Origin of the sequence: Agrobacterium sp. OT33 (assembly GCF_017313365.1) — a bacterium.
Taxonomy (GTDB): Bacteria; Pseudomonadota; Alphaproteobacteria; order Rhizobiales; family Rhizobiaceae; genus Agrobacterium; species Agrobacterium rhizogenes_A.
Genome location: NZ_JAFLMZ010000004.1, coordinates 344,939 through 458,829, shown reverse-complemented (window position 1 = coordinate 458,829; position 113,891 = coordinate 344,939). Strand labels below are relative to the sequence as shown.

Below are 113,891 nucleotides of genomic sequence, written 5' to 3'. Positions count from 1 at the left end.
ATCGGAACGGCACAGGGCGGAGACGCCTCATTAACCATTCACCCAGCCAAAGCCTGGGTGTTTACCTCTTGAAAAGAGGAGCCTGCGATGTTGCTCACGGCTGGAAATGATGCCCAGGAGCAATGAGTAATGGCGAAGATTCTGATTACCGAAGACGAGGATGCGCTGCGTTCTTTCGTGGCGCGGGCGCTCCGTCTCGACGGTCACGAGACCTATGAGGCGGCGGATGGCGAGCAGGGGCTGGAGAAGCTCCAGGAAACCAGTTTCGATCTTCTCCTTTCGGATATCCGCATGCCGGTCATGGATGGCATCGAGCTGGCGCATCGCGCCGCCGAGAGCTTCCCGGCCATGCGTATCCTGCTGATGACGGGTTATGCCGAGCAGCGCGAACGCGCCGACGATCTGGCGGAGAAGATCGTTGATGTCGTTTCGAAGCCCTTCGCGCTTCCGGATATCCGCAAGGCCGTGGCGCGCGCGCTTGCCGCCTGAGCGATAAGAGTACAGAGATTTAAAGGGCGGCTGTCAGGCCGCCTTTTTTGTTGGTCAGCCCCCTTGGCTCAGCGCAGTTCCCTACCTCCGTCATTCCGGCCTTGAGCCGGAATCCAGCCAGCCCAAGTCCTTGGGCTGAAAGAACTCTTCCTCGCCGCGCAGACGCGCTGCGGCTGGATGCCGGATCAAGTCCGGCATGACGGAAAATTTTAGCTTTGAGGCTGTATCGAAGCGCAGTACGACTGTGCGAACCCTCACCGAATATCCAGCAACCGCTCGAGATAACGCCGTTCCACTTCACCCGGAGGATTGTTGCCGAGCTTTTCACGGATCGCTTCGAGAATTTCGCGGGCGCGCTGCACGTCGATCTCGTCAGGCACCTTCACCTGATCGCCGAAATCCGGGCCGGTGGTGCTGCGCGGGCGGCCGAGCGGGTCGCGGCCGTTCTGCCCGCCCTGTCCCGCCATGCCTTCCTGACCCTGTCCGGGCTGCTGGCCCTGCTGGCGCATGGCCTGCATGATCTGGCCCATCATGTCCTGTGCGCCCTGACGCAGCGCGTTTAGCGCATTGCCCTGACCTTCGACGGCCTGTTCGCCCTGGCCCTTGCCCAGCGCCTCGCCGGCTCCTTGCATTTCCTGCTGTGCCTTGCCGAAGTTTTCGCCCGGCTCCATGCCGAGATCACGAAGGCCCTGCTGCAATTCGCCAAGCTGCTTGCCGAGCGCATCCTGCTGCGCCCGCAGGTTTTTCAGTGCCTCGCGCAACTGCTCGGCGGTCATCTGGTCGGTCTGCTGCTGTCCGCCCTGCTGACCGTTCTGGCCCTGTTGACCTTGCTGGCCCTGCGGTTGCTGCTGCCCGCCGTTCTCACCCATCTGCTGGTCGTCGCCTTCGCCGCCCTGCTGCGGGTCGCCGCGCTGCATACGGTCGCGCAGCGCCTGATCGAGCTTGAAGGTTTCGTCCATCAGCTTCTGCTGCTGCTGCAGGATTTCGCCCAGCTTGTCGATCTGCTGGCGCATCTTGCTGCTCTGCTGCTGCCCCTGCTGGCCCTGGCGCTGCGGCCTGCCGGCCTGCAGATTGTTCATCATGCGCTGCAACTGCGAGAGCATTTCCTGCGCCGCGTCGCGGTTGCCGGAGCGGGCAAGGTTCTCGATCTGGTTCATCATGTTTTCCAGATCGCGCTGGCGCAATACGTTCTGCGCCTGCTGGTTCATGTTGGCCTGCGGCGCATTCTGCATGCGTTGCGCAAGCTCGCTCATGAACTGCTGCATGGCTTCCCGCAGTTCCTGCATCAGCTTGGCGATTTCCTCGTCGGAAGCGTTGCGTTGCAACGCTTCCGAAAGCGCGGTCTGGGCATCGCGCAGGCGTTTTTCCGCCTGCGAGAGATCGCCGTCCTCGATACCGAGTGCAATCTCCCAGAGATAATCGGCCGTGTCCTTCAGCATCTCCTGATTATATGCAAGCCGCATGCGGGTCTGCGCCGATTGCAGCAGGAGATAATGCGTGGTGTTGGGAATGGTTTCTTCCGGACGCAGACCGACGGCCTCGTTATAGGCGATGGCCTTCGGCATCTGGCGCGTATCCAGAGAGAAAATCTGCCGTTGCTCGGCAATGGAAGCTGCCAGCGGTTCGGAGAAGTTGCGGCCCGGCAGCACCATTTCATGCGCGGGGCTGCGGCCGGTCTGGCCCGCACCGTCGGTTGCCACCAGCGTGATGCGCACGCGTTTTCCCGCCATCGGATGTTCGGTCAGGTTGCGGCTGGTCAGGCCCTTGATCTCGCGATTGTTCTGCCGCGGCAGGTCGAGCTTGAATTCCGGCGGCGGATAAAGTGCGGTCGCGCCTTCGGCCACGCCGAGCGGCTCGATGATGGCATGGGCTTCCTTCAGCCCATAATCGTCCTTGGCGGTGAAGCCGATTTCCAGCGCACCATTGACGGCGCGGCGCGGCATGTTGTCGAAGGCGATGCTGGGCGGCTGGTCGGGGATGACGTTGAACACCCATTGTTCGCCATTGGCGGTGATCATGCCGCTTTCGGTGACATCCATCGCGAAAGTGCGCGGCGCAATGGGTTGATCCGTCGAGCGTGCTGGTGTCTGAACCGCGACATCGCCGCTGGCGCTGTCGGCGCGTGCAGCTTCGGGCGCAAGCTTCTGCAATGCGCCGGCCATTTCCGGCTCGAAGGTCACTTCCTCACCGCCATCGCCGCCGGTCATGCGGATCGTCAGCCTGGAGGATTGTGGCACGGAAACCGCGTCACGACCGCTGGCATCACGTCCGGTCAGGAAAATCGGCGCGCGGCCGGTATAGGCAGGCGGCGTGACCCAGGCATCGAGACGGATATCGGGATTGAGCGGACCGACGGCTGGCCGGCTGCGGAAGGCATCGGCAACCGTGCCCGCGCCGTTCGAATAGGAAAAACCGAAGGCCGTGACCAGAAGCAGTGCCGGAACGGCGCGCAGCGCCAGACGGTCATAACGGGCGATGTCGGGTTTCGGCAGACCGGCATTGAGCGCGGCGATGCGCTCCGCCATGCGGATCTGGTGTTCTTTCCAGAGTGTGCGGGAAAAAGGCGTGTCGAAGGCCGGCTCGTCCTCCTGCACGCCGACCGGCTGGTGCGCCAGGCCGTTGCGATCTTCAAGAAGGCGGGATGCGTCGTGATCCGTCGGCCATTTCAGCCGAAGGATCGGCAGAAGCGTGGCGATGAAACTGAAAACCAGTACGAAGACGATGCCGAGCCGGAGGAAATCCGGCATATGCCGGTAAAGACCGAACCATGCAAGCGCCAGAAACACGGCGGCGATGGAGAGAGGCCACAGCGTTTTCGGCGCTATTTTTTCCGAAAGCAGCACGATTTTCGCGAAGAAGCGCTTGGCGGCAACCCGGCGGGCAAGGTCCGGCCGTTGCGCGAATGCGCCGGTTGGGCGCTTTCTGCCTGTCCTGTCCTCTCCGCCAGCCTTGTCCTCTCCGGCAGTGGTCATCAATCCGTTCTCCCGGTTCTGGCCACGTCGAACGCCATTCCCGGAACGGCGCGCTGTTCATATCACGGAGGCAAGGATAACATTCTTTGTGGCGAAGACGAGGGCAGCCAGACCCTCACCCCCATTTTTTAGGCAGCTTCGCTCAATTGTGATCGACCGACTGTGTGGCAGGTGAGATCAATCGAGCCAGGCGGGAACCGAATCGAGGGCGATCAGCTCCTCATAGGTGCCACGCGGGCGGATGACGTGGAATTTGTCGCCCTTGACAAGCACTTCCGGCACCAGCAGGCGCGAATTATAGGTGCCGGCCTGCACCGCGCCATAAGCCCCGGCGGAACTGACGGCGATCAGGTCGCCCGGCTGCGGTGCCGCCATTTCGCGGTCGAGCGCCAGATAATCGCCGGTCTCGCAAACGGGACCGACAATATCGGCCTTGATGCGCGGTGTGTCCTCGACGGGCTGAACCACCGGGCGGATGCCGTGATAGGCCTCGTAAAGCGTCGGGCGGATGAGGTCATTCATCGCGCCGTCGACGATCACGAAGGTCTTCTCGCCGCCATCCTTCACATAGATCACTTCCGTCACCAGAATGCCGGCATTGCCGACGATCAGGCGGCCGGGCTCGGTGACGATCTTGCAGTTGAGGCTCTTCAGCTCGTTCTTGACGATATGGGCATAGGCATCCGGCAGCGGCGGCGGATTATTGTCCTCGCGATAGGGAATGCCGAGACCGCCGCCAATATCGACATGGCTGATCGTGTGGCCATCGGTGCGCAGCACTTCCACGAGTTCGCGCAACAGCCGGAAGGCATCCTCGAAAGGCTGCAATTCGGTGATCTGGCTGCCGATATGCATGTCGATGCCGGTCACTTCGATGCCGGGCAGGGTGGCGGCATGGGCATAGACCGCGCGGGCGCGTTCATAGGAAATGCCGAACTTGTTTTCCTTCTTGCCGGTGGAAATCTTGGCGTGGGTGCGCGCATCCACATCCGGGTTGATGCGGAAGGAGACATGCGCCCGCTTGCCCATTTTCACGGCGCGCAGGTTGAGGACTTCCAGTTCCGGCTCGGATTCGATGTTGAAACAGTAGATGCCGGCTTCCAGCGCATAATCCATCTCCGCCACCGTCTTGCCGACGCCGGAAAACATGATGCGGCTTGCCGGAACGCCGGCTGCGAGCGCGCGGCGCAATTCGCCGCCCGAGACGACGTCGATGCCCGCGCCGAGCTTTGCCAGCGTCTTCAAAACCGCCTGGTTGGAATTGGCCTTCATGGCATAACAGACCATGGCGTCCACATCCGCAAAGGCGCCTGAGAACACCTTGTAATGGCGCTCCAGCGTCGCGGTCGAATAGACGTAGAATGGCGTGCCGACCGCCTTGGCGATCTCGGGCACAGGCACGTTTTCGGCGTGCAGCACGCCGTCGATATAGCCAAAATGGTTCACAGGCTTTTATCCGTCAGAGAAGCTTGTCGAGAATGAACGGGCGCTCCGCCGTCGCCGGCTTCGTCTCCGTTCCGTCGGCATTGCGCTTGTTGCGCATTTCGACCGGCGTGCTCGGCGGATCGATGTCGCCCTTACGCCCGCAGGCGCTGAGAACAAGGCTGACAGCGAGTGTCATGCCGATGGGAACGATGAGTTTACGCGCGGTTTTTGAAAGCATGAGCCTGTCCAAAGGAAATATGTGCCTCTCTGATAACGAAAAACAGGGCGCTTGTGCACCCTCAGACTGGGGCAAAGCGCGAAAATCTCTCCTCCGCCATGCCGGACTTGATCCGGCATCCAGCCACGGCGCGTCTGTGACGTGAAAAGACTCTTCTGCGATCAAAGACTTGATCGCGCTGGACCCCGGATCAAGTCCGGGGTGACGACGTCAAATCGGCTTATCAGTTGCGTCCACGCCACCAGGCGATCTGCTTCTTCACTTCGGAAGGTGCCGTGCCGCCGAAGCTGGTGCGGCTGGCGACCGATGCTTCCACGGAAAGAACGTCGAAAACACCCTTGGTGATATCAGGGTGGATGGCCTGCAATTCCTCAAGCGAAAGATCGGCGAGGTCGCAGCCCTTCTTTTCCGCCAGCGCCACGGCATTGCCGGTCACATGGTGGGCATCGCGGAAGGGCAGGCCCGCCTCGCGCACCAGCCAGTCGGCAAGGTCGGTGGCGGTGGAATAACCCGAACCGGCGGCGGCGCGCATGCGGTCCTTGCGCACTTCAAGGTCGCGGATCATGCCGGTCATGGCGGCAATCGCCAGCTCCAGGCTCTCGGCGGCATCGAAAACCTGTTCCTTGTCTTCCTGCATGTCCTTGGAATAGGCGAGCGGCAGGCCCTTCATGACCGTCAGGAGGGCGATCAGCGAACCGTTGATACGGCCGGTCTTGGCGCGCACCAGCTCGGCGGCGTCGGGGTTCTTCTTCTGTGGCATGATCGAGGAGCCAGTCGAGAAGGCATCCGACAGCCGGATGAAGCCGAATTGCGGCGTCGACCAGATGACGATCTCTTCGGCGAGGCGCGACAGATGCGTGGCGCAGATGGAGGCGATCGACAGGAATTCCAGCGCGAAATCGCGGTCGGAGACGGTGTCGATGGAATTGCGGGTCGGCTCGCGGAAACCGAGCGCCTTCGCCGTCATGTGGCGGTCGATGGGATAGCCGGTGCCGGCGAGTGCGGCCGCGCCGATCGGGCTTTCATCCATATGTTCGATGGCGTGGCGCACGCGGGCGCGGTCACGGCCGAACATTTCCACATAGGCCATGCAATGATGGCCGAAAGTGACGGGCTGGGCGGTTTGCAGATGGGTGAAGCCGGGCATCACGGTATCGGCATTTTCTTCAGCGCGGTCGAGGAAGGCGGCGATGAGGGCGGTCAACATGCCCTCAGTCTTCTGCAGTTCTTCCTTCACCCACAGGCGGAAATCGAGCGCCACCTGGTCGTTGCGCGAGCGGGCGGTGTGCAGGCGGCCGGCGGCGGTGCCGATGAGGGTCGCAAGCCGCGCTTCGATGTTCATATGAATATCTTCGAGCTTGCGCGAAAATTCGAAGGTGCCGGCTTCGATCTCTGACAGGATCGTGTTCAGACCCTCGATGATCTTGTCTTTATCATCAGGTGAAATAATGCCTTTAGATGCCAGCATGGTGGCATGCGCCATAGAGCCGCGGATGTCCTGGGCATAAAGCTTCTTGTCGAAGCCGATGGAGGCATTTATCTCTTCCATGATGGCAGATGGCCCGGAAGCGAAACGCCCGCCCCACATCTGGTTGGAGGATTTCTGATCTGTGCCGTCAGCCATGTTCGCAGTGCCCTGGAGTATTCGATGACAGAAAAAAGGCCGTTCAGGCTTCCTTCCGCCAAGTTGGTTGCAATTGCTGCCGTTGCCGGTGTCTTAAGCGGCGCGGGCGCGGTCTGGTTCAGGCATATTGGGTCTGAGAGCCCGGTTCAAGGGGCAGCGGTCGCTGACGCCGGTTTATGTGAGGGGGCGGCAAACCGCATCGCCTCGCTGAAGCCGTTTCTGAAGGGCCAGGTTGCGGCCATGTCGGCGGCGGACAAGCCACGGGTCATCCCGCTGTCCTTCAAGGGGCCGCAGGCACAGGACATGACGCTTGCCGATCTCAAGGGCAAGACGGTTCTTCTCAACCTGTGGGCCACATGGTGTGTGCCCTGCCGGGAAGAGATGCCGGCCCTGAACGCGCTGGAGAAGGAAAAGGGCGGTGACGGCTTCGAGGTCGTTGCCGTCAATATCGATGTCGGTGCGGATGAAAAACCGAAAGCCTTCATGGATGAATACAAGATCGACGCGCTGAAGCCCTATCGCGACAGTTCCATGGGCGTTTTCAACGTGCTGAAAAAGGAAGGCCTCGCCTTCGGCCTGCCTGCAACCCTGCTGATGGATGAGAATGGTTGCCTGCTTGCGGCCATGAACGGCCCGGCGGCGTGGGACAGCGAGGATGCCAGGGCGCTGGTGACAGCCGCGACTGGAAAATGATGCCGGCGGCTGGATATTGAGGGCTGGGAGCCGCAACCGCCTTCAAAGCCGGCTTTTCCAGCGGATGTACCGATGCAGACAAGCCCGTGCCCGCTTCGTATAATGATCCTGACTTGCGCCATGAATGGGTACCGACATGGAGTTGCTTATTCCCCGGCTTGGTCTTGCCCTCGCCATCGGCCTGCTCGTCGGCCTTGAGCGTGGCTGGCGGGAGCGCGATGCGCCGGCGGGCAGCCGCACCGCCGGGATCAGGACCTATGGCATTGCCGGCCTGCTGGGTGGCGTCTTCGGCATATTGGCCGATGAGCAGGGCAATGCCTTCGCCTTCGCGGCGGGTTTTCTGGGATTCGCATTTAGCTTTTCGTGGTTCAAGCTGCGCGAGGCGCGCCATGACGATGATTTCAGTGTCACCGGTGTGGTCGCGGCGCTCTGCGTCTTTGCCCTCGGCGGGCTTGCGGTAACGGCGCAATATCAGGCGGCGGCGGCTGGTGGTGCTGCCCTTGCCGCACTGCTTGCGGGCAGGGAGGTTCTCCACAGTCTGCTGAAACGGTTGACATGGATCGAGCTACGCTCCGCGCTGGTTCTGGCCGTAATGACCGCCGTTGGCCTGTCGATCCTTCCAAACCGGGCGATCGATCCGTGGGGCGGCTTCAACCCCTGGGAAATATGGCTGTTCACCGTACTCAGCGCCACGATTTCCTATTGCGGTTATATTGCCGTGCGCCTCCTCGGCTCAACCCGCGGCCTGCTGGTGACCGGGCTGGCTGGCGCGCTCGTTTCATCGACCGCCGTAACCGCCAGCTTCGGGCAGAAGGCGAAAAGCGGTGAAAACGTGTGGCCTCTGGCCGGTGTGGCGGCGCTGGCCGCGGCTGTATCGCTGCTCCGGGTTCTCGTTATCGTTCTCGCCCTCTCGCTGACGACCTTTTCCCTCATCGCCCCGGCGGTGCTGGCCGCTGCGCTGGTTCTCGGATTGAGCGGCGCCGGCCTGATAGGGCTGCGGGACACGCAGTCCGGACAGGAAATCGACGCAAAAAACCCGTTCGACATGGCACCCCTTGCCATCTTCGCCACGCTCTTTGCCGTAACGCGAACGCTGAATGCCGTTCTTCTCGTCTGGATCGGCACGGGTGGTTTCATTGCCCTCACGGCTCTATCGGCCATATTCGATGCCGATGTCGCCGTCCTTAGCGCACTGCGAACCAATGCGCAGAACCTTTCGCCCGATATCGTGGCGAGCGCGATCCTCGCCGCTCTCGCCGCCAACGCGGCAGGGCGTGTATTCGTCGCCGCCGTTTCTGGAACGCTCGTTTATTGCGGGTTGCTCACGGCCGTATCCGTCCTCGCCGCCGGTGTCGGAGCGGTTGCTTACCTGCTGATTGCCTGAGAGTTCGGCTGAAGGCAGGGACGATATCGGTTCGGTGTCAGCGCGTCGGAACCGGCGTCTCGCCGCGATAGTCGTAAAAACCACGGCCGGACTTGCGGCCGAGCCAGCCGGCCTCGACATATTTCACCAGCAGCGGGCAGGGGCGATATTTGCTGTCGGCCAGACCGTCATGCAGCACCTGCATGATCGACAAACAGGTGTCGAGACCGATGAAGTCGGCAAGCTGCAACGGTCCCATCGGGTGGTTGGCGCCGAGCCGCATGGCGGTGTCGATGGCTTCCACCGAGCCGACGCCTTCGTAAAGCGTATAGATCGCCTCGTTGATCATCGGCAGCAGGATGCGGTTGACGATGAAAGCCGGGAAATCCTCGGCGACGGTGATCGCCTTTTCCAGGGTGCGCACATAGTCCTTGGCCGCATCGAAGGTCTTTTCGTTGGTGGCGATGCCGCGCACCAGTTCCACCAGCTTCATCACGGGAACCGGGTTCATGAAGTGGATACCCATGAACTGCTCGGGACGGTCGGTGGCGGATGCAAGCCGGGTGATGGAGAGCGAAGAGGTGTTGGTGGCCAGAAGCGCTTCGGGCTTCAGGACCGGGCAGATCTGCGCATAAATCTTGCGTTTGATTTCCTCGTTTTCCGTCGCGGCCTCGATGACGAGATCCATGGGCGCCAGATCGTTGACGTCGGTCGAGCCGCTGATGAGCGCAAGCGCCTGCTTGCGGGCCTCGTCCGAGAGCTTGCCGTTGGTGACCTGACGGGCGAGATTGCCGTTGATCGTCGCAAGGCCGGCCTCGATGCCTTCCTTGGAAAGATCGTAGATATGGACCTTGTAGCCCGCGACAGCCGAGACATGCGCAATGCCGCAACCCATCTGACCGGCTCCGATGACACCGATGTTTTTAAAGGGCGCGGTCATAGGCTGGTCTCCTCTCAGGGATTTGTCTGCGTCATTGTCGGCGATGTTACGCATATCGCCGGAAAAGAGAAGGCGGCGCGTTCAAAAAACGCGCCGCCGTTGATATCGGCTTAAATCACAGTGCCTTCTGCAGTTCGGGCAGAGCCTCGAACAGATCGGCGACGAGGCCGTAATCGGCAACCTGGAAGATCGGCGCTTCTTCATCCTTGTTGATCGCGACGATGACCTTCGAGTCCTTCATGCCGGCCAGATGCTGGATGGCGCCCGAAATGCCGGCGGCGATGTAAAGCTGCGGCGCCACCACCTTGCCGGTCTGGCCCACCTGCCAGTCGTTCGGCGCATAACCGGCATCGACTGCGGCGCGGCTTGCACCGACGGCTGCCCCCAGCTTGTCGGCAACGGGAAGGATGACTTCCTTGAACTTCTCCGAGGAACCGAGCGCGCGGCCACCCGAGATGATGATCTTCGCGGATGTCAGTTCCGGACGGTCGGACGATGCCAGCGCATCGGAAACGAAGCTGGAGAGGCCGGGGTTTTCGGCAGCACCGATGGTTTCGACCGCTGCCGAACCGCCTTCCGTTGCTGCCGCAAAAGCGGTCGGGCGCACGGTGATGACCTTCCTGGCGTCGGTTGCCTGTACGGTCTGGATGGCGTTGCCGGCATAGATCGGACGCTTGAAGGTATCCGGGCTGACAACCTCGATGATTTCCGAAACCTGCGCGACGTCGAGAAGCGCTGCCACACGCGGCAGCACGTTCTTGGCAGATGCGGTGGCTGGCGCAATGATGACATCATAGGAAGGGGCGAGCGAGACGATCAGCGCCGCCAGCGGTTCTGCCAGCGAATTGGCATAGGATGCGTCGTCGGCGAGCAGCACCTTGGAGACGCCGGACAGTTTCGCAGCCGCATCGGCAGCGCCCTTTGCGCCGGAGCCGGCGACCAGTACGTGGACATCGCCGCCGATCTGGGTTGCCGCCGTCAGCGTCTTGCCCGTCAGGTCGGAAAGGGTTGCGTTGTCGTGTTCTGCCAGAAGAAGAATGGCCATGAGAATATCTCCCTTTTCCGAAACCTTAGAGGACGCCGTCGGCTTTGAGCTTTTCGACCAGCTCGGCAACCGAGCCGACCTTGATGCCGGCCTTGCGGCCTGCCGGCTCCTCGGTCTTCAGCACCTTGAGGCGCGGCGAAACGTCGACGCCGAAATCGGCCGGAGCCTTTTTGTCGAGCGGCTTCTTCTTGGCTTTCATGATGTTCGGCAGCGAAGCATAACGCGGCTCGTTCAGGCGCAGATCGGTGGTGACGACGGCAGGAAGCTTCAGCTCCACCGTCTGCAGGCCGCCATCGACTTCACGCGTCACTGCAACCTTGCCATCGGAAGGCTCGACCTTCGAGGCGAAGGTGCCCTGGCCCCAGCCGAGAAGGGCTGCCAGCATCTGGCCGGTCTGGTTCGAATCGTCATCGATCGCCTGCTTGCCGACAATGACGAGACCGGGCTGTTCGGCTTCCGCCACGCCCTTCAGGAGCTTGGCGACGGCCAGCGGCTCGACCGTTTCGTCGGTCTCGATCAGGATGGCGCGATCCGCACCCATGGCGAGTGCCGTGCGCAGTGTTTCTTCCGCCTTGGCCGGGCCGATGGAGACGACCACAACCTCTTCGGCCTTGCCCGCCTCTTTCAGACGAAGCGCCTCTTCCACCGAGATTTCGTCGAACGGGTTCATCGACATCTTCACATTGGCAAGCTCGACACCCGAACCATCCGATTTCACACGGATTTTCACGTTGTAATCGACGACTCGCTTAACGGGGACAAGGATTTTCATCGGCGGCTTTCCTCAAACTCCTGTCCGCTTGGTGAATAGACCGCGCGGACCTCCAAAAACAGGTTGGCGACATGGATAAGCATTTTTCCCGCAAATACAACGGAGCAATGTTCATTATCACATGCACGTAAGGCATATCTTACGTTGACGTTAACGTAAATACTCTATCTCTTGCGCGCGGGCTCATCTGCCCCCGTCATAGCCCCGTTCGATTTGCGACAACCCCGCCGTTTGCGACGGATTCTTGAACTGTGCCGCCCTTGGCGGAACTATGGTGCGGTCAAACAGCGGAACACCCGGCCTGCGCATGAAAAGCACCATGACGGCGCCTGCCAATATGCCGCCCACATGCGCCCCCCACGAGACGTTTTCTTCCAGCCCGAGCGCCAGCATCAGGAATTGCTGGCCGATCCACAGCGCCAGCGGAATGAAGGCCGGAAGGGGCAGCGGAATACGCATGAAGACCAGCACCCAGACACGCACTTTGGGATGCAGCAGGAAATAGGCCGCGACGACGCCGGAAACCGCGCCGGATGCACCGATCAGCGGCCCCTCCGAGGTGGGCGCGACGAAACCGTGCAGCAATGCCCCGGCAACGGCGCAGGCAAGATAGAAGATCAGGAACCGGAAGTGACCGAGCGCGTCCTCGACATTGTCACCGAAGACCCAGAGAAACAGCATGTTGCCGGCCAGATGCCAGAAATCGAGGTGGAGGAAGGCATAGGTAATGACGGTGAGGTCATCGGGCACCACCTGCAGGGCGGGCTCCAGATAGGCGTAGTCGAACACGACGGCGGGAATGAAGCCGAGGCCGAGCGCTGCCGCATTCGCCTGCGTGTCGCTGGCGATCACGCCGGTAAACAGCCAGACCAGCACATTGACCGCGATCAGGCCGATCGTGACATATTGCAACCGGATATGTTTGAGGGAATTCGCGTCGTGCAGCGGTATGAACATCGAATGCCCTTTGTCTGAACGGTTGTCACGCTCTGTCAGCGGTTCTTGCCGGGGACCCATAAAATATCGGCCTTGCCCGTGTCATTGGCAAAACGGGCGGCCACGAACAGGAAGTCGGACAGGCGGTTGGCATATTTGATCGCCGCCGGGCTGACAATCTCGTTTTCGGTAACCGAAAGCGCCACCATCAATCGTTCCGCGCGGCGGCAGATCGTGCGGGCCATGTGCAGAGCGGCCGCTGCCGCGGTGCCGCCCGGCAGTACGAAAGAGGTCAGCGGTTCAAGCGTCGCGTTGAGTTCGTCGATTTCGTTTTCGAGCCGGGTAACCTGGCTTTCGACGATGCGCAGCGGCTCATAGGACAGCGGTTCACCGCCGTCAGGCGTGGCGAGATCGGCGCCCAGGTCGAAAAGATCGTTCTGGATGCGGAAGAGCATGGCATCCAGCTTTTCCATACGGGCACTTTCACGCCCGCCCGTATGAAGCCGCGCCATGCCGATTGCCGAATTGGTCTCGTCCACCGTGCCATAGGCCTCGACGCGAAGATCGTGCTTCAGGCGGCGCGGGCCGGAAACCAGCGCCGTCGTGCCCTTGTCTCCGGTGCGGGTGTAGATCTTGTTCAGTTTCACCATCTCAGCGGCCGCCGCCGGTGAGCCAGAGGGTGAGCATGATCAGCACGATGGCGATGGCCTGCAGGAGAAGGCGAAGCTGCATCAGCTTGTTGGACCGGTTGGCGTCCTGTCCCTTCAGCATGTTGAAGAGGCCGCGTATCAGTACGATGACGACAAGGCCCATGACAATAAGGGCCAGTACACTGGTGAAGCCGGACATTTAGGGGTTACTCCTCCTCAATCGAATCTGCGCAGCAGACGATAGAACAGTCCGGCAGGCAAGAGCCGTTTCAGCAACAGCCCCTGTTTGGCTGGAACGGTCACCGGATAATGCGGTTTCGGTTTCGCTGCCGTCAGGGCATGTTTCAGCACGGCATAAACGGCATCGGGGCCAAGCTTGTGGCGGTTGACGGGGCCGGAACCATCCATGCGCGCCAGCTGGCGTTTATATTCCGCCGCATGGGCCGAATTTTCGAGATCGATGTGTTCCTTGACATGCGCAAGCGCCGTCGCCGTGAATTTCGAGGTGATTGGCCCCGGCTCGATGAGGCTGACATGGATGCCGCTGCCCTGAAGCTCCATGCGCAGCGTGACGCCCAGTCCCTCGATCGCGAATTTCGACGCGGTATAGGCGCCGCGATACCGGTAGGGCACAAGGCCGAGAATGGAGGAGCAATGCACGATGCGGCCCGCGCGCCGGGCGCGCATGAAGGGAATGACCCGCCGCGTCAGATCGTGCCAGCCAAAGACATTGGTTTCGAACTGCGCCCGCAATACGTCGACTGGCAGATCCTCTACCGCGCCCGGCTGGCCATAGGCGCCGTTGTTGAACAGCGCGTCGATGCGACCTCCGGTCCGGGCCGCGACGGTGTCCACGAGGGCGGCGATGGTTTCAGGCTTGGTGTAGTCCATGATCAGGGTTTCGATGCCCTGGTTTTCAAGCGCCGCCATGTCGGCGATGCGGCGCACGGTGGCGAAGACCCGCCAGCCGTCCCGGTGAAGCGCGCCGGCGCAATAGGCGCCGATGCCGGATGAACATCCGGTGATGATGATGACGGGCTTTTCAGACATCTGCCGCTCCGGGAAACCGACTGTTGCTCTGGCCCGGTTGACCGGCCCGTGAAAATCGCATTGCGCAAAATCCTTTTCGGCACGGAACCGAAAGCCGCCCTTGCGCGCTGTACAAAGCGAAGCTGATTTCCCATATTCGGCTCGAAGTTACAAATGAAATGCCGATGAATGGAGGTGACATGGTTGCCGCAGTGCGCCTGGCAGGCAAGGTTGCCTTCGATGCCTATTCCCATTTCGCCGAGGATGACGGCTGGGCGATGGCGAGCCATATGGCGCTTTCCATTCTGCTGGCACTGTTTCCCTTCCTGATCTTCGGTACGGCTCTCGCCGGTTTTCTGGGCGCTGACCAGTTTTCCGAAACGGCGGTTCACCTGATTTTCGATACCTGGCCGGAGGCGATAGCCGGGCCGCTTGCGGCGCAGGTGCAGCAGGTGCTGACCATTCCGCGCGGCGGCCTGCTGACGATTTCGGTGCTGGCGGCCGCCTACTTTGCTTCCAACGGCGTCGAGGCGCTGAGAATTTCACTGAACCGCGCCTATCGTGTCACCGAGACACGCTGGTGGTATGTCACCCGCCTGCTCAGCCTGCTTTATGTGCTGATCGCGGTGGTGGTCTTCACCGGCATCAGCATCGTGCTCGTCGCGGTGCCGGTTGCCACGTCCTTTGCCGAGGAGCGGTTTCCGTGGATGACCGACGTGCTGAACACCGTTTCCAGTCTCGGTCTATACGGAACCATCGTTGTGCTGACGGCGGGGCTGGTGGCGGCGCATCTGTGGCTTCCCGCCGGCAAGAGGCGCATCTGGGATGTCTGGCCGGGCATTCTGCTGACGATGATCTTCTGGGTCATCGGTGCGGCGATCTTTGCCTATTATCTCTCCACCTTCGCCAATTATGCCGCGACCTATGCGGGTCTCGCCTCTGTCATGGTGGTTCTGGTGTTTCTTTATATGGTCGGCGTCATCTTCATGCTGGGTGCGGAGGTGAATGCCGCGCTGATGAAATACAAGGTGCGGCAGATCATCCGCCGCAATATAGGCGGCAACGGTGCCCGCCGGGAGCGGGCGCTAGAGGAGGCCGACAAGCCGGCGGATATCTGAGGGCGTCGCGCCTTTAGCGCGAAGGGCGGAAAGCCCGGTGCTGCCTTCGCTTTTCGAAAGCTTGCGCCCGTCCGCGCCCAAAATCAGCCGGTGATGGTGATAGATGGGCTGTGGCAGGTCCAGCAGGTGTTGCAGCAGCCGGTGAATGGCGGTTGCGTGGAACAGATCCATGCCGCGCACCACATGGGTTATGCCCTGCAGCGCATCATCCACCACGACGGAAAGATGATAGCTCGAAGGCGCGTCGGAACGCGACAGCACCACATCGCCCCAAAGCGCGGGCAGGGCCTCGATCTGCCCCGTCGCGCCATCGCCGCTCTCCTGCCAGAACAGGGTGCTGCCGGCGGCGCGGATCGCCTTTTCCATATCAAGCCGCCAGGCATGTTGCTGACCGGCGGCGAGGAGTATTGCCCGTTCCGCCTCGGGCCTTTCGCGGTCCACCGATGGATAAAGCGGCGCGCCATCCGGATCGCGCGGCCAGAGCCCGCCATCGGCCTCGAAGGCTTTGACGATCGCTTTGGTTTCTCCACGGCTCAGAAAGGCAGGATAGGCAAGGCCCGCGTCGATCAGCCTATCCAGCGCCACGCGATACGCGTCGAAATGATCCGATTGACGCCGGACAGGGTTTTCCCAGGCGAGCCCCAGCCAGCCGAGATCGTCATAGATCGCCTGCTCCAATTCCGGTGTGCAGCGCGTCTGGTCGATATCTTCGATACGCAGCAGAAAGCGGCCGCCATTGTCCCGCGCCATATCATGGTTCAGGAAGGCGGAAAGCGCATGGCCGAGATGCAACAGGCCGTTAGGGCTTGGCGCAAATCGGTAAACCGGTTTTTGACGGAGAGGCGAAGGCATGGTTTCTTCTGCCATGTTTTAAAGCACCCCGCCAGCCGGCTGCGTGTGGGGCGGATACGGAATGCGAAGATGAAAATCATTACCAGAATGGATGATATCAACGAAGGGCTGGAGCATCTTGCCCGCCTCGATCCTGCGCTCAGCCTCGTCATCGAAAAAGCCGGCCCGCTGGAACTGCGCATTCATGAGCCCGGCTTTTCCGGCCTTGCCCATATCGTCGTCTCGCAGATGGTGTCGCGCGCCAGCGCCAATGCCATATGGGCGCGTATACTTGCCGGCACTGGCGGCGTGGTCACGGCGGAAAATTATCTCGCCGCACCCGACGAGCTGCGCGCCACTTTTGGCCTTTCCCGTGCCAAGGCAACGACGCTGGAAGGGCTGGCGCGTGCCGTCACGGAAGGGCAGGTCGATCTGGACGGGGTAGTGCGCAAGGAGCCGGGAACTGCCCTTTCCGAATTGGTCGCGCTTCGTGGTATCGGCCCATGGACGGCGGAGGTCTATCTGATGTTCTGCGGCGGACATCCGGATATTTTTCCGGTCGGCGATGTGGCGCTGAGATCGGCAGTGGCGCATGCGCTTGATCTGGAAGTGAGGCCGGAAGCGAAATGGCTGGCGGAGCGGGCGACACTCTGGTCGCCGTGGCGCTCCGTGGCCGCCCGGCTTTTCTGGGGTTATTATGCCAATATCATGCGGCGCGCCATGGTGCCTCTGCCCTGATTAAAAATCGGCGATACTGTAGGGCAGGGCTCCGCGCGAAAGATGATCGAAATGCAGCTTGCGTTTCAGCGGCGGCACGGCGCGCTGCACACAATCCACCCTTTCGCAGACCCGACAGGAAATGCCGATAGGTTTGAAGGAGGCCGCATTGCCGAGATCGAGCGTATCGGCATAAACGAAATTCTGCGCATGGGAAATTTCGCAGCCAAGCGCGATGGCATAACGCGGTCTTTCCGTATTGAAACCGGCGCCGGCCTTTTCGATCTGGGTGGCGATGGAAAGATAGCGCACACCGTCGGGCGTTTCGGCGAGTTGCCGCACGATCCTGTCGGAACTCTCGAAAGCCTGATGGATATTCCACAGCGGACAGGCCGCGCCGAAACGGGCAAATTGCAGCCGCGTGGCGCTGTGGCGTTTGGTGATGTTGCCGGCGCGGTCGATCTTGGCAAAAAAGATCGGCACGCCCTTCATGCCCGGCCGTTGCAGCGTGCTGAGCCTATGCGCCACCTGTTCAAGGCTCGCGCCGAAACGCACGGCCAGAAGCTCGAGATCATGGCGCAGCTCCTGCGCCGCCCGGTGAAATTGCCCATAGGGCAGGATGAGGGCTGCGGCGAAATAATTGTGCAGCCCGATACGACAGATTTCGGCGGCTTCGGCATTGCGGAAACCGGCGCCGGCCAGCAGCCTGTCTACCGAAGCGCCGGCGTGAAGCTGGGCGATCTGCAACGCCAGCTGAAAACAGCGGGTCGGCGCGGCCATGTAGGAGCTGAGGGCGAGGGTTTTGCCGGCAGGATCGTAGTGCCGGATCAGCCCACCCGCCGCCTCGGTTCGGGTGATGTGGATGCCGTAACGGTTGCGCAGATGCGCCGCCAGAATGCCATAGGTCTCGCCGCCCTCTATCTCCAGTTCTTCCGCCAGCTCCTCGGCCAGAAGATCGATCTCGGCGACGTAATTGTCGACGAAGTGGAAGAAGTCACGTACCTCCTCATAGGGGGTTCTTTCCACCTGCGCGGTGCCGCGGCCCAGCCGGTCATCCAGCTGCACCAGCTGCTCGCTGTTCTGGCGATAGGCCTGATGGGCGCGCAGCAGGGCATGTGCAAAACCCGGCGCGTTCTGGGCAATCAACTTCAACTCCTGAAGCCCCGGTTCGTAATTCAGGAACAACGGGTCTTTCAGCGCCTCTCGCACGGCGGAAACCAGCCGGTCGTTTTCGCCGGTCGCCAGTTCCGCCATGTCCAGCTGAAATTTCTCCACCAGCGTCACCAGAACACTGGCCGAAACCGGACGCTGGTTGTTCTCGATCTGGTTCAGGTAACTTGCGGAGATGCCGATCCGTTCGGCAAATTGCGCCTGCGTGGCGCGGGCATTTTCGCGAAGGCCGCGAACCTTGCGGCCGATGAAGAGTTTTTCCGTCGCCATGTTGCAACTTTGCAAAATTAAACATTGCAAATATTTATGGCACGCATACGCGCACGATCAAGGCTTCTTGGCGAATGTTTTCTGGGCTATTGATCGTGGCACAACGCATGGAGGAAACATGCCCGGCATTCTGGAGCAGTTGGAAACACGGCGCGCTGAGGCGCGGCTCGGCGGTGGCGTCAAGCGCATCGAGGCGCAGCATGGCAAGGGCAAGCTGACGGCGCGCGAGCGTATCGACGTGCTTTTGGATGAAGGTTCCTTCGAGGAATACGACATGTATGTCACCCACCGGGCGGTGGATTTCGGTATGGCGAGCCAGAAGATCGCCGGCGATGGCGTCGTTACCGGCTGGGGCACCATCAATGGCCGGCAGGTCTATGTGTTTTCCCAGGATTTCACCGTGCTCGGGGGCTCGCTCTCGGAAACCCATGCCCAGAAGATCTGCAAGATCATGGATATGGCGGTGCGCAACGGCGCGCCGGTGATCGGTCTCAACGACAGCGGCGGCGCGCGCATTCAGGAGGGTGTCGCCTCGCTTGGCGGTTATGCTGACGTCTTCAAGCGCAATGTCGTCGCCTCCGGCGTCGTGCCGCAAATCTCCGTCATCATGGGGCCATGTGCCGGCGGTGCCGTTTATTCGCCCGCCATGACAGATTTCATCTTCATGGTGCGCGACACCTCCTACATGTTCGTCACCGGGCCGGATGTGGTGAAGACGGTAACGAACGAAATCGTCACGGCCGAAGAACTTGGCGGGGCCTCCACCCATACGAAAAAATCCTCTGTCGCCGATGGCGCTTACGAGAACGACATCGAAACGCTGGAACATGTGCGGCTGCTGTTCGATTTCCTGCCGCTCAACAATCGCGAAAAGCCGCCGGTGCGCCCGTTCCACGACGATCCGGCGCGGCTGGAAGCACGGCTGGATACGCTGATCCCCGACAGTTCCAACAAGCCCTATGACATGAAGGAACTGATCCACGCGCTGGCCGACGAGGGCGATTTCTTTGAGTTGCAGGAGGCCTTTGCCCGCAACATCATCACCGGCTTCATTCGTCTCGAAGGCCAGACTGTGGGGGTTGTGGCCAACCAGCCGATAGTGCTGGCCGGCTGCCTCGATATCGACAGTTCGCGCAAGGCCGCCCGTTTCGTGCGCTTCTGCGATGCCTTCAACATTCCGCTGCTGACGCTGGTGGATGTGCCGGGCTTCCTGCCGGGTACGGCGCAGGAATATGGCGGCGTCATCAAGCACGGCGCGAAACTTCTCTTCGCCTATTCGGAGGCCACGGTGCCGATGGTGACGCTGATTACGCGCAAGGCCTATGGCGGCGCTTATGACGTGATGGCCTCGAAACATATCGGCGCGGATGTGAATTACGCCTGGCCAACGGCGGAAATCGCGGTCATGGGCGCCAAGGGTGCGGCGGAAATCCTCTATCGCTCCGAACTTGCCGATCCCGAGAAGATCGCCGCGCGCACGAAGGAATATGAGGAGCGTTTCGCCAATCCGTTCGTGGCGGCGGAACGCGGTTTCATCGATGAGGTGATCATGCCGCATTCCTCGCGCCGCCGCATCGCCCGCGCGTTTGCCTCGCTGCGCAACAAGAGTGTCGAAACCCGCTGGAAGAAACACGATACCATTCCGCTCTGATCCGCTACGGGGCTGGAAAAATGCTTCGGCCACCTTACTATAATGATGTTCAGGCGCCCGGATGTCCGGATGTCCTCCCGAAACGCACAAGGACAGAGTTTTATGGCCGAAAATTCCTCCGCAGATAATTTCCCCGCCGGATATGAAGTGCCCAAGGTCTGGACCTGGGACAAGGGCAATGGCGGCCAGTTCGCCAATATCAATCGCCCGATTGCCGGTCCCACCCATGAAAAGGAACTGCCGGTCGGCAAACATCCGCTGCAGCTTTATTCGCTGGCGACGCCGAATGGTCAGAAGGTCACCATCATGCTGGAAGAATTGCTGGCCGCCGGCCACAAGGGCGCCGACTATGATGCCTGGCTGATCAGGATCGGCGAAGGCGACCAGTTCGGTTCCGGCTTCGTTGGCGTCAATCCGAATTCCAAGATCCCGGCGCTGATGGATCATTCGACGCCTGAGCCGACGCGCGTTTTCGAAAGCGGTTCGATCCTCGTTTATCTCGCGGAAAAATTCGGCGCTTTCCTGCCGAAAGAGGGCAATGCCCGCACGCAGGCGCTGAACTGGCTGTTCTGGCAGATGGGCTCCGCCCCCTTCCTCGGCGGCGGTTTCGGCCATTTTTATGCCTATGCGCCGGTGAAGATCAAATACGCCATCGACCGTTACGCCATGGAAGTCAAACGCCAGCTTGACGTGCTGGACCGGCATCTGGCTGAGAACCGCTATCTCGCGGGTTCGGAATATACCATCGCCGACATGGCCGTCTGGCCGTGGTATGGAAAGATCGCGCTCGGTCAGGCCTATGGCGATGCCGGTGCTTTCCTTGAAGCCGATGGCTACAGACACGTCATGCGCTGGACGCTCGAAATCGGCGAACGCCCGGCGGTCAAGCGCGGCGTGATCGTCAACAAGACCTCGGGCGATCCGTCCGAACAATTGCATGAACGCCACGATGCCTCCGACTTCGAGACGAAGACGCAGGATAAGATCGGCAGGGCATAAGGAAAGATTAGAGCGCCAAAAGCGCTCTAACTATTTGAATTGACGCATTTCCGGACGTAAAAGCAAGGCAGCTTTTACTGGAAATGTTCTGGAAGGACTAGAGATGGCGAACCTGCCCGAAATGACCAAACACAAGGGATTCCCCTCCGGCATGCCGAGTACGGGCGTCCAGTTCACCATCCGCCGCGCCAACCCCAAAGGGGTAACACCTATCAAGATGATACCCCGCCGGGCGCGCAACGACACCAAGGAGCATCGCATCGATGCCGCCTTCCTGCACTCGCTCTGGCACCATTTCGGTGCCGAGCCTTTCGAGCGCGGCAATCTCGACGCCGCCCGCCTCAACCTGCTGTTCGGCCGCGAGGTGGTGCCGGCGGAGAAGAATTTCGATCCGCTTTCCTATCAGGCGATGCTGGTGATTGACGAGCGCGTCGCGCGGCAGAACTTCCCGGAATCCTTCGAGAATTTTTTCGAGATTTGAGTGTGCTGTCATCCGCCAACGGGGAATGAAATTCGATGTCGACAGCGACCAGCAAATTTCTGAGCTACGTTCTGCGCCATGCGCCTGAAAGTATCGGCCTGACACTTGATGCTCAGGGTTGGGCGGATGTCGCAGATCTGTTGGCAAAGGCGAATGCGAGCGGCACGCCGCTCGATGAGGCAGGCCTTTTTTCGGTCGTCGCAGAAAGCGACAAGAAGCGCTTCACACTGTCGGAAGACGGCCGCCGCATCCGGGCGGCGCAGGGGCATTCCGTGAAGGTCGATCTTGGCCAGCCGCCGGTCGAGCCGCCGCCACAATTGTATCACGGTACGGCGACCCGTTTCCTCGAACCCATCCTGCGGGAAGGCTTGCGCCCGGGGGAAAGGCAACAGGTTCATCTTTCGGCTGACCGGAAGACTGCGATTGCCGTCGGACAGCGGCATGGAAAGCCCGTGGTCCTGATTGTCGATGCCGGCCGGATGTTTGCGGATGGTTACAGTTTCTACCGAGCCGATAACGGTGTTTGGCTGACGGACGCCGTGCCCTTTTCCTATCTGGCTGAGTTCGAGGTTTCCTCAGCGGAGAGCGATGGGTGACGGGCTGACGTTTGGGAATGGAGGAGGGAGGCAAAATGGGTGTCGGCATATTTCAGATCGATATGGATTGGCTGCATCGCTGGCTAGGGCAGCGGCGTAGCGGCGGCGCCCGTAAAGCGCCCGGCACCCGCAACCTCAAACCCAGGATGACGCCGGAGGCTGCACGGCACGATCACCGCCAGATGCTGCGATTCATGGCGCTCAATGCGGCAATCGGTGTTTTGATCGGCATCTGCGTCGGTGCGGGACTGATCCTTCTCGATATCGGTGGCCTTGGCGCGCGCATCGGCCGCGCCGCAAATCCGCTCGTGCCGGTATTGCTGGTCGTCATGCCCATCGCATCCCTGTTCGGTGCCGCCGCCACCGCCTCGGCAATCCTGATGATGCCCTATGAAAAGAAATTCCGCGACGATGATGACGATGCGAGGGGAGAATAACCGCATGATCAAGAAAATCCTCATCGCCAATCGTGGCGAGATCGCCTGCCGGGTCATCAAGACCGCGAAGAAGATGGGCATCGCCACTGTCGCGGTCTATTCGGATGCGGATGCCAATGCGCTGCATGTGAGACAAGCGGATGAGGCCGTTCATATCGGCCCGGCCCCCTCGTCGCAGTCCTATATCGTCATCGATAAAATTCTGGAGGCAATCGCGAAGACCGGGGCGGATGCTGTCCATCCCGGTTACGGCTTCCTGTCGGAAAATGCCGCCTTCGCCGAGGCGCTGGAAAAGGCGGGCGTCGTCTTCATCGGCCCGCCTGTTGGCGCCATCAAGGCCATGGGTGACAAGATCACCTCCAAGAAACTGGCCGCGAAAGCGGGCGTTTCCACCGTTCCCGGCCATATGGGATTGATCGAGGATGCGGATGAGGCGGTGAGGATCGCCTCGCAGATCGGTTATCCCGTCATGATCAAGGCGTCCGCCGGCGGCGGCGGCAAGGGCATGCGCATCGCCTTCAACGATGCCGAGGCGCGTGAGGGTTTCCAGTCCTCGAAAAACGAGGCGAAATCCTCCTTTGGCGACGACCGCATCTTCATCGAAAAATTCGTCACCCAGCCGCGCCACATTGAAATTCAGGTGCTGGGCGACAAGCACGGCAACACACTTTATCTGGGTGAGCGCGAATGCTCGATCCAGCGCCGTAACCAGAAAGTCATCGAGGAAGCGCCATCGCCCTTTCTGGATGAAGCCACCCGCAAAGCCATGGGCGAGCAGGCTGTGGCGCTGGCGAGAGCGGTCGGTTACCATTCGGCCGGCACTGTGGAATTCATCGTCGATGGCGAGAGGAATTTCTACTTTCTGGAAATGAACACCCGCCTGCAGGTGGAGCATCCGGTGACGGAACTCATCACCGGCATCGATCTGGTCGAACAGATGATCCGTGTGGCATCAGGAGAAAAGCTCTCCTTCGGGCAGGCGGATGTGAAGCTGAACGGCTGGGCGATCGAAAGCCGACTTTATGCTGAAGATCCCTATCGCAACTTCCTGCCCTCCATCGGCCGGCTGACGCGATATCGCCCGCCGCAGGAAGGTGCGCAGGAAAACGGCACCGTAATCCGCAATGATAGCGGCGTCTTCGAAGGCGGCGAAATCTCGATGTATTACGATCCGATGATCGCCAAGCTGTGCGCTCTGGGCAAGGATCGTGAAACCGCCATCGATGCCATGGGGCAGGCGCTGGATCGCTTCGAGGTAGAGGGCATCGGCCACAATCTGCCTTTCCTGTCGGCCGTCATGCGGCACGAGCGTTTCCGCGCCGGCCGCCTGACGACGGGCTTTATCGCGGAAGAATTTCCGGAAGGGTTTTCCGGCGTGGAACCGGATGAGGCCGCGGCGCGCCAGCTTTCCGCCATCGCCGCCATCATCCATCAGCGGCTGCAGAGCCGCGCGGTCGAAATTTCCGGCACCATCGGCAATCACCGCCGCATCGTCGGTCAGGACTGGGTGGTGTCATCAGGCGCATCCCGCCACAGGGTCGCCGTTGAAACCGGGGCGGATGGTACGGCGGTCCGTTTTGAAGACGGGGCGGCGCTCACCGTCGATACCGGCTGGCTTCCCGGCCAGAGCCTCGGCCTGTTCACGGTGGCGGATGAGGTTATCGCCGCCAAGGTCGATCTTGCAGGTGCTGCGATCCGCCTGCGCTGGCGCGGCATGGATATTCGTGCCCATGTGCGCAGCCCGCGCGTGGCGGAACTGGCGTTGCTGATGCCGGAAAAACTGCCGCCGGATACATCGAAACTGCTGCTTTGCCCGATGCCGGGCGTCATTACCGGTATTTCCGTGGGTGAGGGCGATGAGGTGGAGGCCGGGCAGGCGCTGGCGACTGTGGAAGCCATGAAGATGGAAAACATCCTGCGTGCGGAAAAACGCGGCCGCGTTGCCAGAGTGGCGGCAAAACCGGGCGACAGCCTCGCGGTGGATGAAGTCATCCTCGAATTCGAGTGACGGCCGCTGCCGTTTTTCCGGAACGCATGTGGGCCGGAGCGGTTTACGGGGTCGGACCTGCGGGCGGATCGTTCGATTTTCGTCACGATCACCCGCCACAGTGCTAAAATGAAATGCAGAAGGGGAGAGATGCATGTCGGGTGAAAAAACGGTGCGGGATTGGCTGCAGCTTGCCGAAAAAGAGCTGAAGCGTTCACCGGAAACGCTCGTCTGGCACACGCCCGAAGGTATCGAGGTCAAGCCGCTCTATACCGCTGACGATCTTCAGAAGATTTCCCATCTCGACAGCCTGCCGGGCTTTGCGCCTTTCACGCGCGGCCCGCGTGCCACCATGTATGCCGGGCGGCCCTGGACCATTCGCCAATATGCCGGTTTTTCCACGGCCGAAGCCTCCAACGCCTTTTACCGCAAGGCGCTGGCCGCCGGTCAGCAGGGTGTTTCGGTTGCCTTCGATCTCGCCACCCATCGCGGTTATGACAGCGATCATCCGCGTGTGGAGGGCGATGTCGGCAAGGCGGGCGTGGCGATCGATAGCGTCGAGGACATGAAAATCCTGTTCGATGGCATTCCGCTCGAAAAAGTCTCGGTGTCGATGACCATGAACGGTGCTGTCATTCCCGTGCTCGCCAGTTTCATCGTTGCGGGGGAAGAGCAGGGCGTGTCCCGCGCCGCCCTTTCCGGCACCATCCAGAACGATATCCTCAAGGAGTTCATGGTCCGCAATACCTATATCTATCCGCCTGAACCCTCGATGCGGATCATTGCCGACATCATCGAATATACGGCGAAGGAGATGCCGAAATTCAACTCCATCTCCATATCCGGCTATCACATGCAGGAAGCGGGCGCGACGCTGGTGCAGGAACTGGCCTTCACGCTGGCGGATGGCCGCGAATATGTGCGGGCGGCATTGGCCAAGGGGCTTAATGTCGATGACTTCGCCGGCCGCCTGTCGTTCTTTTTCGCCATAGGCATGAATTTCTTCATGGAGGCTGCCAAGCTTCGCGCCGCGCGCCTGCTCTGGTCGCGCATCATGGAGGAGTTCAAGCCGCATAAAGCCTCGTCGCTGATGCTGCGCACCCATTGCCAGACCTCGGGTGTCTCGCTGCAGGAGCAGGACCCCTATAACAATATCGTCCGCACCGCTTTCGAGGCCATGTCCGCCGTGCTGGGCGGTACGCAGTCGCTGCACACCAATTCCTTCGATGAGGCGATTGCCCTGCCGACGGAGTTTTCCGCCCGCATCGCCCGCAATACCCAACTTATCCTCCAGCATGAAACCGGCGTTACGAAGGTCGTCGACCCGCTGGCTGGCTCTTATTATGTCGAAAGCCTGACCGATGAGCTGGCTGAGAAGGCGTGGGTGTTGATCGAGGAGGTGGAGGCGCTGGGCGGCATGACAAAAGCCGTGGCGGAAGGCCTGCCGAAACGATTGATCGAGGAGGCGGCGACACGCCGCCAGGCGGCGGTGGACAAGGGTGAGGAAGTCATCGTCGGCGTCAACCGTTACCGTCTCGAAAATGAAGAGGATATCGATGTTCTCGATATCGACAACGCCGCCGTGCGGGCCGCGCAGATCCGCCGCATCGAAGAGACGCGCCGCCGCCGCGATGGCAAGGACGTGACCGCCGCTTTGGCAGCACTTTCCGGAGTCGCCCGCAGCGGCAAGGGCAATATTCTCGAAGCCGCCGTTGTCGCCGCCCGCGCCCGCGCCACGGTGGGAGAGATCTCCGATGCGCTGCGTGCGGCCTTCGGCGATCATGCCGCCGTGCCGGAGGTGGTAAGCGATATTTACGGCGAGGCTTACAAGGATGAGCCGGAACTTGCCACGCTTGCCGCCCGGCTTTCCGGTGTTGCTGAGAGGATCGGCACCAAGCCGCGCATCATGGTCGCCAAGCTCGGGCAGGATGGGCATGATCGCGGCGCGAAGGTCATTGCGTCTGCCTTCGGTGATATCGGTTTCGATGTGCTGGCCGGCCCACTGTTTCAGACACCGGCGGAAGCGGCCGATCTCGCTGTTCAGAACAAGGTGCATGTGGTTGGCATGTCGTCGCTCGCCGCGGGTCACAAGACGCTGGCGCCGCAGCTGGTCGAGGCGCTGAAACAGAAGGGCGCGGAAGACATCATCGTCGTGGTCGGCGGCGTCATTCCGCGGCAGGATTATCAGTTCCTGCTCGACCACGGGGTCTCGGCAATCTTCGGCCCCGGCACCAATGTCATGGATGCCGCCAACAAGGTGCTCGACCTGCTGGAAGGCATCCGGCGGAACGCGTGAGGGAAAGACGGCCATGTTCGGAAGACTAAATCACGTCGCCATCGCGGTGCCCGATCTCGATGCCGCCGTTGCCCGTTACAGGGCGTTGGGCGCAAATGTCTCGGAACCGCAATCGCTACCCGACCACGGCGTGACGGTGGTGTTCATTCAGGCTGACAACACCAAGATCGAGCTTCTTTATCCGCTCGGCGAAAATTCGCCGATAGCCGCGTTTCTCGAGAGAAATCCGGGCGGCGGCACGCACCATCTCTGCTTTGAAGTGCCTGACATTGTCGCGGCCCGCGACGATCTCGTCAAAAAAGGCGTCCGAATTCTGGGTGATGGCGAGCCGAAGATCGGCGCGCATGGCAATCCCGTTCTTTTCCTGCATCCGAAGGATATGGGCGGCGTGCTCTATGAGCTTGAGCAGGTTTCTCAGACATATGGCTGAAACATAAATCTCCTAGAGCATTTCCAGGAAAAGTGGACCCCGGTTTTCCGTTCGGAAATGCGGCAAACAAGGAGTTGGAGCGTTTTCGCGATTCACAGAAAAGCGGAAATGCTCCTGGGAGGATGACGTTGTGAAGCACCGCTCACGGCGGCGCTTTCATTTGCGTTTCCGTGGTTCGTTTGTTTTCTTTTGACATTCGTTTTGTTTTCGTTTTTATATAATTGTCTTTCCATAAGGGGGTTCTCCCCTGCATTGTCGCGGAGGCTTCATGTCCGGCGAAAACATTTTCGATCTTTTTGTCATCGGCGGCGGCATCAATGGCTGCGGCATTGCCCGCGATGCCGTGGGCAGGGGCTATTCCGTGGCGCTTGCGGAAAAGGGCGATTTTGCTTCGGGCACCTCTTCCGCCGCCACCAAGCTCATCCATGGCGGCCTGCGGTATCTCGAACATTACGAATTTCGCCTCGTGCGCGAAGCGCTGATGGAGCGGGAAATCCTCTGGGCCATGGCGCCGCATGTCATCTGGCCCATGCGTTTTGTTCTGCCCATCCAGAAAGGCGGCGTGCGCCCGGCCTGGATGGTCCGGCTCGGCCTGTTTCTTTATGACAATCTCGGCGGCCGCAAGCTTTTGCCGGCGACCCGTACGCTTAATCTTCGCAAGGACCCGGCGGGCAAGCCGCTGAAGCCGGCTTTTGCCAGGGCTTTCGAATATTCCGATGGCTGGGTGGATGATGCCCGTTTCGTGGTCCTCAACGCGCGCGACGCGGCCAATCGCGGCGCGACAATCATGAACCGCACACGCGTCGTTTCCGCACGGCGCGAAGGCGGGTTGTGGCTCATCGAGACGCTGGATGAAAAAACCGGACAGGCGGCCACGCACAAGGCGCGCATGCTGGTGAATGTCGCCGGTCCCTGGGTGGATACCGTGCTTTCAGGCGTCTTCGGCCGCAAGGATGTTCATAATGTCCGGCTCGTACAGGGCAGCCATATCATCGTGCGCAAGAAGTTTTCCGATCCGCGCGCCTATTTTTTCCAGAACCCGGACAACCGCATCATCTTCGCCATTCCCTATGAGCGGGATTTCACGCTGATCGGTACAACGGATCGCGATTACAAGGGTGATCCGGCCAAGGTTCGCATTTCCGAGGAAGAGATTTCCTATCTCTGCAACGCGGCAAGCGACTATTTCAGCGAGCCGGTCCGGCCGGAAGATATCGTCTGGACCTATTCCGGCGTGCGACCGCTTTTTGATGACGGCGCTTCGAAAGCGCAGGAAGCCACACGCGATTATGTGCTGAAGATTGAAGAGGGAGAGGCTCCACTCCTCAATATTTTCGGCGGCAAGCTCACCACCTATCGACGGCTCGCCGAACATGCGCTGGAAAAGATCGGTGCGGCGATCGGTGAAAAGGGCAAGCCGTGGACGGCGGGCTCTCACCTGCCGGGCGGCGATTTCGGCGCTGAGAGATATGAGATGCAGGTGCGGGGGCTTGTTTCCCGTTATCCCTTCCTTGATGGACGCCATGCCGAGCGGCTTGTCAGAAACTACGGCACCAAGGCGGCGGAACTGTTGGGCAGCGCCACCGACGTCTCCGGCCTCGGCCGGCATTTCGGCGGCACGCTTTATGAATGCGAGGTGCGCTGGCTGGTTGAGCATGAATGGGCCTGCGCGGCCGAGGATATTCTCTGGCGGCGCACGAAACAGGGCCTGCGCCTGAACAGGGACGAGGCCGCCGGTCTCGATGACTTCGTGGCTATGCTGATGGGTGGCGGGCAAGAGGCCGAAGCCGTGGCGGAGCGGGCCTGAAAATCCGCTGGTTGCCCCGTCAGCTCGCGGAACTCTTTGCCGGCCTCTCCGGGCCGTCGGCGCTCAGGATATAGTCGTCTGCTGCTGAAAGCGCGTGTTCCATGTGCCCTTCGAACACCAGTTCCGGCTCGTTGGGCGCTATCGCAATTTTCGGCATGCCGCCGAAACGCACCGCCTGCGATTGCGCAAGACCGTCGCGCAGGCCGCTTTCCAGAAGATCGAAATAGCGCGTCCCGGGGCCGGTGATGAAGACCGGCATATGGCCATGCAGGCTGAAGAGGCGTGAAAGGCCGTTGCCAAGCGCAAGGCCGGCGGTGCGGAAGGCGAACCGTGCCATGCGGGCGCCGGTGCGGGCCGAGGCGGCGATCTTGTCCACCTCGGCGATCGGCACGAATTTCGCCGGTTCCGCCTGCGGCGGGGCTTCGAAAGCAGAACGCAGGATGGCGTAAAACCCGGAATAGGCCTCGATGCAGCCTTTGGTGCCGCAACGGCACAACGCGCCGTCGGCCAGATGCAGCATATGGCCGAAATTGGGAGCGCTGACCTCGATTGCGCCGCCCGTCGAGCGGGCGATGCCAAGACCGATGCTGTGGCCGAGCGACAGGGTGACGAGGGCCTCCGGCGCCGGGTTTTCTTTTGCCTGCTCCCGCATCCAGATGGCTTTTGCGGCCAGCAGCGTCTCGTTGTTCAGCGTCACGCGAATGCGGCCGTCCCCGGAAACCAGCCGCTGGAAATCGATCCTCTCGTCACCGAGAACCGGCGACCAGACAAGCGTTGCCGCAGCCGCATCCACCAGCCCCTTGCTGCTGATCGAGACCTGGAGAATATCGTGCCGGTCGATGCGCGAGCGATCGGCAAGCCTTGCGAGACCGGCGAGGATTGCGCCGCCGAATGTGCCTTTTTCAGCCGCGATCCTCTGTTCGGTGAAGCGGTCCACCAGCTTGCCGGCATAATCGACCAGCGAATATTGCACGCTGTCGGATGAGATGATGACGATGGCGACGTGGCAGAAAACGCCACGCGGGCCGAAGAGAATGCGTGGCCGGCCACGGCCGGCGGTGGCGAGCTGCTCTTTCCGCAGAATGAGCCCGGCCCGCTCAAGCTCGGTGGTGATGGCGGAGACGGTTGCGGAGGCAAGCCCGGTGAAAGACGACATGTCGGTATGGGAAAGGCTGCCGTGCAGGCGCAGGGCCGCCATCACCGACAGGCTGTTTTTCTGGCGCACCAGTTCCGTACTTGCAATGGCGGACATGGGCTGGGGCATGCTCCCTGAACGGCCTTTTTCCTGTCGTGCTGATCCACTCTGATGGCGCATGCCAGAGCGAAGATCAAGGCACCCGGATGCTGCCGGCAGCCGTTGTTGACAGCATGGGGAATCTCTGACATTAATTTTCTCGACTGTCGAGAAAATTGTGAAACCACAGAGACCGTCAGCTTTTTTCCGGGCGTTTTCCCTGCATGGAGGTGTGGGGCTTCGCCCTTACCGGGAGGACATCATGAATTCTTTTGCCAAGCTTTTGGCGGGTACAGCCGTACTCGTTTCCCTGCATACCGCGGCTATTGCGGCCGATCTCGTCGTCGGCGTTTCCTGGTCGAACTTCCAGGAAGAGCGCTGGAAAACGGATGAGGCAGCCATCAAGGCGGCGCTCGACAAGGCTGGTGCGAAATACATCTCCGCCGATGCGCAATCATCCGCCGCAAAGCAGCTGACCGACGTGGAGTCGCTGATCTCGCAGGGCGCCAACGCGCTGATCATTCTGGCGCAGGATAGCGACGCGATCGGTCCGGCTGTTGAAAAGGCCGTTGCCGAGGGCATTCCGGTCGTGGGTTACGACCGTCTGATCGAAAACCAGAACGCTTTCTACATCACCTTCGATAACAAGGAAGTCGGTCGTCTGCAGGCTGCCGAAGTCTTCAAGGTGAAGCCCGAAGGTAACTACGTCTTCATCAAGGGCTCTTCTTCCGATCCGAATGCGGACTTCCTGTTCGCCGGTCAGCAGGAAGTGCTGAAGGCGGCCATTGACGGCGGCAAGATCAAGAATGTCGGCGAAGCCTATACGGATGGCTGGAAGCCGGAAAATGCCCAGAAGAACATGGAACAGTTCCTGACCAAGAATAATAACAAGGTCGATGCGGTCGTCGCCTCGAATGACGGCACCGCCGGCGGTGCAATCGCCGCTCTCGCCGCGCAGGGCATGGCCGGTTCGGTTCCCGTTTCCGGTCAGGATGCTGACTTCGCCGCGCTCAACCGCGTCGCGCTCGGCACGCAGACGGTATCGGTCTGGAAAGACAGCCGCGAACTCGGCAAGGAAGCGGCCGGCATCGCGCTGGAACTGGCCGGCGGCAAGAAGATGGCGGAAATCAAGGGCGTCACCACCTTTGATGGCGGTCCGAAGAAAGTGGCGATGCAATCGGTCTTCCTCAAGCCGATCGCCATCACCAGGGACAATCTGAACGTCGTCATCGACGCCGGCTGGATCAAGAAGGAAACGGCCTGCCAGGGTGTGAAGGCCGGAACCGTCAAAGCCTGCGATTGATCGAATAGGTCGCGGTTCGGGCGCTGCGCCATGGTTCATGGCGCGGCGCCTTTTAGAGCATTTCCAGGAAAAGTGGGCCCCGGTTTTCCGTTCGGAAATGCGCAAAACAAAGAGTTAGAGCATTTCCAGGAAAAGTGGAGCCCGGTTTTCCGTCCGGAAATGTGCCAGAACAAAGCGTTGGAGCGTTTTCGCGATTCAGGGAAAAGCGAAAGCGCTCCAAGATGTGAGGAGCACCGGCAGTACATGGCCGATATGACCCAATCCAATTCCACAGCGTCGCAAAAGACGGAAAAGACAGGCTCGATAACGCGCTTCATCAGCGCCACCGAGCTGGATACCAGACTGCTCGGCATGGTCGGCGCGCTTCTTCTGATCTGGATCGGATTTCATATCCTGTCCGGCGGCCTGTTCCTGACGCCGCGAAACCTCTGGAACCTCTCGGTGCAGACCGCCTCCGTCGCAGTCATGGCAACCGGCATGGTGCTTGTTATCGTTACCCGCAATATCGATCTGTCGGTCGGGTCGATCCTCGGTTTTTCCGGCATGATCATGGGTGTCATGCAGGCGGAAATCCTGCCGCAGATACTCGGTTTCGAACATTGGGCCACATGGATCGTCACGCTTCTCACCGGCATTCTCGTTGGCGGCGCGATCGGCATGTTGCAGGGCTCCATCGTCGCCTTCCTCAACGTGCCGTCCTTCATCGTCACGCTTGGTGGCCTGCTGGTCTGGCGCGGCGGCACGTGGTTCATCACCAGCGGCCGCACCGTGGCGCCGATGGATTCCACCTTCCGCCTGATGGGCGGCGGCACTAGCGGTTCGATCGGCGCGACATGGAGCTGGATCGCAGCCGTCGTCGCCTGTGTCGCCATTGTGGCGGCCATCCTGAATTCCCGCCACCAGCGCCGCCGTTTCGGTTTTCCGCTGCGGCCGGTCTGGGCGGAATATTTTCTGGTGGCGCTCGGCTGCCTCGTCGTTATCGGCTTCGTAACCGTGGTCAACAGCTACCCATGGCCGGTCAACATCGCCCGCAACTATGCCGATGCCAATGGTATCGCCTGGCCTGAAGGCGGTCTGTTCATTTCGCACGGTATCGCCATTCCGGTGCTGATGGCGCTTGCCGTCGGTGCGGTCATGACCTTCATCGCCACACGGCTGCGTTTCGGGCGTTATGTCTTCGCCATCGGCGGCAATCCGGAAGCAGCCGAACTCGCCGGCATCAAGACCCGCTGGGTGACGGTAAAGATCTTCACGCTGATGGGCGTTCTGTGCGCCATCGCCGCAGCCATCTCCACCGCCCGCCTCAACGCGGCCACCAATGCCCAGGGCGAACTGGATGAGCTTTACACCATCGCGGCGGCCGTCATCGGCGGTACCTCGCTCGCCGGCGGTGTCGGCACCATAGCGGGTGCGATGCTTGGCGCGCTCGTCATGCAATCGCTGCAATCCGGCATGGTGCTGGTGGGCATCGATACGCCCTTCCAGCGCATCGTCGTCGGTGTGGTCCTGGTCGTCGCCGTCTGGCTCGACACCATCTACCGCGCCCGCGCCAAGTAAGAACCGAGGAGAACTCCTATGACCGACCAAGTCACGCCCCTCGTGGAAATGCGCAATATTTCCATTTCCTTCGGCGGCATCCATGCGGTGGAAAACGCCTCTGTCGATCTTTTCCCCGGTGAGGTGGTCGCCCTTCTCGGCCACAACGGCGCGGGCAAATCGACCCTTATCAAGATTCTTTCCGGCGCCTATCGGCGCGATGGCGGTGATATTCTCATCAATGGCGAGGATGCCGATATCCGCAATCCCCGCGACGCCAAGAAATACGGTATCGAGACCATCTACCAGACGCTTGCCGTGGCCGATAATGTCGATGCGGCCGCCAATCTTTATCTCGGCCGCGAGCTGAAGACGAAATGGGGCACGCTTGACGATGTCGCCATGGAGGCTTCCGCCCGCGAGGTGATGGGGCGTCTCAACCCCAATTTCCGGCGGTTCAAGGAACCGGTGAAGGCACTGTCCGGCGGCCAGCGGCAATCCGTCGCCATTGCCCGCGCCATTCTGTTCGATGCCCGCATCCTCATCATGGACGAGCCGACGGCCGCGCTAGGGCCACAGGAAACGGCGCAGGTGGGCGATCTGGTCAAGGAGCTGAAACGGCAGGGCATCGGCATCTTCCTCATCAGCCACGATATTCACGACGTTTTCGATCTGGCCGACAGGGTCTTCGTGATGAAGAACGGCAAGGTGGTGGGCCATGCCCGCACGCAGGATGTCACCAAGGACGAGGTGCTTGGCATGATCATTCTGGGCAAGGTGCCGGCGGGTGCTGTGCCGGGGCCCGGTGCGGTCGTATCCTGAATTCAGTGAAATAAAGATATAAAGATTTCTTTATGTCTATTGACATCGTGACGCCCGTGGTGAGAAATGCGGGTGTCATGGTTCTCCGGGCTTGTTTGTTCGATCCCGGAGCTAAGAGGGAATCCGGTGCGCCGACGATTGGCAAGACCGGAGCTGCCCCCGCAACTGTAAGCGGCGAGCCTTTGTCCAACACGTCACTGGGATAAACCCCGGGAAGACGGGCAAAGGCGACGACCCGTAAGCCAGGAGACCTGCCAGGACAAAATAACGTCCACGGGCGGGGTGTCCCGGTGGTTGCTGCAATGGTCCGGCACAGGCCGGGCCTGCACGCGTCCGCTTTACCCATGCCCCCACAACCAAATGGGGTATGACAATGCCAGACAAGACCATTCCAGTCGCATCGCTCGGTTTTCCGAGGATCGGACGCCATCGTGAACTGAAGTTCGCGCTTGAAGGCTTCTGGTCCGGCAAGATTTCCGAGACGGAACTGCTCGAAACAGCTGCCCGGCTGCGCGCCGAAAACTGGGCGCTTCAGCAGCAAAAGGGGATTACCCATATCCCTTCCAATGATTTCTCCCTCTACGACCATGTTCTTGATACGGCCGTGATGGTGGGTGCCATTCCCTCGGTTTACGAATGGACGGGTGGAGATGTCTCCCTGTCGACCTATTTCGCCATGGCGCGCGGCAGCCAGAGCGAGGCCCATGCGGATTGCGGCCACGCTCACGGGCAAAATGCCCGTCACGGTCAGGGTGTTCCGGCGCTGGAAATGACCAAGTGGTTCGATACGAATTATCACTACATGGTGCCGGAGGTTTCCGGGGATCAGCATTTCGTGCTCACCTCGCAAAAGCCCGTCGAGCATTTCCTTGAGGCGAAGGCGCTTGGCATTCACACTCGGCCCGTTATCCTCGGACCGGTCACCTTCCTGAAGCTCGCCAAGGCGCGGGAGGCCGCGTTCAAGCCGCTCGATCTGCTGGCGAAGCTGCTGCCGGTTTATGCGGAATTGCTGCGCCGCCTGCAGGCCGCCGGTGCCGACTGGGTGCAGATTGACGAACCGGTTGCGGTGCTGGATCTTTCCGAAGGTGAGCGCCATGCGCTTGCCGTCGCCTATCAAGCCCTGTCGAAAGCCGCGCCGGATCTGAAAATCCTGCTCGCCACCTATTTCGGTGGACTCGAGGACAATCTCGAAGCTGTCACGGCGCTGCCGGTTGCGGGCCTTCATGTGGATATGGTGCGAGCACCCGGCGCATTCGAGGCGGTGTTGAAGGCGTTGCCCGCCGGCCGGGTCCTCTCCCTCGGCGTTATTGATGGTCGCAACATCTGGCGTGCCGATCTTGCCGCAATCGTCACGCGGCTGGAGGTGGCCATTGCCGCGCGGGGTCTGGAAGCGTTTCAAATCGCGCCTTCCTGCTCGCTGCTGCATGTTCCGGTCGATCTCGAACTGGAAACCGGCCTCGACGCCGATCTGAAAAGCTGGCTTTCCTTCGCCACCCAGAAGCTCGATGAGCTTGCCACGCTTGGCAAGGCTCTAGGTGAGGGCAAGGCCACTGTTGCGGCGGAACTGGAGGCTGCCTCGAAAGCGGTTGCCGCACGCGCATCCTCACCAAAGGTGACGGATGCCACCGTGCAAAAGCGTATCGCAACGATTGGCGAGGCCGACAGGAAACGGGTGAGCCCATTTGTCGAGCGTCAGAAGGTGCAGTCGCAGGCCATTGCACTGCCGCTTTTCCCGACGACGACCATCGGTTCCTTCCCGCAGACGCCAGAGGTGCGCAAGGCCCGATCGGCGCATTCGAAGGGCGCCCTGACCGATGCGCAATACGAAGGTTTCCTGCAGAAGGAAACCGAAGCGACCATTCGCTGGCAGGAGGAAATCGGCCTTGATGTTCTCGTCCACGGTGAGTTCGAGCGCAACGACATGGTGCAATATTTCGGCGAACAGCTTTCAGGCTTCGCCTTCACCCGGCATGCATGGGTGCAGAGTTACGGCTCGCGTTACGTCCGCCCGCCGATCATCTTCGGTGATGTGGCGCGGCCGAAACCCATGACGGTTCGCTGGTGGGAATATTCGCAGTCACTCACTGATAAGCCCGTCAAGGGCATGTTGACCGGCCCGGTGACGATCCTGAACTGGTCTTTCGTCCGCGATGATATCGCAAGAAGCCTGACGTGCCGGCAGATCGCGCTCGCCATTCGCGATGAGGTCAATGATCTCGAGGCTGCCGGTGCGCAGATGATCCAGATCGACGAGGCAGCTCTTCGTGAAGGTTTACCGCTGCGCCACCGGGACTGGCAGGATTATCTCGGCTGGGCCGTGGAGTGCTTCCGCATTTGCTCGAGCGGCGTGGACGACCGGACGCAGGTGCACACCCATATGTGCTATTCCGAATTCAACCAGATCATCGACGCGATCGCGGCGATGGACGCCGACGTGATCTCCATCGAGACGTCACGCTCGAAGATGGAACTGCTGGATGCCTTCCGGACCTACAAATATCCGAACCAGATCGGTCCCGGCGTTTACGACATCCATTCGCCACGCGTGCCGGCCGTGGGCGAGATGGTCGATCTTCTGGCGCTGGCGCGGCAACGGCTTGACGACCGGCAACTCTGGATCAATCCCGATTGCGGCCTGAAAACCCGTAAATGGGAGGAGGTCAGGCCGGCGCTCGTCAACATGGTTGCGGCCGCTGTGGAACTTCGGCGAACGGTATCCTGATAATGGACGAGGCCCGGCGAAAGACCGGGCCTCGATCATCATTTGCGATGAAATCCCTTGGGAGGGGCTATGCGAATATCCGCAGACGCAGGATGCGCCGATTAACCTTGGATGGCCCCGGCTGGAGGACGGTGCGGGGTACACCCTGTCTCGCGCATCGATGCGGCTGTGGACATGAAATTGCTCAATGCAGATCGGCCTGCGCGAAAGCACCGGCATTCAGCTCAACGGCTGCGGGCGGCAGGCCGTGCTGATTGATATCCTGGGCCAGCGACAACAGCGCCATTTCCAGGAAATAGGTCGACATGCCCAGTTCCATGGATTTCGAGCGCTGGCAAAGATAGGAAACCATCCTTCCAAGCGCCAGAATCTCGTCTGCATTGTCCTGTTCAAGTATTACTGTGGTAGACGCCGCCATGCTTCCCTCTCGACAATCGACAGTATGAAAACGCGCTGATGCCGCGTTATTCATTTTCGACCATATCGAGCGTCACGCGAGCGTCACACCTGCGTTACTCGTCGTTTTTCTTTTCCGGCGCGGATGTGTTTTCCGCCGTTTCGGTTGCGGCGAGCGACGTCACGAGGGCGACGATGCTGCGGCGAACGCTTGCGCTCTTGATTCGCGAAAAGGCCTGATTGAGCGAAAATCCTTCATTCGAAGCGACAAAGGACTGCATGGCGTTTATCGAGCCGATGGCCGGATTGTCGTTTCCGACATCGGGTGTGGCATTGGCGAAAAGCGAGCTGACGTCGACACCGAGAACCGATGCAATGGCCTGCAGACGCGATGCACCAACGCGATTGGCGCCTTTTTCGTACTTCTGGACCTGCTGAAAGGTAATGCCGAGCCGGCCGGCCAGAGCGCTCTGGCTCATGCCGAGCGACTTGCGTCGCATTCTGATCTGGGTTCCCACATGCACGTCGATCGGGCTGGGAAGTTTGGGCTGCATAATAAATTCCTCCATGGGTGAGGGTCTTAAATCGGATAATTATCAATTAATATTGTTGAAGGTAGACATTCAACACAATTTCCACGGGTAATATGAACCTTTGTTGACAAGATAACGCGGTTTTTACAGTGGCGGGACACTCGCCGGAGCCCGGCGCATAACCTTTGTAGCGCAACGCAACGCCCCGTTGCGGCTTGCAAGATGGCTCCATCCCGCCACGCCAATGGAATCAAAACCGAGCCCTTTCCAGATTTTCCGGTTCTCTTCATCGAACCATTCAAGCGTCTCCCTGTCGCCGAAATGGGGCAGCCAGACGAATGGCTGTATTTGACCCGGTCGTGCGACATTTTCAAGAATGACATTGTTGTAAAGTCGCGGAATGCATTTGTTGCTGTCGATGGCCGGTGAAACGGGAATGGGATTTCGCGTTATCGCAAACCCTTGCCGGATGAGCGAAAGCACGGAAGCATCGAGTTTTTGTTTGAGAGCGCTGACTGCACGGGCGCTGCATCCCCCATGCGCCATGGGCTCGGCGACCAGAAGCAGCGGGCGGCCGTCCCGCCTGAGACCGGTGACGGAAACGAACTGGTCAACATGGAAACCGCATTGGTGCATTTTCCCGTCGGGCATGGTCGAAGGGGGCGTTTTTACAGGGGAAAGGCCGGCCGGGGCGGCAGAGGCACCCAGATCTTCCGGCCGATATCCGAAACTGTATAGCGTCCTGCCATCGAGAGCCTGTATCCTTTGTTGCTGTTGCAAATGCCCGGCGGGGCGACCACCGGTCCCGCCGCCCTGCAGGCTTGAGTGACCCACCAGTCGAAAATCCGGACCGACCAGCTGGTTGCCACCATCCAGAAGGATGTCCGAAGCGGCGGTCGCGAGCCCGAAACGATTGGCGAGTGCGTCGGCACAGGGGTTTCCCCTCGCTGAAACCAGTTCAGTCGTTGCGCCATCGCTCCCGGCCCGGACATGGAACACATCCTGTATCCAGGGATGCGCGATGTTGCCGTTTGCATCGAGGGCAAGCAGCTCAGTGGCGCAGGTGATCGCAAGCCCGCCAAGCCAGTGCCGCGCGGATGGAATGCAGGCCCGGTCGATGACGATGACGGCTATTATCTCGCGGGGCAGGGCCGAAAGCAGGTTTCCGAGGGGAATGAGCGGTGAAACGTCTTCTCTGTCGTTGCCATCTGTAAAAAAAGCTGTCGGGAGCGCGAATGCGATTGTGTGGATCAGTCCGCCACAATCGGGAACGAGGGACGGGAACCGGGCAGCCGTCACGGCGTATTTTCTCCCGCCATGCGCCGCGCTGCCAATTGCTGAAAAAACACGGTGTTCTGGAATTTCCACGATGTCGGTGGCGGGCTCGGCAGGTCTCCCGTATCGAGCATCGCCAGCAGTCTGGCCGCGTCGTTTCTTTTTAAGGAAACCGCCTCTTTCGCCAGCATATTCGCGAATTCCAAGCCAAGCCGTGCTTCAGCGGCGATGGTGCGCCATGTTCTGCGGGTGAAATGCAGCTGTCGGGCGGCGCGCAGCAGGGTGCCGTGTTCTTCCGGTGTGACTTTATCGTGGCATGCCTGCAGCGTGGCTTCGGCATCGACCAGTGCGATCGTCAGCGGGCGATAACCGAGTTCAGCCGGCGCATGGCTCACCGCCACATCCGCATCGGAAAAACGCTGCCCGTCGCGATAGGACTCGAAGATGTCGCCGATACCGATCATGCCGAAGGCGGCGCATTCCGCGGCCCTCAGGGCGCCCATGCTGGCGGCGCCGAGAATGGCGACGCCGGATGACAGGGCATGCAGGATTTCCTTGTGCCAGACGGCGGCGCAATCGCCATAAAGGCCGTCAATCAGGCCGATCGTTCGGGCACCCTGCTGCACCGCATCGAAAATATCGCCGCAGGCAGCCGGCCCGCGCAGATCGACCTGCGGGATTTCTTCGCCTGCGATGCCGTGAATGGAAGGACCTGCAAAAACCACGGTCGTCATCGAAGGCCTCCGGCACTGAGGAAATGATCGAGCGTTCGTGGCGAGATATTCTGCAGGCCACCGCTGGTCGGGGTGAGGCCGCTCGCCAGAACCCGCACGACATGGAGGCCCGCAACACCCGTTTCCAGCGTAAAGACATGAATATCGTCGATCCCCGCGTCGAAAAGGCATTGTGCAAGCAGGCGCCAGGACGGCAGAGTTTGATCGCCCTGTGCAAGATCAAGCCGCACCGGGGTCCGTTCCACCGGTTGCCGGCCGGACGCGGGCGCGGTCAACATCTCCCGCTGGTAACGCAGCGGAGAGAGATCGTCCCTGGCGCCGCTAATATCCGTTAGCCGCGACTGGATCGCTTCGAGCAGCGCCGCAACGGCGGCGTCATAGGTTCCGGGCCGGCAGGCAGCACCCGCCGCGCTGCGGGTTGCGGGCCCGTCCTGCGCGTTGACGGAGCGGGGAAGGCTTGCGATCACCACCGGCACGCCAAGCGCATTCGTCATGTCGAAGAAGGACGGCGTCAGATCAATGTCCGAAAGCCGTTGGACAAGGCTGTCAAAGGACGCATCGACACCGGCCGGAAACGCGACCGGCTCCGGCACGATTGTTCGGGTTTCGAAGGTGTCGACGAGAAAACAGGCGTCGTTTTCGATGAGTTCGAGCAGGGCGTGGAAAACCGCATGGTCATGGTCAAACCCCGCCGCGAGACCTTGCGAGCTCATCAGGAAGGCGTGCCGGTCCCAGGGGAAATCCGTGCGGAAATCCATGCCGACAAGTTCGTAGGGCGCGAATACGTCGCGCTGCTGGCGAACGGATATTCCTTTCACCCAGGCACGCTCGCGCCGCACATCGAGCCGGTCGGGATCGACACGGCCGATGGTCTCGAACGGGACGAGGGGAATGCCTTTTTCCCGCAGGTCCTGAAGGGAGCCAAAGGTGGAGAGATGTTTGCGGGTATCTTCGGCGACCGCGCCTTCGATCGCTTCCATGATCGCCGAGAGCCGGGCCTGTTCCGCAACAAGTCCCTTGCCCTGCGAAACCGAAAGCCCGCGTGAATTGGGGCGCACCGCAAACCAGACGGGTATGCCGATAATGTCGAGACCGGTCACATCGCCGACACGGGTAATCCCGAACCGCCGCAGCAGTTCGGGATCGAAGAACGAAGCGTCTGCATGTCCTGGGGCCGCTGTCGCTGATATGGGAGCACCGCCAGCGGTCAAGGCTGCGTAACCGCGATCAGGGTGCAGTGTTGGTGTCGTCGGCAAGGATGGCGTCGAACAGTTCGCCGGTGACGGAGCCTGCCGGTCCAACCGCCTTCAGCGCCGCGCCGATCGGTGCCTGCACCATGCGGTTGAAGTCCCAGCCGGCGTCACTCACTTCGCCGATGAAGGCGAAATCGGCTTCGGAAACTACCGCGCCGCCGGAGACGAGGGCTTCGATGCCCTGGATCTGGACCTGGTCCAGCTCGGCCTCGGGCTTGCCATCCTGGCGAACGAGCATGGCCTTTGCCGCAGCCGCGACGCGTGCATAGCCATCCACGCCCGGGTGGCTGGCTTCATAGGCCGCGATCGTTTCATGCGATACGGATGCGACCCGGAGCGGCGCGGTGCGAATGAAAAGAACGCCGAAGCCCTTTTTTCCGACAATGAAGAAATGTGAGGACATATTATCTCCTATTTGATTCCAGCTAATCGAAGTGCGTGATAGAATTTTTCATTCGCTATCGGGTCACGGTCTGGAGACAGGCTGCTGATCTCCCTCGCCGTCATACCCGGATAGTTTTCCTGAAGCCTGCCGCCGGCTTCCCGGGCGGCGGTCAAATCACCATGCAGCGCGTGGCTTGCGGTCAGCACCCGCAGGGCCGGCTCGTCATTTTCCATTCGCCCGCACAATTCCACCGCCGCGCCGTAATCCTCACGCTTGAAGGCGATGCTGGCGCCCGCCCACCAGTAGATATCGGGTGCGAGCGGATTGAGATCGATCGCCTGCTGGAACTTTCCCCAGGCGGTTTCGGCATCGCCGAAATGGGCAAGCGCATCGGCATGCTGGAGCAGGAGGTCGGCCGAGTTGGGGGCGAGCGCCTCCGCCTCGAAGAATTTTTCGGCGGATATGTCGAAATCCCGCTGGTAAAGCGCCACCACCGCGCACATCCAGTGGCCGACGCCGAGGGCGGGGTCGATCTCCACGGAGGCGTCCGCTTCCGCCTTGGCGCGGTGCAGCAGGTGCGGATCGTTGCCGCCCAGCATCAGCCATTCCAGCTGCAGGCTCTGGGCCACCCGGGCACGGGCGACGGCCATGCTGTGATCGAGGTCGACGGCCTTGCGGAACATCGAACGGGCCCTGCGCAGGAGCGGCAGGTCGCATTTGCCGCGCAAAAGCTGCTGGCCTTCCAGCAATTGCCGGTAGGCCTCGCCGCTGTGGTTGCGGTCTGGTTCCACCTGAAGCCGCTCGATCTCGCGGGCAAGCGCCGCCGCCACCTGCTTGGAGAGCAGGCGGAAGGCGGCGTGGATGTGCCGCTCGGTGAGGATCACTTCCAGCGACCAGACGATCTCGCCGGTCTCTTCCTCTATCAGCGCCACCGACATGCGGGCGTCGTCGAAGACCGACGACATGATCCGGTAATCGGCCCGCAGCATGGCGTAACCATCGTCTGTCCGGCTGCTGGAAAGCGCGAAGGTGCTGTGCGGCGAAAGAACGGTGAAGGTGCGGTAACGCACCAGGCTGTTGGCGACATCCTCGACAAAGGCGTGCATGACGGGTGATGCCGGCAGCCCGTCCACCCGCGCCGGAAGACCGAAGGCGACACGCGGTTTTGCCGTGGTTTTTCGCCGGCTGCCTTCGTCCGGCTCGGCGGGGGTGGTTATCATCGAGGCGAGGCTCTGTATCCGCCGCCTCAGCGCCACGGTCTCCGGCTCCGGTGAGCCTGCTTCCTGGCGGAGCTGCTCCAGCAAAAGCTGGAACATGCCCTCGCTGGCGCTGATATTGCCGACACGTGCATAGGCGGCCATGGCGGCGCGGTAGGTTTCCTCGCGCTCCGGCTCGATCTTGCGCGCGCATTCGGCAAGTCTTGCAATATCGTTGGAGCTGGCGCGGCCGAAACGTGTGAGTTCCTCCAGAAGCTGCGTGTAGCTTGAGAAGAACAGGTCCTTGAGGCGCCGCCGTTCAGACAGCAGCCAGAGGTAGAGGTGATCCTGCCCGGCATCCAGCCCGTCCAGCAGGTCGCCGCCGAATTCGAGCAGCGCCTGCAGCCGCCGCATCGGGTCTTCGGCTCTTGCGCCGGCAAGGAAGATCGCAAGGTCGGTCCGCTGCGCCAGCTTTCCGGCCTTCAGGTCGTTTCCTTCGGTCAGAAGAATGGCTTCGTCTTCATTGGGCAATTTCTGGAGACGCAGGATCAGCTGGCGCAAATTGCCGAGCGCCCGTTTCTGCTCGACATTTTCCCACAGGAGCGAAGCGGCGTTCTGGCGGGAAAGCGACTGGTTGGGGGCGAGAATGAGGGCGGCTATCAGGGCAAAGCCCTTTGACGGGAAAAACGCTTCCCGCACCGCGTCACAACGCGGGGTGCCAAAAAGCCGGATCGGTATCAGTTCAGCGTTCCCAGCCACTTTCGTCCCCTCATGAATCATCATCTAGCACGTGTCCGGGAAATTGAAAGTCATCATAGCCTTCCATTTGACGCTGGTGTGACGCGGCATGCCTATTGTCGCAGACAGAAGCATGAAGGGCGGGTGGAAAACAGCGGACATGCAGCGCGCAGGCATCGGGAATTTTCGAAAGTGATAGCGTTCAACGGAAGCTACATGGCGTTCGAGCCACGTATCGAACCTTACCAGCGTGCCGACGATGTCGGATATGCGGTCAGCGAATTCATGTGGTTCAAGGGGCGTCCGTTCTATCCGATCTCGGCGCTGGTTCAGGCGAAGGTTGCCCATGCCAGGTTGTCGGCGGAAAAATGTGATGACCAGGACGAGGACAATCTGGATATTCTCTTCCGCATGCCGGTGGTGGCGGGCGGGCATTTTTTCGAAATCGTCCTGCGCTCGAACGAGGGCACCTCTTACGGTGGCTGGCTGTGGGGAGAGGAACTGGAAATCCTGAACGAATTCGTCAACGGCTATCGCGTTCTGGCGGGTAAATTCGAAGGCAGGCTGATCCGGTTCGAATATTCCAGACGGTTTCAGCGCTACCGGACCATGGAGCCGCTTCCCGTCGAGAAATCGGTTTTCCTGATTCAGCGGGAGGCCAAGCCTTACGCTGTCAGGCGTGATTTGCCGGCGGGTCCGGCTCGGTGATTGCATAGGGTGCTTTTGCGTTCACGGGGGACGCAGGGGCACGGGGGAATACCTGGTCGATCGGTGCGGCGTGACCGGGCACGTATCGGCGGCATGCCCGGGCAAGCCACGGCTTTGTCCGGTGTCACTGGTGAATATTTTTATTTTTATTATGTGGAAAATTATGATGCCCAATCGAGGTAACATGCGTAACAGGCGGGCGTCATCACAGCTTCTGGCGGTGAATGGCGTCTCCGGCGACGATGCGCTTTCCCCTGCGGAAAGCGTCGATGCCGGACCGCGTGCATCGATCCGCAGCGACAGGATTTATGTCGTCAGCGAGCCGGATTCCACGGTGTCGTCGCCATCCCTGGTACGGGATGGCGGGGGCAGGGAAGAGCCACCGGGCAGGACCGAGATCAGCAGGGTCGTTGACGCCGATATCAGGGTCGCGAAATGGGCCTGGGCGGTGCTGGCGATCGCACATTGCTGGCTGATCTATTTCATGGTGAACAATCTCGGCTGAGGCCTTGCCGGCCAAATGCTTACACCGTCAGCCCAGCTCGCTGATGCCGTGCAGGATCATCGCCGCCGCACCGAAGGCCACGGGGTCCGTGGCAACGACTTCCGGCAGCAGGACCTGCGGCTGAATGACCTGTGAGCCGTTGAACGGGTCCGACCATTCGTAATCCAGCCATTGCACCAGCTTCTCGCGAACGATTTTCGGCAGGGTGCCGCCGACATAAATGGCGGTGGGCGCGAGCACGGCGCTGACGGCGAAACCAAGGCGAGCAACCTGCGGCCCGGCCCGGTCCAGCCATGCATCGAGCACTTCGGCATTGCGTGACAGATACTCCGTCCAGACATCGGGTGCCCGCCCGGAGGGTTTTTCGCCCACATGTTCAAGGCACCAGGCCGCCAGATCTTCGAAGGAGGGGCGGGAGCCTCCACGGCCGCGCAGGGCGCCGATCTCGCCGGCATTGCCGAGATAACCGCGGTAGAGTTCGTTCCTGATGATGATGCCGCCACCGATGCCTTCGGACAGGTAGAGATAGGCGAAGTTCGCGTGTCCCGCCTTGTTGCCGAGTGTGAGTTCGCCCATCGCGGCCGCATTGGCGTCGTTTTCGATGATCACCGGGCAGCGAAGCGCGTCGCGCAGCATGGTTGAAAGATCGGAACCCGCCCAGGAAATCACCTCTTCGGCAAGGTCGAGCGACATTGCCTGCTTGCGAAAGCGGGTGGGCATGGCAATCGCGGCGCCGATCAGGTCACCCCGGTCGATGGCATTTTTCGAAAGCAGCGCCTCGGAACCGTCCTGAAGCGCGCGCTGGACGTCGGAAAAGGCGTCGTAGGAACCGCGCATCTGCAACTCGCCGACGATTTCCCCGCCGAAGTTCAGCAGGGTCAGCATCACCGAATAGCGATTGGCATGGGCGCCGAGCGCGTAGCCGACATTTTTCCTGAGGGTGAGATCGATATGCGGTGCGCCACGGCCTTCCTGCCGGCGTGCGCCTTCCTCGATAATGCCGCGTTCAAGCAGGTTGCGCGTCATCATGCTGACGGCGGCCGGCGTTACGCTGCAATGTTCGGCAAGTTCGACCCGCGAGGCCGAGCCCTTGCGCCGGATATAGCCAAGGAGCGCACCCTGTGTCGCGCCGATACCCGAAAGCCCGCCGTTTCTTTTCTCAGCCAAAGTTCAGCTCTCCCCGCTTTGACATCGGAAATGTCATAAAGCTGTAAATTAAGCAACTTAATTAAATAATCAGTTTCAACGGGAATGGATCACATGTTCAAGTCTCTCTCCTTGGCGGCCACGGTGGCGCTCGGTGCGCTTTTGCCGGCCGTTGCCTTTGCCGAAGACATCAACATCAAGCTCTGGACGCTGGCCGACAAGAATGCACCTGCCCGCATCACCAATATCGAGGCGGCCGCCGGCATCATGAACGCGCAGTTCAAGGCCGCCGGCGTCGACAAGCGTATCGTCATCGATACGAACAACAGCAGCGTGCAGGGCTGGGATGGCTTTGCGCTCGATACGCTGAAGGCGTTTTCGGTAGGGCAGGGGCCGGATATCTATATTCTGCCGCATGAATGGATCGGCCAGTTCGCGCAGGACGGTTATGCGATGGCGATGGAAGACAGGATCGCCGCCGCTCCCTGGGTCTATGGCGATATCCTGCCGGTCCTGTGGGAATCGGCCAAGGCCACCGACGGCAAGATTTATGGCATCCCGCAGGACGCCGAAATCCGCATGTTCTTTTACAACAAGGACATGCTGCGCAAGATCGGCAAGGACGAGGCTTTCATCGAGAGCCTGCCGGCCAGGGTCGATGCCGGAGAATTCACGCTCGACGATCTGACCGCGCTGTCGAAGGAAGTGGTCGACGGCAAGGCGGCGCAATATGGCATGCTGCATCGTCCGAATGTCGGCATCGATTATCTGATGGTGTTCCAGTCCTATGGCGTGAAGTTCATGGACGAAAAGACCGGCAAACTGGTTTTCCCCAAGGCGGAGATGGTCAAGGCCCTCGGCTGGTATGAGCGCAACGCCAAGCAGGGCGTTACTCCGGTCGACAATACCGCCATGAGCTGGGAGGCGATCCAGACTGCCTTCAAGCAGGAAAAGGCCTTCATCTTCCATCAGGGTGTGTGGGCCGTTGCCTGGCAGGTGGGCGACAAGAACGGTGCTACCTGGCCAACCGATGGTGCGGGATATTTCAACAAGATCGGCTGGATTTCCGCGCCGGCAGCTGAAAAGGGCGGCAAACCGGCCAACCTGTCGCACCCGCTGCTTTACACGCTCAACCCGAAGAGCGCCCATGCCGACCTCGCCGCCGATCTCGTGGCGCTGGCGACATTGCCCTATTTCAACAATGAGCATGCCGTTACCTCCTATCACACGGCCATCAGCAACGCGCAGACCGCCATGCCGAAATACCGGGACAACTGGGTTCTTTCCGCCGCTTCGCCGATGATGAAGGACGCGCAGTTCGTGCCGAACCACACCAAGTTCGGCAGCTACAACAAGGTGCTGTTCAGTGGCTTGCAGGCGGTCGAGACCGGCAAGATGACGGCCGAACAGGCGGTTGATTTCATTGCCGATGAACTCGAGCTGCAATTCGGTGCGGAAATCGAAATCCGCGACGCCGCAAGCAACTGAGTTTGCCTGAAACCATGCCGCCCGGTTCCGCCGGGCGGCTTTCCTGCGTTCCCACGGATATGTCGTGATGTCTCAATTCCAGCTCAGGGCGCGCCGCCCGGCCCGGCCGATCTTTTACCTCGCGCCGGCTCTCGCTTTGCTCGGCGTGTTTTTTCTCGCGCCCATCGTCGTCAATCTGGTGATTGCCTTTACCGATATGGGCGCAAATCTGAAGGTCGGCAAATTCACGGTCGAGAATTTCCAGCGCATGGTGCAGCGTGACGTGCGCCTGCCAGTCGTGCTCCTGACGACCTTCATCTATGTTGGCGCGACGCTGTTTTTCTTCAATATCGGCCTCGGTGCGTTGCTGGCCGTCACGACGACGGCGATCCCGGACCGGATCGGCAATTTCTTTCGTGGCCTGTGGCTTTTGCCGCGCATGAGCCCGGCGGTGCTTTACGGCGTGCTCTGGATCTGGATCGCCGATCCCACCTCCTCGGGTCTGCTCAACCAGTTCCTCGGTGCGCTTGGCGCACCGGCATTGAACCTGCGCAATGATTTTCCGCTGTTTCTGGTGGTGGTGGCGAATGGTGTCGTCGGCGCATCCTTTGCCATGGTCATCCTGACATCATCGATCCGCTCGATACCCTCGCATCTCGCCAATGCCGCGCGCGTTGACGGCGCCAGCGAATGGGGCGTGCTGCGCCACGTCGTCGCCCCGGCGCTTTCCGCCCCGATCCGCTTCATCACGCTCTACCAGGCGCTGTCGCTGATGACGACCTATGAATATATTCTGCTGATCACCGGCGGCGGCCCGGTTTATGATTCAACCACCTATGCGCTCTATATCTACCGGCGTGCCTTCGAAAACGGCGCTTACGCCTATGGCGCAGCGCTTGCGCTCGGCCTCATGGCCATCGGCGTTGCCGTCACCCTCGTTCAATGGCGCCTCAGCAACATGCGCTCCACATTTGCTCCCGCCAAGATCGAGGTGCTGTGATGACGCTTGTGCAAACTTACACCCGGCGTGCCTCGGATACGAAACCGGACTGGGCGCGTCTTGAAAGCCGCAGCCGCGCCCATCGCGCCGGCTTTCTTCCCGTCATTCTGGTGTTCCTGACGGTCGTTTCCGTTCCGGTTCTCCTGCCCTATCTCTGGCTGCTGGTGAAATCGCTGACGACATCCGACGACAATCTCAGCCGACTGGTTCTCTGGCGCAGCGGCGCAATCGCCGCCCTTGCCTATTGCGGGGCGATTGCCATCGCGCTGTTCTCAGCGCGCCTGCGCAACCCCGTGCTGCTCTGGCTGGCGCTTGCCGCTGTTGTCGCGGCGCTGGTTTTCGTGCTGGTGCTGCCGCATTTGACCATTGAGAACTATAGCTTCCTGTGGAGCCGCGATATTGAAAAGACCGGCACCACCCGCATGGCGCTGATGCCGTCCGTCTGGACCGCCATGCAAAGCTCGCTGCTGTTTGCCGCTTCCCAGACGCTGATCGTGGCGCTGGTCGCCACGCCTGCGGCCTATGCGCTGTCGCGTTTTGCCTTTGTCGGGCGTGAAAACATCCTGCGCGGGCTGCTGTTGCTGCATGCCTTTCCGGCGCTGGCGCTCACCGTCGCGATCTTCGTGCAGCTGCATTACATGGGCCTGCTCAACAACCTCTTCGGCGTCGTGCTGGTCATGAGCGCATTGGAATTGCCCTTTGCGATCTTTGTTCTCAAGGGCTTCTTCGACAATGTTCCCTGGGACATCGAGATGAGCGCCGTCACCGATGGGGCAACCCGCTTCCAGGCCTTCCGCATGGTGGTTCTGCCGCAGGTCAGAAGCGGGCTGATTGCGGTTGCCACCTTCACCTTTCTGCGCGGCTGGGAAGAATATGTCTTCGTCCAGACCCTGCTCATCGAAAAAAGCCAGATGACGATGAGCCTCTATCTCTTCTTCGTGGCACAGGACAGCGTGGGCGTGAATTACGGCATGATCGCCGCTGTCGGCATCGTTTATCTGCTGCCTGTGCTGATCATCTACATCTTCACGCAAAAATACATCACCCAGATGAGTTTCGGCGGGATCAAAGGATAATTGCCATGGCCAGGATCACCCTTAACAAAGTCACCAAAAGCTGGGGCGACACCCGGGTCCTGCAACCGATGACGCTTGCCATCGAAGATGGCGAATTCGTCGCGGTTCTTGGCCCGTCCGGATGCGGAAAATCGACCACGCTTTTCCTGCTGGCCGGGCTTTATGCCCCGACCGGCGGCGAGATCGCCTTTGATGGTCACAACGTCAACCGCATCGACGCGCGCGACCGCAATGTCGGCATCGTTTTCCAGTCCTATGCGCTTTATCCCAATCTGACGGTGCGGGAGAACATCGCCTTTCCGCTGCGCTTCAAGAATGTTCCGCGCGATGAGGCGGCGCGGCGGGTGGAAGAGGTGGCAGGCCTCGTGCAGATCACCGCGCTGCTGGACCGGCGGCCGTCGCAGCTTTCCGGCGGCCAGCAGCAACGCGTGGCGCTGGCCCGGGCGCTGGTCAAGGAGCCGAACATCCTTTTGCTGGACGAGCCGCTCTCCAACCTTGATGCGACGCTGCGCATCACCATGCGGGCCGAGCTGAAAAGCCTGCAGAAGCGGCTGAAGATCACGACGCTGATCGTCACCCATGACCAGATCGAAGCGATCACCATGGCCGACAGGATCATCTGCATGAACAATGGTGTGATTGCCCAGATCGGCACGCCTGACGATCTTTATCGCCGGCCGGACAATCTGTTCGTCGCCGGCTTCATCGGCACGCCGCCGATGAACCTTCTGAAGGGGTGGGCCGAGCGCGAAGAATTGCGGATCGGCGACGCTCGGCTCGGCCTCAACGCCCGTTACGATGGCGAGATCACCTTCGGATTGCGTCCCGAGGATATTGCGCTCGTCAAACCCGCCGAAGCACGGCTTGGGGGCGAGATCGCCACCGTCGAGCCGATGGGGCGCGAGGTTTTCTATGCGGTCGATACGCCCGCGGGCATGATCCACGCGCTGGAATATGGCGAGACGATAAGACACGCACCGGGTGAACGGGTCGGCCTTGCCTGCGCATCCGGCCTGACACTGATTTTCGACGCCGCTGGCAATCGCATTGCCGGACTGCACGCTGACCTTTCGCATCCTTCGACCATTCCGGCGCGCGCGCCGGAGCCCGTAAACTGACAGGACATTCCATGCCCAAAATCGTCTCCCACCGCGGCGCGAACCGGTTCGCACCCGAAAACACCTTCGCCGCCGCCGACCTCGCCTTGCAGCAGGGTGCTGATTACATCGAGCTTGACGTGCGTGAGAGCGCGGATGGCGTGCTCTACGTCTTTCACGACGAAACGCTCGATCGGACCACAAATGGCACGGGGCCGATCGGCCATGCCCTGTCGAGCGAAATCGATGCGCTGGATGCCGGCGGCTGGTTTGGCGAAAGCTTCAAGGGGGCGGTCGTGCCGCGTCTCGATGCCTATCTGCGTCATCTGCGCGGCCGCTGCGGCGTTTATGTCGAGCTGAAATATTGCGATCCCGTCAAGGTCGCTGCGCTGGTGCGGGATCTCGGCATGGTGCGCGATACGTTTTTCTTCTCCTTTTCCGAGGATATGCGCCGGGGTCTGGCTGCGGCCGCACCGGAATTTCGCAAGATGATGACGCTCGACATCGCCAAATCGCCCTCGCTGGCGGCGGCGGTGCACCATGCCTCCATCATAGAGATCACGCCGGCGCAGATGCGCAGGCCCGGTCTTGTCGAGGCATGCCGCAAGGCCGGTCTGGACGTCATGGTTTATGACGGCGGCGATGACATCAACCTTCATAATGAGATCGCATTGGCCGGAGTAGACTACGTCAATATCGACCGCCCTGACCTGTTCGATACGGCACGTCGTACCGCACGGCTGCCTGAACTCGCCTAACCCTTATCCCGTGGAGATGAAGACATGAGCAATCTGATTGGTACCGGTTTCAACGCCGGCTCGGACGACGGCGAACTGGCCACCCTTGAAAGCGATCTGCGCGCACTGGCCGAGATTGGCTGCGACACGGTGGAAATCGCCGCGACCAGCCTCGACATGATCGCCGGTGGCCGCATCATCGAAGAGCGTGCCGACCGTTTCGTGGCGCTCGTGAAAGAGTTCGACTTCCGCTACACCGTGCATGGCCTGGTTTCGTCCAATTTCATGGACCCGGTCACCTGCCGTTACCAGATCGATGCCGCCAAGGCGCTCGCTGTCCTCTGCGACCGTATCGGCGCGGGCATCCTCGTCCAGCATAGTGGCGCGCTGCGTGCCGACCAGATTGCCGAGCGGGCCGATGCCGATGCGCGTGAGCGCGAAGCGCTGTTCGAACTTGCGGAATTCTGCAAGCCCTATGGCGTGCGTGTCGCGCTTGAGAACATCTTCTCCACCGAACCCGGCCAGTATCGTCAGACGCCGGCCGAGGTGGCCGAGACCGTGAAGGCTGTCGGTCACGATAATGTCGTGGCGCTGATCGATTTCAGCCATGCCTATCTCGAATCCACCTATCGTGGCCTCGACTTCCGCGAACAGCTGCGCGCCATGGCGCCCGTTGCCGGCCACCTGCATGTGCACGATTCCTTCGGCCGGCCGCAGGGCTTTTACGAGCCTTATTTCACACAGGAAAATACCGCGCTGGGTATCGGCGACCTGCACATGCCGCTCGGCTGGGGTGATATCGAGTGGGAAAGCATCTTCTCGGAACTGACTTTCCTGCCGGACACCGTGCTGATGATGGAAATCGGCCGTCGTTACCGCGCCGAGCAGCCGGCTAGCCTGGAAACGGCGCGGCACCTCATGTCGCTTTATGCCGCACGGACGCAGCTTGCGGCCGAGTGAGAAGCTCGAACAGGGCACGGCCCCCAAAGGGCTGACGCCTGAAACGCCGGCAGTTCTGGACGCGACTGCCGGCGTTTTTATCAAGCGGCCCAGTCGGAAAGCGAATAGGCCCTGATATAGTCGATCATCATCTGCGAGCCGTCGCTGAAGTCATCGGCCGAAGGTGTTCCCGCCATGCCGCCGACGGCGAGATTGACCACCATATACATGGGGTCGTGCATATCGTCAGGCGTATCCGTCTGGGCAACGGCGACATCATCGAAATACCAGGTGATGTGTTCGGCGTCCCACAACACGCCGTAGGTGTGAAACCCTTCCGTGCTCGGTACGCTGACATTGTTGATGACCGATGTCTGCTCACCGGTGGCGTTGGAATGGGTGGACATGATGAGCGTATTGGGATTCTGGCCGCGCATTTCGATGACATCGAGTTCCGGCGGCCATGATCCGTCCTCCGGCAGAAGCCAGAAGGCCGGCCAGGCACCCCGGTCGGTCGGCATATCGGCACGGATTTCGAAATAGCCATAGGTCTGGCTGAAGGAGGAATAGGTGTTCAGCATGCCGGACGTATAATCGTAACCCTCGACCTCATCGGCGATGGATTGCGGGGTTTCGGCGGCGGTAATGGTCAGGACACCGTTTTCCACGCTGAAGGGATTGACCTCGGACGTGCCGGCATAGGAGGGGTTGATATACCATTGCGCCTCGCCATTCGTCGTCAGCGAACTTCCCTTTTCCGGGGCCCACCAATATTTGGCGTCCCAGGTTCCCTGATCGCCATTGCGCAACGATAACGCATCGAATTCATCGGCAAAGGTCTGGGTCAGGGATGAGCGGTCGAGGCTGAGTTCGAACTGGCTGGCCTGAAGATCGTCTACGGTCGTTCCGGCCAGAACGACGGCCTCGCCATTTGAAAAATTCAGCCACAGGTCATTGCCCTGCTGCGTAGCGTTGCTGACGAGCTGGTCGAAGGATGTGATGTCATAACCGTTGAGCCGGATCGTGTCGTCGGCGCCGAAATCCATGATGAGATCGGTGCCGTTGCCCTTGGTGAAAACGAACGTGTCCGCGCCGCCGCCGCCGATCAGCACATCATTGCCGGCCCCGCCATCGATTGTCTGGCTGCCCGACCCGCCGGTAATGATATTGTCGAGCGAATTCCCGAAAGCATAACGGCCGTCGCCTGTTACCCTCAGATTTTCGAAATTGTCGGGCAGGGTATAGCTCATCCATGTATCGATGGTATCGATGCCTTCCCCGGCATTTTCGACGGCGCGGTTGATGCTGGAATAAAGATAATAAATATCGTCCCCCGTGCCGCCCGCCATCGTTACATTGACGGAACTGTCGCCCCACATGGAATCATTGCCGGCTGTGCCGGTGAGCAGCGGGCCGGAACCCGTGGCGGAGAAAAATCCGGTGGAACTCCCGCTATAATAGAGTGTGTCTCCAAGCGCATTCACCACTGTCCGGGCCATTACCGTCTCCTGTCCGTTAGCGTTGGTTTCCTCACTCCTCCTGCGAGACAGCCTAACAGGGCAAAAAGCGTCCTGTTAGAGCCAGAAATTAGGGGTATGTTCCATTCAAGCCCTGTTTCTTAAAGGCGCACCCTTGCCCCGCCACGGCGGACAATGGCAAAACGGGTCTCGGCAAGGGAGGCCCAAGTCTCGCCCCAAGCGCAATGGAGTGCCAGTATTGAGTGTAGCCTTTACCAAGGAAGATAGCGCCGAGACGGCAGCCGAGACGATTTTACCGGATCGGGTGGTTTCGCCGCATCCCAACCTGGTGACCGAGGCCGGGTTGAAAGCGCTGGAGATGCAGCTGCAGCTGGCGCGCGAAGCCTGTGCTGTTGCCAATGCCCTGGAAGACGTCAATGAAAGAAGGCGGCTTTCCGCCGGCCCTCTGCGCGACATTCGATATTTCGTGGAGCGTATTCGCACCGCGCAGCTGATGCCGCATCCGCCTGCGAATGGCATTGTTGCATTCGGCAGTCTGGTGACTTTCAGTCGTGAGGACGGGCGGACGCAACGGTTCAGGATCGTCGGCGAGGACGAAGCCGATCCCGCCAGGGGATCGATGTCCTATGTCTCCCCGATTGCGCGGGTGTTGATGGGAAAAGTGGCCGGTGATCTCGTCAGTTTCGGCGGACAGGAGATTGAAATCATCGACGTTGCCTGAAGCCTTGTTGACAGCATCTCAGGCCGGCTGCGTTGCAGTTCGGGTTTCATCACTGGTTATTCCTGTCACGCGCATCATCGCGGTTTTCAGAAAAAGCCTGAAATCCAGATCGATGGAAGCATAGGCGAGAGCAAGGCCTATATGGGCCATGAATACAGGATTGAAATTAAGCTCTTCAAATTGATAGCCGATGATGACCCCGATTGCCGAGTAGGTGAAGAAGCTGATTTTCCGCTTGCGGAAAATTGCATAAAAAAGCGCAAAGGCGCTGAGAAAACAAAAGCCTATGCCTGATGCGTAGGCGGTGGCCAGAAAGCCGTTATGCGGCGTGCCACTATGCGATATCGCTGATAACTCCTGGCTTCGTGCGGTGTAACCAATGCCCAACGGGTGATTGAGCATCACCTGAAAGCCGCCCGTGATTGTCCCGAAGCGCTCCTGCAGATTGTTGCTGCTGTTGTTATCTTCCAGAAATCGTTTCGAAAATGCCTGTTCTGCAAAATCGAAGGCGCCTAACGGCAATACTGATGCGACGGCAAGGGCAGTCAGAGCAAAACCGAAATAGGTGCTCAGCAACATCCTGATCGAAAAATTTCTTATGTAGAAAAAGAGCCCGATGGCGAGAACGGCAAATACGCCCGACCGGTTGAGCGTGAGTGTGAAACCGGCCAGATAGATGAGCAGAAACACGGCAAACAGCATCGGGCGCCTGTAACGTTCGGCAAGATAAGCTGCCGCCGCGCCGGCGAGGGCAAAGGCCGGCCCGGCCGTATTGCCCACTGGCCAGATTCCTCCCGCTTTCTCGACACGCAAAAGCAGTGGGCTCATTTCACCTTTTGCAGCGGCTTCAAGCACAGCGGCTTCATCAAAATTGAACGACAGGCCGACGGGGGCCAGCAGGTCGTGGATGAAAATGTCCAGAAACAGCAGGATCGTCACAGCGACGAAGCCGGCAAAAATGCCCCAGCAGAACAGCTTGAGAAGGTTCTCCTTGAACAGCATATAGGCGAAAAACAGAAAATAGACTGCGTAAAAATAGGTCATCGCCGTCGTGTAAAATTCTCCTTCGCCACGATCATCTGCAAAGGCGGCCGAAAGGACAAAAAACAAAGTAAGCGGGGCGAGATAAAACAGGAGAATGGAAGGCGTCAGGCAACGAATGTAAAGCAGGGCGATGACAGGCAATGTCATCAGCACAAGCATATCGGTAATATTGAGGAAGCGCAGGCCCAGATTGCTGGTCAGCACGTTACATTGAATGAAAAAACCAATGGAGAAAACGAATATCGACAGAAAGTGACCCGGGATACCTATTGTTCTCGAAGGATAAATGGGCATCGCCATGATGAAACCCGGCAATGGGAACGGATGCGAAGCCACGGTATTTGCACGTCTGGTCATTCGCACCTTAATCTCTCATTGGTGGGCCCGGGAAGGCCCTGTTGTGAAAGTGCCATCACTGCGAGACCGCAGGGGGATGGCGATGGATAGTGGTCTCGAGAAAATTGCCGTGCAGAACGGAATTTTCACGATCCTTCAGCCGCTCAAATCGCCTTTTGGCAGAGCACCTTCGACGGCGGTTACCCGCTGGATATAAAGCGGTTCGTTGGAACTGGGTGGCGTGGTGCCGAAGCCTGGAAGCATCCGCAGGTAAAATGCATAACCATCCGGGCTTATATCGGGATCGATTGGGATTCCGTTCGCCGTCGCCCACATCCAGCCGCTGTTTGCAGCTGTTATGGCACTTGCAAATTGCAGGGCCGAACAACTGATTGTTCTTGTCGCTCCGCCGCTTTTTGCAATCAGAGTAATATAGGGCGGTCGTTGCTCTGCGTTGTTTTTATAGAGGACCGAAAAGGATATGGTTTTACCCATCATCGCCACCGCCTCTTTGTTGCGGAAGTAACGAAACAGTGCGGCCGACTGGCTGCCATTGGCGCGTATCGCGAGGCTGTAAGCAAAGGATGGGGAAAAGGTGGTTTCGGTGCTTTTGGTGGCGGTGCCAGGTGCGCTGAGGTTCCAGCCTGCCGGCGCGGTACCTGACCAATCGGTGAAATCTCCGTTGGCAATGAGATTTGTGGCGGGAAGCTTCGGCCAGCAAGGCGTCTGAAAGCCTATATCCGCCGCCGAAGCCAGATAGGAACCGAACAGAACCCGGGCGACAAGCTGTGAGCCGGCCTCGTTGGGATGGATGTTGTCCCGGTAAAGCGCGGCATCCTTACCCTTTGCGACAAATGCCGCATGTGTGTCCGCCAGCGTCAGATTCGGGTGGGATCGTGCCAGGTCGAGGATCGCCTGATAGACCTTGTCGTAATCCGTACTGTCCCGCCAGGGGTTCTGGGTGGTGATAAGCTGAGGAGCGCCAGGCCATTGCCATTCGGTCATGCCGAGCGGCCCGAGCAGGGCGGATCTTCCGGAACTCAGGATACCGCCCGGTGTTTCGAAACTCTGCATATTGTGCCCCTGATGCAGGATGCACAGATCGGGGCGTGGAATCCTCAGCGCTGCTGCACGCTGTTCTGCAAGCATGTAGCCCGCCATGCCGCCGGGCAGCGCCGCGAGATAGACAGTCAGCGTGGCTCCCGCGCCGGCGCGTAATGTGACCGGATCGGCATAGGCTTTCGGTCCGGTTGCGGCATTTGTCTGCCATTCCGCCCAGCGGTACAATACGACCTTCGCATCGTGCAGGTCGCCAAGCATTGTGGCGAATTGCTGGAATGGTCCCGCGTCGGCATAGGCGGTGCTGTCGCCATTCACGAAGATCGTAGCGTCCTGGCCGGCGGTCAGGCGTGCGCGCAAGGGCGAAAGCGCGTTCAGCGAAGGGACCACGGCACCCGTGTTTCCCGGAATAATGCCAAGCGTCAGGCCGATCATGCCGGCACCTCTTCCGTTGCCGGCATATATGTGCATATCTTGGGTTCGAGCGGTGTCATCGTTCGTTCTCCTGGTCTGGCGCTAGGATAATCCCACCACAAGGTCCGGGGAAAAAGCGTCAGGAGTGGAACGCCGAGCAGCGGCAAAATTAAACGTCATGAAATTTTCTTCAATTTTTTCTAAAATATTTAAACGGGATATTATTATTTTTATTGCGAGCGGCTAAAATATAAAGCCGCATAAAGGTTTGAATGTCGTTTTTTCTAATCGAAAGCAGATATTGCCATTCTTATACTAGATCGGCGCGGGAAGATATCCCCGCTGTTGAAACCTGCGCCGAACTTTTTCGCAGGGCGTCTCGTCATGCCCGTCATTCCGGGCAAATGCTTCCGCGCGGTATCCGCGCGTGCCGGGTGACAGCATGACGTCAGCTCTTTTTGTCAGCCATACCGGAGAAAAGGGCGGAGCCGAGCTTTTCCTTGCCGATCTGATCAAGGCCGGGCCGCATTCCTGGCGCGCCTGTTTTCTCAGTGGCGGTGGTGCTGCCGAGGACCTGGCGGCGGCCGGCAGACCTCCGGTCCTGCTGTCTGCCGGAGAGAAGATGCTGTCGATCCGGCGTGACTCATCGTTCGGTGCGATGGTGCGCGGTGCGGCCGACGTGGCGGCCGTTGCCTGGCAGTTGAGCCGGCAGGCGAGACACTACGATGTTATCTGCGCCAATTCGCAAAAGGCGCTTTTTGTCTGCGCGCTCGCGGCGAAACTCAGTCGCCGCCCGCTCGTCTGGATTTTGCACGATATCGTCACCGACCCTGCCTTCAGTTCCGCCAATCGCCGCGCCTCGCTGGTCTTTGCCCGCTTTTTCGCAAGGCTGGTGGCCGTCAATTCCGAGGAAACCGGCCGGGCGTTCGTTGAAGCCGGCGGCGAGGCGGACAAGGTCCGTATCGTTTACAATGGCTTCGATCCTGCAATGGCCGTGGCACACGGCCCTGACAGAGCCGCACGGCTGCGTGGCGAACTGGGCCTTGGACCGCAGCCGATTGTCGGGCTGTTCGGCCGGCTGAGTGAGTGGAAAGGTCAGCATGTTTTCCTGGAAGCCATTGCGGCGATGGATGGCGTGCAGGCCATCATCGTCGGCGGTGCGCTTTTCGGACAGGAAGCCTATGAGGCGCGGATCCTTGAACAGGCATCCCGTCTTGGACTTGACGGTCGCGTTCGTTTTCTCGGCTTCCGTTCGGATGTGCCGGAATTGATGGCGGCTGTGGATGCCGTTGCCCATACCTCGATTGTCGCCGAACCTTTTGGCCGGGTGGTGGTCGAAGCGATGATGTGTGGCAGGCCGGTTGTCGCCACACGTGGCGGTGGGGTGACCGAGATCATCCGGGATGGCGAAACAGGTCTTCTGGTGCCGCCGGGTGATGCTTCGGCGTTGGCCGCAGCGCTCGGCTGCATCCTGTCGCAACCGGCCTTGGCGGAAAGGCTGGCACAGAATGGGCGGGAGGATGTGAACCGTCGGTTTTCGCTGGAGGAGACCTGCCGTTCGGTCTCTGCCCTGCTGTCGGAAGCGATATAGCAACCGAGCTGATAATCGACCGGGGTGGACAATGCGGGCAATTGGAAAGGGCAGGATGCGCATTCTCGTCAACATGCCGAGTCAGTATGGCGGCAAGCCCTCCGGCGTAGCCCGTGTGACCTTCAGCCTGCTGGAGCGGCTGCTGGAGCAGACGCGGGACGACTATATCCTGCGCTCCCCCTGGGCACGGGCGCAATTGCCCGAAAACCTGCGTGACAGCCGGTTGCAGCTGATTGAGACGCCGCGACCCCGTATCATGGTTTTCGATGTGCTGCGCCAGGCCGCGGTGTTGCCGGCACTTTGCCGTCGGCACGGCATCGACGTGCTGTTCAATGCCGATCCCTTCGGAAGTCCGCTCGGCGGCAGACGGCGGATTACTCTCGTTCACGATCTTTATTTCAAGACCATCCCCGAACGGATCGGCTGGCGCGCGACGCTGACGACCGATTTCATCTTTCGCTTGATGATGGCCGGTTCGGATCAGATCACCTGTGTATCCGAGGCGACACGCAGGGATCTGGCGCGCTTTTATCCCGTCGCTGCGGGGAAAAGCATGACGATCCATTCCGACAGTACATTGAAGATCGACCTCGAGGCTCCCGACGGTGCGCGTCCGGTTGCAGGTCCCTATATACTGGCGGTCGGAAATGCGACGTCCAACAAGAATTTCGCCCTTCTTGGCAAGGCTTTTGCGCGGCTGGGCAGGACAATGCCGGACCTGCATGTCGTGCATGTCGGCCGCGATGATGCCGAGGAAATCGGCAGCATGCTGGACGACCCGGAGCTGAAGATGCGGCTGATCCGGCTTTCCGGCATAGACGACCGGCAACTGGCCGCGCTTTACCGCCACGCGGCATGTCTTTGCGTGCCTTCGACCTATGAGGGGTTCTGCCTGCCGGTGCTGGAGGCGCAGCAACTGGGATGCCCGGTCGTCTGCTCCAACCGTTCCGCCACACCCGAAATTGCCGGCAAGGGGGCTCTTACCTTTGATCCCGCTGATCCGGACAGTCTTCTGGCAGCGCTGGAGCGGCTTTTCCGCGAACCGGCTCTGGCAGACTCTCTTCGTGAGGCTGGTTATGAAAACCGTGCGTTATATTCATGGCAGAAGGCGGCAGACAGCTATGCGCAGCTTTTTCGCGAGGTGTCACGGTGCTAAAACATGCATTTCATTCAAATAGACAGCTACTTATGCAGCTGAAAAGCTGAGATCTGTTGCTCGCTCATTCAGCCGCCGGTGCGGGTCTGCAAATCCGAATAAAGCGCTTCATATGCTGCAATCACCCGTTCGGGTGATACGCCATGGGAAATCCTTTCTCTTGTTTCCGGGGACTCTGCGAGAATGGCGGGGTTGCGCATGGCTGTAGCCATGCGTGCGGCCAGTTCGGTGGCGTTGCCCGGTGCAAACAGGTGCTCGGGTCTGTCATGGCCAATCTGTTCGGCGACGCCGGCGAGATTGGCGCCGATGACGGGTACGCCGCGCAGAATGGCTTCGGCAACGGTGCGCCCGAAGGCTTCCGGCCATAAAGGTGGTACGATCAGACAATCTATACCGGCAAAAAACGTGTCCGCCTCAACATAGCCGGGAAATGCGACCGGAAGACCCCTGGTTTTTTGCTGGTAGGAGCCGATGCCCCCCGGCGCACGACCGGCCATGACCAGCCGCCAGCCCTCCGGCGGCAGGAGCCGCAGCGCTTCGATCAGCAGATCGGCACCTTTGGGGGCTTCGATACGACCGAGATAGCCGAAAACGAGAGGCTGTTCGGGCGCGCGGGGAGCGCGATTTTCCTGAGAGGCGGGTGGTGCGATGGCGTTCCAGATCACGGTGCGACGGTCTGCCGGGACATGCGAGAAAAAGCCGGCCTGCACATGCCGTTCGACAATATCGCGACCGACGCCGGCTACGGCGTCGACGGCACATTGGCACCGCCGGTGCAGATAGGAAAAGGCGCGGCATTTCCTGTTGTTGCCGTCACAAATATGTCCGTCGTGAAACAGCGAGCCATTGGTGCACATGCTGGTGAAATCATGCAGGGAATGGACGAGCGGAATGCCCCGTTTGCGGACCATCGGCCAGATCAGCGGGGTCAACTCCGACAGCGAATGGGTGTTGACGACGTCCGGGCGAAAATCATCGATGACACGTGCGAGCCGGCGCGCGAGGCGAGGATCGAGCTGTACGGCGATCTTGTAATATTTTCGCTTCCATCCCGGTTGCTGTTCCCAGTCCCCGATGAAAAATGGCGTCGTATGCCCGAGGCGGTGGATGGTGAAGCCGTCACGTTGTTCCCTGGCCTGCTGTTCCCGCGAAATGGCGGCCACGGCAACCTTATGTCCCTTGCCCGCCAGCCCGCGCGCGAGGTCTTCCACGAAGATTTCCGCGCCTCCCACCCGGTCTGGAGAAAATAGCGACGTTACCTGCAATATCCGCATACCGAAATTTCCGCTTCTATATTCAACTCTGCAATCGTCACTAGGTCCGGTATCCATGACAGGAACGCGGCGACCGGGTGTTAGGGGTGTTGAAATGTCTGTTCATCGAGCCGCGCATGGCCGGTCGTTGAAGGCTCGGCGGAAGCCTGCCTGTGCCGCCGGCGTCCATCCCGCTCTGTTCCGGGTGGATTGAGACAAAGCGTGACGACGGGAGCAAGGAAGATGGCATAGGCCATGGCGAAGCCGGGAATCTGCAAGGAAAAATCAAGGGTTGAATGCAGGGCGACAAGTGCCAGACCGGCAAGGCCGAGATGCGCGGCATAACGATAACTTTTGCGCCTGCGCATCCCGATCGCGAAAATGATCAATTGGGCAAGCACAAAAAAGGCGGCGTAAAACGGAAAGGCGGCGCCCAGCGTCAGCAGGCCTTCGGCATAGACATTATGGGCATGGGTGACCACGGCGTTCACCCCGCATTGCGCCGCATGATAGGGCGCATAGGTTTCCGCAAAACTTGCAAGTCCCGATCCCCATGGCCAGCTGTCGCTGATGGCGCGCGAGATGCCCGGCATGTAGCAAAAGCGCATGTCGTCTTCCAGCCGCGTCTCCATGCGAAGCGCCACACGATTGGCAAAGAGCGAGAACAGGCCGACGGCGATGGCGAGCATGATTGCCGCCCGGCGTTTGAACCCGCGCCGCCTTCGCCGGGGAGCCGCGCTGCGGCTCGTTCTCGAAGGTGAGTTAAAAACGGTGAGGAGAATAAGGAAAAGCAGCGCCGCAAAGCTCGACATGATCCCGGCGCGCGAACCGGTCAGCATCAGGGCGATGAAGCAGAGGGCAGCAAGCACGCCGATGAAGGCAGCCCTGCGGATGAGGCGCTTCTGTTCGGCCGGCACCGTCAGGCGATTGGCCACAAGCGCCCTTACCATGTGCCAGTCAGGAGCCTGCAGCCTCTTGTGAAACAACGAGAAGAGCGCAAGTAGGATGAGGCCGAAGAAGGTTGCGGCGGTGTTGCGATTGACAAAAAGGCCGGTCAGGCTGCCGAGATAGAAGCGTTTCTGAATGAAGCCCAGCATTTCCGGAAACAGCAGGAATTGCACGATTGACCCCAGCGCGAGCCAGCCGCCGCCTATCGCGAACCACCGCAACATTTTTGCCGCGCGCTCGTCAGTATCGAAAATTACAAGACCGGCCATGAAGGCGCCGAAGGGCAGGGCGGCGCTGAGCAGGCCGAGCCGGTCATCCGCCGGGGTGAGCGAGATGGTTGCCGCCGGTGCGATTTGTGTGAACATGGTGGCGGAAGACCATGCCGGATTGGGCGAAGCGATGCGCGGCAGGGATGATGCCTGCAGCAGCATCTGGATGATGAGCGCCGCAAGCAGAAAACAGGCGGCCGCGAGCGCCTTGCCGGTGCCGCCGCGGGGTGGCCCGAAGACAAGAATGGCGGGCGCCAGCAGGAGATACATCGCCAGCGTGACGACGATGCGGCTCTCAACCTCGGTTGCGCCGCGATTGAGGAGCGCCAGCAGGAAAATCGCCCAGAACGCCCCTGTGGCGATCACCCGGAAATAATCGCGAAATACCACCGGTCGCGACGGCGAGGAGGAGAGTATTCCGGATCGGGTAAGGGTGGGTATCATCGGCTCCGGCTTTGCAAGACCTGGTTGCGGTGGTGATATGCGAGACGGCGTGCCGCCGCGCGCTCGGCTTTATTGCTTCGGCTTGTTGCGATTGATTTCGCCTGGTTGCTCCTGTTGGCAGACATCGCGCAGGGTCCAGCGCAGGATTTCCCCTTCCTTGCCGCAGACGACCGCTATATCCGCATCTCGGGCCGCTTCGGCCTGCGGCAGCGTCCCTCTTGGAAATTGCTGCCACATGACAAAGCGCCCGCGTATCAGATTGGCGTCCGCCGGCCCGTAAAGCTGGGAAAAATTCATCAATACGGCTGTCTCCAGCGGCGAGGCGTTGCGCAGCGAACGAACCATGGCAAGGCGCAGCCACACATCGCCATTGGCGGGAAAACAGGAGAGCGCATGCCGAATATAGGTTTCGGCAAAGCCAAGACGCGCTGCGGTGGTCTCGGTTGCCGCATCCTCGATATTCGCATCGAGATCAGCCAGAACCAGTCGCAACCCCGCCTTGACGATATCTGCCCGACAGATTTTCCCTGCGATGACGGGCTGGAGCTGGCTGACGGATTTCGCAAGGAGATCGGGTGCCAGACCGGCTTTGTCGTCGGCAATTCTCGCCATCGCAACGATGTCGGAAAAACGCCGGGTTTCGGAAAATGCCTGCGCCGCGATGGATAAAACAAATGCGGAAATGACGAGAACGGGCAGGGCCGCGAGGACTTTGTGCAGCAGCGTCACATCGCCCCGGCTAGTCATGATAATAGCGCGTGTAACGTGAATAATAATATTCGCTCGAGCCGTAGGCCCGGTAAAGTTTCAGCTTTTCCGTATCCACCTTGTTGAGAATGACGCCAAGGCATTTTTTGCGGATATGGACTTCATTTTCGATGGTGTTGCGGACCGCCCTGCGGGCGGTTTTACCCCACTCGGTCACAAAAACGAAACCATCGATCCGGCTTGCCATCGCCCGGGCATCGACCACCGGGCCGAGCGGTGGCAGGTCGACAATTATATAATCGAAGACGCCGCTCGCCTCGGCCAGCAATTTGTGCATCTGTGGCGATGTCAGGAGCTCGGAGGAATGCGGCACACGCTGCTTGACGACGGTGGGCAGGAAAGCGAGCCCTGTCTTTTCATCGTGCAGGAGGACATCCCGCACATTGCGGCCTTCGAGCAGCACTTCGAGCAGACCCTCTCCGGCATGACGACCCAGGGCGCGCGTGGCGCCCGGATTGCGGATATCCGCATCCAGCAACAAAACCCGTGCGCCCTGTCCGGCCAGAAGCTGTGCCAGATTGATGGAGATGGTCGATTTTCCCTCGCTTGGCAAGGCCGATACCACACCCACCACCCGCGCGCCGCTTTTGGCGGGAATGCCGAGATCGAGCGCAAGCCTTGTGCTGCGCAGCGTTTCGGCAAAGGAGGACAACGGGTGATCGACGGCGTAGCGGGCAACGCTGGACGGGCGGGTGGCCGTTGGACCGCTTTCCTGTGCCTTGGGGAGAATTTCCTCGACCGGCTTGTTCGGAATGAGCGGGGTATTGCCGAGAAACTCCAGTCCGAGCACATCGCGAACCTGTTCTCCGGTACGGAAGAAACGGTCACGGAACTCGCGGAACATGGCGATGCCACCGCCGGCTGCGGCGCCCATGATCATGAATAGCGCCAGAAGCATCGGTTTGTTCGGCTTGCTGGGGATTTTTGGCGGAATCGCCTTGGAAATCACGCGTGCTTCCGTCACGGGGAAGGATTGCTGCTGCATCGCTTCCTGATAACGCTGCAGGAAGGTTTGATACATGTTCTTGTAGGTTTCCGCCTCGCGCTGCAATTCACGAAGCTGCACCTGTGTCTGGCTGGCCGAATTGCTGACAGTGGTGGCCTTGGCGACGCTTGCCTCGAGCGTTCTTTCCCGCGCCTCGGCAACCTCCAGATCGCTTTTGTAACTTTGCGCGATGCGACTGACTTCCTGGAACATCAACCGGCGATATTCCTGCATTTCATTGCGCAGCCGCACGGCCTGGACGTGGTTCTTGCCAAGCCGGCCGGTGATCTCGGCCTCGATCTTGGAGGATTCGAGGTATTTCTTGCGCAGGTCATTTGCGACGGAACTGTCGAGAATATCGGTCACCACTGCATCAACATCGTCGGTGGCGAGGATGTGTTCGATACGCTGCACGCGCGCGCGCGCTCTGGCGGTCTCGGATTGTGCCAGGATCTGTGCACTGTTGAGTTCCGCCAGCTGCTGGTCGGAAAGCAGACCGTTATTGCCGGTCTCGATCAGATTATGTTCGGCGCGAAATTTCTGCACGGCCAGATCGGTATCGAGCGCCCTTTGCCGCAGTTCGGCGATGCGATCGGATAGCCAGTCGCTGGCGCGTTTTGTCGCCTCGTATTTGGAGTTCAGCTTGTCGACCAGATAGGCGGCCGCCACGGCGTTGACGATCTGGGCGGCGAGAGCAGGCGAGGTGGAATTATAGGTCAGCTCCAGCGCGTAGGTGCGGCCGATGCGCTTGACGGAGAGGCCCTGCAACAGGCGGTCCGACAGCGCTCTCTTCAGCGTCCCGTCATCGACAACGGCTTCCTTTGCGGGCGAAAACCATTGCGAGACATTGACCAGCGAGCGGACCGTGCCCAGCATCGAACTTAGAAGCGATGCGCGTGTGGCCCTGAATTCCTGGTTTTCCGTCAGGTTGAGATTGTCGACGACGGCAAGCCCGATGGTTTCCGATTGCAGAACCTCGACCTGGCTGAGAATGGACGCCTCGTCTTCTATGACACCGCCAATCGTCGAAAGCTGCTCGACGACCTGGCTGTTGTTGCGGTCGATCAGCAGGGTCGCCGTGGCCGAATAGATGGGAACAGCGGTCGCGGCATAGGCGAGCCCGATTGTCCCGGCGATGGCGATGGTTGCAAGGACGATACGCCATTGCCGGCGGATCGTCGCAAGAGCGGCGTCGATATCGATAAAATCGGCCGCGAAGGCGTTTTTATCGATATCGGCCATCGTCAGGGGATCGTGTCTTTGCAACAACTGTCAGCCTCGCTCTTTTCGGCGTGCAAAGAGCCCGCCAAGTCTCGGTTGCATTGTAAGACAAGTGATCGCCGTTCCTGTGTGGAAGGGCGATGACATCAGGTTCAAACGGGGCTTGTGCTTGTCACGGTGCTGGTGCTGCCGGTTGAAAGCGATCTGCCACGGCCAGCCGGGGCGCCAGAACCACCTGCTTGTACCGTACCGCCATCCGCCAGGCCGCCTGTCCCCGAGCCGCCGATGCTGTTTGCGCTGGCCGGTGTGGACCCTGCGCCGCCGATCGGCGATGCGGCGGCGGCCGCAGCCGCAGGAGCCGCCGGACCAGCCGCCGTTCCCTCGATGTTTTCGCTGAAGGCGATAAGAAGGTCGGAAGGGACGCCCGTGCCCTTGGTCTGCAGCTGAATGGCGGCTGCCAATATCGTATTGCCCCTCTGCATCGCCGTGGAATAGGCAAGCGCCAGACCTTCGCCGACAACTTCGGAGAAGTCCTTGTTCGCGACCTTTTGAGCGAGCGCGACGATGGCGGGCAGCTGGCTGGAATCACTCAGAACCAGTGCGGAAAGCTGTTCGGAAAATTGCGCCGCGCTGGTGGAAACGGCGATGACCGGAAAACCGTTCGTCACCTTCGCGGTGAGATCGGCGGCGGCCGCATCGGTGCTGGATGCGATGGTGATCAGATCGCCAACCGTTCCCTGCGTTGGCGACTGCTTGAACAGTTCCGCGGCGGAAAGCGTCACCATATCGGGATTGGTGCCGTGGACGCGGGCGAGAAATGCGGCGGTGGTTTCATCCGCAGCCTTCACGGGCGCACTTGCAGCTGCACTCTCTGCCGCTGGCGCCTGGGCCGGCACTGTTTCAACATTCTGGGCATTGGCCGCTGCGGAAAAAAGAATCACACTGGTCATCAAGATTGCACCAGTGAGCGTCGAGCCATTACGAAGGCGGGACATCACAACTCTCCAAATTTTTAAAATACGAATTTAAGTACAATTGATGTCGAACATGGTTATTCAACATCTTAAAATTTTCTTTTAAATCGCACAGCCCAAGCAAAGGTTCAAGTGTTAAAATAGGCTGCGGATTTGAACTTCTCCCTATCCTTAACGGCCAGCGCCCGGATTTTTGCCCTGGCGTCAGGACGTCGCGACTTTTCGCCGGGGTGTTATCAGGCGATCACGAAGCCATGCGTTTGCAGGCATTTCGATAAAAATGTGAAATGCATGCGCTATGGCAACGGTGCTGGCGACGACGACGAGAAAGGCGAGATTGCTCCAGCCCTGTGGGAGCGTGAAGCCGCCCAAGACAGCCTTGAAGCCCAGAAAAATGAAGGGATGCAGCAGGTAGAGCGCGTAGGAGGAATCCCCGAGCGCCGCAAGCGGTTGCGCGAAGCGGGGCAGGGCGATGCCCCGTGTCAGGGTGGCGGCGGCCATGAGAAGAATGGCGCCACCGCCAAAAACGAGCAGTCGGGAAAAGGAATAACAGCCCGGACCGCAAGGCGCCCCGAACATGTAGAGTTCCAGGAACGTCCAGACGGCGAGGCCGCAAAGAGCCATTCCAGCGCCGATCAGCGGGGAGATGCGCACACCACGCAAAAAGAGAACAGCGAGCACCATTCCGGCAACGAATTCCAGAATGATCGGCTGAAGCCAGAAGCTGAACGGCAGGGGAAGATTGAAGACCGGGCCTGACAGGACGGCAACGAACAGCACACTTGCCGTCGCCAGAACGGCGCGTTCGAGCGGCAGAAAGATGAAAGCCGCGAAGACGGCATAAAAAAACATCTCGTAGTTCAGTGTCCAGCCGAGATCGACAATGGGAAACGGATAGGCGTCGCCATATCCCATGGCGTCATAGGGAATGAAAAGATAGGATGTCAGGATTGCCTGGAGTGGCGGAAATGCCTTTACGCCGAGAAAAGCGGCCCCGGCCAGCGCAATAACCCGCAGCGTCAGCACGAACCAGTAGAGAGGAACAATGCGTAGAAGCCGGCGCAAGAGAAACGCCGAGCGTCCGCCGCGGGCCGCAAAATACGGCCGGGAAGCATAAACGATGACGAAACCGGAAATGACAAAAAACAGGTCCACGCCGGCGCCGAGCCTCAGCGCGTGAAGCGGGAAGAGTGTGAATTCCCAGTTGATATTGGCGTGCAAGGCAACAACCATGGCCGCTGCCACGGCACGCATCACCTGAATAATATCGAGGCGTTGTGCCCTAACGCCGGGCTCATTCGTAATTTTTTGCATCGTTATCATCTATGAAAAAGAAATACACTATGTTTTCGTCCGATTTCGCGAGAATACATCGTTTATTAAATTAATATATCGCGAATTATACTGTTGATATTTTTAGATTGTCGACGACGAAATTTGCCGTTTCTTCATCAGAATATCTCCAGAACCGTGAGCTGGTCGCTGACGGAAAGCCGGTATTGGTCATCTTGCCGGGGGATCACCTGCTGGCTCACGGAACCGTCGTCACCGAAGCGGTGTGCAATGATGTTGGTATGAGGCCCGGTTACTGCAAAAGCTGCCAGCCGTTCGACTGGCGGATTTTCGATCCGCGCCGGCCATTGCCAGCCCCGGATTCCAAGCCAAACCGGCACAAGCAGCGCGCCGTCCGGTCTTTTCAGCTGCAACGTCACCCGTTCGGAATCGCTCCCGGAAAAATCAAGGCGCCGTTCCGCCGGGCCGCCTGGCCGCGTTGCCTTGCAAAGCGAAAGAAGGGCGCGCACCGCCTCGAAAGCGGGGGTACGGCTCAGATCGTGGCGCAGCAGTCCAAAGGACGATTCCGGGTTTGTATTGTCCTGTGCGAAGCTCGAAACCATTTCGTAAATATAGGCCCGGCGGATGCCGCTGATGAAACACCACAAAAGCGCACGGGGCATGTAGCGCGCCTTGATGCCCTCGGTAACGGGGAAATGGAAGGTCTTCGGTTCCATCGAGGTATGGTAGCCGATTTCCGTGGCAAGCATCGGCCGTCCGGCTGCTATATGCGCTGAGGCGGCCACGGATCTGGAAAGGGCCCCCGGTCCGGTTGTTTCGGGATGCTCCATTCCGGCATAGGGGTGAATATTGCCGTAGTCGCTGATGGCTTGCAGATCAGGCGCCAGTTCCCTGTTCGTCAGGACATAACTCGGTGCGGCAAGCGGGATGGCGCTCAGCTCGGGGGTCGAGCGGATCATCTCGTGCAGTGCCGTTTGATGCCGTGCAGAAATGCCCGGCGCATTGGCGGGATCCTTCGTCAACGTCGGTTCATTGCTGCCTTCCAGGACAACGATGCCGTCGTCGCACCAGCTGTGGAAATCGGCGATCCTGTCGAGCGGAGTGGAGACATAGGGATTGAGGTCGTCATAACAGATGATGGTGAGGCGAAGGCCGGCTGCCACAATCCGGCGCAGGCGGCGAAAGGCGGGGCTGTCGCGGTTGTCTCTCGCGGTGATCAGCCCCTCATCGCGCAGATGGCGCACGCCCAGTGCCTCAAGTTCCGGCAGTATGCGTTCGAAGGCTTCGGGATAAATTCCCGTGGGGCGGGCGAAATGGCCGCACACGCCGACACTGTCCAGAAAGGTTTCGGTGTCGGCGGAAAAAACGGACTGGGCTCGCCCGGATGCAGGATAAAGGCCGCCGGCGGCAGCCAATGCGAAAGGCGCGGCCGAAAGCAGGCTGCGGCGCGTCAGGCGGCCCATGGTGACCGGTCGTTTTCCGTTCATCTGCGTCTCCTGATAATCATGACGAAAGTGCGGGGCGCCGGCATGATCTGGAGGGAGCCGGTCAAATACCGGCGACGCCTCTCAATATCGAATGATCACAATGTCCCGGGAGCTTCGCGGCATTTCGCACGCCTTCAAATCAATGTTTCCGAAATAAAAATATAACGCAATGGTGCTGACCCGCGCCGGATAAATAGCCGCATCGATCAGGGTATTTCATATGTGCGGAAGCCTAACACGGGACCGGTTCTTTTCGCAACACGGAATGGCTTTTGTCGCGCCGCGAAAAAAATCACTTGAAATGCCATCAATTCCAGTGCTTTTTGAAAGCGGATTTTTGGTTATTCATATTTTCAAATGTTAGTTCCGCCCCGGCTTTTGTATTTTTTTGCAAATGCCTCACTTTCTCCCGGCAGTTCGGGAGAGCGGCATGGCCAGAGCGGAAGTCATAAATTTTCGATTAAGGAAAATAGAGCGTATCCGCATGCGAATTCTCCATTTGAGCAGTCTTTATCCGCCGCATATTGTCGGGGGATGTGAACGGTCGGTCGAGCATCTTGCCGAGGAACTCGTTTCCATGGGGCATACGGTCGGCGCCGCCTGCATTGAACGGCAGGCGGAGCAGAAGACGGTGCGCAATGGCGTCAGCGTTTACCGCATGTTCCACAATAATGACTTCTGGCTTGAGGACTGGCCGCAATATACGCCGCAGCAGCGGCGCATGCAGAAGATCAGGCAGCAATGGAATTTCAACGTCGAGAAGCAGTTCGAAGCCGTTCTTGATGATTTCAGGCCGGATGTTCTCAACACCCATTCACTGCTGGACGTGACCACGCTGGTCTGGCGGGCGGCGCACAGGCGCGGCATTCCGATCGTCCATACGATCTGCGAATATGATCTCCTGTGCGGCAACGCCGCCATGTTCAAGGGCGGCAAGCCCTGTGAGCATATCCATCTCGGCTGTCAGGTGGTGAATTTCACCAAGAAGTTCACCCAGCGTTATATTGGTGCGGTAGCAAGCGTCGGAACGGAAATCCTCAGGACGCATGTCAATCACGGGCTCTTCCATCATATTCCGGAAAGCCTGCGCCGCGTCATCTTCTATTCCTGCACCGTTCCGGATGGCGATCCGGTTGCCCGCCGGCGGATCGACCGGAGCGGGCGGCCGCTGACCTTCGGTTATATCGGCCGCATCAATACGGAAAAGGGCGTTGGCAACATGGTCGACGCCTTCAGGCAAATCGGCCATGGCAACTGGCGCTGTCTGGTCGCCGGCCAGGCGATGGACGATTCCATCGAACGCTTCAAGGCACAGGCGGCCGATCTGCCGATCGAGTTCATCGGCTGGGCGAAGCCGAAGGAGTTTTTCGAGGAGATCGATGTTCTGATCGTGCCCTCTTTCTGGGCCGAACCTTCGCCACGCACGATCTATGAGGCCTATGCGATGGGTGTTCCGGTCATCGGCGCCGCCTCGGGCGGCATTCCCGAACTGATCGGCGAGACCAATCACGACTGGCTGTTCGAACCGGGCAACGCCACCGATCTCGCCGCCCGCATCCGCCGGGTGCTAACACTGTCGCGTGAGCAATTGCCGACGGAGGCCGACTTCGGAAACATCGTCGAGGAATCCACCTCCCGGCGGGTCGGCGAAAATTATGTGAAGCTCTACGAAGACGTGCTGGCGAAAGGCGCCCAGAACCGGACCTTACGTGCATCCTAGTCGCGAAATTAATCTGCTGTGGCAAGTTTTCTTCGAAGGGAAAAGCTTATGGTGGAAAGCCATATCGGACGGATGGCAGAGACAAATTCAATAGGCTCCGCAGCCGTGAGAGGCGTGTTCTGGTCCATCATCCAGAACTGGGGAGGGAAGCTTTTCACCTCCGTTCTCTTCATCGTTCTCGCCCGTTTCCTCAGCCCTACCGACTACGGCATGGTCGCCGCGGCCGGACTGGTCCTGATGCTGATCCAGATGCTGTCGGAATTCGGATTCGCGGATGCGATTGTCCAGAAGCGCAATCTGGAGCCGAGCGACATCAATCTGCCATTTTATGTTTCGGTGGCGGTTGCGACCCTTCTGGCCACTGCCGTTTGCGTGTTTTCGTCCGAGCTGGAAAGCTGGTTCGAGGTTAATGGGTTGGCGCCGATCATCGTGGCGATATGCGTCCTGCTGCCGTTGAATACCGCGTCGCTTTTTCAGGAGGTGAATTATCGGCGCGCACTCGCCTTCAAGCCGCTGGCCATCAGAACCTTCATTTCGAATATCATCGGCGGTGGTGTGGCGATCGCTTTCGCCATCATGGGACTGGGGGTCTGGAGCCTTGTCGTTCAGACCTATGTTGCAACGGTCGTCACGCTGATCTGGCTTTGGCGAAAACCCCACTGGCTTCCGGGCACCACCCTGAGGCCCGGCAGCCTTGTTGAACTGCTTCGTTTTGGCTCCTCGGCGCTCGGCTTGCGCATCGTGGAATTCGGGTCGACGCGCCTGATCGACTTCATCATTCTGGGGCGTTATGGCGTGGCGGTCTTCGGGCTCTACACCGTTGGCAGCAGGCTCTATCAGCTTCTCATGCAATTGCTTCAGTCGGCCCTGTATGATGTCTCGCTGACGGTGCTTTCCCGCGTATCGCATGAGCGCGAGCGCATGGCGGAACTTTACAAGCAGTTGATCGTGATATCGGCCATCGTCTCCACCCCGGCCTTCGTGCTTTTTGCCGCTTTGGCGCCGGAGATTTGCCGCGTCCTGTTCGGGGCGCAATGGCAAGGGGCGGATGAGATCGCACGGCCCCTGCTTCTTCTAGGCGCCCTGCAATGCGTGCAGTTTCAGAATGGTCCGTTCCTCTCCGCGCGCGGCCAGCCAAACAAGGTGTTGATCGCAGGCACCGTCAAGTCGGTTTCGACGATCCTGATGATCCTCTTGATACCGACAGACAGTATCAGTGAACTCGTGATCGTTTATGTTCTGGGACAGCTTGCCTCCACACCCTTCACCTTCTTTTTTGTCTCGCGGGAACTCGATGTCCCGTTGCTGCGAATAATTCTTCTGCTTTTGCCGAGTTTCGCCAGCAGCGGTCTGGGCTTTTTTCTGGTTCAGTGGATGCGCCCTGAAGTCGCCAGCCTGGCCCTTGGCGATTTCATGTCCGGCCTCATGCTCGGTTCCGCCTTTGTCGTCATTTATTTTTCGCTGATGGCGCTGCTTGCGCGAAGGCAGGCCCGATCGGCTCTGCTTTTCGTCATGAGCAAGATGCGCTCACGGAAGGAAGCGAATGCGTAAGCTCGTCAAAAAAATACTCCCCGCGCCGCTTCATCGCGAATGGGTGAAGTTCAACGAACGCCGCAATGAAGAAGTCGCGATTCGCCGTTTTTTCGATGGGCTGCAAGAGCAGAAACGCCGGATCAAACCCTTGGCCGGTGGAGAGCACATCAACCGGATTTTGATCGTCGCCTGCGACCCCTTTTCGGTCTTCGGTTCCATCGGCGATGACGCCATGATCACGGCGACCGTGCAACAGGCCCGCGCGCGAAATCCCGCTGTCGAGATCGATGTCCTGCTTGAGGGCGCAGATGCTGCCGGTCTGGTTCGGCAGCGAGGTTTCAATCCCGTTGACCTCTTCGGAAACGCCGACTTCATCGGGGTACTTTGCAACCAGTTCGAGGCAAGGCGATATGATTGCGTCGTGGTGATCGGTGCTGACGTCATGGATGGATATTACCATCCATTGGTCAGTGCCAAACTTCTGGCGAGTGCCGATCTCGCCGCCGCGGCCGGCATAAAAAATGTCATCCTAGGCTTCAGTTTCAACGAGGCGCCGCATCCCTCTCTGTCGATGTTTTACAGCGCGCTTCATTCCGGCGTCTCGATCAATGTGCGCGATCCGGTTTCCCTCGGCCGCCTGAAATCCTTCGCGAAGACGAACGCGGCGCTGGTTGCCGATTCAGCCTTCAGTCTCGCTGCATCGGAGGCCGATGCGGATACCAGTTCCTGGATCGCGCGGAGGCGCGCCGAGGGATACAGGGTGATGGGTTTTAACCTGCATCCCATGCTGTTCAAGAATGCGGATCGCAGTCAGATCGAGACGATCATCCAGCGCGGGGCGGAGGCGCTGCGGTTTGTGGCCGACGCGCGACCGGTCTGCTGGCTGCTTATTCCGCATGACTATCGGGACGGGTTTGGTGACCAGTCCTGCCTTCGGGCCATTGCGGAGCTGCTGCCTCCCTCGCTCGACGATCGGGTGCGATATCTGGAGGGTGAGTGGCCGGCTCCCGTTCTCAAGGGGGTCGCGGGTCAGCTCGACGGTATTGTCAGCGGCAGAATGCATCTTGCTATAGCGGGGCTTGGCAAGGGCGTGCCGGTCATATGCATTGCTTACCAGGGCAAGTTCGAAGGGCTATATCAGCACTTTGCCCTGTCTTCCTCTGATCTGCTGTCTCCTTCCGCCTTCTATACGGATGAGGGGATCAGGACAGCGCTGATGGAATTTGTCGATAATGCGGATGAACTTCGCGCGCAGGTGCAACGGAAACTGCCGGAAGTTCTTGGCCTGTCGAAGAGCAATTTTCAGATATTCGAGGCCTTTCCGGAGCGGAACCAGTCGATCTCATGAAAGTCGCTTTCGTCTCAGCCATTCCCGCCGTTCCCGCGACCGAAGGCAATCGCAGCCGTATATTGCAGCTGACGCGGGCTGTCCGAAGCCTTGGGCACGAGGTACATTTCGTCTATGCCGATACGCCGATTGCGACCGACTTCGATTCAGCCGTGCATGAGGCTGAATTCGGGACCGGACGCGTGCATTTCATTTCCCGGCAGAGGGGCAGTTTTAAATCTCGGCTCGTTCAGGATATGGCGCTTGAAGCTGGTTTCACCGCGTTTCGGGCCATTCGCAAGGTTCACCGGCTTCTCGGTCACGACAGCGGTTTCTATAATTACCTCGATGAGTTTTATTACCCGGAAATCGGCCGGGATGTGCGGGATATTCAGCGTCGGGAAGGGATCGACGCGGTCATTGTCGAATATGCCTTTCATTCAAGGGCCTTCCTGGGGTTGCCGGAAAATGTGCTGCGGATTCTCGATACCCATGATTCCTTCGCCGATCGCCATAAGGCGTTCGTGAAGACCGCCAACAAATATGGATACTGGTTCTCGGTGCCTCCGCGGGTGGAATGCAAAGCCTTCCGCCGGGCGGATGTGGTCGTCGCCATACAGGAGGAAGAGGAACAGGCATTCAGGCAGCGGCTGGGCGGGGAGCCACCTGCCGTCGCGACGGTCAGTCATATTCTCGATCTTCATGCGCGGGTGGAAGATTTCTCGCCGAGCGATTTTCTGTTTCTCGGTTCCGGTAATGACGCGAATATCATTTCCCTGAATGGATTCCTGCAGAATGTCCTGCCGCTGGTGCGGGCGAGGCGTCCGGATGTTCATCTGGTTCTGGCAGGCAGCATCTGCGGCAAGATCGAGGACAGGGAAGGGGTTATCAAGCTCGGCCGCGTGGATGATCTGAAAGATGCCTTTTCGCGCGCGCCGCTGTCTATCAATCCCATCACGCTTGGCACCGGTATCAATATCAAACTGCTCGATGCTCTGGCTGCCGGTATTCCGACTGTCAGCAGCCGTACCGGCGTGCGGGGGCTTTCGGAGCGGTATCGCAACGGTGTCGTCGTTATTGAGGATGGGGATCACCAGGCCTTTGCCGAAGCCATTCTGCGCCTCACCTCCGGGAAGGGTCTGCGACAGGAACTGGGAAACAGGGCGTTTGAAGACGCTCTTGAATGGAACCGTCAGCAGATGATGGTTCTTGAGGGCATTCTGAATGGCAAATAGGCGGTCTCACCCCAGCTTGCCATGGCGTCGCGACCACTGTGTTTTTCGCAAGACGGATTTGAAACCGTAAGCCTCGACGCTGCAATTTCACCCTGTGCCGGGCCGATCAAGTGCAACCTTGTGACCGCTTCAGCCGTCAGACAATCAGCTGCAGACCGGCATCGGAAAGCTTCAGGATCGTGAGTCTGCCCGTCGTGAAAGCCCCGGTGTCGATGCCGATTCGCTGCGGACCGGTCTGTGGTTCCGTCACCGGTGTATGGCCATGGATGACAAGGAGATCCAGCCCTGCTCCCTGCGACAGGAACGGTTCCCTGATCCATAACATGTCTTCGTCGGTCTGCGCATCCAGCGAGCGTCCCGGTCGCAAACCGGCATGCACGAAGATATAGGGTCCGATGCGGGCATAGATCGGCAGGCTGGATAAAAGCTGGCGGTGGGCCTGCGGGATCGCACCGATCAGCGCATCCCGGAAAGGCTGCAGCCGCAGGCGGCCCTTGTGCATGAAATAGTCGATATCGACGCCATAGGACAAAAGCGTCTGGCGGCCACCGAAATCCAGCCAGTGCATGTTGCCCTGCGGATTTTCGAGAAAGTCGCTGAACAGCTGCTCGTGATTGCCGCAAAGTGCGATACGGCGCAGCGGCGCCGGGGGCGGCTGCAGAAGATGCTCAAGGACACCGCAGGAATCCGGCCCGCGATCGACATAGTCACCAACGAGAACGACCAGGGCGGGGGAAGGGTCGGGCGCCAGATCCGCCAGGATTTTCCGTTCCGCCTGCAAAAGCAGATCGAGGCAACCATGCACGTCGCCAATGGCATAGATCGGAAAGGAGGCGGGCTTGTCGCCAAGGTCCAACCTGCGGCGCCTCCGGTCGTCGCGGGGGGCTGGCTGTCTACGACCGCGAATCCAGTTGAGCACCTTGGGCATAGCTGCCGATACTGTCTCTCTGATACAAGGTCAAGGCCGTTGAATGCGGACACCGCATCGCCCTCCCGGGCAGGGACGACCGGACGGTCCGATATCCGCCAGCACTCCGGCAAGATGCGCTGTCAGCGGTGTCTTTTGCCGCTGACAGGGGCGCAATTGAGGGTAGAATATCCTCTTTCACATTCGAAAGATACGATGCCATAAATCACGGATCGAACGGCCGTCCGGCGTTGCGAAAGGATGGGACGCGCGGTTCTGGCGGCAAACGTTCTAAAGCTTGAGCCAGACGCGCGGGTTTTCGTGCGACTGTATCTTGATCCATTTCAGATCGACAGCTTTCCACGGCTTGACGACATTGGTGCGGTTGTCCAGCACCAGATCACCCTGTGTCGTGCTGACAACCAGAACCGCATGGCCGATACCGTTCGGGGTGCGGGCTGTGGCGATGCGCAGCGCGCCCGATGGCCAGCCGGCCCGCAAAAGGCGCTGCCGCTTGGTCACCGCGTAGTCGTCGCAGTCACCGCTTGCCGGGTTCAGCTTCCACTCGTCCTCTCCGGCCGTTTCGCTGACATAGGCGATTGCCGTATTGATTTCCGCGTTGATGCGCTGGAGTTCCGTGCGCTTCTGTTTCGTCAGCTCGACCGTGTCGCGATCGCCGATCCGGACGCACTGGTCGGCGGCGTTGTCGCAGAATTTTGCGAAGGCGATGGGCGCGATGGTCGGACGGCTCGTTGTCATGAACTGGCCGGGCCGTGATGTGGTCGGGTTCTTGGCAAGGCCCCCAAGCTGGACAGCCGGTGCCGTTGTCGCGATGCTTGCCGCCATGCCGACGGCGACTGCCAAAGTCTTGACCAGACGGCTTTTTTCCTTCGCCATGTCTCTGCCCCTGCACAGTTGTTTTCCCTGTGCCTGAACATAACGGCCCTTTGTTGCAGGCCGTTTAAGTCGATAGATTGCTTTTTAGTGAAATCGAATTTTGTTGCCGTCCGGCAAAGCCGGCGTCATGGGGGCATGGCGTCAGTTACAGCGGGTTCTGCCCTCGGCGTCGACAAGGCATGTCTGCCGCGGCGCAGTGCTTCTGAATTCGCGCCGTGTATCGGATGAGGAGCGGCGGCTTGCCGGCGGACGATCATAATTGCGTTCGATTTCGAAATTGCGCCCGCCGATTGTGCCCTGCGCACCGCCGCGTCCATCCGGCGTGACTTCGAAATTCTGATATTGCTGCGCATGGGCCGGCACGGCCAGACTTGTCGCAGCGGCAAGCAGACCCGTCACCAGACAAGCCCGCAGAGCTTTCGGCAGATGCCTGTGCGAGACCATGCGCATTCCTCCCGCCGGGGGGCGATCAATGTGCGTTCCGGTCGGGAGAAAATGCTCTCCCGTCAGCGCGGCTATCATATCATCGATGGCGTAACGAGCGTGAGCCCGTTTTTCCCGACCGCCCGTGCGCGAATCACCGGCAATGCCGCCGCCATGCGAAGGCCGGTGGTTTGTCTTTCTCCCACGCGTCCGGAACATAAAAGGGCCTTTTTCCCGCCGAAAAATTAAGCTCTTATCCGCTGCATTTATAGGCTTCACAATCCTGTAACAACGGACCTAATATACAAGTGCAGATGCCGAATCGCTCAGGAGAAGCCCTTGACGATTGCAGTTTCACCACAGGCCCTGCCGGCGCTCGTTCTGAACGCAGACTATAGGCCACTGAGTTATTATCCCTTGTCGTTATGGTCCTGGCAGGACGCGATCAAGGCTGTCTTTCTAGACCGTGTGAACATCATCGCAGAGTATGATCACGCGGTGTCGTCCCCCAGCTTTTCCATGCGGCTGCCGAGCGTCGTCAGCCTCAAGACCTATGTGCAGCCCACCCGCAATCCCGCCTTTACCCGCTTCAACGTTTTCCTTCGGGACAAGTTCGAATGCCAGTATTGCGGCTCGCGGGACGATCTGACCTTCGACCACGTGGTTCCGCGCGCGCATGGCGGTGAAACCACATGGCACAATGTCGTGGCGGCGTGCTCGCCCTGCAACCTCAAAAAAGGCAGCAAGCTTCCCAGGCAGGCGGGCATGTTCCCGGCGCAGAAGCCCTTCCAGCCAACGGTTCAGGATCTGCACAATAATGGACGGTTGTTCCCGCCCAACTATCTGCACGAAAGCTGGATGGACTATCTTTACTGGGACACCGAGCTGCAGCCCTGATCATTCAGGACTGCAACGTGGTTTTCCGCTTACCGGCTTTTACGGCTCGCGCCAAAAAAGGCGATGGCCGCAAGTGCAATGCTTGCGATGACGTTCCAGCCTGCGAAGGAAAGGCCAAGCACCCGAAGGGCGGCGTCATTGCAGGACGGTGCCTTGATGGCATTGAGATTGCCCAGGAGATCGCCGGCATTGGTGGTGATGGAAGGCGCGCCGGTGGCGCAGGTGATCGGACCTTCCCAGAATCCCCATTCCACGCCGGCGTGATAGACGCCGAGCCCGGCGCCGATCAGCATCGCAACGCCAATGAGGGCAAGAAGCAGCCGTGTGATCTGAACCGGCAGTTTGAAGATGCTGGTCGCAATGGCCAATATGCCCAGCGGAATGGCGTAATAATAGGGATCGCGCTGCAAAAGGCACAGGGCGCAGGGCGTGTAACCGCCAATATGCTGGAAACCGAGGGCGGAGCCGACGGTGAGGATCATTCCCGCCGTTACCGCAAGAGCGGCGAGCGTGCGGCTGTTATCGGCAGTGGTCGCATTGGCCATGTAGATTTCCCCAAACTTCGCGAAGAAGCAGATATCCCGAACGGGCTTTCAAAAAGGCGGGCGTGATGGCGAAATTAAGTCGCCGGTGTCAGTGGATGTTACGGGATTCGTCTAATCCAGTCCTTTGCATCTGGCAAATGAAAGCCTGGTAAGAAATGGAAGCGGATGCGCAAGCTTTCGTGAGGTTGCGCGCGGCTATGCCTGACACCAGCGGCGCTCTGGAAAGCCTCGGATGACACGAGGAAGGTCGATGTGGTTTTGGAAATGGTACCCCAAGCCGGGATCGAACCAGCACTCCTTTCGGAACCGCATTTTGAGTGCGGCGCGTCTACCAATTCCGCCATTGGGGCAACGGTGGTAATGCCACGGCGTCTATCACGTGCAAGACCATGCGTGCAACCCCAAAAGCTCGAAATTTGGCTTGTGGGACGGCAATGTCTGCGCGCCTGACCGGGCGAAATCACCATGGCCGTTTGCTGGGACATCGGTGATCCTGCCGTGCTTAGCCGTGCGGTGAGGCGAGGGCGAGCCTGCTGTCATCTTCGGGCATGGAGCCGGTCATTTCCCACCAGTCGCCGAGTGCATCGATCAGGGGGACGAGACTGCTGCCGGCAGGCGTCAGGTCATATTCCACCCGCAACGGGTAGCCCTGAAACTCTGTCCGGTGAACGATGCCGGCGTCTTCCAGTTTGCGCAACTCCAGAGCAAGCATCTTGTGCGAGATGGCGGGATTGTCCCTGCGCAAATCGCTGAAGCGCTTTGTGCCATCCTTCAGATAATAGAGCAGGAGCGTCGGCCAGCGGCCACTCAGCACCTGCATGACCTCCTCGATCGGGCAGCGGGATACAAGGTCTTTCATCGGCGTCTCGTGGTTACAAAAAGGTTCGTAATTTACTTGGCGCCGTCTGGCGATAAGTTCAACCCGCTGCGCAGCATCCTCGAAAACTGAGAGTATGAACTATGGAACCGATTTTACTTTATGGCTTCCCGGCGGGAAGCTCGGTGGGGCTTGTCGCAGCGCTCGAATGGCTTGGCAAACCATACAGGCTTTGCCGGGTGGATATGCTCGGCGAGATGCGGGAGCAATCTTACACCCGGATCAACCGGCGGGTCGAAACCCCGGTCCTCGTCACGGACAGGGGTGAGGTTTTGACCGAGACGATGGCGATCGTTGCCTGGCTGGAGGCGCGTGACACCGCCCGGCGCATCAGCTTCGATCCCCAGTCGCGTGAAGCCGACCTCATGCACCAGTTCATGGCGTTCATAAACACCGGCTTCACCGGCGCATTCGCCCCTTTGTGGGTTGCTCTGGAGATGGCTCCTCCGAACCCTCCGCTGCAATCGGCTCTTCGGGAGTTCGGCATGGCTGCGGTCATCAACCGGCACGATCGACTTGAGGAAATGCTTGGCGATACACGGTTCGCGATCGGCGATCGACCGAGCTTTGCGGACGGAATTCTGGCCGGTGTCGCCCGGTGGCTGGATATTCATGATGTGGCTGACGCCAGCCGGTGGCCCAGACTTGCCGCCCTGCGCAAGCGTCTCGAGGCTGACCCTGCCATTGTTTACGCGATGGCTCTGGAGCGTGGTGAACAGGTTCAAGGCAACGGCGCCTGCGAGGGCCACGTTGATCTCGCGACGGTTATCGACCGTTTCGGCGGCTAGGATGAGGAGGCGTGGGTGGCTCAGTCACCCGCGCCTGTCCCGCAATAATACACTTTCGGTTGAACTATTTTGATAATTTTAGATATCTCTAATAAATTAGTGTGTACGCAATTGCTAATTGAAATTACAATGCGCGTGTGGGTCTCCACGCGGGGCGGGAAAAGCCAAAACTCATAGGGAGGAAATTATGAGGGCGCTTTCTCGCAATTTATTATTGTCTGCCTGCCTGGTTCTGCCGATCAACGCACATGCGCTGGATATCGGGATCGGCGGCGAAAACGGGGTCAATGCCAGTGTGGGTGGTAATGGCAGCGGCGGGCTCGGTGTCGATGCCTCCGTTGGCGGCAGCAGTGGCGTTAATGCAAGTGCCGACGTTGGCGGTAGAAGCGGTGGCGGATTGGGTGCGGATGTCAACGCGTCCGTTGGTGGCAGCAATGGCGTCAATGCGGATGTCAATACATCCGTCGGCGGCTCAAGCGGCGTCAGCGCCGGCGTTAATGCCTCGGTTGGCGGTTCCAGCGGGATCAACGCCAATGTCGGGGCCAATGTGGGCGGTTCGAGCGGCGTAGGCCTTGGTGTCGGCGTCGGTATCGGCGGTTCGGGCTCGACCGGCACTCCTGGAAATCCGGGAGGCCCGGGAAGCCCGTCCAATCCCGGCAATCCGGGCACGATGTCGCCCGGGGCCATGCGCAACGCCATTCAGGCCTATAACGACATGTCGCGCACCGAGCAGATCAGGCTCGTCCGCCGTTGCGCCGATATTCTGAGCGGCGGATATGATGCGGCACTGACGCAATTGTGCAAGATGATCAGGACGGCTTCACGCTGACGCCGGACTGGCCATGACAGTCATCCGAAGGGCGTCCTGGCGTCCTTCGGATCAATTGCCCTTGCGTCCGAAGGACAGGATTTTCTGCCGCAGGCTGCGGGCGAGATTGCGGGTGTTGCGGTACATATCCACCTGCGTGGAAACCTGCCGCACGTCACGGTCGCTGTTCTGTGTCAGCCCGACGACCAACGTGCCCATTTCCTGCCGTTCCCGCCAGAAGCGGCTCATGATCGGGTGGTCGGGCACCGCACAGCTGTCGCTGCGCAGAATATTGGCGTCGTCGAGATGCCAGTCGGTCAGTTTCTGCACCAGCAACTTGCCGGGTGAAAACTGCGCATAGGTTTCGTCAAAGGCTGTTTTCCACGTATAGGCCTCGCCGGCCGTCATGAAGACGATCATGGATGCGATCGCGCTGCCGTTGAGATCGATGGTGTGGATACGCACGGCATCCGCCTCGGCCAGATTGGTGATCGCTTCGCGGGCGAAGGCGGCGCGGTAGCGGTCATTGACCAGTGCGGTGCGCTTGCGGCCTTTCCAGCCGCTGGCCTCCAGCGCCAGGAACTCCTCCATGCGGTAACGTATGTCCTTGGGCTGCCGGGTCACGGTGTAGGAGACTGGCCCGAGCTTTTCGAGCTGCCGCCACTGCCGGCGCATTTCGCGCAGATGATGCGGCGCAAGCGAACTGCGCAGATACGCCTCGCCGTCCAGAAGGCTTTCCAGCATCGGCCGGTGATAATTGCCCGTGGTCGTCAGCGGTAGGTTGCGGCTGAGGGCTATGGCCCTGAACATGCGGGCAAAAGGCCCTTCCAGCCGCACATCCGGCAGCACAAGGACATTCGGCAGGCGCATGTCCCGATCGGAGAGCGCGTCGAAAAGATTGTCGAGCGTTTCGGCGGCACCCTCGGTATCGACCAGCGGTGTGCCGAGCGGACCGAAAGGATTGGCCCAGACGCGCAGAATGGAAGGCCCGATGGAAAAACCCGGCTTTTCGACGGTAAAGGGCATGAGAAAGCGCATGCGGCTTCTGGCGCCGTTTTCATCGCGGATGAGGGCGAAGCGCACGGATTTGTCGTCGATACGCGGCATGGCCGGCGCAAGCAGCCGGCCGGTGAAGAAGACGTTCGCCTCCATGACGCGGTTGGACAGGAAGTCCAGTTCCTCCTGCATGTCGTAACCCAGCTGACCGGGATAGACGCAGAATTCGCGGCCTTCGCGGCCCACGCGCCGGCTGCTGTCCGCAACGGGACGATCACGCTCCGCAGACGCCATCAGCGCCGCGATGCGCGGGTCCTGAAAATCCGGATTCTTTGGATCGCTGGACATGCTTATCGTTACACCGCCTTCCCAGTGTCTTGACCCGCCCGGGGATCGTTGAAGGCAAAAAGGACGATCCCGAGTGTGCGGCGAATGGCAACATGCAATAACACAGCTTCTATGCACATGGCTATTGCGACCGCTGCCGCAGCCCCCGCCAGACCATAGACCGGAATGAGCGCCATGTTGAGTGCAATGTTGCAACCAAAGATGATAATATAAAGAGCGACGCACAATTTTTGTTTGCCGGCCATATTCAGCAGCGTTTCCCCCGGCCCGATCAGCGCTTTTGCGAGGAAGCCGGCAAAGAGGAAGAACATCAGCTCGTAACCCTGAACGAAGCCGGGGCCGAATAACGACAGCAGGAAAGGGCCGGCCAGAAGCACGACACTGCCGACCGCGAGCGACGGCCAGAAGGCCCAGCGCGCCGCCTGGCTGGCGAAACCGGCGAGCCCCTGCCTGTCATTGGCGGAAATCAGGGCGGCCAGACGCGGGGCCGCCGCCGCCTGCACGGAGAAAAACACGAATTGCATCAGCACGATGGTTTTTGCCGCTGCGAAATAAATGCCGACCTGATCCGGCGGCAGATAAAGACCGACGATCACCACGTCGGAATTGGTCATCAGAAAACCGATGCCGTCGATCAGGAAAACCGGAAAGGCGAATTTCATCCAGTGACCGAAATGGACCCGGCGGGCAACGCTGCGGAAATTGCGGTTAAGCCGCCGGTTGAGGAAGGCAAAGTGGAACAGCGTGGTGACATAGGTGGCGAGAAGGGCGGTGAGCATCGCCGTCGTCGCGGTTTTTTCGGCTCCCAGCAGGATCGCAACCAGCATGAACAGCAATATCAGCACCGGGCGGACGATATAGGTGGGGCTGAGGGCCGAGATCGCCCAGCCATTGGCACGCGCGGTGCCGTTCAGCACATCGCCAAGCGCGACCATTGGCAGGGTGAAAAGCGCAAGCGAGACGGGAATGAGGTAATAGGCGGCGATGCGCTCGCCAAAGAAATACAGGAAGACAAAACCGCACAGCGCCAGCGTGCTGGCGGACAGCATGGCGAAGATGCGCGCCGTCGAAGTCAGCCCCATGATCTTGTCATGGGCCTCCTCAAGTCGGTAGCCGGGCAAGAAACGGATGACGGTGGTATGGAAACCGAGACAGGACAGGTTGCCGAACAGGATCACCAGAACCCAGACGAAGGCGAAGAGACCGTATTCGAATTCACCCATCAGGCGGGCGAGGATGATCTGGGAGATAAAGGCGATGCCGGCGCTGACGATGCGCACCGCAAAGGCGACCAGCGCCATGCGCTGTGCGCGGGAAACATCGTCCCTCGCCGAGACGAGGACGGCGATTTTCGCTCCCAGCGGCGAAAGCTTCGCGCGCAGGCCTGCGGGTAAGGCTTTTTCCGCCGTGTTGAGGATAGCCATGATCCACACGCCATCATTTCCAATTGAGTAGGCGAGCCGATTGTAAGCGCTTTATCCTTAACGAAGGGTTTGGGAGGCGGCGGGGCCTGTCCCGATGCCGTTTGCCGCCCGTGGTTTGCGAATGCCGTTGAAAAGAAAAAGCGCAAGCGGACTGCGGCGTATCGCCTGGTGCAGCAGGTAGGCCGTAAAGGTGGTCATGGTGACGATGATGGCGAACTCGAGGATGGGCGGCAGCGAGACGAGGATGAAAAGCGTGCCGAAGGCGTAGATCAGCGGGTGATGAAGCAGGTAGATGGTGAAGGAGGCATCCGTCATGCGTCCGGCCAGCCGGCTCGGCCTGTCGAAATAGCGGCAGGCGATGTCGATCAAAAGGCGGCTCGCCGCCACGGCCGCAATCGCCGAAACCAGCACCAGCATGGCCGAATTGGTGAAGGGATTTTGCAGCCGCAACGTCACCGCCGTTGCGATAGTGCCGAATGCGACGACACCGGTGAAAGGGCCTGTCTGGCGAAAACGGTGAAACAGGGCACGGTCGCGGTTCAGCAATGCCCCGATGAGAAAGAACGGCAGGTAACGCGCATAGGGATCGGAGGCGCGTTCATAAAGGAGGAAAACGCCGTTTCCGGTTTTTCCCGCAAGCAGGCCGGAAGCATAAACCGCCAGTTCCCACAAAACGGGCAGGGCGCACAGCACGGCGAAAAACAGGGCCGGACGGCGTGCCAGCAGCCTGCCGAACCAATCTCTTGCAGATATAAATGGCGGGCGTTCGGCGATAAACAGCAAACCCGCCAACAGCACCGAATAGGCGATGAGGGCCGGCAGGAACCACAGATGCATGATCCATTGCTCGCTGGGGCGCAGCAGGCCCGGCAGGTTTTGCGTGAGCTGGGCGGCGGGGATGTCGCCTTTGGCGATGCCGGCCAGCTGCAGCAGGAAAAGTTGCAGCGGCCCGAGTATCAGCACGGCTATGACGAAGGGCAGCCCGAGGCGCACGAACCGCTGCCTGAGCCACGGCGCCTTGCCCTTCTTGCCGATGACCATGCCGGAAAAATAACCGGCCACCAGAAAGAATGCCGGCATGCGGAAGGTCGCGAGTGCCGCGCCAAGTACCGTCAGGATCGGGCTGGTTTCAAAATCCTTGATATCCCACGGCAGGGCGTGGCTGTAGAGCAGGGAGGCGTGATAGGGAATGCCGAGCAGCATGAGAAGAGCCCGCAACGGGTCCCAATAATGCTCGTAATCTGATTTTCCCTGCTGCATTTCCCCCTCGCGTCGCAAACGCGATCACGCGTGATCTGCGATAGCCGCCACGACTATTAGTGGAAAATGCTAATAAACCCTTCATGCGCCGGATGGCGTGGGCGGCGCTTTTTTCTTCGGCAGAAGATCGAGCACCAGCGTGCAGCCGAAAATGATGACGCCGGCGCCAAAAAGCTGGGGAAGCGACAGGGGCTCGTCCAGCACAAGTGCGCCGACAAGCACAGCCACAACGGTGACGGCGAATTCCACGCTGATCGTCTTCGTCGCGCCGATGGTGGAAACCAGCCGGAAATAGGTGATGTAGGTGAGGCCGCTCATGACCACCGCCTGTATCAGAAGATATCCGTAGTCGATGAGGGCGGGCGTTCCCGGCAGTGGTACGGCCAGAAGAAGCGGCAGGGTCATCAGGCCGCCGGTCAGAAAGGAAGCGATGGTGATTTCCCAGGACCCGACGCCTTTGAGGTAGCGGCTGGCATAATTGCTGCCATAGGCCGCACAGATGCAGGCGGCGACACAGGCGGCGCAACCGATGATGAAGTCGGGTGTGACGGGAACGGCCGGGAAGCCGACGAGGAGGACGATGCCGCCGAAGCCGATGACGAGGCCGGCAATTCCCTGCCGGGTCAGCCGCTCGAGCCCCCATATCTGCGAGATGAGCATGGAAAAAAGCGGGATTGTCGCCACCAGAATGGCGGCCATGGCGGTGCCGACCAGCGGTGTTCCGTAGGAAAGGCCGATCAGCTGACCGGCGACGGTTGTTGCGCCGACGACCGCGAAACTGCGCCAGCGCGCGGAAAATGCAAGCTTGCGGCGTGCGGCCCGCGCGATGAGAAAGAGGGTGACGGCGGTGACGAGCGACCGAAGCGTGACTGCGCCAATCCAGCCGAAGGCGGCGACGACGTGCAGAAGCAGCAGGAAAGACATCCCCCACGCGAGCGCGAGAAAAATATAGGCGGCGAGATCGCGAGGAGCCATGAGAGCATTTCCAGTAAAAGGGCGCAGGGTTTCACGTCCGGAAATGCGCAGAACAAAATCGCGAGCGCGTCCGACGCTTCCATCTGAACCGGATGCGCTCATCTGAGCATCTTCCGGAAGATGATCAGGCTCCCATATGGAAAGTGCGGATACCCGTCAACAGCAATGAGCGGCGGCAAAGAAAATCGCCCGCAACACGGGGTTACGGGCGATTATTATCGGAAGCGGGTCTGGGTTTACGCCTGTTCGTAAACGCCGTGGCAGTGCTTGTATTTCTTGCCGGAGCCACAGGGGCACATTTCGTTGCGCCCGATACGGCCCCAGGTGGCGGGGTTGTTCGGATCGCGCTCCTCGGCGGGCACGAAAGCGGCCGGAATGCCCTGTGACATCTCGTCTTCGCCGGTGACGGGATCGAGATGATGGGCGGTCATTTCCGGCAGTTCCGGCTGCTGCGGTTCCTGCTGCACCAGTTCCACGCGCATCAGCTGGGCGGTGACTGCCTCGCGCAGATTGGCGAGCAGCGCCTGGAACAGCTCGAAGGCTTCCGCCTTGTATTCCTGCAGCGGATCGCGCTGGGCGTAACCACGGAAACCGACGACGGAACGAAGGTGATCGAGATTGACGATATGTTCGCGCCACAGATGGTCGATCGTCTGGAGAATGACCGAGCGTTCCACATAGGTCATGATCTCGGGGCCGAAACGCTCCGCGCGCTCGGCGGCATATTTGTCGGCGGCTTCGGTAACGCGCTGAAGAATGTCGTCCTCGGCGATGCCTTCTTCCTTTGCCCATTCCTCTACCGGCAGGTCGAGGTTCAGGAACTGGGCGATACCCGCCTTCAGGCCGGCAAGATCCCACTGTTCGGCATAGGCATTTTCCGGAACATGCTTGGTGACGAGCGTTTCGATGACTTCATTGCGCATGTCGGCTGCGGTTTCGCCGATATTGTCGGCTTCCATCAGCTCGAGGCGCTGATCGAAGATCACCTTGCGCTGGTCGTTCAGCACGTCGTCATATTTCAGAAGGTTCTTACGGGTTTCGAAGTTGCGGGCTTCGACCTTCTTCTGGGCGCGTTCCAGCGCCTTGTTGATCCACGGATGGACGATGGCTTCGCCTTCCTTCAGGCCGAGCTTCTGCAGCATCGAGTCCATGCGCTCGGAACCGAAGATACGCATCAGGTCATCCTGAAGCGACAGGTAGAATTTCGAGCGGCCGGGGTCGCCCTGACGGCCGGAACGACCGCGCAGCTGGTTGTCGATACGGCGGCTTTCGTGGCGCTCGGTGGCGATGACGTAAAGACCGCCGGCGGCGAGCGCCTTTTCCTTCAGCACCTTGATTTCAGCGCGAATGGCTTCTTCCTTCGCGTCGCGTTCGGCACCCGGCTCCATGCCTTCCAGTTCGCGCTCGAGACGCATGTCGACGTTGCCGCCGAGCTGGATGTCGGTGCCGCGGCCGGCCATGTTGGTGGCGATGGTGACGGCGCCGGGAACGCCGGCCTGCGAAACGATATAGGCTTCCTGCTCGTGGTAACGGGCGTTCAGAACCTGGAAGTCGGTAAAGCCGGACTGGCGCAGCATATTCGCCAGAAGCTCGGATTTTTCGATCGATGTCGTGCCGACCAGAACCGGCTGGCCACGCTCATGCGCCGCCTTGATCTCGGTGATGATCGCCAGGAATTTCTCTTCGCCGGTGCGATAGACCTCGTCGTCCTCGTCGATACGCTGGATCGGCAGGTTGGTCGGCACTTCGATGACGTCGAGGCCATAGATATTGCCGAATTCTTCCGCTTCCGTCGCGGCCGTACCGGTCATGCCGGCGAGCTTCGTATACATGCGGAAGTAGTTCTGGAAGGTGACGGAGGAAAGCGTCTGGTTTTCCGGCTGGATCTGCACCTTTTCCTTGGCTTCCAGAGCCTGGTGCTGGCCTTCGGAGTAACGGCGGCCCGGCATCATGCGGCCGGTGAATTCGTCGATGATGACGATTTCGTCGTTGCGGACGATGTAGTCCTTGTCGCGGGTGAAGAGCTTGTGGGCCTTCAGCGCATTGTTGATGTGATGGACGATGGCGACGTTTTCGACGTCATAAAGCGATTCGCCCTTCAAGAGGCCCGCCTGCCGCAGCAGGTTCTCGAGCTTCTCGGTGCCGTCTTCGGAGAAGTTGGCCGAGCGCTGCTTTTCATCGATTTCGTAATCTTCCGGCGTCAGCAGCGGAATGAAGGCATCGATGGTGTTGTAGAGATCGGAACGGTCGTCCAGCGGGCCGGAAATGATGAGCGGCGTGCGTGCCTCGTCGACCAGGATCGAGTCGACTTCGTCGACGATCGCGTAGTTGTGGCCACGCTGCACCATCTGGGCGCGGTCGTATTTCATGTTGTCGCGCAGATAATCGAAGCCGAGTTCGTTATTCGTCGCGTAGGTAATGTCGCAGGCATAGGCCTCGCGGCGCTGGTCGTCGTCCAGCCCGTGGACGATGACGCCGGTCGTCAGGCCGAGGAAGCCATAGAGCCTGCTCATCGTGGCCGCGTCGCGCTTGGCGAGATAGTCGTTGACGGTAACGACATGCACGCCCTTGCCGGCCAGCGCGTTGAGGTAGACCGCAAGGGTCGCCACCAGCGTCTTGCCTTCACCGGTCTTCATTTCGGCGATGGCGCCGCCATGCAGAATCATGCCGCCGGTCAGCTGCACGTCGAAGGGGCGCATGTGCAGAACGCGGCGCGAGGCTTCGCGGGCGACGGCGAAAGCCGGGATCAGCAGGTCGTCCAGCGTCTTGCCATCGGCAAGCTGCTGGCGGAATTCCGCCGTCTTGGCCGCCAGCGCTTCGTTGGAAAGTGCCTTGGTGGCCTCTTCCAGCGCATTGATGGCTGCGATCTTGCTTTTATAGGAGCGGACGCGGCGATCATTTGCCGAACCGAACAACTTGCGGGCTATTCCGCCGAGACTGACCATCTTACTGGCCCTTTCTGAAATTCCGTTTTCGCGGGCGCTTTTCTCCGTCATGCCGATTTCAGCAACAAATGACGGACTTCGCCCTTCAACGTATCTGGACGCGAGGTTGCGTGACAGATAAGAGGGGGGGCAAATGATGTCAACGGTTCTGCCCGTTACAGAATGGCCACAATCCGGTGTTTGGAAGTTTTTTCAGAGCCGGAAACCATGTCTGGAGCCGGCATTGTCCCCGAAAGGTTCAAAATGTTGCGCTATAATAAAATTGCGGCTGCGGTGATTGTGGCCACGCTCGGCCTTCAGTTTCCGGCTTTCGCGCAGGAAGACAAGGTTGTCGCCAAGGTTGGCGATCTGGAAATCCACCAGTCCGAACTCGACCTCGCCATGGGCAACCTCGACCCGCAGCTCGCGCAGCTGCCTGACGAGCAGAAGAAGGTCGCGGCCCTTTCCGGCGCCATCGACGTCAAGCTTCTGGTGAAGAACGCGACCGCCGAAGGTCTGGAAAAGACTGAAGATTTCAAGAAGCGCATGGATTTCATCCAGGACCGCGAGCTGCACAACGCCTATTTCCGCAAGCATGTGGTCGACGCCGTTACCGCTGACGAAGTAAAGGCCCGCTACGACAAGGAAGTCGCAGCCCTGCCGCAGGAAGAGGAAATCAAGGCCGCGCATATTCTCGTCGCCAGCGAGGACGAAGCCAAGGACATCATCAAGCAGCTTGATTCGGGCAAGGATTTCGCCGCACTCGCCAAGGAAAAATCGACCGATTCCAACAAGGACGACGGCGGTGATCTTGGCTGGTTCGGCAAGGGCCGCATGGTGCCGGAATTCGAGGAAGCCGCTTTCGGCCTCGAAAAGGGCGCCTACACCAAGACCCCGGTAAAGACCCAGTTCGGCTTCCACGTCATCAAGCTGGAAGACAAGCGCATCGCCCCGCCGCCGGCTTTCGAGCAGGTTGAGCCGCAGGTTCGTCAGCTTGTCATGCGTGACAAGTACGTTGACCTCATCGAGAAGGCAAAGGCTGACCAGAAGATCGAAATCATGGATGAGACGCTGAAGAAGGGCTACGACGAAGCCACGAAGGAACAGCAGGCTCAGCAGCCGCAGCAGTAAGAATTCATGCTACGGGGCGGCTATGGGCCGCCCCGTTTCATCTCAGGCACTTTCATACCCTCCGTTTCCAGAATTTCAGGCGCTTTTCCATGTCCGTTGCCGTTTCTCCGCTTGCTCCGAAATCCTATCCCGACATGCCTGCGCTGCGCGGTGTTCGCATGGCGACGGCCGCCGCCGGCATCAAGTACAAGAACCGCACGGACGTTCTCCTGATGGTGTTCGACAAGCCGGCAAGCGTGGCCGGTGTTTTCACCAGATCGAAATGCCCTTCCGCCCCGGTTGATTTCTGCCGCGCCAATCTCGGCGGCGGTGTGGCCCGTGCCGTGGTGGTCAATTCCGGCAATGCCAACGCCTTCACCGGCGTCAAGGGCAAGGCCGCGACCGAGTTGACGGCGAAATCCGCCGCCGCTGCCGTCGGCTGCTCCGAAGGCGAGGTCTTCCTGGCATCGACCGGCGTGATCGGCGAGCCGCTGGATGCGACGAAATTTGCCGGTGTTCTCGGCGACATGAACGTCAGGGCAGAGGCCGATTTCTGGCAGGAAGCCGCCAAGGCGATCATGACGACCGACACCTATCCCAAGGTTTCGACCCGCACCGCCGAGATCGGCGGCGTAATCGTCACGATCAACGGCATCTCCAAGGGCGCCGGCATGATTGCGCCCGATATGGCGACGATGCTCTCCTTTGTGGTGACGGATGCCGATATCGAGCCTGCCGCCCTGCAATCCCTGCTTTCTGCCGGTGTCGGTCCGACGTTTAATTCCGTGACGGTCGACAGCGATACCTCCACCTCCGATACGCTGATGCTGTTTGCCACGGGTGCAGCGGCCGAAGACGGTCAGGTGAAGGTGACGAGCGCCGATGATGAGCGCCTGGCCGGCTTTCGTGCCGCACTGAACGATCTCCTGAAGGATCTGGCGCTGCAGGTGGTTCGTGACGGCGAGGGCGCGCGCAAGATGGTGGAAGTCACCGTAACGGGCGCGGAAAACGATGCCGCCGCCAAGAAGATTGCCCTTTCCATCGCCAATTCGCCGCTGGTGAAGACCGCAGTTGCCGGCGAAGACGCCAATTGGGGCCGCGTCGTCATGGCTGTCGGCAAATCCGGTGAGATGGCCGACCGCGACCGCCTCGCCATCTGGTTCGGTGGCGTGCGCGTGGCCGTGAATGGCGAGCGCGACCCGGATTATTCGGAAGCGGAGACCAGCGCGGTGATGCGTCTCGAAGACATTCCGGTGAAGGTCGATATCGGTCTCGGGCAGGGCACGGCCACCGTCTGGACCTGTGATCTGACGAAGGAATATGTTGCGATCAACGGCGACTACCGGAGCTGACCGTTGGAGCCGAAGAGAATGCAGGACAACAAAGCCGTCAATCTGCCGCTGGTTCGCCGTCTGGAAGCCGTCAGCTTCCGGGCATGGCCTGCCTCGTCGGTAATTTATGACGGCAGCTGGCAAATCCGTCTCACGGGTTCGCATCCTTCCAAACGCATCAACTGCGTGGTGCCGCTCGATCCGTCCGATTACGGAAATTGTGCGGTGCGGCTGGAAAAGGCGCGCAAGCGTTTCGAGGATTTCGGCCGGCCTCTGGTGGTGCGCGAAACCACGCTGATGCCGCCGCAGCTTATGGACTTCCTGGCGGAAGATGGCTGGTCCGTGTTTGAAGAAGTCATGGTCATGACCGCTGATCTTTCCGGCATGGAACTGCCGGAAACGCTGGTCAGCCTGCCGAGCCACGATATCGGCCGTTTTGTCGAGGCGAGCATCAAGGTCAGCGATGGCGATCCGGCGTTGCGTCCGGCAATTGCGGAGATCGTCAGCTCCATCAAGCCATCGCTCGGCCTCTTCATCAATGAGGAGGTGGAAGGCAATCCGCTCGCGACCGTCATCTGCGTGCAGGATAATGACCTTGCTGGCATTCTCTCGCTTGACGTTGCCGCGTCGCAGCGAAAAAGGGGACTCGGCACGCAAATTCTGGCATCGGCGCTGCGCTGGGCGAGGATTAGCGGCGCCAAGAGCGCATGGCTGCAGGTGGACACCACCAATGCAGGTGCGATTGCGCTTTACGAGAAATTCGGCTTCACCGAGGCTTATCGTTACCGCTACTGGCGCAAGGGTGCTGAAGAATGAGTGAGGCGGGCAAAAAGATTCTGCTGGTCGCTGCCTGCGCGCTTCTCGATCAGGATGGCCGCATTCTTCTGGCGCAGCGGCCCGAGGGCAAGTCTCTCGCCGGCCTGTGGGAATTTCCCGGCGGCAAGGTGGAGCACGGTGAAACGCCGGAAGAGACCCTTGTCCGTGAACTGGACGAGGAACTGGGCATCAGGACCAAGGTTGCCTGCCTTGCGCCGCTGACCTTCGCCAGCCACACCTACGAGACCTTTCACCTGCTGATGCCGCTTTACGTGTGCCGTCGTTATGAAGGCATCGCGCATGGGCGGGAAGGACAGGCTCTGAAATGGGTGAAGCCGCAGGCTCTGCGCGATTATCCCATGCCGCCGGCCGATGAGCCGCTGATTCCGTTCCTGCAGGATCTGCTTTAGGACCACAGGGCCATCGGGATTGACGCGACAAGCACCGCCGGTCGGGCGATGCCGTTGTTTGATCACGGGTATCGCGCTTCCATTTGACGTTGTCTCCGGGCCTGTCCGAGGCACGATGAAGGCGGATTTCGGGGTGTGTCAGTGCGGCTGCACTGACTGGGCGACGGTGGTGGCTTGCCCTTTCCCGGTCTTCTTCCGTCACAGCTTCGTGAAAATGCCCTGCAGTATCCGCTTTGCCGTGCCAAAACGGGGCTATGTTAAGAGATCGTTCAGCACCCTCTGGCAGATTGTTAAGCTAAAGAAGCGGTAAACTGCGCGAGACGAGGTTGGTCATGAACGAGGATTTCTGGAAGACGGTGGAAGGTCGTCACTCTTATTCCGATAAATCCCGTCGCACCGGCGTTCTCAATGTCGCGCTGCTTTTCGGTACGGCCGTTATCGCGCTTTCCCTGATCGTGACCCCCATGCTTGCCGGAAAATCATCCACGCGCGTGGCGCAGTTTCCCGACAATTATGACATGATCAGCACCGGTTCGATCAAGAAGACCGACATGGGCAAGACCTATTCCATCCGCCGCAGCATTACCCAGCCGATGCCGGAAATGCCCTGTGTCGTGACCGGTTATAACAACGAGAGCGGTTGCTGATCGTTTACCATCATCGGTAACCGATTCCTTAGATTGGCTGCCTAAGATACAGTCGGTTTCAATAAAGCATAATGCCGGCTGGCGGATTGGGCATATCCTGTGCTGTATTCTTTTATTAATTTCTGCAGGAATGAAGACGGTGCCAGCGCAATTGAATATGGCCTGATCGTCGGCGTTATTTCCGTCGGACTTATTGGTGGCGCAAGCGCCATCAGCAGCAATATCAATGCCGTGTTCCAGTTCATCGCCGATACTTTCGCCAATTTTTAAGCCCGTTCGGCCGGCTGTTCAGGACAGTTTCACCTCGGTTGTCTTCAGCGCATCCGCAAGGCGCATCTTGGCGGAGCCGGGTTTCAGCGGTTTCTGTTGGCTCTCATGTGGCGCCCAACCCGAGACATAGATGATGGAAAACGTCGCTCTTATCCGGCCATCGGGATCGGAATAACGCTCGGCGTAAAGCTCCGCTGCCCGCAGGAAAAAGCCGCGGTTGAGCGGCTTTCGGCTTCGGCTTGCCAAGGGATTGGCCATGCCCATGGCGCGCAGGTCGCGCATCAGCGGAAAGATCGAATCGTAACGCACCGTATAGGTCTCGGCATCGGTGACGGGCAGTGCGAAACCGGCCCGTTGCAAAAGCGCGCCGACATCGCGCACATCGGCGAAGGGAATGACACGCGGGCTTGCACCGCCCGTCAGTTCCGCCTCGGCGGTCAGCAAAACGTCGCGCAATTCCTGCAGGGTGCCGCTGCCGGGGATGGCGCCGAGGAAAAGGCCGTCCGGCTTCAATGCCCGCCGGATCTGGATCAGCGCACCGGGCGTGTCATTGGTCAGATGCAGGGCAAGCGGCGAAACGACAAGATTGGCGGAGGCTTCCTCCAGCGGCAGATGCTCCATGGAGGCCGCCTCGGGAATATTGCCATCAGTTGCAAAACAGCTTTCCGTTTCAATACGGCGAATGCCGTCGACTTTGCCCGTCTCCGCCAGCCGCCGGGCCGTGACGCCGGTTCCACCGTGCAGTTCGATCGCTGTCTCGAACCGGCGCTCGACGATGGCAAGCCTGTCAGCCAGCTCTTCGGCCGCCATGTCGAGAAGAAACAGGGCCTTGTCGTCGCGCCGGTTCCATGCCCGGTGACGGTTTTGTTCGATCAGGGCCTGGTCAAAGAGAATATCCATCGTCTTGCCTGCTCGGCCTCAGGCACCTGGGGCACAGGCGGGGCCGTATCGTTGCTGTCATGCCGCTTCGGGCATCGCGCCCTGTGTCGAACCGGAGCGTATCGCTCTCGCAAAGGCACCCGTTCGGCGCTAAAGTCAACCTCATGGGTGCTGGTGACGATCTGTTTTCGGAATTGCTGTCGAAATCCGCTGCCATGCCGGCTGCGGGCCGCGACATGTTGCGCTCGTTCTTCCGTCTCATCTATCCGCCGACCTGCGCGGGCTGCAATCGCATGACCGGCGGCGATGGGGCCCTGTGCCCCGGTTGCTGGCGGGATGTGGCCTTTATCGATCGCCCTTTCTGCGAGGTTCTTGGCACTCCCTTCGCGCGGGATCACGGTGAGGGAGCGGTAAGCGCCAGGGCCATTGCCGATCCGCCGCCGTTTGACCGCCTGCGCGCCGTCGCCTGCCATGAGGGCACTGCCCGCAAGCTGGTACACCGGCTGAAATATCAGGACCGCACCGATCTCGCCGGCTTGATAGCGTTATGGATGTTGCGGGCAAGTGACGGAACGGTCGACGCCTGCGATTGCATCGTGCCGGTTCCCCTGCATCGCCGCCGCTTCCTGCGCCGCCGGTTCAATCAGTCCGCCGAGCTGGCGCGGCATCTGGCGAGAGCCGCAGGCAAACCGCTGCTCGCCGGCACGCTGCTGCGCGTGAAGCCGACCGAACGGCAGGTGGGGCTCTCCGCGCCTGCCCGGCAGGACAATGTGCGGGGTGCTTTCTCCCTCGCGCCCGGTCGGGAGGCCGATGTTCATGGCAAGCGCGTGGTGCTGGTGGACGACGTCTACACCACCGGTGCGACGGTGGGTGCGGCAAGCCGCGCCCTGCGCAAGGCGGGTGCCGCGGATGTGACAGTTTTGACCTTTGCAATGGCCGTTTCCGGGCCTATATGAAGCCTGAATGACATGAGGAAACCGTGCGTCTGGTCGCACGTTTGCGAGGTTTTGAACAACATGGCACCGGTAGCGATCTATACGCGGGATTTTTGTGGTTATTGCGCGCGCGCCAAGGCGCTGCTGGACAGCAAGGGTGTGGATTATGCCGAATATAATTCCACCACGACGCCGGAATACCGGCAGGAAATGATCGAGAAGTCCGGCGGAACGACCTTCCCGCAAATCTTCATCAACGGCCAGCATGTCGGCGGTTGTGACGATCTGCATGCGCTGGAGCGCGCCGGCAAACTGGACGCCATGCTGGCTGCCTGACCGGGCCGATCGACGGAGGATGTGATGAGTTTCAAGGCTGCCGCCATCCAGATGCGTTCCGGGGTCGACCCGGTGAGAAACGCCGCCAATATGGAACGGCTGGTGCGCACCGCTGCGGCAGAGGGGGCTGTTTATGTGCAGACCCCGGAAATGACGGGCGCCATCCAGAAGGACAGGCAGGCGCTTCGTGCCCAGCTGCGCGACGACGATGGCGACATCATCGTTGCAACCGCTGCCCGTCTTGCCCGCGAACTCGGCATCCATGTCCATGTCGGCTCCACGGCCATTGCCCGCCCCGACGGCAAGATCGCCAATCGCGGCTTTCTCTTCGCGCCGGATGGCTCGCGCATCTGCAGCTATGACAAGATTCATATGTTCGATGTCGATCTCGACAATGGCGAAAGCTGGCGCGAAAGCGCTGCCTATGAGCCCGGCGAAGTGGCGCGTATCGCCGAACTTCCCTTGGCGAAATTCGGCTTCGCCATCTGCTATGACGTCCGTTTCCCGCAGCTTTTCCGGGCGGAAGCGTTGGCCGGTGCCGAAGTTCTGACGGTGCCCGCCGCTTTCACCCGCCAGACGGGGGAGGCCCATTGGGAAATCCTGCTGCGCGCCCGCGCCATTGAGAATGGCGCTTTTGTCATCGCCGCCGCACAGGGCGGGGTGCATGAGGACGGGCGCGAGACTTTCGGCCATTCCATCATCATCGACCCCTGGGGCAGGGTACTGGCCATTGCCGGAGGTACCGGGGAAGAGATCATTTTCGCCGAGATCGATACGTCGCTGGTTGCGGCCGCGCGCGGAAAAATTCCCAATCTGCGCAATGCCCGAGAATTCGGGCTGGATACGGTTGTTCCCCTGAAACCTGCCGGAGGTGAGGCGGCGTGATCCGTTATGCGCTGGCCTGCGAAAAGGGCCATGAGTTCGAAGGCTGGTTTGCCGGTAGCGACGATTTCGACAATCAGTTGCAGCGTGGCTTCCTGTCCTGCCCGGTCTGCAATTCCGTGCAGGTCTCCAAACTTCTGATGGCGCCTTCGGTGTCCACCGCCCGCAAGAAGGACGAACGCCAGACGCTCGCCATGGACACGGCGAAAAAGGAAGCGATTGCGAAAATCCGCGAGGCCGTCGCCAATATCCGCGCCAATGCCGAGGATGTCGGGGATAAATTCCCTGAAGAGGCCCGCAAGATCCATTATGGCGAGGCGGACGAGCGCGGCATCATCGGCAATGCCTCCGTGCAGGAAGCCAAGGCCCTGCTGGACGAGGGTATCGAAATCGCACCGCTGCCGTCATTGCCTGACGACATAAACTGAGTTTGCCAATGCGGGTAGCGATCTATAATTTCGGAATACAGATTGCCGCCTATGATGATCCCGCCGTTGCCGGATTTGCCCGGCGCGAACCTTTGAATTTCATGGCCGCCGAACGCTCGGAAGGTTTCATCGGCCGGTCCGGTTACGAAGGCGAACCCGGACCCGCAAGCTGGGGCGTGCAGGTCTTCCCACGTTTCCTGAAGGAAAACGGCGCGACAAGCGGTGTTTCGTCCTTTTCGCTCTGGCGCGATCTCGAATCGCTGATGGCGTATTCCTACTCCGGCGTGCATGCCGAGGCCCTGAAGCACGGACGCAACTGGAATACTCCACAGAAATGGCCGCCGCTCGTTCTATGGTGGGTGGATGCGGCGGATAATCCTCTCTGGACAGATGCCGTCAGAAGGTTCGAACATCTGCACGACCATGGCCCGTCGCCACAGGCGTTCAATTTCAAGCAGCCTTTCGCGGCGAACGGAACTCCGATTGAAATCGACCGGGCCGAAGTCTGGAAGATCGCCGCAAGAAATGCTGCCGGGCAAAGGGAGCTGTTGTCGGCGGTGCAGGCTATTCCAGTCTGAATGCCGACTTATGCCGGGCGTTTCGCCAGCATCATGTAATTGACGTCCATATCCGGCGAGAGATTCCAGCGATCCTGCAGCACGTTGTAGAAGACGCCGGTGCGGTGGATGATATCCATGCCGCTTGCCACCATCGGCCGCTCAAGCTCTTCCGGGCGGACCAGTTTCTCATACTGATGGGTGCCACGCGGCAGCCAGCGCAGCACGTTTTCGGCGGCGAAGATGGCCAGCGCCCGAGCCTTCAGCGTGCGGTTGATGGTGGCGGCGAACATCAGCCCGCCGGGGCGCACCATTTTCGCGCAGGTGGTGACGAAGAAATCGACATTGGCCACATGTTCCACCACCTCCATGTTGAGGATGACGTCGAAGGTTTCGCCCGCTTCCTGCAATTGTTCGGCGGTCACGGCGCGGTAGTCGACATTGACCCCGCTTTCGCGCGCATGGGTGGAGGCGATGCCGATGTTCTTTTCCGAGGGATCGGCGCCCACCACGGTGGCGCCCATGCGTGCCACGGGTTCGGAAAGAAGGCCGCCACCGCAGCCGATATCCAGCACGCGCAGCCCTTCCAGCGGGCGATGTGCTTTCGGGTCACGGCCGAAATTTTCGCAGACGCGGTTGCGGATATATTCGAGCCGCACGGGATTGAACTTGTGCAGCGGGCGGAACTTGCCTGTCGGGCTCCACCATTCCGCAGCCATCGCGGAGAAGCGATCCACTTCGCTCTGGTCGACGGTCGTCTGTGCGGTCTCGCTCATGGTTCTGCTCCATATTGCTGTTGCATTGAAGTCGGATGATTGCCCCCCGAAGTCAAGACCGAGGGCCGGTTCCGCAGGCAAATTGTCAGGTGCGCATTGCCGCAGGTGGAACTGATATGGCGCCTCATCTGTTTCATGCTGCGTTCATCGAGGAACGCGTATTTTCCGATCGTGGCAGTATGCGGAATGCATACTCGTCCATCGAAAGCGATGGATGCCGACAAGGGCAAAGCGGGCCTTTGCTTGAGGAGAAAGAAGTGAAGAAAAAACTGTTTGGCGCAATTGCGCTGGTGGCCATGCTCGCCGCGCCGGCTCTTGCCGAAGCTGCGACGCGCGGTTTCGCCACCGCGAATGTGAATATGCGCTCCGGCCCGAGCACGGCCTATCCGGCCGTTGTCGTGATCCCCAATGGCGCACCGCTCACGGTGCATGGCTGCCTGTCCGATACGCCCTGGTGCGACGTGTCCTTTGTGGCCGGTCGCGGCTGGGTCGCCGGGCGCTATATCGAAACCACCTACCGACAGAACCGGGTCTATGTCGAGCCGCGCTACTACCGCGATCTCGGCGTGCCGATCATCACCTTCGAAGCCGGCCGGTACTGGGACCGTTATTATCGCGACCGCGATTTTTACCGCGAGCGTGATCGCTGGCGTCGCCCGTCCGGCGGTTACTGGAATGCCGCACCGCCGCCGCCGCGCGCAGACTGGGATCGTCCGCGTCCACGCGACGAGTGGCGTGATGGCCGCCGGGACGACTGGCGCGACGGTCGCCGCGATGAAGCACGTGATCCGCGCCAGGGCGGCGGACCGAATGATGGCCGCTGGGAGCGCCGTTATGGCGACTGGAACCAGGGCGATCGTAATCAGGGTGACAGAAATCAGGGCGACAGACCGCGCCGTGAGGACAATCGCCCCCGCGCCGAAGACGATAACCGGGACCGCAACCGCGACCGTCAACCAAACGAGAATGGGGGCCGGCTCCCTCCGGAGCGTCGCCAGTGGGATGATCCACGCCGCGCGCCTGCTTCGGAAAATCTCCGGGGTGGCTGCCGGATCGGCGATCCGGGCTGCGACGCACGCTAAACAGACAAAGCCCGGCGAGATTTCGTCGGGCTTTTTCATTTGCTGCTTCAGATGACTATGTGGGAGCCTTTATTTCGCAGCGGCAGCCTTGCGAGCGCGGGCTTTGGGTTTCGCCGGCGCTTCCGCATCCGGTGTGGCGGCTTCAGCGGCAACGGCCTTGGGAGCTGCTTTCTTGCGCTGCGCAGGTTTCGTCGCTTCCGATGTCTTCAGCAGCGAAAATTCATGTTTTGCCTGTTCCCAGTGTTCCGCATCGCGGCCGTGGGGATGGCCTTCCTTTTCCCAGAGAGTATAGGCCCGTTTACTGATCCATTCGTGTTCCGAAACCTGCATGCTCGTCTCCCGTTGCTGTTTACAGCGCCTTTGAGAAGGCGACATTCCGCTTGGTCCGGCACACGCTCGACAGGAATCAATGCCGGCATTTCCAAGACCCATTACATGCCATGATCTTCCGGGCGTCAAGCAAACATGCTGCATTGCGAAAGGGGATTTCCGGCATTTTGTGCCGGTAAAGGCGGTTTGGACGCAAGGCGTTCCCACACGGCAACATCAACGTTGCGTGATGACGCCAACGCCGCCAAGATGGGCGGGTAAACGGCAGTGGAGGAGAGACACTTGGAACAGAAAATGGAAGCGGAGGCGCAGGTCATTGTCGAGAAGGCCGGAGCGGCCGGCATCATCCGCCTCAACCGTCCCAAAGCCATCAACAGCCTGACACTGCCGATGGTGCGTGCCCTGTTTCAGACGCTCCAGCGTTTCGAGGACGATCCCGATATTTCCTGTGTGGTGCTGACGGGGGAGGGTGAAAGAGGGCTTTGCGCCGGCGGTGACGTCCGCATCATCCACGATCTCGGCAAAGCGGGCGATCCGCAGGTGCTGGAATTCTGGCGGGAGGAATTTCCGCTCAATTATCGCATCGCCCGTTTTGGCAAACCCTATGTGGCATTGATGGATGGTATCGTTATGGGCGGCGGTGTCGGCATTTCCGCCCATGGCAGCCACCGCATCGTGACCGAGCGGACAAGGCTCGCCATGCCGGAAACGGGCATCGGCTATTTCCCGGATGTCGGCGGCTCCTGGCTGCTGCCGGGGGCGCCGGGTGAATGCGGCACCTGGCTGGGGCTGACGGGCAACACCGTTACCGCCGCCGATGCCATCCATGCCGGTTTTGCCGATTATTACATCGGGTCCGACCGGCTCGATGCGCTGGTGCGGGATTTGTCTCAGGCTGCGGATACCGAAGCGGTCGAGGCGGCGATCGCGGCTCATGCCAAGGAGGCCGGTAAGGGCGTTCTGGCCGCAAACCGGGATGTCATCGACGCGACATTCCGATTTGACACGGTCGAGGAAATCTTCGCCGCACTTTCGGCGCGGGACGATGTGTTTTCGAAAGATACCCTTGAGGTCCTGAACAGGCGCTCTCCCACCAGCCTGAAGCTGACCCTGAAACTCTTGCGCCTTGGCCGGGAAAGCGCGAGCCTGATCGAATGCCTTGAAAGAGAGTTTGCCGCCGGCACCGAGATATTGCGCCAGCATGATTTTTACGAAGGCGTGCGTGCGGCTTTGGTCGACAAGGACCGTAATCCCCGCTGGCGGCCGGCGCGGCTGGAAGAGGTGCGCGAGGAGGACCTTGCGCCCTATTTTGCCGAGCATTCCGGCAATCTGTTTCCAGAGCATCGTCTTTAAGATGACGCAAAAGAAATCCGGCTTCGCGCCCTATATGAAATCATCGCCTTTGGAAGTTTGATTCTTTGGGTGAAATTTCCAATCGACGCCTCCGCAAAGCACGACTGTTTCTCGTCGCTATGGCCGCCGCCCGCTATGTTGGGCACCATTCGATTTGCCGGGGGTATTCATGAAGCGTCTTCTCATTATCGGTACTGCCATTGCCGCCCTTTTTGCGGGTGCGGCGCAGGCGCAGTCTCCGACCACCATTCTCAATGCATCCTACGATGTCGCCCGTGAAGTTTTCGCGGCCGAGAACGAGGCGTTCATCAAGCAGCACCCCGGTGTGACCGTCGACCAGTCACATGCCGGCACCTCCAAGCAGGCGCGCGCCATTGTTGAGGGTCTGGAAGCCGATGTGGTCACCTTCAACCAGGTCACCGATGTCGATTTTCTGGTGAAGCAGGGTTTCGTTTCCGCCGACTGGCAGAAGGATTTTCCGAACGATGCCTCGCCGTTCTATTCCTTCCCGTCCTTCCTCGTGCGCACCGGCAACCCCAAGGGTATCAAGGACTGGGACGATCTTGCCCGCGATGACGTGAAGGTGGTTTTCCCCAATCCGAAGACTTCGGGTAACGCCCGCTACACCTATCTCGCCGCCACGGCCTACGCCAAGGAGAAGTTCAACGGCGATGAGGCGAAGGTTCAGGAATTCGTCAAGAAGATCTTCGACAACACGCCGGTGTTCGATACCGGAGGCCGCGCCGCCACCACCACCTTCGTGGAACGCGAGATCGGCGACGTGCTGATCACCTTCGAAGCCGAGACGCGTGGCATTGCCAAGCAATATGGCGCAGACAAGGTGGAAGGCGTCGTGCCCTCCGTCAGCCTGCTGGCCGAGTTCCCGGTGGCCGTGGTGGACAAGGTGGTCGACAAGCGCGGCTCGCGCGATCTGGCCAAGAGCTATCTCGACTTCCTCTATACCGAAGAGGGTCAGCGCATCGCCGCCGAATTCGGTCACCGCGTCCACAATGAAAAGGTCGTCGGCGAGTTCAAGGACAAGTTCCCGGCCATTCGCCTCGTCAACGTCAATGATGTGTTCGGCGGCTGGGACAAAATCCAGAAAGAGCAGTTTGCATCCGGCGCCACGCTTGATACGCTTTACGGCAGCCGTTAATCACAGCAATAAAGAACGGTTAGAAGACCCGGCGGGAAACTGCCGGGTCGCTTTATGATGAATTGGGGGCGGGTTTGAAGCGGAATGTTCTGCCGGGGCTGAAATTGTCCCTTGGCGTTACTCTCACCTACGTCGCCATCATCGTGCTTTTGCCGCTCTCGGCGCTGGTGTTCAAGGCGGCAAGTCTGGGACCTGTAGAATATTGGTCCATCATCTCTTCGCCGCGCGCCGTTGCCAGTTACCGCGTCACCGTGCTCTGCGCGCTCGCCGCCACGCTGTTTAACGTCATTTTCGGACTGGCGCTTGCCTGGGTGCTGACGCGTTACCGCTTTCCGGGCTGGCGTATCATCGATGCCATCGTCGATCTGCCGTTTGCGCTTCCCACCGCCGTTGCCGGCATCGCGCTGACGACGCTGTTTGCGGGCAATGGCTGGTTCGGTTCGGTACTTGCGCAATTCGGTATCAAGGTGGCCTATACGCCGCTTGGCATCATGGTGGCGATGGCCTTTACCAGCCTGCCCTTCATCGTGCGCACCGTGCAGCCGGTGCTGGAAGACCTCGACCCGGCGCTGGAGGAAGCGGCGCAGTCGCTCGGCGGCTCCGATCTTGAAATCTTCCGCAAGATCATCCTGCCGCTTTTGACGCCGGCGCTTTTGGCGGGTCTTTCCCTTTCCTTTGCCCGCAGCCTTGGCGAATTCGGGGCGATCATCTTCATTGCCGGCAATCAGCCGTTTTCGACTGAGATCACCGCGCTGCTGATCTTCATCCGGCTGGAGGAATATGATTACCAGGCGGCCGCCGCCATCGCCTCCGTGCTGCTCATGACCGCTTTCGTGATGCTGGCCGTGACCAACTACCTGCAGGCGCGTGCGCTTCGTTATACGGTGAGGAGCTGAGACATGAGCGCCGTTTCTTCACATCGCAAGCCGCCGCGTGTCGGCGATGCCGCGTGGGTTCGCCGCAGCCTGATCGCTTTCGTGCTTGTTATCGGCGCGCTGCTGGTCGTCGCACCGCTCGTTATCATCGGCGTCGAAGCCTTTTCGCAGGGCTGGAAGGCTTATTCGGCGACCATCACCCATCCCGACACCCGCCACGCCATCATGCTGACGGTGCTGACGGCGCTGATTGCCGTGCCGGTCAACACCGCCTTCGGGGTTGCGGCCGCATGGGCGATCACCAAGTTCGATTTTCCCGGCCGGCGCTTCCTGCTGGTGCTGATCGAGATACCCTTCTCCATCTCGCCGATCGTCGCCGGTGTTGCCTACCTCTTCGTTTATGGGCTGCAGGGGCTGTTCGGGCCGTTCCTCGATGCGCATGATATCAAGATACTGTTTGCGCTGCCCGGCATCGTCATCGCCTCGATGTTTGTCACGGCACCATTCGTGGCGCGGGAACTCATCCCGCTGATGCAGGCACAGGGTCGCGATCTGGAAGAGGCGGCGACCTCGCTTGGCGCATCCGGCTGGCGTACCTTCTTTTCGGTGACGCTGCCGAATATCAAATGGGCGCTGCTTTACGGCGTCGTGCTGTGCAATGCCCGCGTGATGGGTGAATTCGGTGCGGTATCGGTCGTATCGGGCAATATTCGCGGCCAGACCAACACGCTGCCGCTGCATATCGAGCTGCTTTACCATGACTACCAGACGGCTGGCGCCTTTGCCTCGGCCTCCATCCTCGCTTTGCTCGCCGTCGTCACCATCATCGCCAAGGTGGCGCTGGAACGGCGCGGTGCCGGGCGTGGGCGTAAAAAGACCAACGGCGATGCCGTCATCGCCACGGAGATCTGATTCCCATGAAAATCCGCCTCGAAAATGTGGTGAAGACCTTCGATACGTTCCGCGCCGTGCGCGATGTTTCGCTGGATATCGAAAGCGGTGAGCTTCTCGCATTGCTCGGCCCTTCGGGTTCCGGCAAGACGACGATCCTGCGCATGGTTGCCGGTCTCGAATACAGCGATGGCGGCCGCATCTTTTTCGGCGACGAGGATGCCACCAATATTCCGGTGCGCGATCGCGGCGTCGGTTTCGTATTCCAGCATTATGCGCTGTTCCCGCATATGACGCTCAACGAAAACATCGCCTTCGGCATGAAGGTTTCCAAGGTGAAACGCGACAGGGCGGCCATTGACGCCCGCGTCGGGGAACTTCTGCGGCTGGTGAAGCTGGATGGTCTGGGCGACCGTTTCCCGGCGCAGATCTCCGGCGGGCAGCGGCAGCGTGTGGCGCTGGCGCGTGCGCTTTCGGTCGATCCCAAGGTGCTTCTGCTCGATGAACCCTTTGGGGCACTGGACGCCAATGTGCGCCGCGACCTGCGCCGCTGGCTGCGCGAAATTCACGATTCACTCGGCATCACCACGATTTTCGTGACGCATGATCAGGAAGAGGCGCTCGATCTAGCCGACCGTGTCGTCATTCTCAATCAGGGCGAGATCGTGCAGCAGGGCACGCCGAAAGACGTGTGCCGTCAGCCGAACAGCGCCTTCGTCATGCGCTTTTTGGGCGACGCCAACCGGGTGTCCGGCGTGGCGCGCGGCGGCAAGGTCTATGTCGGTGAGAACGAATTGCCCTTCTCCTATGCGCAAGGGGATGGCGCCGTCGATATCTATGCCCGCCCCGGCGATCTTGAATGGGAGGATCTGCATGAGGGCATTCCGGCCTCGGTGGCGCGGGTTCTCGATCGCGCGGGGGAACGCCGGGTGATCGCCAGCACCGATGGCGGCGACCTTCTGGAATTCGACGTGCCGCCGGAAAACGATGTCGCGGCAGGAGACCGGGGTTCCGTCATCATTCGCCGGGCAAAGATTTTTCCGGCGGCGTGAGGCGCGGCGGGGCGCTTACCGGCTTCAGATCAGAAGTTCGAAGGCGCTTTCCGCCACCAGCCTGCCATTGATCATCAGGTCGACCCTGTGAAGGCCGGCATAATGCTTGCGGGTGGTGAAATCGCGCATGGCGCGGCTGATCGACAATGTGCATGTTTCTCCGGGCTGAAGCTCGATCTCCTTCCATTTGAAGACCTTGGCGGAGGCATCGCCGCTCTTTTTCACATAATGTACGGCATAATCGATCACCAGCTTTTGCGGGCTGTTGGCCGTCGAGGTGAAAGCGGCTGAAATCCGCACCGGATTGCCGAGAACCACCTGGTCCGGCGTAACCTGAAATGCCGCAAGCGCAATCTCCGCTTCCTCATGCGCGCCGAGATGGGCAAGCGCGGCGGCATCGCCCTTCTTGATCAGGGTGCGCAAGGCCTGCCGTGTGATCCAGCGCGTATGCGGATTGTCCTTCGGCCAGGTATCGATCAGCGCCAGCACGAAGGCGGGATTGTCCTTGGTGATGTCGTTCAGATGATTGGCAACGGATTTGCGTACATAAAGCGCCTCATCGGCCTTCATGGTATCGAGGATCGCGGTAACCGGCGACGGGTCGTCGATGAGCGGTCTGAGCTGGAACGACCATGGCAGGCGGGGCCGGCAGCCTTCGCTGGCCAGCCGCCGCACATGCTCGTTTTCGTGCCGCGACCATGTTTCCATCACGGCAAGCGTGCGGGCCATATCCTTTTGCAGAAAATGCCTTATGGCGAATTCCGAGGAGCCGAAGCTGGTGAAATAGGACAATGCCCGCATGGAAAGATCGAAATCGTCGAGGCCGTAAAGGGCCACATATTCCGGCAGCGAAATGGAGGCGAAACCGTTGCCGATACCCGGCGCTGCGGCGGTCAGGATTTCGATGTTGCGGGCATAATCGCCCGGTAGCGTGGCATGCAGGCTCGTCGCCACCTGCCGCATGCGCTGCATGATGCCCAGTGCCTCGAGATTTGCCGTGGCGAGCGCCATGAAGGCGGAAACGTCAAAGGGCTGATGAACGGCCCTGGTCTGGTCGGCGATATGCCGCAGTTTTTCGCGGTTGAAGATTTCCTTCAGTGCCGGTGCCGCCGTATCGCTCATATCGTCCCCCAAAGTTCACTTTTTGTTCTTTTAAGGCAGGATGAGACCGGGGGCAAGGGAAGACTGAGTAACTCTCAGAGGTGAGAATGGATCGAGCGAGTGCACCTTGCCTCCTTCTCCCCGCCGGGGAGAAGGTCGCGGCAACGGGATGAGGGGCAACGGCAAAGATATACGGAGAACTCGCCCCTCATCTGCCCTTCGGGCATCTTCTCCCCGGCGGGGAGAAGAAATTTCACGGCCAACTCAGCTCATCTGGCTGACGAATTTTGTCTCCAGATAGGCCTGAACCGCTTCCGAACCGCCTTCCGTGCCATAACCGGAATCCTTGATGCCGCCGAAGGGGACTTCGGGAAGCGCAAGGCCGTTGTGGTTGATGGTCAGCATGCCGGCCTCGACCTGATGGCCGAGCGCATGCGCGGTCTTGACCGAGCCGGTGAAGGCGTAAGATGCGAGACCGAAGGGCAGGCGGTTCGCTTCGGCAACCGCATCGTCGAAGCTCGAGAAGCGATTGATGATCGCGACCGGACCGAACGGCTCGTCATTCATGATCCTGGCGGTGGTCGGCACATTGGCGAGAACCGTCGGCTCGAAGAAATTGCCCTTGTTGCCGATGCGGCGGCCGCCGGTCTTCAATTCGCCGCCATGGGAAACGGCGTCGTTGATAAGACCTTCCAGCGCGGGAATGCGGCGCTCATTGGCGAGCGGTCCCATGATGACGCCGTCTTCCAGACCATTGCCGACCTTGACCGCCTTGGCGGCCTCCACGAAACCTTCAAGGAAGCGGTCCGCCACGCCGTCCTGCACGAGGAAGCGGGTGGGGGCAACGCAGACCTGACCGGCATTGCGGAACTTGGCAAGTGACGTGACCTCGATCGCCTTTTCGATATCGGCGTCGTTGAAGATCATCACCGGTGCATGGCCGCCGAGTTCCATCGTGGCGCGCTTCATGTGCCTGCCGGCAAGCGCGGCCAGATGTTTGCCGACGGGGGTGGAACCGGTGAAGGAAATCTTGCGGATGACCGGATGCGGGATCAGATATTCCGAAATCTCTGACGGCACGCCGTAAACGAGGCCGATGACGCCCGCCGGCACGCCGGCATCCACGAAGGCGCGGATCAGTTCCGCCGGCGACGCCGGGGTTTCTTCCGGCGCCTTGACGATGATCGAGCAGCCGGTGGCGAGCGCTGCGGAAAGCTTGCGGACGATCTGGTTGATCGGGAAGTTCCACGGTGTGAACGCCGCGACCGGACCGACCGGCAGCTTGATGGCCAGCTGCGAAACGCCGGCCGCACGCGCCGGGATGACCTGGCCATAGGTGCGGCGCGCCTCTTCGGCAAACCAGTCGATCGTGTCGGCGGCGCCCATGATTTCTGTGCCCGATTGCGCCAGTGGCTTGCCCTGCTCGCGGGTCATTATATAGGCGATCTTGTCCTTGCGCTCTCGCAGGATATCGGCAGCCCTGCGCATGATCTTCGAACGCTCGAAGGGCGAGGTGTCGCGCCACACCTTGAAACCGCGCTCGGCGGCGGCAAGCGCCAGATCGAGGTCTTCCTTCTCGGCGTGGGCAATCGCGCCGATGATTTCGTCGGTTGCCGGATCGGACACGGCGATCGTCTTGCCGGAAACGGCGTCTCGCCATTCGCCATCAATGAGAAGTTTGATGTCGGGATAGGTGTGCATAGGGGCTACCTTCATGATGCGGCCGATACGGCGGATGCCGTCCGGCCCGGAGACGTGAACAGAATTTTCCTGGCCGGACGATATCCGGCATCGCGGCTTTCGCTGCGCGGAACGGGTGTCTGGACATTTCCGGCGGGGGATTCTGGAGGTGCCGGAAACGGAAACGACAGTCTTTATATTAAGTTGCGGACGGTATGTTTCAACCGTCGGCGCCGGCAAAGGCGATGATTTTTCTGTGACACCAAACTTGTCTTTTGTCATGTTGATTTGGCGGGCAGACGGGGACGGGAGACCCGATTGCCGTTCGGGGCCGTGCGAATCACACGCGTTCCCTTCACGGATGGCGGAGCTTCTGCCACAATTTGGCCTTCGTCGCGCCTGACGGAACAGGGTGAGAAAGTGGCGGGATTTGCCGCCTGCGTCAGAACAGTGCGTCAAGCGTGAAAAAGTACAAATAAGACGGAAAAATTATCCAAAGGGTTTACTCAAAACCTAGAGAAAATACGAATAAAATCTCAGTGAGGATATAACATCCTTTCCTGATATATATTGCGAGCGTCGGTTCCCTTGGCCTTCAAAGGCGGGCGAAGACCCTCGAGCTGAACGTTATCGATGGAGAAAAAGTATGAGTGTCGCCCGGGTACTTCTCAGTGCGTTCTTGTCGCTCGTGTGGCTTTCCTGTGCTGAAGCCGGAACAATTGCCAAACCGCAAGGAAAACCAATACTGACCATATCCGGAAACATCACCAACACCAATGTCGACGGGGCCGCGCAGTTCGACCGCGACATGCTGGAGGCGCTGGGCATGGAGACGGTGGAGACGACGACGCCCTGGCATGACGGCCGCGTCCGCTTTGATGGTGTTTCGCTGGCAAAGCTGATGGATGTCGTCGGCGCGAAGGGCACCAGCATCACAGCGGTCGCGCTCAATGATTATGTCAGCACGATACCGGTTGAGGATTTTAAGAAATTTAACGTTATTCTGGCGATCAAACTGGATGGCAACTACATGACAGTTCGAGAAAAGGGTCCGTTGTTCGTTATCTACCCCTATGACAGTGACCCGGAATTGCAGAAGCAGACCTATTATTCGCGGTCCGCGTGGCAAGTCGCCAAATTGATAGTGGAATAAAGGTGCCGTTTGCGAAAACTTGTGGCGGTGATCATCTGTTGCTTCGTCCTGGCAACGGGCTATATCGCTTTCGTCATTGCCGAGCGGCAGACCGCTCTGCAGAAGTTCGCCCGCTATAACGACTCGTGGGCAGTCAGCCAGACGGTTGCGGAATATCTGCGCCTCCAGAACAAGCTGGCCGTATTCGCGCTCAGCCCCGGCAAGATTGACCGGGACGAATTGCAGTTGCGTCTGGATATCATGCTGAGCCGCCTGGAGCTTCTGAAACAGGGCAATCTGGGCGCATTCATCAATGAAAAGCAGCAGTGGCGGGACATCGTCAACCGGCTCGACGCTATTCTGGCACGCCTCGAACAGCAGATGGATAATCTGCAGCCGGCCGATATTCCGGATCTGCTCTCGTCTATGAGCGCACTCGATGCGCCGATGACGACCCTGGCGTCGTCGTCAGTGGCCTATGACGTCAATCTGATCGATACCGCGCATGAGGATGTGCGCAAGCTGCACATTGTCTATACGGCGCTGGCCGGCGGCCTCATCCTGTGCGGCATCGCGCTTGTCATCTTGCTGCTTCGCCAGAACGACCTGCTGAACCGGGCGCAGAAAAGCATGCGCGGCCTGACCGACGACCTGCGTGCCGCCACGCTGGAGCTGCAGGCCAAGAATGTCCGGCTGGAACATGACGCCTATCACGACGCGCTGACCGGGTTGCCCAACCGGGCCCTGTTCCGGCAGGAACTGATCGAGAGGTTGCGCCGATCCTTCGGCGGCACCGGAACGACGGCGATCCTCCTGCTCGATCTCGATGGTTTCAAGGATGTCAACGATACGCTCGGCCACGATGCCGGCGACGCGCTGCTTCAGGCCGTGGCGCAGCGTCTTTCGGCCATTGGCGGCGATTACGACATGGTCTGCCGTCTGGGTGGCGATGAATTTGCCGTCGTCTCCGACGATCTGAACGAAGATGCCGCCCGCCGTCTTGCCTCCAAGCTCATCGATCAGATCAGCCGCACCTACCAGCTTGGGGAGCAGGAGGTCAAAATCGGCACCTGTATCGGTATCGCCATATCGCATGGTGCCGTCGATGCGGATGAATTGTTCAAGCGCGCCGATCTGGCACTCTACGAGGCGAAAGCCATCGGCCCGGGCCGCGCGAGCGTCTTCAAGGTCCGCATGCAGAAGCAGCTGACCGAGAAGAAGTCCTTCGAGGCCGATCTGCAGACCGCGCTGCAGAATGACGAGATGGAAGTCTATTACCAGCCGCAGGTGGCGACGCAGACGCGCAAGCTCTGCGGCTTCGAGGCGCTTTTACGCTGGAAGCACCCGCTGCGGGGCGATGTGCCGCCCAGCGTCTTCATTCCCGTCGCGGAAAGAACCGGACTGATCCATTCGCTCGGAAAATGGGTGATGGAGACGGCCTGCCGCGAGGCGATGGGGTGGGACGAGGACATGAAGGTGGCGGTCAATCTGTCGCCGGTCCAGTTCCACAGCGCCAATCTGATCCAGAACGTCATGGGCGCCCTCGAAAAAAGCGGACTGGAGCCGAGCCGGCTCGAGCTGGAAATCACCGAATCGATCCTGCTCAACAAGAGCGACCAGACGATCAACACGCTGACCCGGCTGAAGGATGTCGGCATCAAGATCGCCATGGACGATTTCGGCACGGGTTATTCCTCGCTCGCCAATTTGCGCGGTGTTCCCTTCGACAAGATCAAGATCGACCGGTCCTTCCTGCGCGATATCACCAGCGATCGCGATGCGCTGGCGATCGTCGAATTTGTGGTCGGTGTGGGGCGCAGTCTGCGGATGACCACGATTGCCGAAGGCATCGAGACCGAGGAGCAATATGAGTGCGTCCGGCGTCTGGGATGCGATCAGGTTCAGGGATATCTGATCAGCAGGCCGTTGCCGGCCAAGGAGCTGGTGGCCTGGAGTTCCGTCTGAAAAAATCTGCTTTCGCACCATTGCAGGCGTGTCGAATTTTTAACCGGATATAGCGTTGCTTGCTAAAACCGATACCGGTCGCCGCACTGATGCTGTAGAGCTTTGCCGGTCGGTACGGGATCATTCTGGTGAAACGACCGCGTTTGCGAAAAGGCTCGAGACATGGAAATACTGGACGTGCATGGAGTTGCCCTGCCTCTTTCTTCCGATGAGGTATCGCCCGTCATCTGGCAGGCGCTGACCGACGGCAGCTATGAGGCGAAGGAGGCACGCAGCGTCCTGAAAGCCATCAAGCCCGGGGACCGCGTGCTGGAACTTGGGTCCGGCATCGGCATCATCACCTCCATCATCGCCGGCATAGAGAATGTTTCGGTGTGGGCCTTCGAGGCCAACCCTTCCACTGCGGCGCTGGCGGAGCGGGTGATCAAGGCCAATTGCCGCGGCAATGTCGTGTTCTCGCAGGGGCTTCTCACCGCTGACGAGCCGCGCTCCTATCCTTTTTACGTTCGCAAGGATCTCTGGATGTCGTCCATGGACGAAAATCAGGGCCCCTATGAACGGCGTATCGAAATCTCTTCCGAAAATATCGACCGGTTTATCGCCAGCCACGGCATTACCGCCCTTGTGATGGATATTGAAGGTGCCGAACGCGATCTGCTCGGCAGGGCCGATCTTGCCGGCGTGGAGCGGATATTCGTCGAGCTGCACGACCATCTTTATGGGCTCGCCGGGGTTCGCGACATCATGCAGGCGCTGACGGACAGGGGATATGCCTATGATCCCCGCGGCTCGCGTGGCCCCTGCGTCCTGTTCTCGAAGGACGACAGCCCCCGGGAATATGATCCCGACGTGGATTGAAAACGCCGCCGGCCGCCGAACAGGTCCCGCCGAATTCACGGAACCGTCCGCCTTTCCTCTCGTTCTCACTCCGGAGTGAGGGCGCGGAGCGGTTCGATGCGCGTGCGGTCATGCGGGTCGAAAAGATAATTTCATAAACAGCAATTCAATGCCAATTATTGTTGCAATTGTTGCAACCGTTATCCCGCGTCATCATCCCTCCATCAAACCGGCGCACAACTGACACCGCACCGGAAGATGCCAACGCAACCGAAGGAGAAACGATCATGGGCTTTGTTAAGACGACAGACGGAACCGAAATCTTCTACAAGGACTGGGGCCCGAAGAATGCCCAGCCGATCATGTTTCATCACGGCTGGCCGCTCAGCTCCGACGACTGGGATGCGCAGATGCTGTTTTTCCTCTCCAGGGGTTTTCGCGTTGTCGCCCATGACCGCCGTGGTCATGGCCGTTCGGCCCAGGTTGCTGACGGTCACGACATGGATCACTACGCTGCCGATGCCTTCGCCGTCGTTGAGGCGCTTGATCTGAAGAATGCCGTCCATATCGGTCACTCCACCGGCGGCGGCGAAGTCGCCCGTTATGTTGCCAAACATGGCGAACCCGCCGGCCGCGTCGCCAAGGCGGTTCTCGTCTCCGCCGTGCCGCCGCTGATGCTCAAGACCGCAGCCAATCCGGAAGGCTTGCCGATGGAAGTGTTTGACGGTTTCCGCTCGTCGCTCGCCGCAAATCGCGCGCAGTTCTTCCGCGATGTGCCGGCCGGTCCGTTCTATGGCTTCAACCGCGACGGTGCGACGGCTCAGGAAGGCGTGATCCAGAACTGGTGGCGGCAGGGCATGATGGGCGGCGCAAAGGCCCATTACGATGGCATCAAGGCCTTCTCGGAAACCGACCAGACCGAGGACCTGAAGGCCATCAGCGTTCCGACACTGGTGCTGCACGGCGAGGACGACCAGATCGTGCCGATTGCCGACTCCGCGCTGAAATCGGTGAAGCTGTTGAAAAATGGCACGCTGAAGACCTATCCCGGCTTCTCGCACGGTATGCTCACTGTCAATGCCGACGTGCTGAACGCCGACCTTCTGGCTTTCATCAAGGGCTGATCTTTCTGCAAAATCAAAATGCGGCCGATGGTTCGGCCGCATTTTGCGTTTCGCATCAGGCCAGACAGGACCGCCAGACATCTCGGTAAGAAACGAGGCCGGGGATGTCGTGCAGCGTGAAATGGCGCTCGCGACCGGCAAGCGGTTTGATGCCGGTGAGCAGGGCAGCACCCGCACTGGTGCCGGTGGAACCTTCGACCGCCGTGACTTCTGTTTCCGCAAAGCCGGCCAGCGCCTTCAGATAAAGCGCGTTGCTGGCGAAGGGGCCTTCGACAAGGATTGGACCTTTTCGGCCGATGAGCGAAAGGCTGAATTCCGTCATCAGGGCGAGATAAAGCGCCGCTGCGGCGTGGCGTTCCGCAGCCGTGGCGTTTTCATCTGATCTCCAGCACGCTGTTTTCTCGGGAAAGGGGCCGGAGCCGCTGACGATGCTGGGCAACAGCATCATGCCTTTGGCAATCACCTTGCCCAGAGCGGTTTCGATCTCATCTTCCTTCGCCGGTTCGAGCTGCTGGGCCAGCATTTCATATTCCCTGCCGCCCATGAAACGGGAGGAAGGAACGGGACGCCCCAGGGCATCGACATTCAAAAGCGTGTCGCGGGCGGGATCCAGCGTGTCCGCCGTGCCGCCAATGGCGAAATTCACCACCCAGGTACCGGTTGAGACAACCGAAAAATCACCGTCGCGACGCAGCAGATGCGGCAAAAGCGAGGCGTTGGAATCGTGGATGCCGCAATAGACGGGCATATGCGGAGACAGACCGGTTTCCTGTGCCAGCGATGGACGGATCGTTCCCAGCACGTCGAAAGCGGAGCGGACCGGCGACATCAGATGCGCGATGT

General features: G+C 60.0%; 105 protein-coding genes, 1 tRNA gene and 1 riboswitch (1 of these 107 cut by a window edge). Of the genes, 57 read left to right on the top strand and 49 right to left on the bottom strand.

Annotation, left to right across the window (positions count from 1 at the left end; translation table 11 throughout):
* Positions 1–129: 129 nt before the first annotated feature.
* Positions 130–489 carry a response regulator gene (locus JZX88_RS12570; protein ID WP_020012162.1) on the top strand — a complete coding sequence of 120 codons (360 nt, stop codon included), beginning with the start codon at positions 130–132 and terminating at the stop codon, positions 487–489.
* 254 nt (positions 490–743) lie between these two features.
* Here the strand turns inward: JZX88_RS12570 and JZX88_RS12565 are convergent, their stop codons facing one another.
* The 4 genes from JZX88_RS12565 to argH form a co-directional block, all read right to left on the bottom strand.
* The gene (locus JZX88_RS12565) at positions 744–3,461 is read right to left on the bottom strand and encodes a TIGR02302 family protein (RefSeq protein ID WP_206913784.1); all 2,718 of its coding nucleotides are present in this window, start codon (positions 3,459–3,461) and stop codon (positions 744–746) included.
* 177 nt (positions 3,462–3,638) lie between these two features.
* The gene (gene lysA / locus JZX88_RS12560) at positions 3,639–4,907 is read right to left on the bottom strand and encodes a diaminopimelate decarboxylase (protein ID WP_110757683.1); all 1,269 of its coding nucleotides are present in this window, start codon (positions 4,905–4,907) and stop codon (positions 3,639–3,641) included.
* Positions 4,908–4,920: 13 nt separating this feature from the next.
* Complete coding sequence (locus JZX88_RS12555) at positions 4,921–5,124, bottom strand: lipoprotein (protein WP_003497438.1); 204 nt, start codon at positions 5,122–5,124, stop codon at positions 4,921–4,923.
* A gap of 223 nt (positions 5,125–5,347) precedes the next feature.
* A complete protein-coding gene (gene argH, locus JZX88_RS12550; RefSeq protein WP_174031525.1) occupies positions 5,348–6,748 on the bottom strand; it encodes an argininosuccinate lyase in 1,401 nt (466 codons plus the stop codon).
* Positions 6,749–6,772: 24 nt separating this feature from the next.
* Between argH and JZX88_RS12545 the strand changes: the two genes are divergently transcribed.
* The gene (locus tag JZX88_RS12545; RefSeq protein WP_065117989.1) at positions 6,773–7,441 is read left to right on the top strand and encodes a TlpA disulfide reductase family protein; all 669 of its coding nucleotides are present in this window, start codon (positions 6,773–6,775) and stop codon (positions 7,439–7,441) included.
* A gap of 136 nt (positions 7,442–7,577) precedes the next feature.
* Positions 7,578–8,825: an MgtC/SapB family protein gene (locus JZX88_RS12540; RefSeq protein WP_206913783.1), complete on the top strand. Its 1,248-nt coding sequence runs from the start codon at positions 7,578–7,580 to the stop codon at positions 8,823–8,825.
* 37 nt (positions 8,826–8,862) lie between these two features.
* On the opposite strand, the gene JZX88_RS12535 is transcribed toward JZX88_RS12540, so the two are convergent.
* The 7 genes from JZX88_RS12535 to JZX88_RS12505 form a co-directional block, all read right to left on the bottom strand.
* Positions 8,863–9,744, bottom strand: a complete 882-nt coding sequence (locus JZX88_RS12535; protein ID WP_065117991.1) for a 3-hydroxybutyryl-CoA dehydrogenase — start codon at positions 9,742–9,744, stop codon at positions 8,863–8,865.
* A gap of 115 nt (positions 9,745–9,859) precedes the next feature.
* A complete protein-coding gene (locus JZX88_RS12530; RefSeq protein ID WP_206913782.1) occupies positions 9,860–10,789 on the bottom strand; it encodes an electron transfer flavoprotein subunit alpha/FixB family protein in 930 nt (309 codons plus the stop codon).
* A gap of 25 nt (positions 10,790–10,814) precedes the next feature.
* Positions 10,815–11,561, bottom strand: coding sequence for an electron transfer flavoprotein subunit beta/FixA family protein (locus JZX88_RS12525; RefSeq protein WP_035222604.1), 747 nt, complete (start codon positions 11,559–11,561; stop codon positions 10,815–10,817).
* Positions 11,562–11,744: 183 nt separating this feature from the next.
* On the bottom strand, positions 11,745–12,518 hold the full coding sequence (locus tag JZX88_RS12520) for a rhomboid family intramembrane serine protease (protein ID WP_206913781.1): 774 nt from the start codon (positions 12,516–12,518) through the stop codon (positions 11,745–11,747).
* A 35-nt stretch (positions 12,519–12,553) separates the two neighbouring features.
* Positions 12,554–13,147 carry a cob(I)yrinic acid a,c-diamide adenosyltransferase gene (locus JZX88_RS12515; protein WP_142856158.1) on the bottom strand — a complete coding sequence of 198 codons (594 nt, stop codon included), beginning with the start codon at positions 13,145–13,147 and terminating at the stop codon, positions 12,554–12,556.
* Position 13,148: 1 nt separating this feature from the next.
* Positions 13,149–13,346 carry a twin transmembrane helix small protein gene (locus JZX88_RS12510; RefSeq protein ID WP_046799819.1) on the bottom strand — a complete coding sequence of 66 codons (198 nt, stop codon included), beginning with the start codon at positions 13,344–13,346 and terminating at the stop codon, positions 13,149–13,151.
* Between the two features lie 17 nt (positions 13,347–13,363).
* The gene (locus JZX88_RS12505; protein WP_174031519.1) at positions 13,364–14,197 is read right to left on the bottom strand and encodes an SDR family oxidoreductase; all 834 of its coding nucleotides are present in this window, start codon (positions 14,195–14,197) and stop codon (positions 13,364–13,366) included.
* Between the two features lie 179 nt (positions 14,198–14,376).
* Here JZX88_RS12505 and JZX88_RS12500 point away from each other — a divergent pair, with 179 nt between their 5' ends.
* Positions 14,377–15,294, top strand: coding sequence for a YihY/virulence factor BrkB family protein (locus tag JZX88_RS12500; protein ID WP_065118118.1), 918 nt, complete (start codon positions 14,377–14,379; stop codon positions 15,292–15,294).
* Here JZX88_RS12500 and gluQRS read toward each other — a convergent pair.
* Positions 15,262–16,161, bottom strand: coding sequence for a tRNA glutamyl-Q(34) synthetase GluQRS (gene gluQRS / locus JZX88_RS12495; protein ID WP_206913780.1), 900 nt, complete (start codon positions 16,159–16,161; stop codon positions 15,262–15,264). The genes JZX88_RS12500 and gluQRS overlap by 33 nt on opposite strands.
* A gap of 54 nt (positions 16,162–16,215) precedes the next feature.
* Here gluQRS and JZX88_RS12490 point away from each other — a divergent pair, with 54 nt between their 5' ends.
* Complete coding sequence (locus JZX88_RS12490) at positions 16,216–16,863, top strand: DNA-3-methyladenine glycosylase (RefSeq protein WP_206913779.1); 648 nt, start codon at positions 16,216–16,218, stop codon at positions 16,861–16,863.
* Here the strand turns inward: JZX88_RS12490 and JZX88_RS12485 are convergent, their stop codons facing one another.
* Complete coding sequence (locus tag JZX88_RS12485; protein WP_206913778.1) at positions 16,864–18,282, bottom strand: short-chain fatty acyl-CoA regulator family protein; 1,419 nt, start codon at positions 18,280–18,282, stop codon at positions 16,864–16,866.
* A gap of 118 nt (positions 18,283–18,400) precedes the next feature.
* On the opposite strand from JZX88_RS12485, the gene JZX88_RS12480 reads away from it, so the two are divergent.
* The 9 genes from JZX88_RS12480 (at position 18,401) to JZX88_RS12440 (ending at position 28,966) form a co-directional block, all read left to right on the top strand.
* The gene (locus JZX88_RS12480) at positions 18,401–19,933 is read left to right on the top strand and encodes an acyl-CoA carboxylase subunit beta (RefSeq protein ID WP_206913777.1); all 1,533 of its coding nucleotides are present in this window, start codon (positions 18,401–18,403) and stop codon (positions 19,931–19,933) included.
* 102 nt (positions 19,934–20,035) lie between these two features.
* Positions 20,036–20,932: a glutathione-dependent disulfide-bond oxidoreductase gene (gene yghU, locus JZX88_RS12475; RefSeq protein ID WP_206913776.1), complete on the top strand. Its 897-nt coding sequence runs from the start codon at positions 20,036–20,038 to the stop codon at positions 20,930–20,932.
* A gap of 103 nt (positions 20,933–21,035) precedes the next feature.
* Positions 21,036–21,413 carry a hypothetical protein gene (locus JZX88_RS12470; protein ID WP_003520841.1) on the top strand — a complete coding sequence of 126 codons (378 nt, stop codon included), beginning with the start codon at positions 21,036–21,038 and terminating at the stop codon, positions 21,411–21,413.
* Positions 21,414–21,448: 35 nt separating this feature from the next.
* On the top strand, positions 21,449–22,009 hold the full coding sequence (locus JZX88_RS12465) for an RNA 2'-phosphotransferase (protein ID WP_110757704.1): 561 nt from the start codon (positions 21,449–21,451) through the stop codon (positions 22,007–22,009).
* Between the two features lie 35 nt (positions 22,010–22,044).
* A complete protein-coding gene (locus tag JZX88_RS12460) occupies positions 22,045–22,446 on the top strand; it encodes a hypothetical protein (RefSeq protein WP_174034007.1) in 402 nt (133 codons plus the stop codon).
* Between the two features lie 4 nt (positions 22,447–22,450).
* The gene (locus tag JZX88_RS12455) at positions 22,451–24,454 is read left to right on the top strand and encodes an acetyl/propionyl/methylcrotonyl-CoA carboxylase subunit alpha (RefSeq protein WP_206913775.1); all 2,004 of its coding nucleotides are present in this window, start codon (positions 22,451–22,453) and stop codon (positions 24,452–24,454) included.
* Between the two features lie 133 nt (positions 24,455–24,587).
* Complete coding sequence (gene scpA / locus JZX88_RS12450) at positions 24,588–26,729, top strand: methylmalonyl-CoA mutase (protein ID WP_206913774.1); 2,142 nt, start codon at positions 24,588–24,590, stop codon at positions 26,727–26,729.
* 13 nt (positions 26,730–26,742) lie between these two features.
* On the top strand, positions 26,743–27,159 hold the full coding sequence (gene mce, locus JZX88_RS12445; RefSeq protein WP_065118003.1) for a methylmalonyl-CoA epimerase: 417 nt from the start codon (positions 26,743–26,745) through the stop codon (positions 27,157–27,159).
* A gap of 268 nt (positions 27,160–27,427) precedes the next feature.
* Complete coding sequence (locus JZX88_RS12440) at positions 27,428–28,966, top strand: glycerol-3-phosphate dehydrogenase (protein WP_206913773.1); 1,539 nt, start codon at positions 27,428–27,430, stop codon at positions 28,964–28,966.
* Between the two features lie 19 nt (positions 28,967–28,985).
* Here the strand turns inward: JZX88_RS12440 and JZX88_RS12435 are convergent, their stop codons facing one another.
* The gene (locus JZX88_RS12435; RefSeq protein ID WP_206913772.1) at positions 28,986–30,218 is read right to left on the bottom strand and encodes an ROK family transcriptional regulator; all 1,233 of its coding nucleotides are present in this window, start codon (positions 30,216–30,218) and stop codon (positions 28,986–28,988) included.
* Positions 30,219–30,462: 244 nt separating this feature from the next.
* On the opposite strand from JZX88_RS12435, the gene xylF reads away from it, so the two are divergent.
* From xylF to metE, 4 genes are all read left to right on the top strand, one after another.
* Positions 30,463–31,503 carry a D-xylose ABC transporter substrate-binding protein gene (xylF, locus tag JZX88_RS12430; protein WP_174031494.1) on the top strand — a complete coding sequence of 347 codons (1,041 nt, stop codon included), beginning with the start codon at positions 30,463–30,465 and terminating at the stop codon, positions 31,501–31,503.
* Positions 31,504–31,755: 252 nt separating this feature from the next.
* The gene (locus tag JZX88_RS12425) at positions 31,756–33,060 is read left to right on the top strand and encodes a sugar ABC transporter permease (RefSeq protein WP_371741118.1); all 1,305 of its coding nucleotides are present in this window, start codon (positions 31,756–31,758) and stop codon (positions 33,058–33,060) included.
* A gap of 18 nt (positions 33,061–33,078) precedes the next feature.
* Positions 33,079–33,861 (top strand): ATP-binding cassette domain-containing protein, encoded by a 783-nt coding sequence (locus tag JZX88_RS12420; protein ID WP_065118008.1) that lies wholly within the window; start codon positions 33,079–33,081, stop codon positions 33,859–33,861.
* Positions 33,862–33,922: 61 nt separating this feature from the next.
* Positions 33,923–34,135: riboswitch (cobalamin riboswitch) on the top strand.
* A 99-nt stretch (positions 34,136–34,234) separates the two neighbouring features.
* The gene (gene metE / locus JZX88_RS12415; protein WP_206913771.1) at positions 34,235–36,583 is read left to right on the top strand and encodes a 5-methyltetrahydropteroyltriglutamate--homocysteine S-methyltransferase; all 2,349 of its coding nucleotides are present in this window, start codon (positions 34,235–34,237) and stop codon (positions 36,581–36,583) included.
* A gap of 184 nt (positions 36,584–36,767) precedes the next feature.
* Here the strand turns inward: metE and JZX88_RS12410 are convergent, their stop codons facing one another.
* From JZX88_RS12410 to JZX88_RS12380, 7 genes are all read right to left on the bottom strand, one after another.
* A complete protein-coding gene (locus JZX88_RS12410; protein ID WP_065118009.1) occupies positions 36,768–37,001 on the bottom strand; it encodes a hypothetical protein in 234 nt (77 codons plus the stop codon).
* A gap of 94 nt (positions 37,002–37,095) precedes the next feature.
* Positions 37,096–37,533, bottom strand: coding sequence for a helix-turn-helix domain-containing protein (locus JZX88_RS12405; RefSeq protein WP_065118010.1), 438 nt, complete (start codon positions 37,531–37,533; stop codon positions 37,096–37,098).
* A 123-nt stretch (positions 37,534–37,656) separates the two neighbouring features.
* Positions 37,657–38,811: a hypothetical protein gene (locus JZX88_RS12400; RefSeq protein ID WP_206913770.1), complete on the bottom strand. Its 1,155-nt coding sequence runs from the start codon at positions 38,809–38,811 to the stop codon at positions 37,657–37,659.
* Positions 38,808–39,521, bottom strand: a complete 714-nt coding sequence (locus tag JZX88_RS12395; protein ID WP_206913769.1) for a TfuA-like protein — start codon at positions 39,519–39,521, stop codon at positions 38,808–38,810. Before JZX88_RS12395 ends, JZX88_RS12400 begins: the two co-directional genes overlap by 4 nt.
* The gene (locus JZX88_RS12390) at positions 39,518–40,711 is read right to left on the bottom strand and encodes a YcaO-like family protein (RefSeq protein WP_206913823.1); all 1,194 of its coding nucleotides are present in this window, start codon (positions 40,709–40,711) and stop codon (positions 39,518–39,520) included. The genes JZX88_RS12395 and JZX88_RS12390 overlap by 4 nt, the downstream gene beginning before the upstream one ends.
* A 37-nt stretch (positions 40,712–40,748) precedes the next feature.
* Positions 40,749–41,177 (bottom strand): hypothetical protein, encoded by a 429-nt coding sequence (locus JZX88_RS12385; RefSeq protein WP_174033990.1) that lies wholly within the window; start codon positions 41,175–41,177, stop codon positions 40,749–40,751.
* Positions 41,178–41,185: 8 nt separating this feature from the next.
* Positions 41,186–43,138, bottom strand: a complete 1,953-nt coding sequence (locus JZX88_RS12380; protein WP_206913768.1) for a BTAD domain-containing putative transcriptional regulator — start codon at positions 43,136–43,138, stop codon at positions 41,186–41,188.
* A 171-nt stretch (positions 43,139–43,309) separates the two neighbouring features.
* Here JZX88_RS12380 and JZX88_RS12375 point away from each other — a divergent pair, with 171 nt between their 5' ends.
* Together JZX88_RS12375 and JZX88_RS12370 are read left to right on the top strand one after the other, a co-directional pair.
* Positions 43,310–43,801, top strand: coding sequence for a hypothetical protein (locus JZX88_RS12375; RefSeq protein WP_206913767.1), 492 nt, complete (start codon positions 43,310–43,312; stop codon positions 43,799–43,801).
* A gap of 166 nt (positions 43,802–43,967) precedes the next feature.
* Complete coding sequence (locus JZX88_RS12370; RefSeq protein ID WP_206913766.1) at positions 43,968–44,306, top strand: hypothetical protein; 339 nt, start codon at positions 43,968–43,970, stop codon at positions 44,304–44,306.
* A gap of 27 nt (positions 44,307–44,333) precedes the next feature.
* Here JZX88_RS12370 and JZX88_RS12365 read toward each other — a convergent pair whose 3' ends face one another.
* On the bottom strand, positions 44,334–45,473 hold the full coding sequence (locus tag JZX88_RS12365; RefSeq protein ID WP_174031484.1) for an ROK family transcriptional regulator: 1,140 nt from the start codon (positions 45,471–45,473) through the stop codon (positions 44,334–44,336).
* Between the two features lie 93 nt (positions 45,474–45,566).
* Here JZX88_RS12365 and JZX88_RS12360 point away from each other — a divergent pair, with 93 nt between their 5' ends.
* The 6 genes from JZX88_RS12360 (at position 45,567) to JZX88_RS12335 (ending at position 51,789) form a co-directional block, all read left to right on the top strand.
* The gene (locus tag JZX88_RS12360; RefSeq protein ID WP_110757732.1) at positions 45,567–46,940 is read left to right on the top strand and encodes an ABC transporter substrate-binding protein; all 1,374 of its coding nucleotides are present in this window, start codon (positions 45,567–45,569) and stop codon (positions 46,938–46,940) included.
* Between the two features lie 67 nt (positions 46,941–47,007).
* Entirely contained in the window at positions 47,008–47,919 is a 912-nt protein-coding gene (locus JZX88_RS12355) for a carbohydrate ABC transporter permease (RefSeq protein WP_065118018.1), read from the top strand.
* Positions 47,919–48,995, top strand: coding sequence for a carbohydrate ABC transporter permease (locus tag JZX88_RS12350; RefSeq protein WP_110757734.1), 1,077 nt, complete (start codon positions 47,919–47,921; stop codon positions 48,993–48,995). Before JZX88_RS12355 ends, JZX88_RS12350 begins: the two co-directional genes overlap by 1 nt.
* 5 nt (positions 48,996–49,000) lie before the next feature.
* A complete protein-coding gene (locus tag JZX88_RS12345; RefSeq protein ID WP_206913765.1) occupies positions 49,001–50,113 on the top strand; it encodes an ABC transporter ATP-binding protein in 1,113 nt (370 codons plus the stop codon).
* Between the two features lie 11 nt (positions 50,114–50,124).
* Positions 50,125–50,850 carry a glycerophosphodiester phosphodiesterase gene (ugpQ, locus tag JZX88_RS12340; RefSeq protein ID WP_206913764.1) on the top strand — a complete coding sequence of 242 codons (726 nt, stop codon included), beginning with the start codon at positions 50,125–50,127 and terminating at the stop codon, positions 50,848–50,850.
* A 24-nt stretch (positions 50,851–50,874) separates the two neighbouring features.
* The gene (locus JZX88_RS12335; RefSeq protein ID WP_206913763.1) at positions 50,875–51,789 is read left to right on the top strand and encodes a TIM barrel protein; all 915 of its coding nucleotides are present in this window, start codon (positions 50,875–50,877) and stop codon (positions 51,787–51,789) included.
* An 80-nt stretch (positions 51,790–51,869) separates the two neighbouring features.
* Here the strand turns inward: JZX88_RS12335 and JZX88_RS12330 are convergent, their stop codons facing one another.
* A complete protein-coding gene (locus JZX88_RS12330; RefSeq protein ID WP_142856114.1) occupies positions 51,870–53,267 on the bottom strand; it encodes a family 16 glycosylhydrolase in 1,398 nt (465 codons plus the stop codon).
* A 217-nt stretch (positions 53,268–53,484) separates the two neighbouring features.
* Between JZX88_RS12330 and greA the strand changes: the two genes are divergently transcribed.
* Positions 53,485–53,967, top strand: a complete 483-nt coding sequence (greA, locus tag JZX88_RS12325; protein ID WP_206913762.1) for a transcription elongation factor GreA — start codon at positions 53,485–53,487, stop codon at positions 53,965–53,967.
* An 18-nt stretch (positions 53,968–53,985) separates the two neighbouring features.
* Here the strand turns inward: greA and JZX88_RS12320 are convergent, their stop codons facing one another.
* Positions 53,986–55,368, bottom strand: coding sequence for an O-antigen ligase family protein (locus JZX88_RS12320; RefSeq protein ID WP_206913761.1), 1,383 nt, complete (start codon positions 55,366–55,368; stop codon positions 53,986–53,988).
* Positions 55,369–55,503: 135 nt separating this feature from the next.
* Positions 55,504–56,841, bottom strand: a complete 1,338-nt coding sequence (locus JZX88_RS12315; RefSeq protein ID WP_206913760.1) for an SGNH/GDSL hydrolase family protein — start codon at positions 56,839–56,841, stop codon at positions 55,504–55,506.
* A gap of 421 nt (positions 56,842–57,262) precedes the next feature.
* Here JZX88_RS12315 and JZX88_RS12310 point away from each other — a divergent pair, with 421 nt between their 5' ends.
* Positions 57,263–58,411: a glycosyltransferase family 4 protein gene (locus tag JZX88_RS12310; RefSeq protein ID WP_206913759.1), complete on the top strand. Its 1,149-nt coding sequence runs from the start codon at positions 57,263–57,265 to the stop codon at positions 58,409–58,411.
* Between the two features lie 55 nt (positions 58,412–58,466).
* Positions 58,467–59,567, top strand: coding sequence for a glycosyltransferase family 1 protein (locus JZX88_RS12305; RefSeq protein WP_206913822.1), 1,101 nt, complete (start codon positions 58,467–58,469; stop codon positions 59,565–59,567).
* A gap of 68 nt (positions 59,568–59,635) precedes the next feature.
* Here JZX88_RS12305 and JZX88_RS12300 read toward each other — a convergent pair whose 3' ends face one another.
* The 7 genes from JZX88_RS12300 to JZX88_RS12270 all read right to left on the bottom strand — a co-directional run bounded on the left by JZX88_RS12300 (position 59,636) and on the right by JZX88_RS12270 (position 69,209).
* Positions 59,636–60,841: a glycosyltransferase family 4 protein gene (locus JZX88_RS12300; protein WP_206913758.1), complete on the bottom strand. Its 1,206-nt coding sequence runs from the start codon at positions 60,839–60,841 to the stop codon at positions 59,636–59,638.
* An 80-nt stretch (positions 60,842–60,921) separates the two neighbouring features.
* Positions 60,922–62,481: an O-antigen ligase gene (locus JZX88_RS12295; protein WP_206913757.1), complete on the bottom strand. Its 1,560-nt coding sequence runs from the start codon at positions 62,479–62,481 to the stop codon at positions 60,922–60,924.
* Between the two features lie 69 nt (positions 62,482–62,550).
* A complete protein-coding gene (locus JZX88_RS12290; RefSeq protein ID WP_206913756.1) occupies positions 62,551–63,228 on the bottom strand; it encodes a hypothetical protein in 678 nt (225 codons plus the stop codon).
* Positions 63,221–65,476: a polysaccharide biosynthesis tyrosine autokinase gene (locus tag JZX88_RS12285; RefSeq protein ID WP_142856100.1), complete on the bottom strand. Its 2,256-nt coding sequence runs from the start codon at positions 65,474–65,476 to the stop codon at positions 63,221–63,223. The genes JZX88_RS12290 and JZX88_RS12285 overlap by 8 nt, the downstream gene beginning before the upstream one ends.
* Before the next feature lie 131 nt (positions 65,477–65,607).
* Positions 65,608–66,450 carry a hypothetical protein gene (locus JZX88_RS12280; protein ID WP_206913755.1) on the bottom strand — a complete coding sequence of 281 codons (843 nt, stop codon included), beginning with the start codon at positions 66,448–66,450 and terminating at the stop codon, positions 65,608–65,610.
* A gap of 183 nt (positions 66,451–66,633) precedes the next feature.
* Positions 66,634–67,752, bottom strand: a complete 1,119-nt coding sequence (locus JZX88_RS12275) for an acyltransferase family protein (protein ID WP_371741111.1) — start codon at positions 67,750–67,752, stop codon at positions 66,634–66,636.
* 128 nt (positions 67,753–67,880) lie between these two features.
* Positions 67,881–69,209, bottom strand: a complete 1,329-nt coding sequence (locus JZX88_RS12270) for a hypothetical protein (RefSeq protein WP_206913754.1) — start codon at positions 69,207–69,209, stop codon at positions 67,881–67,883.
* Positions 69,210–69,693: 484 nt separating this feature from the next.
* Here JZX88_RS12270 and JZX88_RS12265 point away from each other — a divergent pair, with 484 nt between their 5' ends.
* The 4 genes from JZX88_RS12265 to JZX88_RS12250 all read left to right on the top strand — a co-directional run bounded on the left by JZX88_RS12265 (position 69,694) and on the right by JZX88_RS12250 (position 75,024).
* On the top strand, positions 69,694–70,929 hold the full coding sequence (locus JZX88_RS12265; RefSeq protein WP_206913753.1) for a glycosyltransferase family 4 protein: 1,236 nt from the start codon (positions 69,694–69,696) through the stop codon (positions 70,927–70,929).
* Between the two features lie 72 nt (positions 70,930–71,001).
* Positions 71,002–72,480, top strand: coding sequence for a lipopolysaccharide biosynthesis protein (locus JZX88_RS12260; protein WP_206913752.1), 1,479 nt, complete (start codon positions 71,002–71,004; stop codon positions 72,478–72,480).
* On the top strand, positions 72,473–73,810 hold the full coding sequence (locus JZX88_RS12255; RefSeq protein ID WP_206913751.1) for a polysaccharide pyruvyl transferase family protein: 1,338 nt from the start codon (positions 72,473–72,475) through the stop codon (positions 73,808–73,810). Before JZX88_RS12260 ends, JZX88_RS12255 begins: the two co-directional genes overlap by 8 nt.
* Positions 73,807–75,024 carry a glycosyltransferase family 4 protein gene (locus JZX88_RS12250; RefSeq protein ID WP_206913750.1) on the top strand — a complete coding sequence of 406 codons (1,218 nt, stop codon included), beginning with the start codon at positions 73,807–73,809 and terminating at the stop codon, positions 75,022–75,024. The genes JZX88_RS12255 and JZX88_RS12250 overlap by 4 nt, the downstream gene beginning before the upstream one ends.
* Before the next feature lie 136 nt (positions 75,025–75,160).
* On the opposite strand, the gene JZX88_RS12245 is transcribed toward JZX88_RS12250, so the two are convergent.
* The 3 genes from JZX88_RS12245 to JZX88_RS12235 all read right to left on the bottom strand — a co-directional run bounded on the left by JZX88_RS12245 (position 75,161) and on the right by JZX88_RS12235 (position 77,272).
* Positions 75,161–75,952 (bottom strand): metallophosphoesterase family protein, encoded by a 792-nt coding sequence (locus JZX88_RS12245; protein ID WP_142856083.1) that lies wholly within the window; start codon positions 75,950–75,952, stop codon positions 75,161–75,163.
* A 270-nt stretch (positions 75,953–76,222) separates the two neighbouring features.
* Entirely contained in the window at positions 76,223–76,828 is a 606-nt protein-coding gene (locus JZX88_RS12240; RefSeq protein WP_206913749.1) for a transglutaminase-like cysteine peptidase, read from the bottom strand.
* A gap of 141 nt (positions 76,829–76,969) precedes the next feature.
* The gene (locus JZX88_RS12235; RefSeq protein WP_206913748.1) at positions 76,970–77,272 is read right to left on the bottom strand and encodes a hypothetical protein; all 303 of its coding nucleotides are present in this window, start codon (positions 77,270–77,272) and stop codon (positions 76,970–76,972) included.
* 318 nt (positions 77,273–77,590) lie between these two features.
* Between JZX88_RS12235 and JZX88_RS12230 the strand changes: the two genes are divergently transcribed.
* On the top strand, positions 77,591–78,148 hold the full coding sequence (locus tag JZX88_RS12230) for an HNH endonuclease (RefSeq protein ID WP_065118041.1): 558 nt from the start codon (positions 77,591–77,593) through the stop codon (positions 78,146–78,148).
* A gap of 29 nt (positions 78,149–78,177) precedes the next feature.
* Here JZX88_RS12230 and JZX88_RS12225 read toward each other — a convergent pair whose 3' ends face one another.
* The 3 genes from JZX88_RS12225 to JZX88_RS12215 all read right to left on the bottom strand — a co-directional run bounded on the left by JZX88_RS12225 (position 78,178) and on the right by JZX88_RS12215 (position 79,552).
* Positions 78,178–78,693 carry a disulfide bond formation protein B gene (locus tag JZX88_RS12225; protein ID WP_065118042.1) on the bottom strand — a complete coding sequence of 172 codons (516 nt, stop codon included), beginning with the start codon at positions 78,691–78,693 and terminating at the stop codon, positions 78,178–78,180.
* Positions 78,694–78,958: 265 nt separating this feature from the next.
* Positions 78,959–79,043, bottom strand: a tRNA-Leu gene (locus JZX88_RS12220).
* A gap of 152 nt (positions 79,044–79,195) precedes the next feature.
* Complete coding sequence (locus JZX88_RS12215; protein WP_206913747.1) at positions 79,196–79,552, bottom strand: helix-turn-helix domain-containing protein; 357 nt, start codon at positions 79,550–79,552, stop codon at positions 79,196–79,198.
* A 101-nt stretch (positions 79,553–79,653) separates the two neighbouring features.
* Here JZX88_RS12215 and JZX88_RS12210 point away from each other — a divergent pair, with 101 nt between their 5' ends.
* Positions 79,654–80,358 (top strand): glutathione S-transferase family protein, encoded by a 705-nt coding sequence (locus JZX88_RS12210; RefSeq protein ID WP_206913746.1) that lies wholly within the window; start codon positions 79,654–79,656, stop codon positions 80,356–80,358.
* Positions 80,359–80,545: 187 nt separating this feature from the next.
* A complete protein-coding gene (gene uppQ, locus JZX88_RS12205; protein WP_206913745.1) occupies positions 80,546–81,187 on the top strand; it encodes a polysaccharide biosynthesis GNAT family N-acetyltransferase UppQ in 642 nt (213 codons plus the stop codon).
* A 51-nt stretch (positions 81,188–81,238) separates the two neighbouring features.
* On the opposite strand, the gene JZX88_RS12200 is transcribed toward uppQ, so the two are convergent.
* The 5 genes from JZX88_RS12200 to secA form a co-directional block, all read right to left on the bottom strand.
* On the bottom strand, positions 81,239–82,510 hold the full coding sequence (locus JZX88_RS12200; RefSeq protein ID WP_065118046.1) for a GNAT family N-acetyltransferase: 1,272 nt from the start codon (positions 82,508–82,510) through the stop codon (positions 81,239–81,241).
* 8 nt (positions 82,511–82,518) lie between these two features.
* Positions 82,519–83,934 carry a Wzx-type polysaccharide biosynthesis protein UppV gene (uppV, locus tag JZX88_RS12195; protein WP_206913744.1) on the bottom strand — a complete coding sequence of 472 codons (1,416 nt, stop codon included), beginning with the start codon at positions 83,932–83,934 and terminating at the stop codon, positions 82,519–82,521.
* Positions 83,935–83,991: 57 nt separating this feature from the next.
* Positions 83,992–85,194 (bottom strand): acyltransferase family protein, encoded by a 1,203-nt coding sequence (locus JZX88_RS12190; RefSeq protein WP_206913743.1) that lies wholly within the window; start codon positions 85,192–85,194, stop codon positions 83,992–83,994.
* A gap of 81 nt (positions 85,195–85,275) precedes the next feature.
* Positions 85,276–86,169, bottom strand: a complete 894-nt coding sequence (locus tag JZX88_RS12185) for a DMT family transporter (protein ID WP_065118127.1) — start codon at positions 86,167–86,169, stop codon at positions 85,276–85,278.
* Between the two features lie 236 nt (positions 86,170–86,405).
* Positions 86,406–89,114 carry a preprotein translocase subunit SecA gene (gene secA, locus JZX88_RS12180; protein WP_065118128.1) on the bottom strand — a complete coding sequence of 903 codons (2,709 nt, stop codon included), beginning with the start codon at positions 89,112–89,114 and terminating at the stop codon, positions 86,406–86,408.
* Positions 89,115–89,357: 243 nt separating this feature from the next.
* Between secA and JZX88_RS12175 the strand changes: the two genes are divergently transcribed.
* From JZX88_RS12175 to JZX88_RS12150, 6 genes are all read left to right on the top strand, one after another.
* A complete protein-coding gene (locus tag JZX88_RS12175) occupies positions 89,358–90,224 on the top strand; it encodes a peptidylprolyl isomerase (protein WP_206913742.1) in 867 nt (288 codons plus the stop codon).
* 89 nt (positions 90,225–90,313) lie between these two features.
* Positions 90,314–91,555, top strand: coding sequence for a bifunctional glutamate N-acetyltransferase/amino-acid acetyltransferase ArgJ (gene argJ, locus JZX88_RS12170; RefSeq protein ID WP_206913741.1), 1,242 nt, complete (start codon positions 90,314–90,316; stop codon positions 91,553–91,555).
* Positions 91,556–91,573: 18 nt separating this feature from the next.
* Positions 91,574–92,350 carry an N-acetyltransferase gene (locus JZX88_RS12165; RefSeq protein ID WP_065118049.1) on the top strand — a complete coding sequence of 259 codons (777 nt, stop codon included), beginning with the start codon at positions 91,574–91,576 and terminating at the stop codon, positions 92,348–92,350.
* Positions 92,347–92,760: an 8-oxo-dGTP diphosphatase MutT gene (mutT, locus tag JZX88_RS12160; RefSeq protein WP_065118050.1), complete on the top strand. Its 414-nt coding sequence runs from the start codon at positions 92,347–92,349 to the stop codon at positions 92,758–92,760. The genes JZX88_RS12165 and mutT overlap by 4 nt, the downstream gene beginning before the upstream one ends.
* Positions 92,761–93,092: 332 nt before the next feature.
* Positions 93,093–93,407 (top strand): hypothetical protein, encoded by a 315-nt coding sequence (locus JZX88_RS12155; protein WP_065118051.1) that lies wholly within the window; start codon positions 93,093–93,095, stop codon positions 93,405–93,407.
* Positions 93,408–93,506: 99 nt separating this feature from the next.
* Positions 93,507–93,677, top strand: coding sequence for a Flp family type IVb pilin (locus JZX88_RS12150; protein WP_142856064.1), 171 nt, complete (start codon positions 93,507–93,509; stop codon positions 93,675–93,677).
* 18 nt (positions 93,678–93,695) lie between these two features.
* Here JZX88_RS12150 and JZX88_RS12145 read toward each other — a convergent pair whose 3' ends face one another.
* Positions 93,696–94,577, bottom strand: coding sequence for a methyltransferase domain-containing protein (locus JZX88_RS12145; RefSeq protein WP_174031424.1), 882 nt, complete (start codon positions 94,575–94,577; stop codon positions 93,696–93,698).
* 143 nt (positions 94,578–94,720) lie between these two features.
* Here JZX88_RS12145 and JZX88_RS12140 point away from each other — a divergent pair, with 143 nt between their 5' ends.
* From JZX88_RS12140 to JZX88_RS12120, 5 genes are read left to right on the top strand one after another with little or no spacing between them, the layout of a single operon-like run.
* Positions 94,721–95,512 (top strand): ComF family protein, encoded by a 792-nt coding sequence (locus JZX88_RS12140; RefSeq protein WP_206913740.1) that lies wholly within the window; start codon positions 94,721–94,723, stop codon positions 95,510–95,512.
* 60 nt (positions 95,513–95,572) lie between these two features.
* On the top strand, positions 95,573–95,827 hold the full coding sequence (gene grxC / locus JZX88_RS12135; RefSeq protein WP_065118130.1) for a glutaredoxin 3: 255 nt from the start codon (positions 95,573–95,575) through the stop codon (positions 95,825–95,827).
* A 24-nt stretch (positions 95,828–95,851) separates the two neighbouring features.
* Entirely contained in the window at positions 95,852–96,712 is an 861-nt protein-coding gene (locus tag JZX88_RS12130) for a carbon-nitrogen hydrolase family protein (RefSeq protein ID WP_206913739.1), read from the top strand.
* Positions 96,709–97,137, top strand: coding sequence for a DUF1178 family protein (locus JZX88_RS12125; protein ID WP_046801875.1), 429 nt, complete (start codon positions 96,709–96,711; stop codon positions 97,135–97,137). The genes JZX88_RS12130 and JZX88_RS12125 overlap by 4 nt, the downstream gene beginning before the upstream one ends.
* 8 nt (positions 97,138–97,145) lie before the next feature.
* A complete protein-coding gene (locus JZX88_RS12120) occupies positions 97,146–97,715 on the top strand; it encodes a DUF3291 domain-containing protein (RefSeq protein ID WP_206913738.1) in 570 nt (189 codons plus the stop codon).
* A gap of 8 nt (positions 97,716–97,723) precedes the next feature.
* On the opposite strand, the gene ubiG is transcribed toward JZX88_RS12120, so the two are convergent.
* Complete coding sequence (gene ubiG / locus JZX88_RS12115) at positions 97,724–98,470, bottom strand: bifunctional 2-polyprenyl-6-hydroxyphenol methylase/3-demethylubiquinol 3-O-methyltransferase UbiG (RefSeq protein WP_065118057.1); 747 nt, start codon at positions 98,468–98,470, stop codon at positions 97,724–97,726.
* Between the two features lie 257 nt (positions 98,471–98,727).
* Between ubiG and JZX88_RS12110 the strand changes: the two genes are divergently transcribed.
* A complete protein-coding gene (locus JZX88_RS12110) occupies positions 98,728–99,552 on the top strand; it encodes an SH3 domain-containing protein (RefSeq protein WP_206913737.1) in 825 nt (274 codons plus the stop codon).
* Positions 99,553–99,621: 69 nt separating this feature from the next.
* On the opposite strand, the gene JZX88_RS12105 is transcribed toward JZX88_RS12110, so the two are convergent.
* On the bottom strand, positions 99,622–99,882 hold the full coding sequence (locus JZX88_RS12105; protein ID WP_181423947.1) for a DUF2934 domain-containing protein: 261 nt from the start codon (positions 99,880–99,882) through the stop codon (positions 99,622–99,624).
* 282 nt (positions 99,883–100,164) lie between these two features.
* Here JZX88_RS12105 and JZX88_RS12100 point away from each other — a divergent pair, with 282 nt between their 5' ends.
* The 5 genes from JZX88_RS12100 to JZX88_RS12080 all read left to right on the top strand — a co-directional run bounded on the left by JZX88_RS12100 (position 100,165) and on the right by JZX88_RS12080 (position 105,209).
* Entirely contained in the window at positions 100,165–101,235 is a 1,071-nt protein-coding gene (locus tag JZX88_RS12100; protein ID WP_161991667.1) for an enoyl-CoA hydratase/isomerase family protein, read from the top strand.
* A 169-nt stretch (positions 101,236–101,404) separates the two neighbouring features.
* Positions 101,405–102,391: a thiosulfate ABC transporter substrate-binding protein CysP gene (gene cysP, locus JZX88_RS12095; protein WP_206913736.1), complete on the top strand. Its 987-nt coding sequence runs from the start codon at positions 101,405–101,407 to the stop codon at positions 102,389–102,391.
* 74 nt (positions 102,392–102,465) lie between these two features.
* On the top strand, positions 102,466–103,287 hold the full coding sequence (gene cysT, locus JZX88_RS12090; RefSeq protein WP_206913735.1) for a sulfate ABC transporter permease subunit CysT: 822 nt from the start codon (positions 102,466–102,468) through the stop codon (positions 103,285–103,287).
* A gap of 3 nt (positions 103,288–103,290) precedes the next feature.
* Positions 103,291–104,178: a sulfate ABC transporter permease subunit CysW gene (gene cysW / locus JZX88_RS12085; protein WP_206913734.1), complete on the top strand. Its 888-nt coding sequence runs from the start codon at positions 103,291–103,293 to the stop codon at positions 104,176–104,178.
* Between the two features lie 5 nt (positions 104,179–104,183).
* Positions 104,184–105,209 (top strand): sulfate/molybdate ABC transporter ATP-binding protein, encoded by a 1,026-nt coding sequence (locus tag JZX88_RS12080; protein ID WP_065118064.1) that lies wholly within the window; start codon positions 104,184–104,186, stop codon positions 105,207–105,209.
* Between the two features lie 24 nt (positions 105,210–105,233).
* On the opposite strand, the gene JZX88_RS12075 is transcribed toward JZX88_RS12080, so the two are convergent.
* Together JZX88_RS12075 and JZX88_RS12070 are read right to left on the bottom strand one after the other, a co-directional pair.
* Positions 105,234–106,331: a DNA alkylation repair protein gene (locus JZX88_RS12075; protein ID WP_206913733.1), complete on the bottom strand. Its 1,098-nt coding sequence runs from the start codon at positions 106,329–106,331 to the stop codon at positions 105,234–105,236.
* A 243-nt stretch (positions 106,332–106,574) separates the two neighbouring features.
* Positions 106,575–108,011 (bottom strand): NAD-dependent succinate-semialdehyde dehydrogenase, encoded by a 1,437-nt coding sequence (locus JZX88_RS12070; RefSeq protein ID WP_142856058.1) that lies wholly within the window; start codon positions 108,009–108,011, stop codon positions 106,575–106,577.
* Positions 108,012–108,636: 625 nt separating this feature from the next.
* On the opposite strand from JZX88_RS12070, the gene JZX88_RS12065 reads away from it, so the two are divergent.
* The 4 genes from JZX88_RS12065 (at position 108,637) to JZX88_RS12050 (ending at position 113,048) form a co-directional block, all read left to right on the top strand.
* Positions 108,637–109,143 (top strand): oxidoreductase, encoded by a 507-nt coding sequence (locus tag JZX88_RS12065; RefSeq protein ID WP_065118067.1) that lies wholly within the window; start codon positions 108,637–108,639, stop codon positions 109,141–109,143.
* 9 nt (positions 109,144–109,152) lie between these two features.
* A complete protein-coding gene (locus JZX88_RS12060; RefSeq protein ID WP_065118068.1) occupies positions 109,153–111,087 on the top strand; it encodes a bifunctional diguanylate cyclase/phosphodiesterase in 1,935 nt (644 codons plus the stop codon).
* A gap of 162 nt (positions 111,088–111,249) precedes the next feature.
* Complete coding sequence (locus JZX88_RS12055; protein ID WP_206913732.1) at positions 111,250–111,945, top strand: FkbM family methyltransferase; 696 nt, start codon at positions 111,250–111,252, stop codon at positions 111,943–111,945.
* A 266-nt stretch (positions 111,946–112,211) separates the two neighbouring features.
* On the top strand, positions 112,212–113,048 hold the full coding sequence (locus tag JZX88_RS12050) for an alpha/beta fold hydrolase (protein WP_110757785.1): 837 nt from the start codon (positions 112,212–112,214) through the stop codon (positions 113,046–113,048).
* Positions 113,049–113,103: 55 nt separating this feature from the next.
* Here JZX88_RS12050 and JZX88_RS12045 read toward each other — a convergent pair whose 3' ends face one another.
* On the bottom strand, positions 113,104–113,891 hold the 3' portion of the coding sequence (locus JZX88_RS12045; protein ID WP_206913731.1) for an FGGY-family carbohydrate kinase. Its footprint extends 595 nt past the window's final position; 788 of the gene's 1,383 nt are visible here — the last part of the coding sequence; its start codon lies off the right edge, out of view; the stop codon is at positions 113,104–113,106.

Bases quoted from the DNA above. Each gene is read 5' to 3' on its own strand.
- JZX88_RS12570 (WP_020012162.1), top strand. From the start codon at position 130: ATGGCGAAGATTCTGATTACCGAAGACGAGGATGCGCTGCGTTCTTTC.
- JZX88_RS12565 (WP_206913784.1), bottom strand. From the start codon at position 3,461: ATGACCACTGCCGGAGAGGACAAGGCTGGCGGAGAGGACAGGACAGGC.
- JZX88_RS12555 (WP_003497438.1), bottom strand. From the start codon at position 5,124: ATGCTTTCAAAAACCGCGCGTAAACTCATCGTTCCCATCGGCATGACA.
- argH (WP_174031525.1), bottom strand. From the start codon at position 6,748: ATGGCTGACGGCACAGATCAGAAATCCTCCAACCAGATGTGGGGCGGG.
- JZX88_RS12545 (WP_065117989.1), top strand. From the start codon at position 6,773: ATGACAGAAAAAAGGCCGTTCAGGCTTCCTTCCGCCAAGTTGGTTGCA.
- JZX88_RS12540 (WP_206913783.1), top strand. From the start codon at position 7,578: ATGGAGTTGCTTATTCCCCGGCTTGGTCTTGCCCTCGCCATCGGCCTG.
- JZX88_RS12535 (WP_065117991.1), bottom strand. From the start codon at position 9,744: ATGACCGCGCCCTTTAAAAACATCGGTGTCATCGGAGCCGGTCAGATG.
- JZX88_RS12530 (WP_206913782.1), bottom strand. From the start codon at position 10,789: ATGGCCATTCTTCTTCTGGCAGAACACGACAACGCAACCCTTTCCGAC.
- JZX88_RS12525 (WP_035222604.1), bottom strand. From the start codon at position 11,561: ATGAAAATCCTTGTCCCCGTTAAGCGAGTCGTCGATTACAACGTGAAA.
- JZX88_RS12520 (WP_206913781.1), bottom strand. From the start codon at position 12,518: ATGTTCATACCGCTGCACGACGCGAATTCCCTCAAACATATCCGGTTG.
- JZX88_RS12515 (WP_142856158.1), bottom strand. From the start codon at position 13,147: ATGGTGAAACTGAACAAGATCTACACCCGCACCGGAGACAAGGGCACG.
- JZX88_RS12510 (WP_046799819.1), bottom strand. From the start codon at position 13,346: ATGTCCGGCTTCACCAGTGTACTGGCCCTTATTGTCATGGGCCTTGTC.
- JZX88_RS12505 (WP_174031519.1), bottom strand. From the start codon at position 14,197: ATGTCTGAAAAGCCCGTCATCATCATCACCGGATGTTCATCCGGCATC.
- JZX88_RS12500 (WP_065118118.1), top strand. From the start codon at position 14,377: ATGGTTGCCGCAGTGCGCCTGGCAGGCAAGGTTGCCTTCGATGCCTAT.
- gluQRS (WP_206913780.1), bottom strand. From the start codon at position 16,161: ATGGCAGAAGAAACCATGCCTTCGCCTCTCCGTCAAAAACCGGTTTAC.
- JZX88_RS12490 (WP_206913779.1), top strand. From the start codon at position 16,216: ATGAAAATCATTACCAGAATGGATGATATCAACGAAGGGCTGGAGCAT.
- JZX88_RS12485 (WP_206913778.1), bottom strand. From the start codon at position 18,282: ATGGCGACGGAAAAACTCTTCATCGGCCGCAAGGTTCGCGGCCTTCGC.
- JZX88_RS12480 (WP_206913777.1), top strand. From the start codon at position 18,401: ATGCCCGGCATTCTGGAGCAGTTGGAAACACGGCGCGCTGAGGCGCGG.
- yghU (WP_206913776.1), top strand. From the start codon at position 20,036: ATGGCCGAAAATTCCTCCGCAGATAATTTCCCCGCCGGATATGAAGTG.
- JZX88_RS12470 (WP_003520841.1), top strand. From the start codon at position 21,036: ATGGCGAACCTGCCCGAAATGACCAAACACAAGGGATTCCCCTCCGGC.
- JZX88_RS12465 (WP_110757704.1), top strand. From the start codon at position 21,449: ATGTCGACAGCGACCAGCAAATTTCTGAGCTACGTTCTGCGCCATGCG.
- JZX88_RS12460 (WP_174034007.1), top strand. From the start codon at position 22,045: ATGGGTGTCGGCATATTTCAGATCGATATGGATTGGCTGCATCGCTGG.
- JZX88_RS12455 (WP_206913775.1), top strand. From the start codon at position 22,451: ATGATCAAGAAAATCCTCATCGCCAATCGTGGCGAGATCGCCTGCCGG.
- scpA (WP_206913774.1), top strand. From the start codon at position 24,588: ATGTCGGGTGAAAAAACGGTGCGGGATTGGCTGCAGCTTGCCGAAAAA.
- mce (WP_065118003.1), top strand. From the start codon at position 26,743: ATGTTCGGAAGACTAAATCACGTCGCCATCGCGGTGCCCGATCTCGAT.
- JZX88_RS12440 (WP_206913773.1), top strand. From the start codon at position 27,428: ATGTCCGGCGAAAACATTTTCGATCTTTTTGTCATCGGCGGCGGCATC.
- JZX88_RS12435 (WP_206913772.1), bottom strand. From the start codon at position 30,218: ATGTCCGCCATTGCAAGTACGGAACTGGTGCGCCAGAAAAACAGCCTG.
- xylF (WP_174031494.1), top strand. From the start codon at position 30,463: ATGAATTCTTTTGCCAAGCTTTTGGCGGGTACAGCCGTACTCGTTTCC.
- JZX88_RS12425 (WP_371741118.1), top strand. From the start codon at position 31,756: ATGACCCAATCCAATTCCACAGCGTCGCAAAAGACGGAAAAGACAGGC.
- JZX88_RS12420 (WP_065118008.1), top strand. From the start codon at position 33,079: ATGACCGACCAAGTCACGCCCCTCGTGGAAATGCGCAATATTTCCATT.
- metE (WP_206913771.1), top strand. From the start codon at position 34,235: ATGCCAGACAAGACCATTCCAGTCGCATCGCTCGGTTTTCCGAGGATC.
- JZX88_RS12410 (WP_065118009.1), bottom strand. From the start codon at position 37,001: ATGGCGGCGTCTACCACAGTAATACTTGAACAGGACAATGCAGACGAG.
- JZX88_RS12405 (WP_065118010.1), bottom strand. From the start codon at position 37,533: ATGCAGCCCAAACTTCCCAGCCCGATCGACGTGCATGTGGGAACCCAG.
- JZX88_RS12395 (WP_206913769.1), bottom strand. From the start codon at position 39,521: ATGACGACCGTGGTTTTTGCAGGTCCTTCCATTCACGGCATCGCAGGC.
- JZX88_RS12385 (WP_174033990.1), bottom strand. From the start codon at position 41,177: ATGTCCTCACATTTCTTCATTGTCGGAAAAAAGGGCTTCGGCGTTCTT.
- JZX88_RS12380 (WP_206913768.1), bottom strand. From the start codon at position 43,138: ATGATGATTCATGAGGGGACGAAAGTGGCTGGGAACGCTGAACTGATA.
- JZX88_RS12375 (WP_206913767.1), top strand. From the start codon at position 43,310: ATGGCGTTCGAGCCACGTATCGAACCTTACCAGCGTGCCGACGATGTC.
- JZX88_RS12370 (WP_206913766.1), top strand. From the start codon at position 43,968: ATGCCCAATCGAGGTAACATGCGTAACAGGCGGGCGTCATCACAGCTT.
- JZX88_RS12360 (WP_110757732.1), top strand. From the start codon at position 45,567: ATGTTCAAGTCTCTCTCCTTGGCGGCCACGGTGGCGCTCGGTGCGCTT.
- JZX88_RS12355 (WP_065118018.1), top strand. From the start codon at position 47,008: ATGTCTCAATTCCAGCTCAGGGCGCGCCGCCCGGCCCGGCCGATCTTT.
- JZX88_RS12350 (WP_110757734.1), top strand. From the start codon at position 47,919: ATGACGCTTGTGCAAACTTACACCCGGCGTGCCTCGGATACGAAACCG.
- JZX88_RS12345 (WP_206913765.1), top strand. From the start codon at position 49,001: ATGGCCAGGATCACCCTTAACAAAGTCACCAAAAGCTGGGGCGACACC.
- ugpQ (WP_206913764.1), top strand. From the start codon at position 50,125: ATGCCCAAAATCGTCTCCCACCGCGGCGCGAACCGGTTCGCACCCGAA.
- JZX88_RS12335 (WP_206913763.1), top strand. From the start codon at position 50,875: ATGAGCAATCTGATTGGTACCGGTTTCAACGCCGGCTCGGACGACGGC.
- JZX88_RS12330 (WP_142856114.1), bottom strand. From the start codon at position 53,267: ATGGCCCGGACAGTGGTGAATGCGCTTGGAGACACACTCTATTATAGC.
- JZX88_RS12320 (WP_206913761.1), bottom strand. From the start codon at position 55,368: ATGACCAGACGTGCAAATACCGTGGCTTCGCATCCGTTCCCATTGCCG.
- JZX88_RS12315 (WP_206913760.1), bottom strand. From the start codon at position 56,841: ATGATCGGCCTGACGCTTGGCATTATTCCGGGAAACACGGGTGCCGTG.
- JZX88_RS12310 (WP_206913759.1), top strand. From the start codon at position 57,263: ATGACGTCAGCTCTTTTTGTCAGCCATACCGGAGAAAAGGGCGGAGCC.
- JZX88_RS12305 (WP_206913822.1), top strand. From the start codon at position 58,467: ATGCGCATTCTCGTCAACATGCCGAGTCAGTATGGCGGCAAGCCCTCC.
- JZX88_RS12300 (WP_206913758.1), bottom strand. From the start codon at position 60,841: ATGCGGATATTGCAGGTAACGTCGCTATTTTCTCCAGACCGGGTGGGA.
- JZX88_RS12295 (WP_206913757.1), bottom strand. From the start codon at position 62,481: ATGATACCCACCCTTACCCGATCCGGAATACTCTCCTCCTCGCCGTCG.
- JZX88_RS12290 (WP_206913756.1), bottom strand. From the start codon at position 63,228: ATGACTAGCCGGGGCGATGTGACGCTGCTGCACAAAGTCCTCGCGGCC.
- JZX88_RS12285 (WP_142856100.1), bottom strand. From the start codon at position 65,476: ATGGCCGATATCGATAAAAACGCCTTCGCGGCCGATTTTATCGATATC.
- JZX88_RS12280 (WP_206913755.1), bottom strand. From the start codon at position 66,450: ATGTCCCGCCTTCGTAATGGCTCGACGCTCACTGGTGCAATCTTGATG.
- JZX88_RS12275 (WP_371741111.1), bottom strand. From the start codon at position 67,752: ATGATAACGATGCAAAAAATTACGAATGAGCCCGGCGTTAGGGCACAA.
- JZX88_RS12270 (WP_206913754.1), bottom strand. From the start codon at position 69,209: ATGAACGGAAAACGACCGGTCACCATGGGCCGCCTGACGCGCCGCAGC.
- JZX88_RS12265 (WP_206913753.1), top strand. From the start codon at position 69,694: ATGCGAATTCTCCATTTGAGCAGTCTTTATCCGCCGCATATTGTCGGG.
- JZX88_RS12260 (WP_206913752.1), top strand. From the start codon at position 71,002: ATGGCAGAGACAAATTCAATAGGCTCCGCAGCCGTGAGAGGCGTGTTC.
- JZX88_RS12255 (WP_206913751.1), top strand. From the start codon at position 72,473: ATGCGTAAGCTCGTCAAAAAAATACTCCCCGCGCCGCTTCATCGCGAA.
- JZX88_RS12250 (WP_206913750.1), top strand. From the start codon at position 73,807: ATGAAAGTCGCTTTCGTCTCAGCCATTCCCGCCGTTCCCGCGACCGAA.
- JZX88_RS12245 (WP_142856083.1), bottom strand. From the start codon at position 75,952: ATGCCCAAGGTGCTCAACTGGATTCGCGGTCGTAGACAGCCAGCCCCC.
- JZX88_RS12240 (WP_206913749.1), bottom strand. From the start codon at position 76,828: ATGGCGAAGGAAAAAAGCCGTCTGGTCAAGACTTTGGCAGTCGCCGTC.
- JZX88_RS12235 (WP_206913748.1), bottom strand. From the start codon at position 77,272: ATGGTCTCGCACAGGCATCTGCCGAAAGCTCTGCGGGCTTGTCTGGTG.
- JZX88_RS12225 (WP_065118042.1), bottom strand. From the start codon at position 78,693: ATGGCCAATGCGACCACTGCCGATAACAGCCGCACGCTCGCCGCTCTT.
- JZX88_RS12215 (WP_206913747.1), bottom strand. From the start codon at position 79,552: ATGAAAGACCTTGTATCCCGCTGCCCGATCGAGGAGGTCATGCAGGTG.
- JZX88_RS12210 (WP_206913746.1), top strand. From the start codon at position 79,654: ATGGAACCGATTTTACTTTATGGCTTCCCGGCGGGAAGCTCGGTGGGG.
- uppQ (WP_206913745.1), top strand. From the start codon at position 80,546: ATGAGGGCGCTTTCTCGCAATTTATTATTGTCTGCCTGCCTGGTTCTG.
- JZX88_RS12200 (WP_065118046.1), bottom strand. From the start codon at position 82,510: ATGTCCAGCGATCCAAAGAATCCGGATTTTCAGGACCCGCGCATCGCG.
- uppV (WP_206913744.1), bottom strand. From the start codon at position 83,934: ATGGCTATCCTCAACACGGCGGAAAAAGCCTTACCCGCAGGCCTGCGC.
- JZX88_RS12190 (WP_206913743.1), bottom strand. From the start codon at position 85,194: ATGCAGCAGGGAAAATCAGATTACGAGCATTATTGGGACCCGTTGCGG.
- JZX88_RS12185 (WP_065118127.1), bottom strand. From the start codon at position 86,169: ATGGCTCCTCGCGATCTCGCCGCCTATATTTTTCTCGCGCTCGCGTGG.
- secA (WP_065118128.1), bottom strand. From the start codon at position 89,114: ATGGTCAGTCTCGGCGGAATAGCCCGCAAGTTGTTCGGTTCGGCAAAT.
- JZX88_RS12175 (WP_206913742.1), top strand. From the start codon at position 89,358: ATGTTGCGCTATAATAAAATTGCGGCTGCGGTGATTGTGGCCACGCTC.
- argJ (WP_206913741.1), top strand. From the start codon at position 90,314: ATGTCCGTTGCCGTTTCTCCGCTTGCTCCGAAATCCTATCCCGACATG.
- JZX88_RS12165 (WP_065118049.1), top strand. From the start codon at position 91,574: ATGCAGGACAACAAAGCCGTCAATCTGCCGCTGGTTCGCCGTCTGGAA.
- mutT (WP_065118050.1), top strand. From the start codon at position 92,347: ATGAGTGAGGCGGGCAAAAAGATTCTGCTGGTCGCTGCCTGCGCGCTT.
- JZX88_RS12155 (WP_065118051.1), top strand. From the start codon at position 93,093: ATGAACGAGGATTTCTGGAAGACGGTGGAAGGTCGTCACTCTTATTCC.
- JZX88_RS12145 (WP_174031424.1), bottom strand. From the start codon at position 94,577: ATGGATATTCTCTTTGACCAGGCCCTGATCGAACAAAACCGTCACCGG.
- JZX88_RS12140 (WP_206913740.1), top strand. From the start codon at position 94,721: ATGGGTGCTGGTGACGATCTGTTTTCGGAATTGCTGTCGAAATCCGCT.
- grxC (WP_065118130.1), top strand. From the start codon at position 95,573: ATGGCACCGGTAGCGATCTATACGCGGGATTTTTGTGGTTATTGCGCG.
- JZX88_RS12130 (WP_206913739.1), top strand. From the start codon at position 95,852: ATGAGTTTCAAGGCTGCCGCCATCCAGATGCGTTCCGGGGTCGACCCG.
- JZX88_RS12120 (WP_206913738.1), top strand. From the start codon at position 97,146: ATGCGGGTAGCGATCTATAATTTCGGAATACAGATTGCCGCCTATGAT.
- ubiG (WP_065118057.1), bottom strand. From the start codon at position 98,470: ATGAGCGAGACCGCACAGACGACCGTCGACCAGAGCGAAGTGGATCGC.
- JZX88_RS12105 (WP_181423947.1), bottom strand. From the start codon at position 99,882: ATGCAGGTTTCGGAACACGAATGGATCAGTAAACGGGCCTATACTCTC.
- cysP (WP_206913736.1), top strand. From the start codon at position 101,405: ATGAAGCGTCTTCTCATTATCGGTACTGCCATTGCCGCCCTTTTTGCG.
- cysW (WP_206913734.1), top strand. From the start codon at position 103,291: ATGAGCGCCGTTTCTTCACATCGCAAGCCGCCGCGTGTCGGCGATGCC.
- JZX88_RS12080 (WP_065118064.1), top strand. From the start codon at position 104,184: ATGAAAATCCGCCTCGAAAATGTGGTGAAGACCTTCGATACGTTCCGC.
- JZX88_RS12075 (WP_206913733.1), bottom strand. From the start codon at position 106,331: ATGAGCGATACGGCGGCACCGGCACTGAAGGAAATCTTCAACCGCGAA.
- JZX88_RS12070 (WP_142856058.1), bottom strand. From the start codon at position 108,011: ATGCACACCTATCCCGACATCAAACTTCTCATTGATGGCGAATGGCGA.
- JZX88_RS12065 (WP_065118067.1), top strand. From the start codon at position 108,637: ATGAGTGTCGCCCGGGTACTTCTCAGTGCGTTCTTGTCGCTCGTGTGG.
- JZX88_RS12055 (WP_206913732.1), top strand. From the start codon at position 111,250: ATGGAAATACTGGACGTGCATGGAGTTGCCCTGCCTCTTTCTTCCGAT.
- JZX88_RS12050 (WP_110757785.1), top strand. From the start codon at position 112,212: ATGGGCTTTGTTAAGACGACAGACGGAACCGAAATCTTCTACAAGGAC.